Source organism: Colwellia sp. BRX10-4 (assembly GCF_014077465.1).
Classification (GTDB): Bacteria; Pseudomonadota; Gammaproteobacteria; order Enterobacterales; family Alteromonadaceae; genus Colwellia_A.
Genome location: NZ_JACGVZ010000021.1, coordinates 1 through 85,084 on the forward strand (window position 1 = coordinate 1; position 85,084 = coordinate 85,084).

General features: G+C 38.2%; 67 protein-coding genes and 6 tRNA genes. 43 read left to right on the top strand and 30 right to left on the bottom strand.

From position 1 onward, the window contains the following. Positions 1-199: 199 nt before the first annotated feature. The 7 genes from H4J67_RS14985 to H4J67_RS15015 all read right to left on the bottom strand — a co-directional run bounded on the left by H4J67_RS14985 (position 200) and on the right by H4J67_RS15015 (position 4,016). A tRNA-Asp gene (locus H4J67_RS14985) sits at positions 200-276 on the bottom strand. 87 nt (positions 277-363) lie between these two features. After that, positions 364-440: transfer RNA gene (locus H4J67_RS14990), tRNA-Asp, on the bottom strand. A gap of 52 nt (positions 441-492) precedes the next feature. Next, positions 493-569: transfer RNA gene (locus tag H4J67_RS14995), tRNA-Asp, on the bottom strand. A gap of 167 nt (positions 570-736) precedes the next feature. Next, a complete protein-coding gene (locus H4J67_RS15000; protein WP_182173002.1) occupies positions 737-2,065 on the bottom strand; it encodes a TIGR03503 family protein in 1,329 nt (442 codons plus the stop codon). Next, the gene (gene dnaQ, locus H4J67_RS15005; RefSeq protein ID WP_182172999.1) at positions 2,053-2,778 is read right to left on the bottom strand and encodes a DNA polymerase III subunit epsilon; all 726 of its coding nucleotides are present in this window, start codon (positions 2,776-2,778) and stop codon (positions 2,053-2,055) included. Before dnaQ ends, H4J67_RS15000 begins: the two co-directional genes overlap by 13 nt. 10 nt (positions 2,779-2,788) lie before the next feature. After that, a complete protein-coding gene (locus tag H4J67_RS15010) occupies positions 2,789-3,289 on the bottom strand; it encodes a DUF2919 family protein (protein ID WP_182172996.1) in 501 nt (166 codons plus the stop codon). Continuing rightward, on the bottom strand, positions 3,282-4,016 hold the full coding sequence (locus H4J67_RS15015; RefSeq protein ID WP_182172993.1) for a DUF599 domain-containing protein: 735 nt from the start codon (positions 4,014-4,016) through the stop codon (positions 3,282-3,284). The genes H4J67_RS15010 and H4J67_RS15015 overlap by 8 nt, the downstream gene beginning before the upstream one ends. A 249-nt stretch (positions 4,017-4,265) precedes the next feature. Between H4J67_RS15015 and H4J67_RS15020 the strand changes: the two genes are divergently transcribed. Both H4J67_RS15020 and H4J67_RS15025 read left to right on the top strand, forming a co-directional pair. Further along, the gene (locus tag H4J67_RS15020; protein WP_182172990.1) at positions 4,266-6,662 is read left to right on the top strand and encodes a carbohydrate binding family 9 domain-containing protein; all 2,397 of its coding nucleotides are present in this window, start codon (positions 4,266-4,268) and stop codon (positions 6,660-6,662) included. Positions 6,663-6,833: 171 nt separating this feature from the next. After that, entirely contained in the window at positions 6,834-9,143 is a 2,310-nt protein-coding gene (locus tag H4J67_RS15025) for a carbohydrate binding family 9 domain-containing protein (protein WP_182172987.1), read from the top strand. A 190-nt stretch (positions 9,144-9,333) separates the two neighbouring features. Here H4J67_RS15025 and H4J67_RS15030 read toward each other — a convergent pair whose 3' ends face one another. Together H4J67_RS15030 and H4J67_RS15035 are read right to left on the bottom strand one after the other, a co-directional pair. Then, entirely contained in the window at positions 9,334-10,413 is a 1,080-nt protein-coding gene (locus tag H4J67_RS15030) for a hypothetical protein (protein ID WP_220471661.1), read from the bottom strand. 51 nt (positions 10,414-10,464) lie between these two features. Then, on the bottom strand, positions 10,465-11,517 hold the full coding sequence (locus H4J67_RS15035) for a hypothetical protein (RefSeq protein WP_182172982.1): 1,053 nt from the start codon (positions 11,515-11,517) through the stop codon (positions 10,465-10,467). Between the two features lie 516 nt (positions 11,518-12,033). On the opposite strand from H4J67_RS15035, the gene cysK reads away from it, so the two are divergent. After that, on the top strand, positions 12,034-13,002 hold the full coding sequence (gene cysK / locus H4J67_RS15040; protein WP_182172979.1) for a cysteine synthase A: 969 nt from the start codon (positions 12,034-12,036) through the stop codon (positions 13,000-13,002). Positions 13,003-13,053: 51 nt separating this feature from the next. Here cysK and H4J67_RS15045 read toward each other — a convergent pair whose 3' ends face one another. Continuing rightward, the gene (locus H4J67_RS15045; protein WP_182172976.1) at positions 13,054-13,836 is read right to left on the bottom strand and encodes an alpha/beta fold hydrolase; all 783 of its coding nucleotides are present in this window, start codon (positions 13,834-13,836) and stop codon (positions 13,054-13,056) included. Positions 13,837-14,097: 261 nt separating this feature from the next. Between H4J67_RS15045 and H4J67_RS15050 the strand changes: the two genes are divergently transcribed. The 12 genes from H4J67_RS15050 (at position 14,098) to H4J67_RS15105 (ending at position 25,790) form a co-directional block, all read left to right on the top strand. Further along, positions 14,098-14,886 (top strand): SDR family oxidoreductase, encoded by a 789-nt coding sequence (locus H4J67_RS15050; RefSeq protein WP_182172973.1) that lies wholly within the window; start codon positions 14,098-14,100, stop codon positions 14,884-14,886. Between the two features lie 36 nt (positions 14,887-14,922). After that, positions 14,923-16,380 (top strand): aldehyde dehydrogenase, encoded by a 1,458-nt coding sequence (locus H4J67_RS15055; RefSeq protein ID WP_182172970.1) that lies wholly within the window; start codon positions 14,923-14,925, stop codon positions 16,378-16,380. Positions 16,381-16,410: 30 nt separating this feature from the next. Then, positions 16,411-16,551, top strand: a complete 141-nt coding sequence (locus tag H4J67_RS21285) for an aldehyde dehydrogenase family protein (RefSeq protein WP_220471662.1) — start codon at positions 16,411-16,413, stop codon at positions 16,549-16,551. A gap of 30 nt (positions 16,552-16,581) precedes the next feature. After that, a complete protein-coding gene (locus H4J67_RS21290) occupies positions 16,582-16,722 on the top strand; it encodes an aldehyde dehydrogenase family protein (RefSeq protein WP_220463245.1) in 141 nt (46 codons plus the stop codon). A gap of 262 nt (positions 16,723-16,984) precedes the next feature. Then, positions 16,985-17,467, top strand: a complete 483-nt coding sequence (locus H4J67_RS15070) for a RidA family protein (protein ID WP_182172967.1) — start codon at positions 16,985-16,987, stop codon at positions 17,465-17,467. 2 nt (positions 17,468-17,469) lie between these two features. Continuing rightward, on the top strand, positions 17,470-18,027 hold the full coding sequence (locus H4J67_RS15075) for a 3-hydroxyanthranilate 3,4-dioxygenase (protein ID WP_220463243.1): 558 nt from the start codon (positions 17,470-17,472) through the stop codon (positions 18,025-18,027). 3 nt (positions 18,028-18,030) lie between these two features. Next, positions 18,031-19,038, top strand: a complete 1,008-nt coding sequence (locus H4J67_RS15080; RefSeq protein WP_182172964.1) for an amidohydrolase family protein — start codon at positions 18,031-18,033, stop codon at positions 19,036-19,038. Next, a complete protein-coding gene (locus H4J67_RS15085) occupies positions 19,035-19,949 on the top strand; it encodes a cyclase family protein (protein ID WP_182172961.1) in 915 nt (304 codons plus the stop codon). Before H4J67_RS15080 ends, H4J67_RS15085 begins: the two co-directional genes overlap by 4 nt. A 2-nt stretch (positions 19,950-19,951) precedes the next feature. Then, positions 19,952-21,238: a kynureninase gene (gene kynU / locus H4J67_RS15090; protein ID WP_182172958.1), complete on the top strand. Its 1,287-nt coding sequence runs from the start codon at positions 19,952-19,954 to the stop codon at positions 21,236-21,238. Then, a complete protein-coding gene (locus H4J67_RS15095) occupies positions 21,235-22,671 on the top strand; it encodes an NAD(P)/FAD-dependent oxidoreductase (protein WP_182172956.1) in 1,437 nt (478 codons plus the stop codon). The genes kynU and H4J67_RS15095 overlap by 4 nt, the downstream gene beginning before the upstream one ends. After that, a complete protein-coding gene (kynA, locus tag H4J67_RS15100; RefSeq protein ID WP_182172953.1) occupies positions 22,664-23,527 on the top strand; it encodes a tryptophan 2,3-dioxygenase in 864 nt (287 codons plus the stop codon). Before H4J67_RS15095 ends, kynA begins: the two co-directional genes overlap by 8 nt. A gap of 397 nt (positions 23,528-23,924) precedes the next feature. Beyond that, entirely contained in the window at positions 23,925-25,790 is a 1,866-nt protein-coding gene (locus H4J67_RS15105; RefSeq protein WP_259368628.1) for a methyl-accepting chemotaxis protein, read from the top strand. A 63-nt stretch (positions 25,791-25,853) separates the two neighbouring features. Here the strand turns inward: H4J67_RS15105 and H4J67_RS15110 are convergent, their stop codons facing one another. After that, entirely contained in the window at positions 25,854-27,539 is a 1,686-nt protein-coding gene (locus H4J67_RS15110; RefSeq protein WP_182172947.1) for a M20/M25/M40 family metallo-hydrolase, read from the bottom strand. 386 nt (positions 27,540-27,925) lie between these two features. Between H4J67_RS15110 and H4J67_RS15115 the strand changes: the two genes are divergently transcribed. Next, positions 27,926-30,211, top strand: a complete 2,286-nt coding sequence (locus tag H4J67_RS15115; RefSeq protein ID WP_182172944.1) for a TonB-dependent receptor — start codon at positions 27,926-27,928, stop codon at positions 30,209-30,211. Between the two features lie 142 nt (positions 30,212-30,353). On the opposite strand, the gene H4J67_RS15120 is transcribed toward H4J67_RS15115, so the two are convergent. Further along, entirely contained in the window at positions 30,354-30,668 is a 315-nt protein-coding gene (locus H4J67_RS15120) for an MGMT family protein (protein WP_182204197.1), read from the bottom strand. A 266-nt stretch (positions 30,669-30,934) separates the two neighbouring features. Between H4J67_RS15120 and H4J67_RS15125 the strand changes: the two genes are divergently transcribed. Both H4J67_RS15125 and H4J67_RS15130 read left to right on the top strand, forming a co-directional pair. After that, a complete protein-coding gene (locus H4J67_RS15125) occupies positions 30,935-32,527 on the top strand; it encodes an ABC-F family ATPase (protein ID WP_182173038.1) in 1,593 nt (530 codons plus the stop codon). Positions 32,528-32,623: 96 nt separating this feature from the next. After that, complete coding sequence (locus tag H4J67_RS15130; RefSeq protein WP_182172938.1) at positions 32,624-33,475, top strand: 23S rRNA (adenine(2030)-N(6))-methyltransferase RlmJ; 852 nt, start codon at positions 32,624-32,626, stop codon at positions 33,473-33,475. Between the two features lie 121 nt (positions 33,476-33,596). Here H4J67_RS15130 and H4J67_RS15135 read toward each other — a convergent pair whose 3' ends face one another. The 5 genes from H4J67_RS15135 to gltX form a co-directional block, all read right to left on the bottom strand. Then, positions 33,597-34,592, bottom strand: coding sequence for a fatty acid desaturase (locus H4J67_RS15135; RefSeq protein WP_182172935.1), 996 nt, complete (start codon positions 34,590-34,592; stop codon positions 33,597-33,599). A gap of 12 nt (positions 34,593-34,604) precedes the next feature. After that, positions 34,605-35,360, bottom strand: a complete 756-nt coding sequence (locus H4J67_RS15140) for a transporter substrate-binding domain-containing protein (RefSeq protein WP_182204199.1) — start codon at positions 35,358-35,360, stop codon at positions 34,605-34,607. A 27-nt stretch (positions 35,361-35,387) separates the two neighbouring features. After that, positions 35,388-36,731 carry a DEAD/DEAH box helicase gene (locus tag H4J67_RS15145; RefSeq protein ID WP_182172929.1) on the bottom strand — a complete coding sequence of 448 codons (1,344 nt, stop codon included), beginning with the start codon at positions 36,729-36,731 and terminating at the stop codon, positions 35,388-35,390. Positions 36,732-36,872: 141 nt separating this feature from the next. Next, complete coding sequence (locus tag H4J67_RS15150) at positions 36,873-37,394, bottom strand: hypothetical protein (protein WP_182172926.1); 522 nt, start codon at positions 37,392-37,394, stop codon at positions 36,873-36,875. A gap of 88 nt (positions 37,395-37,482) precedes the next feature. Then, the gene (gene gltX / locus H4J67_RS15155; protein WP_182172922.1) at positions 37,483-38,895 is read right to left on the bottom strand and encodes a glutamate--tRNA ligase; all 1,413 of its coding nucleotides are present in this window, start codon (positions 38,893-38,895) and stop codon (positions 37,483-37,485) included. A 343-nt stretch (positions 38,896-39,238) separates the two neighbouring features. On the opposite strand from gltX, the gene H4J67_RS15160 reads away from it, so the two are divergent. The 6 genes from H4J67_RS15160 to H4J67_RS20795 all read left to right on the top strand — a co-directional run bounded on the left by H4J67_RS15160 (position 39,239) and on the right by H4J67_RS20795 (position 41,329). Then, a tRNA-Val gene (locus H4J67_RS15160) sits at positions 39,239-39,314 on the top strand. Positions 39,315-39,344: 30 nt separating this feature from the next. After that, a tRNA-Val gene (locus tag H4J67_RS15165) sits at positions 39,345-39,420 on the top strand. A gap of 38 nt (positions 39,421-39,458) precedes the next feature. Then, a tRNA-Val gene (locus tag H4J67_RS15170) sits at positions 39,459-39,534 on the top strand. 387 nt (positions 39,535-39,921) lie between these two features. Then, positions 39,922-40,227 (top strand): hypothetical protein, encoded by a 306-nt coding sequence (locus H4J67_RS20785; protein ID WP_259368629.1) that lies wholly within the window; start codon positions 39,922-39,924, stop codon positions 40,225-40,227. A 132-nt stretch (positions 40,228-40,359) separates the two neighbouring features. Continuing rightward, the gene (locus H4J67_RS20790; RefSeq protein ID WP_259368630.1) at positions 40,360-41,046 is read left to right on the top strand and encodes a S8 family serine peptidase; all 687 of its coding nucleotides are present in this window, start codon (positions 40,360-40,362) and stop codon (positions 41,044-41,046) included. After that, positions 41,003-41,329: a S8 family serine peptidase gene (locus H4J67_RS20795; RefSeq protein WP_259368631.1), complete on the top strand. Its 327-nt coding sequence runs from the start codon at positions 41,003-41,005 to the stop codon at positions 41,327-41,329. Before H4J67_RS20790 ends, H4J67_RS20795 begins: the two co-directional genes overlap by 44 nt. A gap of 527 nt (positions 41,330-41,856) precedes the next feature. On the opposite strand, the gene H4J67_RS15180 is transcribed toward H4J67_RS20795, so the two are convergent. Then, on the bottom strand, positions 41,857-44,358 hold the full coding sequence (locus tag H4J67_RS15180) for a S8 family serine peptidase (protein ID WP_182172919.1): 2,502 nt from the start codon (positions 44,356-44,358) through the stop codon (positions 41,857-41,859). 345 nt (positions 44,359-44,703) lie between these two features. Here H4J67_RS15180 and H4J67_RS15185 point away from each other — a divergent pair, with 345 nt between their 5' ends. Beyond that, positions 44,704-47,217 (top strand): S8 family serine peptidase, encoded by a 2,514-nt coding sequence (locus H4J67_RS15185; protein ID WP_182204201.1) that lies wholly within the window; start codon positions 44,704-44,706, stop codon positions 47,215-47,217. A 108-nt stretch (positions 47,218-47,325) separates the two neighbouring features. Here the strand turns inward: H4J67_RS15185 and H4J67_RS15190 are convergent, their stop codons facing one another. Beyond that, entirely contained in the window at positions 47,326-47,943 is a 618-nt protein-coding gene (locus H4J67_RS15190; protein ID WP_182204202.1) for a response regulator transcription factor, read from the bottom strand. A gap of 616 nt (positions 47,944-48,559) precedes the next feature. Between H4J67_RS15190 and H4J67_RS15195 the strand changes: the two genes are divergently transcribed. Together H4J67_RS15195 and H4J67_RS15200 are read left to right on the top strand one after the other, a co-directional pair. Beyond that, entirely contained in the window at positions 48,560-48,937 is a 378-nt protein-coding gene (locus H4J67_RS15195; RefSeq protein ID WP_182172910.1) for an RNA-binding S4 domain-containing protein, read from the top strand. Positions 48,938-49,202: 265 nt separating this feature from the next. Then, entirely contained in the window at positions 49,203-49,649 is a 447-nt protein-coding gene (locus H4J67_RS15200) for a RimK/LysX family protein (RefSeq protein ID WP_220463242.1), read from the top strand. Between the two features lie 265 nt (positions 49,650-49,914). Here the strand turns inward: H4J67_RS15200 and H4J67_RS15205 are convergent, their stop codons facing one another. After that, positions 49,915-50,265 (bottom strand): hypothetical protein, encoded by a 351-nt coding sequence (locus tag H4J67_RS15205; protein WP_182204204.1) that lies wholly within the window; start codon positions 50,263-50,265, stop codon positions 49,915-49,917. Positions 50,266-50,588: 323 nt separating this feature from the next. Between H4J67_RS15205 and htpX the strand changes: the two genes are divergently transcribed. Next, complete coding sequence (htpX, locus tag H4J67_RS15210; protein WP_182204206.1) at positions 50,589-51,458, top strand: protease HtpX; 870 nt, start codon at positions 50,589-50,591, stop codon at positions 51,456-51,458. A 14-nt stretch (positions 51,459-51,472) separates the two neighbouring features. After that, positions 51,473-53,191, top strand: a complete 1,719-nt coding sequence (locus H4J67_RS15215) for a SulP family inorganic anion transporter (RefSeq protein ID WP_182204208.1) — start codon at positions 51,473-51,475, stop codon at positions 53,189-53,191. Between the two features lie 117 nt (positions 53,192-53,308). Here H4J67_RS15215 and H4J67_RS15220 read toward each other — a convergent pair whose 3' ends face one another. Next, a complete protein-coding gene (locus H4J67_RS15220) occupies positions 53,309-53,482 on the bottom strand; it encodes an amidohydrolase family protein (RefSeq protein WP_182204215.1) in 174 nt (57 codons plus the stop codon). 301 nt (positions 53,483-53,783) lie between these two features. Between H4J67_RS15220 and rimK the strand changes: the two genes are divergently transcribed. Then, positions 53,784-54,710 (top strand): 30S ribosomal protein S6--L-glutamate ligase, encoded by a 927-nt coding sequence (gene rimK / locus H4J67_RS15225; RefSeq protein WP_182172895.1) that lies wholly within the window; start codon positions 53,784-53,786, stop codon positions 54,708-54,710. Positions 54,711-55,170: 460 nt separating this feature from the next. On the opposite strand, the gene H4J67_RS15230 is transcribed toward rimK, so the two are convergent. Next, complete coding sequence (locus tag H4J67_RS15230; RefSeq protein ID WP_182204216.1) at positions 55,171-59,073, bottom strand: response regulator; 3,903 nt, start codon at positions 59,071-59,073, stop codon at positions 55,171-55,173. A 378-nt stretch (positions 59,074-59,451) separates the two neighbouring features. Beyond that, entirely contained in the window at positions 59,452-61,050 is a 1,599-nt protein-coding gene (locus tag H4J67_RS15235) for a cation:proton antiporter (protein WP_182204218.1), read from the bottom strand. 515 nt (positions 61,051-61,565) lie between these two features. Here H4J67_RS15235 and H4J67_RS15240 point away from each other — a divergent pair. The 9 genes from H4J67_RS15240 (at position 61,566) to H4J67_RS15280 (ending at position 67,942) form a co-directional block, all read left to right on the top strand. Continuing rightward, on the top strand, positions 61,566-62,477 hold the full coding sequence (locus H4J67_RS15240) for an urease accessory protein UreD (RefSeq protein ID WP_182204220.1): 912 nt from the start codon (positions 61,566-61,568) through the stop codon (positions 62,475-62,477). Positions 62,478-62,531: 54 nt separating this feature from the next. Further along, a complete protein-coding gene (locus H4J67_RS15245) occupies positions 62,532-62,834 on the top strand; it encodes an urease subunit gamma (RefSeq protein WP_070373972.1) in 303 nt (100 codons plus the stop codon). A gap of 61 nt (positions 62,835-62,895) precedes the next feature. After that, entirely contained in the window at positions 62,896-63,201 is a 306-nt protein-coding gene (locus H4J67_RS15250) for an urease subunit beta (protein WP_182172884.1), read from the top strand. Between the two features lie 2 nt (positions 63,202-63,203). After that, positions 63,204-64,907 carry an urease subunit alpha gene (gene ureC / locus H4J67_RS15255; protein ID WP_182172881.1) on the top strand — a complete coding sequence of 568 codons (1,704 nt, stop codon included), beginning with the start codon at positions 63,204-63,206 and terminating at the stop codon, positions 64,905-64,907. Between the two features lie 45 nt (positions 64,908-64,952). Further along, entirely contained in the window at positions 64,953-65,405 is a 453-nt protein-coding gene (locus H4J67_RS15260; protein WP_182204221.1) for an urease accessory protein UreE, read from the top strand. Beyond that, complete coding sequence (locus H4J67_RS15265; protein WP_182172875.1) at positions 65,395-66,132, top strand: urease accessory protein UreF; 738 nt, start codon at positions 65,395-65,397, stop codon at positions 66,130-66,132. The genes H4J67_RS15260 and H4J67_RS15265 overlap by 11 nt, the downstream gene beginning before the upstream one ends. A 53-nt stretch (positions 66,133-66,185) precedes the next feature. Further along, complete coding sequence (gene ureG, locus H4J67_RS15270) at positions 66,186-66,797, top strand: urease accessory protein UreG (protein WP_182204223.1); 612 nt, start codon at positions 66,186-66,188, stop codon at positions 66,795-66,797. A 79-nt stretch (positions 66,798-66,876) separates the two neighbouring features. Continuing rightward, on the top strand, positions 66,877-67,065 hold the full coding sequence (locus tag H4J67_RS15275; RefSeq protein ID WP_182172869.1) for a hypothetical protein: 189 nt from the start codon (positions 66,877-66,879) through the stop codon (positions 67,063-67,065). 151 nt (positions 67,066-67,216) lie between these two features. Then, complete coding sequence (locus H4J67_RS15280; protein WP_182172868.1) at positions 67,217-67,942, top strand: DUF2982 domain-containing protein; 726 nt, start codon at positions 67,217-67,219, stop codon at positions 67,940-67,942. Here the strand turns inward: H4J67_RS15280 and H4J67_RS15285 are convergent. From H4J67_RS15285 to H4J67_RS15295, 3 genes are read right to left on the bottom strand one after another with little or no spacing between them, the layout of a single operon-like run. After that, entirely contained in the window at positions 67,939-70,014 is a 2,076-nt protein-coding gene (locus H4J67_RS15285) for a DUF3488 and transglutaminase-like domain-containing protein (RefSeq protein WP_182204224.1), read from the bottom strand. The genes H4J67_RS15280 and H4J67_RS15285 overlap by 4 nt on opposite strands. Continuing rightward, entirely contained in the window at positions 70,011-71,048 is a 1,038-nt protein-coding gene (locus tag H4J67_RS15290; protein WP_220471663.1) for a DUF58 domain-containing protein, read from the bottom strand. The genes H4J67_RS15285 and H4J67_RS15290 overlap by 4 nt, the downstream gene beginning before the upstream one ends. A gap of 9 nt (positions 71,049-71,057) precedes the next feature. After that, positions 71,058-71,990 (bottom strand): MoxR family ATPase, encoded by a 933-nt coding sequence (locus H4J67_RS15295; protein ID WP_182172859.1) that lies wholly within the window; start codon positions 71,988-71,990, stop codon positions 71,058-71,060. Between the two features lie 361 nt (positions 71,991-72,351). Here H4J67_RS15295 and H4J67_RS15300 point away from each other — a divergent pair, with 361 nt between their 5' ends. After that, positions 72,352-74,049, top strand: coding sequence for a proline--tRNA ligase (locus H4J67_RS15300; RefSeq protein ID WP_182204228.1), 1,698 nt, complete (start codon positions 72,352-72,354; stop codon positions 74,047-74,049). Between the two features lie 180 nt (positions 74,050-74,229). Here the strand turns inward: H4J67_RS15300 and H4J67_RS15305 are convergent, their stop codons facing one another. Then, positions 74,230-75,552 carry a hypothetical protein gene (locus H4J67_RS15305; RefSeq protein WP_182204229.1) on the bottom strand — a complete coding sequence of 441 codons (1,323 nt, stop codon included), beginning with the start codon at positions 75,550-75,552 and terminating at the stop codon, positions 74,230-74,232. A gap of 100 nt (positions 75,553-75,652) precedes the next feature. After that, on the bottom strand, positions 75,653-76,243 hold the full coding sequence (locus tag H4J67_RS15310) for a hypothetical protein (RefSeq protein WP_182204231.1): 591 nt from the start codon (positions 76,241-76,243) through the stop codon (positions 75,653-75,655). Positions 76,244-76,412: 169 nt separating this feature from the next. Between H4J67_RS15310 and H4J67_RS15315 the strand changes: the two genes are divergently transcribed. Next, the gene (locus tag H4J67_RS15315) at positions 76,413-77,627 is read left to right on the top strand and encodes a pyridoxal phosphate-dependent aminotransferase (RefSeq protein ID WP_182204233.1); all 1,215 of its coding nucleotides are present in this window, start codon (positions 76,413-76,415) and stop codon (positions 77,625-77,627) included. A gap of 23 nt (positions 77,628-77,650) precedes the next feature. Next, entirely contained in the window at positions 77,651-78,244 is a 594-nt protein-coding gene (gene yfbR / locus H4J67_RS15320) for a 5'-deoxynucleotidase (RefSeq protein ID WP_182172844.1), read from the top strand. An 88-nt stretch (positions 78,245-78,332) separates the two neighbouring features. Here yfbR and H4J67_RS15325 read toward each other — a convergent pair whose 3' ends face one another. Beyond that, positions 78,333-79,883, bottom strand: a complete 1,551-nt coding sequence (locus H4J67_RS15325) for a response regulator (RefSeq protein ID WP_182204235.1) — start codon at positions 79,881-79,883, stop codon at positions 78,333-78,335. Positions 79,884-80,365: 482 nt separating this feature from the next. Here H4J67_RS15325 and H4J67_RS15330 point away from each other — a divergent pair, with 482 nt between their 5' ends. Further along, positions 80,366-82,327, top strand: a complete 1,962-nt coding sequence (locus H4J67_RS15330; RefSeq protein WP_182204237.1) for a methyl-accepting chemotaxis protein — start codon at positions 80,366-80,368, stop codon at positions 82,325-82,327. 928 nt (positions 82,328-83,255) lie between these two features. Here the strand turns inward: H4J67_RS15330 and H4J67_RS15335 are convergent. Next, complete coding sequence (locus H4J67_RS15335) at positions 83,256-83,918, bottom strand: PEP-CTERM sorting domain-containing protein (RefSeq protein WP_182204239.1); 663 nt, start codon at positions 83,916-83,918, stop codon at positions 83,256-83,258. Positions 83,919-85,084 lie beyond the last annotated feature (1,166 nt).

An 85,084-nucleotide genomic window follows, 5' to 3' on the forward strand; every position in this document is an offset into this window, starting at 1 on the left:
CTCGAACCCGCGACCCCCGGCGTGACAGGCCGGTATTCTAACCAACTGAACTACCACTCCGCTGTATTGCTCTCTTCAAGTTTTACTACATAAGTAGACGGTACTTAAACCCGTAATTTTACTTTTGAATGTTATTATAAAAGATGTCACGCCTTTTATAGTTAGGCCATTCAAACCTTATTCTTAATTAAAACAATGTTGGCGGAGTGGACGGGACTCGAACCCGCGACCCCCGGCGTGACAGGCCGGTATTCTAACCAACTGAACTACCACTCCGCTGTATTGCTTTTGAATGTTATAATAAAAGATGTCACGCCTTTTATTGTTAGGTCATTCAAACCTTATTCTTTACTTAAACAATGTTGGCGGAGTGGACGGGACTCGAACCCGCGACCCCCGGCGTGACAGGCCGGTATTCTAACCAACTGAACTACCACTCCGCTGTATTGCTTTAAACGTTTAGTAAAACTAGGTGCTTAACCTTTGATTAATTGGCGGAGTGGACGGGACTCGAACCCGCGACCCCCGGCGTGACAGGCCGGTATTCTAACCAACTGAACTACCACTCCGCTTTATAATCAACACATTCTTCAACAAGTCGTTGAATGCGGCGGAGATAATACGGTTAAGACGCAGAGCAGTCAACCACTTTTTTAATATAATTAACTGTATGCACGTTTGATGTACAATACGGCTGAATTACATTCAAAAATGGCTTTATTTAATTGGCTACTCATCATTTTTTGTTCTTTTTACGGCGAGATATAAAGTAAAAGACTAACGCAATAAGGACTATTCCGACGTTTGCAACAGCAATAATAATATAAGTTTGTAGATCTTTTTCACTTTTTGCCCTTTCTTGTTCGACTTTAGCTTCTTGCAACTGCATGGCTAATTGTTTAGCCTTTTCCTCTGCTAGTATAATTTTATCGGTAATAACAACATCCGCTTTGTCTACAGGGGGTGATGTCACTTCACCCTTAGCATTTAAGGTCGGCATCACTAAGCCCACTTTACTTTCTGCATTAAAGGTAAATTGTTCTAACACTAAACGGAATTCGCGGTCGTTAATTGTTTTGCCAAAAACACTCACTTTTATACGATGAATACCTGACTCGGTGTAAGCAAGTTCGTAAGTACGTAAATTACCTTTTTCTTCCAGGATAGAAAATGGTACTTCTTGACGGTCTGGAAAAATAACTTTCCCTTGAAACAAAACACTATCAACATCTACATAAGTAGGGTCGATAGTAAAGATGACCTTGTGAGACTTCCCGACTTCCATTACGGGTTCAACAGAAATGGTAATTGGTGTCTTTTGCAAAATAATGGGTTTTTGTCGTAACTCTCGAGTAGCCATCGGCATAATAACAGAGTAAATAGGTAGCCATTCACCCGGAGCAAAAGCAAGTTCAAATTCGCCAGTAAACACACCATCCTTGGCATACTCATCTAAGTCACGGCCATCATCACGAAACTGCGCTATTTTAATGGGTTCAGCACCAAAATTATCATACGCAGAATTGTTGGTACTAAAAAAATCTACATTGAGGTTAATAACGTCACGAAAGAGTGGATCATCAATAGCTTGTTCTCCGTTATAAAGGTGACCTTCAATTTTTAAGGTTTCTCCCGAGAGGATAACCTCAGGTAAGGGGTCAACTTTAATAGTGACATCAGTGACAACCATAATGTGGCTTTGCGGTAAAATATCACCAATAGCCTGCCAAGGGCCGGGCATTGGATTTTTAATGGTGATTAAATCAAAAGTACGATCATCAAACCAAGTAATTTTATCTTTAGGTAAATTATTAATTTTAATTTTTGTGCCATCAGGGCGCACAAGTATGATGGGTGGCGTGCCACTTCTTCGATAAAATAACAGAGTTATTTCTTCAAGCAAGGCATCTATTTTAAAACGATTCTCAAAATAAGGAATTGCATTGGTAACATTATCTGATTGGTAATAATCAATTTTGGTTTGTTGTCCATAACTTGGTATAGATATCAATAAAGTGGCTGCTACTATGATAATAAAAAGTTTTGACTGACCTATTTGGGCCATATTGGTTCGCTCCCTTTTTCAGCAACAATCGCTAATCTTTCACTATGCTTAATAAGTTCATCGGCAGAAGCTTGGATAACCTTTAATTTTGTTCGTTGAGTGGGTAAACGACGAATAGCATTACTGTCACCTGATCCGCTACCTGCTGATAGATTTAACACAGATTGCTTACGCGTCATCTCTACATAAACAAACGCTAAAAGTTGAGCATCGATTAACGCACCATGATAAGTGCGATCAACTAATTTATCGACACGATAGAAACGCGCTAAATAATCAAGAGTCTTTGGTGAACCAAATTCATCTTTTGAAACATGCAAAGTATCTATGATCGTACACATATCACGAGTGTTGGGAATATTTCGCTTTAATAAAGCAAATTCATTGTCCATAAAACCGATATCAAATTTAGCGTTATGAATAACAAGGCGTGCACCTTTAATAAATTCGATAAAGTCATCAACAACTTGACTAAATAAAGGTTTATCACGAAGGAACTCATTGGTTAATCCGTGAATATTGATAACTTCATGATCCATTTCAAACAATGGATTGATATAAACGTGAAAACTACGGCCAGTTAACTGTCGGTTGATCATTTCAACACAGCCTACTTCAACAATTCGGTGCCCTTCCCTAGGATTAATACCCGTTGTTTCTGTATCTAATATAATTAATCGTTCATCTTGTTTTACAACTTGTTCGTTATTCATTGTGATTTCATCACCTTTTTTTTGGGTCAGGAAGTGGCTCTGGAAACTCAGTAATATTTATTGTAAATTTTTTACTGAGATTTAACATGATTATAAGCGCTCCAACAATAAGAGCTTGGGTGGTTAACCATGCTAATGACAGTAAATGCCAATAAAAAAAGCCAACTAAGCAAATAATCAAATCAAAAAGTAAGGCAAAAGTGAGAATCCCCTTACCATGGCGCCATGATTTTTTAACCCAGTCTTTCGCATTTGGCCGGCGTAAGCTTAAGACAAGGACAACAAAGACACCTAACGCACCAGAGCCTAAACTTAAATAAAACAATGATGTTTCAGGGTATATCCATTGAATAATACCAACACGGTCTTTCATATTGGTTACTGACATTAGCCAAACGACATAACCCCGTAAAATAAAAATCAAAGCTAGGTAGACCCATTTTGATATTTTCAAACAATCAAAATTGTCAAAATCTTGCACTGAATAAGTAGAGTAATTATGTTTACTCATCAATATCATGACCGCGCTTTTTTGTATGCTCTATTCTCAGGTGCTCTTGTGCGGCAGTAATAGCTTTTACTGCTCGGGATCTAAATTCACGATAAAATAAAGTATAAACAACCAGTAAACTGGCAAAAACAAATAACGCAGGATGAAAAAACCAACACATTGCCGCAATAGAAAAATAATAAGAACGTAATCCGTAATTATAAGAATGTGCCGCTTGGTCTTGCACTATTGCCATTTGTTTTGCATAGGCACGCAAGTTTTCATTTTCGCCTAATTCATCATAAGGCGCAGCTCCAATCATGACATTTAAAAAGCCATACTGTCGCATAGACCAAGTAAATTGAAAAAATGACATAATGAAAATAAAAGCTAGTACACCTAATTTTAATTGTATCGCCACATGATTTGGAAAATCGGCATAGGGAATTGAACCTATCACCGCTTCTAAACGTTCGACTTGAGCGAATAGAGTCAATACACCGGCTAAAACTAGTAAAGTTGTTGAAGCAAAAAAAGCAATATTTCGCTCCAAATTTGCTAACAGCGCAGCTTCACCAACACGAATATCTCGCGTCATTAGCTCATTCATCCAATGAATTCTATGTTGATGAAGACATTTGGCGATACAATCAGTGTTTTTTGCCTTAACACGAGCAAACCAGGTGTAACCAATCCAACAAGTTACAAAGCATATAAAGGCAAGAATATCGAGTAAAGTAAATGGCATAATAATGAAGAACTAGATAACAGGCATTCCATTATGCAGGAGAATATTTATAGATTCGAGCTAAATTTTCTACGATTAGTCAGGCAAAAAATGTTAGAAAAAACCATTAATCGTATTCCTTATACAAGTTATCGTAATTCCTTTGACAGAAACTCTAACTTTCTTCACCATCGCCGGTAAATCTATTACTTAAGTTTACCGTCAGTATTGAAGATAAACTTTGTGCAAACACTTTCCTTTGGAGCATCAATGTTCACTGTCAAATTCAGCCATATTTTGACTATTTCCACTTTATTATTTTCTTTTCATTGTAAAGCCAGCGCACAACAGTCAACCCAAATCCCAAGGATTTCCGGTAAAATAACCATAGATGCTAAATTAGATGAAAAACAATGGCGCCATGCAAAAAAAATATTAATCAATAACGTTACTCGTCCATACGACAATATACCTAGTCAAGTTCATACCGAAGCACTATTAATGGAAGATGGCGGTACTTTCTATATTGCTTTTATTGCTCAAGATCCCAACCCAAGCCAAATTAGAGCGTTTTACCGCGATAGAGATCAATCATGGGGTGACGATGTCGTTGGCATAAAAATTGACACTTATAATGACCAACGTTCGGCTTATCGATTTTTAGTCAACCCTTTAGGCTCTCAAATCGACGGTATCGAAAATGAAATAACGAAAAGTGAAAGTGATTCTTGGGATGGCATCTGGGACAGTGCAGGAATAATTAACGATAAAGGCTATATCGTAGAAATGGCTTTACCCCTTCGTATGCTTAACTTTACTGAAAAATCATCATTACAAGATTGGGGCATTGAATTAATGCGTTTTTATCCTAGAAACGAATTTTTTCGTTTCTCAAACGTCCGCCTTGAACGAGATAACGACTGTGAGTTGTGCCAACTTCACACGATTGAAGGCTTTACGGGGGCAAAACAAGGCGATAACTTAACCGTTACGCCTTCACTCGTTACCGGCGTTAATGAAGAAAGAGAAAATAATGAGGATTGGCAGAGTGAAACCAACACAGAAGCTAGCTTAGATGTTCGTTGGGGAATAACACCTGACTGGGTGTTGAATGCCACAATTAATCCAGATTTTTCAACGGTTGAAACAGATAATGCTCAGTTAAATATCAATAATAACTTTACACTTTTCACCCAAGAAAAAAGACCCTTCTTTCTAGATAATGCTGATTACTTTGATTCAAATTATAACCTGATTTATACCCGAAATATTAACTCACCAAACTACGGTGCTAAATTAACCGGTCGAGAAAATGATCACTCCTTTGGTTTATTTGTCACCGATGACGACAGTACCAATATTTTAATCCCCGGTAATAGAGGCTCTTCCATAGCGAGCATCGAAGGCGAATCAAAAGCAAGCGCTTTTCGCTATCGTTACAATTTTAACGAAAACATCACTATGGGGACCGTAAGTACCATACGTACTGCCGAAGATTATCAAAATATAGTACACAGTGTCGGCAGTCAAATTAGACTTTCAACGGCTGATGTCTTTAAGTTTCAAGCGCTTTATTCAACTACAGAATATCCTGATAACTTATTTGAGCAATTTTGTAATGCCGATGATGGCGACGACTCAAGTGAGTCAGACAATTGCTATGCGCCACCAGAAAACATTGACTGTGGCTATAGTCAATGTGATTACAATGAGCAGGTTTTACGGACCTTAAAAGATGATAAGTTTAGTGGTAGCGCATTTAAAACCAGCTATTCTCACAATGACCGAGACTGGTATTACCGCGTAACATACGATCAGCAAAATTCTGGTTTTCGTGGTGATTTAGGCTTTATTCCTAATGTTGACTACAAGCGTTTTTCTGTTGGTGGTGATAGAAAGTGGTATGCGAAACCAGGTGAATGGTGGACGAAATTTAAAATATATTCTGATTGGGATATCACCCATAACGACAATAATGAATTGATTGAAAAAGAATTTGATATCAACGCTCAACTAAATTCAAGTATGAATTCATACTTCCGCTTTTCTTATTCAAACCGTGATTTAGTCGGTTTAAGAAAAGATAAAAGTATTTTAGCCATTGACGGTAACACCACCTTGTTTACCGAAAATCAATTTTCACTCTTCGGTGAAGTTAATCCAATGCTAGGTCTATACTTTAACAGTAACTTTAAATACGGCGATGCCATTGATTATAGAAACAACCGTCTTGGCCGCACTAAACGATGGAGTTCAAAGGTAACCTTAAATGTTGATAAGCATTTAGAATTAAATATCAAACATACCTTTAATCAATTAGATGCCACTAATCATAACGTCGATGCGACCAGTAACAATGTCTTTACTGCAAGATTGACCGATTTTAGAGCAACGTACCAATTTAATGTGTTAAGTTTTTTACGTTTTAGTTTTATTTATAATAATACCAACAGAAATATTAACAATTATATTTACACAGATCCCGAAGATATTACCCAAAGCAGGAAGAACGTCTCAACTGAATTGTTGTACGCCTACAAGTTGAATTCGCAAACAGTTTTCTATTTAGGCTATTCTGATAGACACTACACCGAAGAAGATTTTAGCGACTTAAATCAAAATAAACGTAATCTCTTTATGAAGTTTAGTTATGCTTGGATGAAGTAAAAATAAATAAAAATCCTATCAACTTTTAAGTAAAGTCTCCATTTGGCGACTTTTTTATTGTCTGCTAATAAAAGAGCTAGAATAATTAATGATTGTTTTAACTGCATTTTTTTGACACAATTTATCCAGAGTCACAATATAAAAATAATAATATGTAACCCTGGAGAGAAAATGTTGTTGTTAAGAAGTAGCTACAAAGCCATAGTAGCTAGTATATTTTTACTGTTTTCACAGAATAGTTTTGCTGAACAAAATACCCAAGAAAAAACAATCAATAAAATCGATCATTTATCGATACCTTATGCTAAAACAAAAGTCACTATAGACGGCAACATCAACGAAGAGGAATGGTCTCAGGCATTATCCATAGAACTCAACATTGTTAATTCCCCTTGGAATAATAAGCCTAGCCCGGTTAAAACCACCGCAAAAATATTTGAAAATGGCGAGACCATTTATATCTCTTTTATTGCCCAAGATCCCAACCCAGAAGAAATAATTGCCTACCTAGGTGACCGAGATACACGACTCGAAGACGATGTGGTGGGTATAAAACTCGACACTTACAACAATCGACGATTAAGTTATGAACTTTTTGTTAATCCTTATGGATCTCAAATCGATAGAATAAAAAACGAACTCACCGGTGATGTCAATTCAGCTTGGGATGGTATGTGGCAATCGTTTGGCAAAAGAACCGCGAGTGGTTATCAAGTTGAAATGGCTGTGCCCTACCATGCATTGAACTTTGCTGACACAGATGAAGAAAAAACCTGGGCAATTGAATTTATTCGTCTCTACCCTCGTGACTCTCGCCTACGTATATCTCATATACCGCTCGACCGAGACAATGATTGTTGGTTATGCCAAATACCTGAAGCAAAAGGTTTTAAAGATGCAAAAACCGGTAACAATTTAACAATCACGCCAGCAATAGTGGCAAGTAAAAATGATACTCGTGACATTTACGACCCACAAGATGAATGGCAAAGCGATAACGACACCGAAGCGGGTGTTGACTTACGCTGGGGTATTAATGCCAACACGCTATTAAACGTTACGGTAAACCCAGATTTTTCGACAGTAGAGTCTGATGCCGGACAACTTAGCGTTAATAAAACCTATTCCTTGTTTTATCGCGAAGCTCGTCCTTTCTTTGTAGAAAACTCAGATTATTTCTCTTCAAACTTTAATTTAGTTTATACCAGAAACATTGCCAACCCTGATTATGGTGCAAAATTAACCGGAACTAATGACAATCATACCTATGGTGCTTTTATTAGTCATGACACAGAAACTAATTTTATTGTACCTGGAAATACTGGCTCACGTTTAGAATCGTTAGATGAAGAAAGCCACTCTGGCGCATTTAAATATCGCTACGACTTTTCTGAAGAATTTTCATTAGGTGCAATTAGCACCTTAAGAAAGTCCGATAGTTATCAAAATACTGTTGCCGGTATCAATACCAAATATAAAATGGATGACTCGAATGCTATTCTTGCACAAGTTGTTCATTCAAACAGTGACGATTCAATAGAGGAGTCGACTGATTTTGCCGACCAAGCGGTCAAACTTAGTTATGAGCACAACTCGGAGTATTGGTCGGTAAGTGCTGAACACCAAAAAATAGGTAAAGATTTCCGCGCTGATTTAGGTTTTATGCCCCAAGCTGATTATCAAGATGAGAGATTGTTAGTTGACCGTTTCTTTTACAGTGAAGGCGACAGCTTTTGGCAAGAAGCAAAATTGTCAGGTCAGTGGCAAATTAAACACAATGAAAATGGTGAGTTGCTAGAAAAAAGTTTGGCATCAAGTTTTACGATTGATGGCCCTAAACTTTCACAATTTGATATTATGTTTACCTATGCAGATAAAATAGGCTTACGTAAAAGTGAGTTAAATCAATTAAATGGAGGCATTGCAACAATTGAGTTTGATGACTCTATTGACGGTAATACCGACCGCTTTACTGAAAAGCTTTTGACTATGTTTGCGTATATCAAACCAACAAGATACCTTTATGGTGAAGTTTATTATTCTTTTGGTCAAAAAATAGATTACCAAAATAATCGCCTCGCTGATTATCAAGAAATTTATGCGAACACCCGCCTTAACCCAACCAGTCATTTAGAAATTGATTTTTCTTATACTTATGAAACTCTCGATACCAGTCAAGGTAATGTATACGATGCGAACTTAGTGGAATTAAGAGTTTCTTACCAATTTGATGTGAACAGTTATCTTAAATTAAATGTTGTTTACTACGATGTAGATAAAAATCCAGATAATAATATCTCAGCTTATTCGAAGACCAATAGTGATTTATCAACACAATTAATTTATAGCTATAAGCTTAATCCACAGACGGTATTTTTCTTAGGGTATTCAGACAATAGCTATCAAGATGACGACTTAACTACGTTAAGGCGTGGCGAACGTACTTTGTTTACTAAAGTTAGCTACGCTTGGATGCCTTAGCGCCTTATTAATCGATAAATAAGTTTAGTTTGATAACGGTTATCAAACTAAACTTTAGTTTCACACTGCGACGTTAACAAAAACTCTGGCTGTTGTTTATCTGCGGTATATTAGCGCTATTAAAACGATTCATTAACACATCGTTTCATCTATCAATTACCAATTATCAATTATCAATCAATCAAAACTTCTATTTGCCTTCTGCCATGTTCTGTAACAGTAGCAATCGTTGTTGTTCCTGCTGAGAAGCTTGATAAGGTAAACCGCTTAAACTGTTGACTGCAAAATCTTTTATAGGATGTTCATCAATTGAACTATCACCGTACTTGGTTGGTTTACCGGGAGCGGGTGACATTAATTCGATTGAGAAAGTTGATAAGTAAAATGGCGCTTGCCTGCCTTGTAATACTGACTGGTGAGCTTTTAAATAAAGATGACTATTGCCCTTATTGAGTTTTGCTTTGCTAACTAAGTGGGCGATGGGTTGGTAATTGGCATCAAATAAGTTTGCCCGCATTCTATATAGGCCTTGCTCTCTAGTCGTCAAATTAGCTTTTAATACCATATCAGCATCTTCATTGTAGGCCGGTTCAAAACTTTCTAGGGTAGCAACTGAATCAACATATTTAAGTGCTAGGGTAATATTAATATTCTTACCATTAATTTTCGCCTTAATCGATGCTTGCAATTCTCGTGGCAAATCTCTTTTACCGGTAAAGTGTGAATGCCAGTTTTCTTCACCCTGTTCAAATTGACTGGTCAATAAAACTTTACCTGTTTTGATATCAACAAGTTGTAGCTCTGCGCCGGTAATATTTTCACCGGTTAGTGTCGCAAAAACGATTTCGGGATAGGTATATCGATATTTTGATAATGCGGCGCTTACTTGAGTGCCATTGTCGTCAACTAACATAGATTGGGGATTAAAAAAATTAGGGGTTAAGCGGTCAAAATCTTTATCCGTTAAAGGTTGTGAATAGGGTGGATAAGTTAACTCTGCCGCATACGCTTGTGCAACGAGTACTGCAGAATCGTTTGAAGTGATTTTATTAACTGTAGCCGCGAGCGAACTATTATTACTTGGCGGCTGTTCTGGCAAGCTAGTTGTCTTAATTGGAATTGTTTTTTTCAAGGGGTCATTAACAATCGTAAATTGTTGCGGTATTGATGGCCAAAATAGCCAGACAACAACGGCGATAATAGATATAACACTGAGTTGTTTTAACAATGATTTTTTTTTCATAACGGCTTTACTCTTTTGCCAAGACACTGTTGATTTTCCTTGATTAACCTAGAAAACCAACAGCCTTAACTATATTATTTAATTCGGAATCGCGTCATAAATGAGCGTTGACATACTGTCATCATTCGAATTTTCAACATAAAGATAATTACTTTTCCAAAGCCACCAGCCAGTCGTTTTAGTATAAGTGTCAAAGTAAATGCTTTCTCCTGACAGTAGGTTTTTCTGATTACTTGCTGCCGTCACTTTACCTTGCTGTTGTGGCTCAAGTAACGAACCATGACTATAAGCTTTACCCATAAGCATTGGATAATGGTATGGCATAAAACCATTAACGGCATTACCTTGCTGTGCTATTTTACCATTTAACGCGATACCGGTACTGCAGCTGCCGTATCTTGCTTGGCGATTAGCCCCGCAAGAGGAGTGCGTACCAACAACACCGTCGTCATTACCTTGAATAAATGGGCTAGTAACCCCTAAATACTCACTTGCATCACCAACAAAGCGTAGACGTGGGATCCTCGCATCAGGTAATGGTGCAAGTTGTCTAGCGTTATTGACTTTTAAATCATTAAGTACACCCATTTCATCGCCAAGATCGCCGCCAAGCCAAGCCTCTAATGCTGCCTCAATGACAAAAGACCACGTTTCTGTACCCTCAGCAACACTTACCGCCACATCAGCAAGTTCACTGCCACCACCTGCGCCAGCAATGTCAAAGGTCGCAACAATATTCAGTGGTGCTAATCCGGCATTTTCCAACCAAGTTTCTTGGTTATCAATAATATACCGTGCCACTAAATCACCGGTTGAATGTGTTACAAAGATGCAACCCGGTGTACAAAAGTTACTTTCAGAAAATGATTTTAACTTTGGCCAAACATAGTCAGTGGCTATTTTACCTTCAATTCGTTCATATGAAGGCCAGTCAATACGGGCATCACTGAGGTTATTCCAATAGCCTTGCCAGTAATTTTGACCACTCGCCGTAACGTCACCGTCAATAATAAGTTGTTGTGGCTGAAAGCCATGGATAAGTACTATCTTATATTCTTTACTATACGAAGCTGCTGAGCAGAATGTCAGGCATATCCCTGCTACAACCGTTATACGTTTGATTATATTCATTATTTCCCCAAATTATTTTTAAATTTTATTTTATAATTATATTTTTACGTCTTATTTTTATTGGTACTACAACTCATCGGACGTTCGACCAGTTAAAATGATAATAGTCCAATGACTATTTATTAGTCAATGGCTAATTATTTATAATTTTGATAGTTTATTGATAAGTTATTAACAGTTTATTGATAGTAAAAACAAGGACACTTTCAGTAAAGATCAATAAATTTATAATAATACCATTTAAAAAGAGACAAATTAATTCAAGCGCTTAACACCTTTTACTCATCAGCTCAAACGAGGTATCATTAGTATTTTATTAGCAATAATAATAAAAAATAAAAGTAGGTTATTATCAAAAAGAACGATAATTAAAGGCAAACGACACACTAATTTAACTTAAAAGGCATTTCTATATTCTTTTTTTGTATATAAGTTAACAAAATATCACTTCTTTTATTTTTATAAAGCGCTAACCTTGTGCTATTAAAGTAAATAAAGCTTTATTAAGGAGCTACCATGACTACAATATTTGAAGATAACTCAACCACTATCGGTAAAACACCTTTAGTAAAACTTAACCGTGTAACAACCGGTAATGTTTTTGCAAAGATAGAATCAAGAAATCCAAGTGCGAGTATTAAGTGTCGTATTGGCGCAAACATGATCTGGGATGCAGAGAAGAAAGGCTTATTAACGCCTGGTAAAGTAATCGTTGAACCAACAAGTGGTAATACTGGCATAGCCCTTGCCTTTGTTGCAGCAGCTCGAGGTTATGGCATTACGTTAACTATGCCACACACCATGAGTTTAGAACGCAGAAAATTATTAGCGGCTTTAGGGGCTAAACTTGAATTGACCGATGGCGCTAAAGGTATGAACGGGGCTATAGCTAAAGCGCAAGAAATTAAAAATTCAGATCCAGACAAGTATGTTTTATTGGGGCAATTCGACAACCCTGCCAATCCTGAGATCCATGAAAAAACGACCGGTCCAGAGATCTGGGCAGATACCGATGGTAAGATTGATATTTTTGTTGCTGGCGTTGGAACAGGCGGTACCATTACCGGTGTTAGTCGTTATATCAAAAATATTGCCGGCAAAAACATTATGTCTGTAGCTGTTGAGCCTACTGACTCACCGGTTATTAGCCAAAAAATGGCGGGTGAGGCATTAACACCTGGCCCACATAAAATTCAAGGTATTGGTGCTGGTTTTATTCCTGGCAACTTAGACTTAAGCATGATTGATGCTGTTGAAAAAGTGACCAACGATGAAGCAATGGCAATGTGTCACCGCCTAATGAAAGAAGAAGGTATTCTTGCGGGTATTTCTTCAGGTGCCGCGGTTGTTGCCGCTAAACGTTTAGCTGAGAAGCCTGAAAACAAAGATAAAAATATCGTTGTTATTTTAGCAAGTTCCGCTGAACGTTACTTATCAAGTCCATTATTTAGTGATGAGTTCACTGATAAAGAACTTGTACAATAATATTGACATCACCAAAATAAAAAAGACGCTAAGGCGTCTTTTTTTGTTTTATCAATCTGCAATAAAGCGAGCAATCGCTGGATGAATTAAGCCACTATGGCTTACCGGTCCCATATGTCCAGTTGGAAAATGTTGATGTTCAATATTGGGTAAGCTGGCTTTAATTTGATTGGCTAATGATTGGCTCAGTTCAGGACTGTGTTCCCCTGTCATCATTAACACTTTACAAGTAAGACCACTTAAATCAATTAAGGTATATTTCTCTGATATTAAACCTTTAAAGTCTAAACTCACCTTAGGCATATCTCTTGCCATTATATCCTGTACTTTTTGTGGTAGTGCTTTGAAAAAACCTGCTTGGTTCCAAAAATCAGTGAATATCTCTGCAGCCTGATACTTATCATCGATATTAACTTTGTTAGCAAAGTTATCCGCTAACATTCGAGCGTCACTATTTTGTTCAAGTAAATGAAACGCAACTGGCTCATATAAAGAAAGACTTAATATTTTTTCTGGATTCTCTATGGCTAGCTTTAAGGCAATCGCGCCGCCACAAGAATGCCCGACCAAATGGAAAGACTGATGTTGAGCAACATGAGTAATAATTTTTTTAATACGGTTAATTTCAACATCAAAATTATAATTTAACTCATCAGAGACTTTCTCCGCATTACCATAACTGAGCAAATCAATATTGATGACTAAGTAGTGAGGTTCAAGCAGTTTGACTAAGGGTTGCCATTGTCTGGCTGAACTTAGCGAACTATGAAGAAGTACAACCGGTGTTCCCTGCCCTGAAATATAGGCACCTTTTAGTAGATTATTTATGGTCATTGCAGCTATTTATTAGCGATAAAACACCATTATCAGCTTAATCGAACAAATGTCAAAGTGAAATAACACTCAGTCTATTGCTGCGCAATTACAAAAGATACGGCTATAAAAGTTTACAAAGTAAATAAATAAAAATTCACACTTTTGCTGACATTAAATTATTTAATGTGATAGAAATTGATTAACTCAAATTTTCAACGAAATTAACTTAACGCCGTTTTGAGAAAATCGTCTGAAAAAATACAATAATAAAGAGTATTCATGGATATAAATCTTCAAGGTAAAAGCGCATTGGTCTGTGGTTCAAGTCAAGGGATCGGTAAAGCCTGTGCAATTGAACTTGCTCACTTAGGCGCTAACGTCACACTATTCTCACGTAATCAAGCAGCCCTAGAATTAGTCAAAGCTGAGCTTGATATATCACAAGACCAAAAGCACCAAGTATTAATCGCTGACTTTTCGAATACAGAACAAGTAAAAACCGTGATCAATGCGCATATTAACGCGTCGGGTGGTTATGATATTTTAATCAATAATACTGGTGGCCCCGCACCTGGCGCGGCCAATGAGGCTGGTGTCGATGAATTTATCAACGCCTTCAATTTACATTTAGTGTCTAACCATCACTTGGTTCAAGCGCTTATCCCTCGTATGAAAGAAAAGCAATATGGCCGTATTATCAATGTTATTTCTACGTCTGTTAAGCAACCGCTCAATGGCCTAGGTGTTTCTAATACCATACGTGGTGCAGTGGCTAGCTGGGCGAAAACCTTAGCAAATGAATTGGGTGAATTTGGTATTACTGTCAATAATGTCTTACCCGGGGCTACAGCAACCGCTCGTTTGGATGCCATTATTTCGGGGAAAGCCAAGAAACAAAACATTTCAATTGAACAGGCTACGCTTAACGAAAAAGCAATTATTCCAATGCGCCGTTTTGCTAAACCCGAAGAATTTGCAGCTGCGGCCGCTTTTTTAGCATCCCCTGCTGCGGGCTATATCACAGGTATTAACTTACCCGTCGATGGTGGCAGAACCTCGTGCTTATAAGGTTTACTTTAATAAACAATAGCTAGAGGAATAATAATGCTCAATGCGAATAATATTATTGAAAACTTTATTGATGGCGAATATCAAGCGCCCATCAATAATAATTATTTAGATAATATTGAGCCAGCCACGGGGCTAGTTTACAGCCAAATACCCAATAGTGATATCGCTGATGTTGAACAAGCTGTTGCAGCAGCAGAGCTTGCCCTGCCCGCATGGCGGGCCTTGGATTTAGAACAACGTGCCGACTATTTAATTGCCATAGCACAAGAAATTGAAAATCAACTTGAATCCTTAGCACTTGCCGAAGCCACAGACAATGGTAAACCGGTTTCTTTAGCGCGAATGGTAGATATTCCACGTGCGGCAAGTAACTTTAAATTCTTTGCTCATGCCTGTTCACAATTTGCTAGTGAATCTCATGCGATTGCTCATACGGCAATCAATTACACCTTGCGCCAACCTGTTGGTATTGTCGGCTGTATTTCCCCTTGGAATTTACCGCTGTATTTATTTACTTGGAAAATAGCACCAGCTCTGGCTACAGGTAATTGCGTAATTGCTAAACCCTCTGAAATAACCCCAAAAACGGCGGCAATGCTCGGCGCTATTTGTCTAAAAGTCGGTTTGCCTAAAGGTGTTTTAAATATATTACACGGAACAGGTGCACGTGTTGGCGCTGCAATATGTAACCACCCTAAAATTAAAGCGATCTCATTCACTGGTGGCTCCGCAACGGGTGCAGCAATAGCAACTCAGCTTGCACCAAAATTTAAAAAGTTATCATTAGAACTAGGTGGAAAAAACCCCGCCTTAATCTTTGATGACTGTCATTTTGAAAGTACCGTTGAAGAAGTTTTCCGCGCCAGCTTTGCCAATCAAGGTCAAATCTGTTTATGTGCTTCACGCCTATATATTCAGCGGGGCATATATGAGAAATTCAAAGCCGCATTAGTAGCAAAAGCACAAGCCCTTGTGCCACAAGACCCTTTACTTAATGAAACAAAAATGGGCGCGATTGTCTCCAAAGCTCACTTAGAAAAAGTACTTGGCTATATTGATTTAGCTAAAAAAGAAGGGGGTACTATTTTAGCGGGCGGTGAACAAGTGCTATTACCGGGTCGCTGTGAACAAGGTTATTTTTTACAACCGACTATCATTGAAGGCTTAAGTAATAATGCGAGTTGCAACCAGCAAGAGATCTTTGGTCCTGTTATTACCTTACAAATGTTTGATACTGACGAACAAGTACTAGCACTTGCCAACGAAAGCCAATATGGCTTAGCGGCGACTATTTGGACGCAAAATATTAATAGAGCGCATCAACTCGCTGAACAAATAAATACCGGAATTGTGTGGATAAATTGTTGGTTACTACGTGATTTACGAACGCCTTTTGGTGGTATGAATCATTCAGGTATTGGCCGAGAAGGTGGTTTAGAAGCCATGCGATTTTTTACTGAACCCAAAAATGTATGCATAAAATACTCATAGGTTCAAACTAAATAAATAAATACCATAATTGTGTGGATAAATTGTTGGTTACTGCGTGATTTACGAACGTCTTTTTGTGGTATGAATCATTCAGGTATTGGCCGAGAAGGTGGTTTAGAAGCCATGCGATTTTTTACTGAACCCAAAAATGTATGCATAAAATACTCATAGGCTCAAACTAAATAAATAAATACCATAATTGTGTGGATAAATTGTTGGTTACTGCGTGATTTACGAACGTCTTTTTGTGGTATGAATCATTCAGGTGTTGGCCGAGAAGGTGGTTTAGAAGCCATGCGATTTTTTACTGAACCCAAAAATGTATGCATAAAATACTCATAGGCTCAAATTAAACAATGAACCAAATTTGTCATAAATTTAAATCTTCAGGAGCAATATTTGCCAGCGTATTAGGCTGCAAATGGACGCTTATTTAACCTGTTTTCCTGTGGAGTTCTTTAGGAGAGGACGGTGATTTCGACATTCCCTACTCAGTCATACTCAAGTCTACATGCTATTGAAATAAATAAAGAACAAAGGTCTTTGATTGATTTTTGTTTACACTTATAACCCTAAAAATATATTAATTACATCAGGATCCCTTATGAGCGATGTTAAAATTAAAACGTCTTTGAACCCGAAAATAATCAACGCGGAACAAGCCCCAAAACCGGTAGGTTTATACCCTCACGCCCGACAAGTAGGCGATTTATTATTTCTTTCTGGTGTTGGCCCAAGAAAAGCCGGTTGCAAAGATATCCCTGGAGTTGTACTTGACGAGCAAGGTAAAATTAAAAGTTACGATATTGAAGCGCAATGTCATAGTGTATTCACCAATATTCGCTTAATTCTTGAAGCGTCAAATGCAAACTGGATGGACTTGGTTGATGTCACCGTATTTTTAACCAACATGGATGACGACTTCACCACCTACAATCGTATTTACGCAGAATACTTTGCCGATAACCAACCTTGTCGAACCACAGTTGAAATTAACAAATTACCAACGCCCATTGCCATTGAACTTAAATGTATCGCTGCGTTGAATCAACATAAAAAGCCTCAGACTAAAACGACGGGGGAATAGTTATGTCAACGTTAAAAAACAGCATCGCTATGCCTTTTAATTTACATGCTTGGATTGATGAACATCACCATTTACTTAAACCTCCAGTTTGTAATAAACAAATTTTTGAACAAGACAATTTTATTGTGATGATTGTCGGTGGCCCTAATAATCGTAACGATTATCACTATAACGTAACCCCTGAATTATTTTATCAAATTGAGGGCGAAATGGTGCTTTCAGTTATTGATGGTTCGGTTAAAAAGAATGACCATCATGATCCCAAAAATTTTCAAGATATAAAAATTAACGCTGGCGAGATATTCTTACTACCACCAAAAATGTTGCATTCCCCACAACGCTTTGAAAACAGCGTAGGTTTAGTGGTTGAACAAAAGCGAGCAAATAATCAAAAAGATGCACTTTATTGGTTTTGTCCCGACTGCAAAAAACAACTCTACACAGAAGCTTTTTATCTCGACAATATAGAAACAGACTTACCTAAAGTATTCAGCCGTTTTTATGACACACCTGACAATTGCACTTGTCAGCAATGTGGCATAACAGTGACGAAGGGATAAGTTATGCTAAAGATAGATATTCACACGCATATATTACCGAAGACCTGGCCTAATTTACGTGAAAAATACGGTTACGGTGGTTTTGTTAGTTTAGACCATCATAAATGTGGCTGTGCCCGAATGATGGTTGATGAAAAGTTTTTTCGTGAAATAGACCATAATTGTTGGGACCCTAAAGTTCGACTTGACGACTGTAAAAAGCACCACGTAGACGTACAAGTACTTTCAACGGTTCCTGTGATGTTTAACTACTGGGCAAAACCGAAAGATACTCTAGATTTATCGATGTATTTGAATGATCACATTGCTGGCATTGTTAACGACTACCCTAAGCGTTTTGTAGGGTTAGGGACTTTACCTATGCAATCGCCAGACCTTGCAATAAAAGAACTTGAACGTTGCATGAAAATTGGTTTGTCGGGCATTCAAATTGGTTCTCATATTAATGAATGGAATTTAGACCAAAAAGAGTTATTCCCTATTTTTGAGGCTGCGCAAGACTTAGGTGCAGCAGTTTTTGTTCACCCATGGGACATGATGGCGAAAGAAAAAATGCCTAAATATTGGTTACCATGGCTCGTTGGTATGCCTGCAGAATCAAGCTTAGCGATATGCTCGATGATCTTTGGCGGCGTCCTACAACGTTTACCTAAACTAAAAATAGCCTTTGCTCATGGTGGTGGTTCATTTCCATCAACTATTGGTCGTATTGAACACGGTTTTAATGTTCGCCCTGACTTGTGTTCCATTGACTGTCCGATAAACCCAAGAGATTTTCTGCCACAAATTTATCTTGATTCATTAGTTCATGATGAATTATCTTTGAAATATATTGTCGACTTAATGGGGGCAGACAATATTGCTCTCGGTAGTGATTATCCGTTTCCGCTGGGGGAATTAGCACCCGGTAAACTGATAGAAAACAGTCAATTTAACGATAACATTAAAGAAAAGTTACTGCATGGTTCAGCACTTAAATGGCTAGGCTTATCAAAGGAGCAATTTGTATGAGTTTAAAGATAAACATAGAACTTAAAGGGACTCACTATCAAATAAATCTTGAAAAATCATGGTCATTAGCTATTGCGGTTAACTTTAATCAGGCAAATCAACAACCCAATCATTTCTCTGCCAGTGCCGCATCAGCCACCCCTATGCAAGCAGAAAACTTTATTGGAGATACCCGACAAGGTGGCAGTTGCAATGTAAATGAATTAACAATTAATCCGCATTGTAACGGTACGCATACCGAGTCAATTGCCCATATTTGTCACTCTGCGATAAAGACCGATATAGTCAGTGATACTGAGATAATAACTAAGCAGACAGAAAATTATCCGTTAACCCTAGCGCAATTGAATATACCGGTGTTAATACCCTGCGCCATCATTTCAATCACACCTGAACTTGCCCTAAAAAGTGATGAACATTATACCCCTGACTTTTACCCACACGATGCCATTATTAGTCGAACATTACTCAAAAAAGCCTGTAGTCATTATACCAATGAACAACTACAGGCTTTGGTAATTCGTACTTTACCTAATGTTAAAAGTAAGTGCCAACAAGCTTATAGTCGTGAAAACCAACCCGCATTTTTTAGCCGCGAAGCTATCTTATATTTAAATGAACGCGGTGTAGAACACTTAGTGGTAGATTTGCCCTCAATTGACCGTTTGCATGATGAGGGGGTAATGACTTGCCATCATCTTTTTTGGCAAATTGAAGAAGGCTGTCACCAAATAAATAATGCCAGTTTAACTAACAAAACAATTACCGAAATGGCTTTTATTGATAATAAAATTGTCGATGGCTTTTATTTTATTAATATTCAAACACCTGCTTTTCATAATGATGCGGCGCCGAGTCGCCCGGTAATATTTACAACTAACAAGATCGGTGCTAAACAAGTGAGTAAATAACAATGATAGACAATAGCTTAGCCTATGCTCAACAACTTGACAAAAACGATCCATTAGCAAAAATGCGTAAGCAGTTTGCTATTCCCAAACAAGCGAATGGAGAAGATGAGTATTATTTTACGGGTAACTCGCTAGGTTTACAGCCAAAACTTGCCCGCGAATATGTTATTGAACTACTCGACTCTTGGGGACAAAGAGGCGTAAAAGGACATTTTGAAGGGGAGCACCCGTGGCTGCCCTACCACGAGTTTTTAACTGAGCAATCGGCCTTATTGGTTGGCGCAAAAAATGAAGAAGTGGTGATGATGAATTCCTTAACGGCAAACTTGCATCTAATGATGGTCAGTTTTTATCAACCACAAGGAAAACGCTCAAAAATATTGATTGAAGACCATGCTTTTCCCTCTGATCATTATGCCGTTGAATCTCAGCTTAGACACCACAAAAAAAATGTCGATGACAACTTGCTGTTGTGGAGACCCAGAGCTGGTGAAGAGCTATTAAACACTGATGACTTATATCAAATGATTGAACAACAAGGTGATGAAATAGCCCTGATATTATTACCCGGTGTTCAGTATTACACTGGCCAGGTACTTGATATGAAAACCATCACCGAAAAAGCCCATGCAAAAGGTATTATGGTAGGTTTTGACTTAGCCCATGCCGTGGGAAATATCGAAATGGCCTTGCATCATTGGCAAGTCGACTTCGCTTGTTGGTGTAGTTACAAATATTTAAACAGTGGTGCTGGCTCAGTTGCTGGTTGTTTTGTTCATCAAAAACACAGTAGCGATACCAATAACAAAACACAGGTAAACCGCTTTGCTGGCTGGTGGGGACACGATAAATCAAGCCGCTTTAAAATGGAAAATACTTTTAAGCCTATTGCTACAGCCGAAGGCTGGCAATTATCTAATCCACCCGTTCTATCATTAGCCGCTATTCGTGGTTCTCTAGACACCATAAAGATGGCTGGCGGTATTATTGAACTGCGTAAAAAATCAATTAAACTGACTCAATACATGACTGAGCTGATCAGTCGTGAGTTAGGTGATAAAATTCGTATTATTACGCCAAGTAATGAAGCTGAGCGTGGTTGTCAGTTATCGCTAATGATCAATGTTGATGGTCTCGATGGTAAGGCAATGTTTACTGCCTTAGAAGAAAATGGCGTGACCACCGATTGGCGTGAACCCAACGTTATTCGTGTTGCACCGGTACCACTTTATAATAAATTTCAAGATATTTATCACTTTGTTCGACTGCTAAAGGAATGTTTACAATGAGCGTAAATTCACTATCTAAACCCGCTAATGAAACTAACATCACGGTTGCAGGAGCAGGCCCTGTTGGCGCCCTACTTGCGATAATATTAGCCAGAAAAGGTTACAATATTAACTTATTTGAATCTCGCCCAGATTCTCGCCAGCATGATATCTATCAAGGAAAGTCGATTAATATTGCACTTTCAGATAGAGGTTGGTTAGCGCTTGAAGCCGTTGGCATTGCTGATGAAGTTCGCCAAGACGCTATAGCGATGAAAAAACGTATTATGCATGCCATCGATGGCACAATAACCGAGCAAGCTTATGGTAAAGACGATCAAGCTATTTGGTCGGTATCACGCTCAGGCATTAATGAACAACTTCTCAATTTAGCTGAAAAAGAAGCGAGTGTAACATTACACTTTGAAAAAAGGCTAACCCACGTTGATTTTAATACCGGTTGTGCTTCTTTTAGCTTTAATGCCGGACACAAAAAGAGTCATGTCGAAATTGACGCCGATTATATTTTTGGTGCTGACGGCGCTTTTTCCAAAGTGCGTCGCCTTGCTCAAGAAACAGCTCGCTTTAGCTATAGTCAGTCTTTTATGCCCCAATCATATATAGAATTAACCATTCCAGCCAATGAAAACGAAAGTGGTGATGCTCGCTTTAAAATGACAAAGGAAGCCTTACATATTTGGCCAAGAAAAGACTTTATGCTTATCGCCCTACCGAACCCCGATGGTACTTTTACTTGCACTTTATTTCTCAACTATGAAAGTACAAAGGAAGGTGAATATTCATTCACCAGTTTAAATAAACGCAGCGATGTTATTAATTTTTTCGATGAAAATTTTGCCGACGCTATGCCGATACTTGCAGACCCAATTGATGACTTTATTGCCAAAAAAGCCAGCCCGCTATTTTTAGTCAATGTCGACCCTTGGGTCATTAATAACAAGGTTGCTCTCATCGGTGATGCTGCCCATGCTATGGTGCCTTATTATGGCCAAGGGATGAATTGTGGTTTTGAAGATTGCCGAGAGCTGGGGGAAATTATTGATCAATATAAAGGTCAATGGCACGATATCTTCCCCGCTTACCAACAACAACGAAAAATTAATGCCGATGCTATTACTGAGTTAGCCAAACGTAATTTTGTTGAAATGAGTGAGCTTTCTGGTAACAGTGACTTTTTATTACAAAAGAAAATTGAAGCAAAATTCAATCAGCTTCATCCAGAGCTTTGGGTACCACTTTATTCCATGGTCACTTTCTCGCCTTACTTACCTTATTCTCAAGCCTTAGCCATAGGAGATCAGCAAAAAATACTGATGGCGAAAATAATGCAAATACCAGACATAGAAAACTGTTGGCAAGACGATTTTGTTTACGAAAAACTGCTACAACTCGTTCAAGAACAAACTAAGAACAAGGATAATCTTGATGTCTAATTCTGGCTGTCCTTTTAATGGTGACACAAATAAACGTGAAGTAGAGGAAGATATTCATACCGACTTTAACGATGATATGTCCTATGGTGATTACTTGCACCTTGATAAAGTATTATCGGCTCAGCAACCGTTATCGAAAGAACATGATGAGATGTTGTTTATTGTTATTCATCAAAGTAGCGAACTCTGGCTTAAACTTGCTGGCCATGAATTAACAAAAGCCATGGAGTGTTTACGCGCAGATGATTTTGGCCCCGCCTTTAAAGTTATCGCGCGGGTAAAACAAATATTCATTCAGTTGACTCAGTCATGGAATATTTTATCGACGCTTACCCCTGTTGATTACTTAAAGTTTCGTGATGAATTAGGACGATCCTCTGGCTTTCAGTCACTCGGATATCGAAAGCTTGAGTTTCTCTTAGGCAATAAGAACAGTGATATGCTTAAAGTTCATAAAAATGATAATCAAGCCTATCAAGAGTTAGCATTATTACTCAATAGTCCCAGCTTATACGACGAAGTGATTGCCACATTAGTAAAAGCAGGTTTTAACATTGATGACTGTGTGCTTAATCGCGATGTTAGCCAAGCCTATCACAGTAATGAAAGTGTGGTAAAAGCATGGCTAATGGTTTATCAGCAACCAGAGAAATTTTTTGAGCTATATGAGCTAGCAGAAAAGCTTGTCGACATCGAAGACTCTTTTCAACAATGGCGCTTTAAACACATGTATACCGTGCAACGAATAATTGGTTATAAGGCAGGAACCGGTGGTTCTTCTGGGGTAAGTTTTTTGAAGAAAGCGCTAGATGTTAGCTTTTTCCCTGAGTTATTTGAAGTCAGAACACATTTATAACGATTCTCACATTACCTTTTTAAATTAACAATTATTGATCTATATCATTGATTTAAAATGGTTGTTTATAAAAAGCACCCAAATGAGTACTGCATAAATAAAAATAATGTATTAAATAAAATAATAAGTATTATTTTATTTAATAAGACTGAAGGTAAACAATAAAATTTCTCAAGATACTTGTTCTAACTCAAAAGAAGACTATCAATAATTGTATTAATTATAAATTTACACTATTGTAATCCTGCAGGAGCATTAACTACAGGGTAATCAAATAGTGAAATTCGAAGACATTTCGTTCAAGAAAAAAATATATATCTTAATTTCCATTCCATTACTTAGCTTCATTTTTTATAGTGTCACTGCTATTTTACAAAGCATTAATAGTACACAGGAAATGTCGAAACTCACGCGGTTAACCAAGCTGTCAGTAGTTTACAGCAATTTAGTACATGAGTTGCAAAAAGAACGTGGTATGACTGCCGGCTTTTTAAGCACTAAAGGAGCAACGTTTCGCGATAAACTTATCGTGCAGCGCCAAGAGGTCAATAATCAAAACGCTTTAACAGTAGATTACTTGACCAACAACTCATTTAATAACAAAAAAATAATACGGCTAAATAATAAAATTGTTCAGCAGTATAGTGAAATCGACAATATTAGAAGTCGTGTTGACCAACAGATAATATCTATATCAAAAGCGCTCAGTTATTACACTGAACTTAATAAAAACTTATTAAGTCTTTCCACTATCATCTCAGAAATGAGTTCCGACTCAACGGTCTCAAAGGAGGTTTTTGCCTATTATAATTTTATGCAAGGTAAAGAGCGAGCCGGTATAGAAAGGGCCGTGTTAAGTAGTACTTTTAGCACTAACCAATTTAGTGATGGAATGTTAGTTAAATTGGTGACACTGATATCTGAACAAAATACCTATATGAGAAGTTTTACTTCTTTTACTAACGACAAAAATGGTGCGTTTTTTGTGCAAAAAATGTCAAACCCTGTTATCAAAGAGGTGTTGAAACTCAGGCGTATTGCTATTGAAAAATCAGCCCAAGGGCAATTTGGCATTAAATCAACCTATTGGTTTGACCAATCAACCAAACGTATCGTTATCTTTAAAGAAATTGAAAATTACTTAGCTGATTCATTACTTAAGCTCGTAGAAAATAAAAATGAACAGGCATTTAATAAAATGATCCTTAATTGCATCGTTAGCTTTTCACTTATACTTTTATCTTTGCTATTAAGCTTCTATATTATTAAAGAATTAAGCATGCAAGTCACTGACCTCACCTATGTGATGAGAAAAGTAAGAAATGAAAATGATTTAACCATAAGGGCTAGCCATATTTGTGAAAGTGAAATGGGGCAAATAGCACTCTCACTAAATTTAACATTAGAGACGTTCTCTGGTGCTATAGATGAAATAACAAAATCAAGTACAACGTTAGCCGCGGCTGCAGAGGAAACATCACATACTTGTCAGCATAACTCTCAGTCAATGCTGGATCAACAAGGCGAAATTGCATTAATAGCGACAGCTATAGAGGAGTTATCAGCTACGGTAAAAGAAGTGGCGAGTAATACGCAACTTGCCGCAGATTCGGCAAAAGAAGCGGATGAACAAGCACAAAGTGGTTTGAATGTGGTGCAAAAGTCTTATCACTCCATTGAAGCGTTGGCCGCTGAAATAGCAGATTTAGCGACGAGGATCACCAATTTACATAAAAGTAGTAGCAATATTACTAAGGTAGTTGACGTAATCAAATCAGTGGCCGAACAAACAAACTTACTCGCGCTAAATGCCGCTATTGAGGCAGCAAGAGCAGGAGAGCAAGGCCGAGGATTTGCCGTAGTAGCTGATGAAGTCCGGACACTTGCCCAACGTACACAACAATCAACCAGCGAGATAGAAGACTTTATCATTGCTCTACAAACCGATGCAAATGCCGCATTCAATGTAATAGAAACCAGCCAAAACATGGCTAACGAGGCGGTCGTAAATTCAAAGAATGTTGAAAAAACACTAGAAGGTATTACCAAATCAGTCAGTAATATTTTTTCGATGACAGAACAAGTTGCTGCTGCAGTCGAAGAACAAGCGATGGTTACTCAAGACGTTGCAAAAAATGTGGTCAGCGTCGAGCAAAAATCAATGGAATCAACGACTGGTGCTACTCAAATAGCTACCACAGCAAGAGAGCAAGCTAACTTAGCAACATCTTTACAATATATATCTGCCACATTCAAAATTTAGGGGGGCTTAGTTAAAATAAATAAAAACGCACTCAACAATGGAGTGCGTTTATTTTCAATCAGATTAATTTTTTACTGAGTTTATCTCTAAGTTTTTATTACCTTCTTTATCACGGTTTTTACGTGCTTTGTCAGCTTTCAATTTCATCTGCTGCTTTTGCAAATTAGAAATATCTCTTGGCATCGGCTTACGAGGCATGCGTTCATCAGCCATGGACGCTTTATATAAAAATCCAGCAAGAATAACAGAAGCTTGTTTTAGATCAGCTTCTACAACATGGTCAATCGAATCAATATGGGTATGATGCAAACGAGAGCCATAATCTAACTTGTCTTGAATAAATTGAAAACCGGGTAACCCTACATCATCAAAAGACTCGTGATCAGTACCACCGGTACTTTTATTGGTAATAGTACCGGTACTTAAATCTGAATAAGGGCTGAACCAGTAGCCAAATATTGATTTTGCAGCCACATTACCTTCAGTATAAATACCTCTGAAACGTCCACTACCATTATCCATATTAAAGTATACCGAAAACTTATCATGATCAGCTTTCGTTTCAATCGGCCAACCTTGATCTTTCCATAAATAACTGGGTAATGCTTGCTCATTCTTATCAGTAGGTTTAGGACGGGTCGCAAAGTGTTCATCTACATAAGCTGCCGAACCAAATAACCCTTGTTCTTCACCCGACCATAAACCAATACGTATGGTACGTTTAGGTTTAAAGTTTAATGCTTGTAAAATACGAACAGCTTCCATTGAAACCGCCACACCCGCACCGTTATCAACAGCACCATCACTGGCATGCCACGAGTCTAAGTGGCCACCGACCATAACTATTTCAGGGTTTTTATCACTCCCTGGAATTTCTGCAATGGTATTATAAGCATTTCGGTCGTTATCATGAAAACGCGCATCGATATTGAGCGATAATTTAGGTGTCTTGCCATTATCTATCATTCGAGATAATAAGTTGTAATGTTCGGCTTCTATAATAAGTGCTGGTACTGGAAAGGTTTTACCGACACGATGGTCACTACCAAAAACGTTAATTAAGCCACCTTGACGCCAGCTACGATATATAACACCAGCAACTTGCTCTTCTTTTAAGAAATTACTGAGCGTGGCTTGAAAATTATAACGCTGCATTGCGCCATCTCTTCGGTCAGCAGTTACCCATGGAGAGTGACTTGGCGCTCGCATTACGTCAAATTCTGTCAATGTAGAAAGCTCTCCGGAGTCATAGCGTTGGAAGACACTGTTCTCAGGCGCTTCAATATTTTTACCCGCGCCCATCATAATGATCTTACCTTTTAGCTTACCTTTATATTGTGCTAAGTCGGTTATTGAAGCCGCATCAAAGATAACAACATCTCCTGTTACTTCTCCTTCAGTGCCCGGTGTCCAAGCAACAGGAATACCGTGTAAAGAAACTTCACGCGGACTCAATAGATCAATGGAAGCAGAGTCATGTGACCAGCCTCGCCCAAACTCAAAAGGGTCTAAATAAGCATTTTTTAATCCCCACCCCTTTAACTTCTCTAAAGTCCAATTATTAGCTTTCTTCATCTGAGGAGAGCCAGATAAACGAGGGCCTATTTCATCGGTTAATTGCTCTAATGTGTGCATTACTTCAGAATTATAAAAACCTTCTGCCCTTATTTTATTCGCCATATCTAAGTCATCACTTGCATAAGCAGTCGATAAAGAGAGGCATAATAAAGATAATACGAATTTTTTCATTATTGTTTCCTAATTATTATATTTTTTGTCATGATTAATTTAGTACAAAAAATAATAATTAAAAAGACAGATAAGACGAACTCCATCGAATAAGAGACCGTTGGTATTAACTGAGAAGCAGCAGGTAATAATAAGGTTAAGTAGCAGTGCAGTCTTTATATTCACTTTACATTAACCATTTTAATTTAAAAAATTAACAAGGCATCTGCTTAGCTTAATTGTGCAAAAAATAACATAACAACTTCCTATAAAGTAAACTATGTTAAAACGTATAAAAATAGTTACTTTCTATTTAGAAATGTGTAAATTTCGGCTACCCTGACTGGTATCAAAATAACAATAAAGTTTAGTTTACCTAAAAAACATCGCACTCTTGGAGAATATTAATGAATTTGTTCAAAAATTCCACTTTGGCTACAGCGGTTAAACTCGCTGTTTTAACATCAACAGTTGGTTTTTCTGCAGTAACTTTAGCGGAAGAAAATGCCGAGGAAAAAGTTGTTGGTTTAGAAATTATTGAAGTAACCGCGCGTAAAAGAGTAGAGAATGTTCAAGAAGTCCCTGTAGCTATTAGTGCGCTCCAAGGTGAAAAACTGAATGTGTTAAGTTCTGCCGCTATGGACATTCGTTTTTTAAATGCCCGCGTGCCGAGTCTTACTGTTGAATCTTCTTTTGGTCGTACTTTTCCACGTTTTTATATGCGTGGTTTAGGTAATTCCGATTTTGATTTAAACGCATCACAGCCCGTTTCTTTAGTAGTGGATGAAGTTGTACAAGAAAACCCAATTTTGAAAGGTTTCCCCGTATTTGATGTTGGCCGCGTAGAAGTATTACGTGGTCCACAAGGAACACTATTTGGTCGTAACACCCCTGCCGGTTTAATTAAGTTTGAATCAGTAAAACCATCACAAGATTTTGATGGCTTTGGCTCACTTTCATACGGCAGTAATAACACTACCGATATGCGTGCGGCTGTTGGTGGTGGGTTAACTGATAAATTATCTGCTCGTGTTTCATTACTTAATCAAACCCGAGATGACTACATAGATAACCAAGCACCCGGTTTTGAACAAAAAGAAGTTTTAGGTGGCTACAATGACAAAGCGGCTCGTATTCAATTTCTTTATGAAGATGACGCCTTCACCGCATTATTTAATTACCACATGCGCGACTTAAATGGCAAGCCGGTAGCTTTCTATGCAAATGCGTTTAAACCAGGAAGTAACGAACTGGTTAGTAATTTTGAAAGAGATACTGTTTACCATGATTCGGCATCAAGAGCGACACAACAAGTTGAAACCGAAGGCGGCAGTTTAAAATTGGAATTTGAATTAGGTGAATATACCCTAACGTCAATTTCAGGCTATGAAAGCGCAGAGCTTTATTCTCGTGCCGATGTTGATGGTGGTTATGGCGCAGTTTATGCGGAGCCTTCAGGACCTGGTATTATCGCACTTGACTCAGAAACAGCCGATGCTATTCCAGATCACGAGCAACTAACACAAGAAATTCGCTTATCAAGCAACTTTGATGGCCAATTTAATTACCAAGTGGGCGCTTTTTACTTTAATGAAGATTTAACCATTGAAAGCTTTGCCTTCGATCCTTTATTTAGCAGTGGCGCTCAAACCGGTTACGTTATTCAAGAACAAGAAACCACTGCATGGGCTGTTTTTGGTTCGTTTGATTATGACTATAACGACAAAACCTCAGTAACCTTGGGCTTACGTTATTCTGATGATGACAAAGACTATAGTAACCAAAGAACGAAGTCTCCATTGGCATGGTTAGGTTTTCCTGATGTCGTATCAGGTGAAGTAAACCCAAGTGATTCACATGTTAGCTGGGATATCAGTGTTACGCATAAATATACCGATGACATAAACTTATATGCACGCATTGCTGATACTTTCAGAGCGCCAAGTATTCAAGGGCGTTCGTTATTCGCCTTTGGAAATGGTATTTCTGTTGCTGACTCAGAAACTATTTTATCTTTAGAAACCGGTATTAAATCTGATATTTTAGACGGCTTTGGTCGTATCAATGCCTCGGTATTTTATTTTACCATGGATGATCAGCAGCTAACGTCTGTTGGTGGTGGTGGCAATACGGCGAGTTTACTTAACGCTGAAGAAACGACCGGTTACGGTTTTGAAATCGACTCAGAGTTTATGCTAACCGATAATTTTTGGCTAACCGCAAGTGTTAGTTATAATAATACCGAAATCAATGACAGTGACCTAGCCGTTGCTGCTTGTAAATCATGTACTATTACCGATAATTTCTACACTGATGATATGGGTAATAGATTTGCCGAAGTAGACGGTAATAGTTTACCACATGCACCTGAGTGGATTTTTAACTTTACCTTGCGTTATTCTCGTGAAATTGCAGACGGTGAATTCTATGCTTACACGGATTGGTCTTACCGAGATGACATTAGTTTCTTTTTATATGAATCAAAAGAATTTAATGGAAAATCATTATTTGAAGGTGGCGCTCGTACCGGTTATACCTGGGACGGTGATGATAAAGAGTATGAAGTTGCCTTATTTGTTCGTAACATAACGGATGAACAAATCGCTATAGGCGCTGTAGACTTTAGTAACAATACCGCTATTGTTAATGAAGAGCGCTTTTTTGGTGCAGAATTTAAAGTTAATTTCTATTAAGCTAAACGGCTAATTTGAATGATAAAAGGCGACTATGACTAGTCGCCTTTTTATTTTTAATGCCTAAATACAAGACTCAATAGCCGCGAAGTTCTGGTATTTAATAAGTGAGTTTAAAAAGTAATTCCACCAAATCGGGTTGTCACTGAAAATCTGTTAACTTAACGCGATTACCTATAACCACCACTTGTTCTTCTTGAAGCAGTGCACTTTGTTTGGCGAAAAGTTCACTTTCAACAGCAAATGATATTTTCCCTTGAGAGTTAATAATTCTGTGCCAAGGAACACTTTTTACGTTCCAACCACCATTAGGGACTTTACCTAACGCTTTACCAGGCAAGCCAGCAAGATCAGCAATCTGTCCATAGCAAGCGACCTTGCCATAAGGTATTAACTGCACTGTTTGCCAAATACGAGGGTAATTAACGTTTACCGGGCGCTTATTATTTTTTAACATCGTGGCGACTCATTTCATAAAAACGGCTTAATTACGTTTAAAAAGATACTGAAAATTATCTTAGCATCTTGCCAACAGACGATAACAGGCTACTTAGCAACTTTTACTAAAATAAGAAAATTTATCGAACATTGAATAACTTGTTGTTAATTTATCATCCGCACCAGCCAAATAGACAAATTTTAGCCTATTGAAGTCGATGTTTTTTGTGTATAATCGCGCGCTATTGACTTACCAGCTTAAATGCACAACCAAGGAATCAGCTTATCCTACAAGCAAATAATATTACCCAACAATTCGGCGCAAAACCTCTTTTTGAAAATATTTCACAAAAATTTGGTGGTGGTAATCGTTACGGTTTAATTGGTGCCAACGGTTGTGGTAAATCAACACTTATAAAAATCTTAGGTGGTGACTTAGAGCAGACCTCAGGCAATGTAAGCTTAGACCCTAACGAACGTTTGGGTAAATTAAGCCAGGACCAATTTGCCTTTGAGCACTTCAGTGTTATTGATACCGTTATTATGGGACATACTGAGTTATGGGCGGTAAAAGAAGAACGTGACCGTATTTATGCTTTACCAGAAATGAGTGAAGCCGATGGCATGAAAGTAGGCGATTTAGAATCAGAATATGCTGAGATGGACGGTTACAGTGCCGAAGCACGTGCCGGCGAACTATTAATGGGCGTAGGAATTGCTATTAACCAACATTATGGTTTAATGAGCGAAATAGCCCCAGGTTTTAAACTGCGTATTTTGTTAGCACAGGCGCTATTCTCAGATCCTGATATTTTATTACTTGATGAGCCAACCAACAACCTGGATATTCATACTATTCAATGGCTTGAAGAAACCTTGAATGCCCGTGATTCAACCATGATCATCATTTCGCATGATAGACATTTTTTAAACAGTGTTTGCACCCATATGGCCGATTTAGATTACGGAGAACTTAGAGTTTTCTCAGGTAACTATGACGAATACATGCTAGCAGCAACACAAGCACGAGCTAACTTACTTGCTGACAATGCTAAGAAAAAAGCGCAAATAGGTGAGCTACAAGCTTTCGTTGCACGTTTTTCTGCGAATGCTTCAAAAGCTAAACAAGCGACTTCTCGTGCAAAACGTATCGACAAGATTCAACTAGAAGAAGTTAAACCTTCAAGCCGTACCAACCCCTTTATTCGCTTTGAGCAAGAGAAAAAATTATTTCGTAATGCCTTAGTCATAGAAAAATTAAACAAGAAATTTAATGATGCTCATGTACTAAAAGATATTTCTCTTTTGGCTGAAGTCGGTGAACGTATTGCGGTGATCGGCGAAAACGGCATAGGTAAAACCACCTTTTTACGCACTTTATTAAATGAAGTCGGCTACGAAGCAACTTCTGGTGATTTTACTTGGTCTGAAAATTCAAATATTGGTTATTACGCACAAGACCATGAGTTTGAATTTGAGCATGACATGACCTTGTTTGACTGGATGAGCCAATGGCGTCAGCCTACTGACGACGAACAAGCTGTTCGTGGTTATTTGGGGCGTTTATTATTTTCAGCTGACGATATTCTAAAATCAGTTAAAATATTATCAGGAGGAGAAAAAGGCAGAATGCTTTTTGGTAAACTGATGATGCAACTGCCTAATATTCTTGTGATGGACGAACCGACCAACCACATGGATATGGAGTCTATTGAATCACTTAATATGGCATTAGAAAACTACGAAGGTACTTTAGTGTTTGTTAGCCATGACCGTGAGTTTGTTTCGAGCTTAGCGACGCGTATTATTGAATTAACCAAAGATGGTTACATTGACTTTGCCGGTACTTATGATGAGTACTTAGCAAGCCAAGCGTAGACACAAATAACACCGTTTATACAAATAGATAAAACACTGATCAAAGAGTGTTTTATCTATGACTTCCCCTACCCATTTTAGATTAAGGAATTCCTTTTGCTCAGTTATCGTCATGCTTTTCACGCAGGAAACTTCGCTGATGTTTTAAAACATTCGGTTTTAACGCTCGTACTAGAATATATGGTGCGTAAAGAAAAAGGCTTTACCTATATCGATAGCCACTCGGGTGCTGGCATGTATTCACTAAAAGATGAATACGCTCAAAAAACAGCTGAATACAAAGGCGGTATCGCTAAAATTATTGCCGCACTAACTGATGATAATTTTCCTGAAGCATTAACACCCTATGTTGAGCTAATTCAGCGCTTAAACACTGAAAATAGTGAGCTAGAAATTTATCCTGGCTCTCCTGGTGTTGCTAAGCAACTGATGCGCCGCCAAGACAGTACTCATCTCTTTGAGTTACACCCTACCGATATTCAACATTTGACAGAATTCTGCACACGCTGGAAAAAATCACATGTAAAACAGTCTGATGGTTATCAAGGTGTATTGGGGTTAGTACCGCCACCCAGTCGCCGAGGTGTCGTGCTTATCGATCCCCCTTATGAGTTAAAAGAAGATTACGCTAAAGCGGTTAAGACTATCGTAAAAGCCTATAAAAAATTCAATTCCGGGACTTATATTCTTTGGTATCCTGTGGTTACCCGTGAGCGTATTCATGCCATGGAAAAAGACTTTACCCGTAGTGAGGTGAAAAATTTATTACAAGTTGAATTTTGTTTACAAGCCGACAGTGATGAATATGGTATGACAGGTACCGGCTTATTTATTGTTAATCCTCCTTGGCAGTTAAAAAAGCAGCTCGAAGAGATACTTCCTTTTATGAAGGCAACCTTAGGACAGGCTGAGACTAGCTTTACATTAGCGCAGCTTATTGCTGAATAACTCGCCTTAAACTAAAATTACGGCGCATCTCAATTAAACAGCGCCGCTTATCAGCCTTTTGTAATCAGTTGATAATTAACAAGAAATAAGATAATTAAAGTTTTACCGCTATTGCCCTGCCTTACAAAGCGCGATATCTATTTGCATTTGAAAATGTACTAACATCATTAAATCTAACACCATTTTCTTTCATCACCTTATGTGCAGTACTTGCTAACATTTGACGCAAATAAAACGGTTGTTGTACAACAAAGTGATGAATGGCATGCGTACCAGCAAAGTTAAAGGTAAACAGATTAAGTGGCCAAATAAGCAAACCTTTAAAGACTTGCGTTTGCTGTAATACATTATTAACACCACCATAGTAGTGCAAATAAGAAGTCACTAAATTTAAACAGCCTGAGCGTAGAAAATTAGGCGCAATAATAACCACCATCAACAGATTGCTCAACGCTGAAAAGGTTTGTAACCATGGCGGATAGATAAAATCGCTGGCAATAAAAAAATCGACACTGTGAAACAATATAAAGCCATAACCGAAGATATAATAAAGTATCGTCAGTGGGAATCCGCCATTAAAAACACTCAAAAAATTAAAGGCTTTCACTTCCCTATTCAAGTGCTTTCTTTGTAAAATCAGCCCAAATAAACCATCAAAAATTACGATATAGCGAACAAATATATTAGCAATACCATTGCCGACCAGTCGTTCTTCTAAATCTTGTTTTGTACCCGAGGTTTTATGGTGCAATAAATGAATTTTGCGACGATACCAAGGATTAATCGTACTTGGGCGCATTAACCAAACAATGGCCATCATAAGATTATGTATAATAGGTTGCTGACGAAAGTAAAGTTTATGAATTAAGTCATGTTCTAACTCATGAGAAATAGAGGCAAAAATTGCCGCTAGCATGATACAAATCCAGGCAGGGATAAAGGCATAGTAATATAATAAACCACTGGTGATCATGCCTGTAAGTGACAGTAAAAGAATGAGTAAACCAATACTGTCTTGCTTAGCTAAAAACACATATTTTTTGCGTAAGCGCTGTTCTTCGGCTTTAACGCCCTGAACAATATTTTTAATTTTTTCAGCGTCTGTTGTTGAACTCATCCTAAGTATTCACTAATTTTTACTCGAAAGGTGATAACTATCGGCATCATTAATCATATTAATTTCTTTCATCACTTCATTGATATCGTGAGACATTGAATATTGCTTTGAAAAAGCAAGAAAAGAAGAGTCAACTTGATCAGACAACGAGAACCCTTCGACTTGTCCATTAACCGCCATATTATCAATGGTTGTATTTGCAATGGCACTATCGGCCACCAATAAATCAACGCGACCGTAAATAAGCATATTGAAGGCATCTTCTAAGCGAGTCGCTTCAAAAAACGTTATAGAGGCATCTTTAAAGGCTTCTTCTAAGTGGCTATCAACATGGGTTGAACGAACTTTGACAAGTATTTTACTTTTATCAATTATTGAAATACCTTGATAAACAAAATTATCATCTGCTCTTTTGAATATTTCAGAGCCATAAAAATTAATTAAAGGACTTTGAGGAAAACTCAAAAAAAAGCTGCGTTCTGGTGTATAAACCGTCGGCATTAATGCATCAAACATTCCCTGTTCAACTGCTTTTAATGCTCTTGCCCAAGGCATGATGGTGACTGATACCTTAAATTTTCCACTGGTATTGAGTTTATTCATCGTCTCAATTAACAAGCCCTTGTTTTCACCCTTTTCATTACTATAAATAAAAGGGCGAATTTCAGGGGCTGCAATCGTTAACGTGATAACTTGTTGCTGATTTACATGCTGAGCTTGCGCGTTTAAACAAAGTAAAAAACTACAAATAAAAAAGAAAAATTTCATTTTATTAATACCTTATACTCGAAACAGTTAATCGATTTCAGAATCGCTGTCTATTTCACTTACTGGCGTTATCGTCTTTTTACGTAACACAGGTAACTCACCAACATCTTGAGCAACAAAGACTCTTTTAATCACTTTTTTAGGCTGAGCTCTTTGCGGTTTTTCGTTAATTTTCGTTGAAGATTTTGACTTAGCAGCCACTTTTGGCTTTTTAGGTTTTATGCCCTTGAATGTAGCTTTTAAGCTATCAACAACATCAAATTTAAAGGTTTGCTGTAAAAAACCTTCAACATTTTTAAAGCTAATCCAGTCTTTAGGACCAACAAAGGAGATCGCATCACCGGTGCTACCCGCTCGACCTGTCCGGCCAATACGATGCACGAATTCTTCAGTGTGCTTTGGCATATCAAAGTTAAAGACGTGCGAGACGTTAACTAAATCTAAACCTCGAGACGCTAAATCAGTCGTGATCAATATCTTTTGTTGTCCCTTACTAAAGCCATCCATTATTTGATTACGCTGACCTTGATTAAGCTCACCACTTAAGGCGACCGTACTTAAGCTCTGTTCACTGAGCAGCTTTGATAATCGGTCGGTATCACTTCGTGTTGCAGTGAAAATAATCACTTGTTGATAGCTTTCAGTTTTCAAAAAGTGTTCAAGCAAGTCTTGTTTGTGGTCTAAGTTATCGCATAGGTAAAAGCGTTTAGTAATATCTTTATGCTCGGTATGTGCAGAGCCTATGGCAATTCGTTTTGGTTTTTTTAATAACGCTAGTGCGAACTCATTGACTTGTGCGTGATCGAGTGTTGCAGAAAACATCAGTGTTTGACGCTTACGATGATCGGCAGCGCTATTAATTTGTTTTAATTGTTTTGAAAAGCCTAAGTCTAACATCCGATCGGCTTCATCAAGAATAAGGAGCTCTAAGCCCTTTAAATAGAAATGCCCTTGCGATAAATGGTCAGACAATCGACCCGGTGTCGCAACAATAAAATGGGGGTCTTTGTGCAGTGTTTTTACTTGATCATTAAAGTTTTCACCACCCAAAATAAGCACAGCTTTAAACTGTGAGCCGGTGGTAAATAAACGTAGTTGAGTAAAAACTTGTTTGGCTAATTCTCGTGTTGGCATAAGAATAAGGACACGAGGATCACGTTTAGACAAAGCCCTATTTCGAATTAAGCGTTGCATCGCAGGAATAATAAACGCTAAGGTTTTACCTGAGCCAGTTTTTGATGAGGCAATTAAATCATGCCCGGCCATAGCAGCAGGAATAGCTTGCTGCTGAATTTCTGTCGGCTCTAAAAAACCTAAATGCTCAACCGTTGACATTAAACGACTGTCTAAACCAAAATCTGTAAACTGCAAACTACACTCCAAAAAAGAACCAATAAAAACGTTGTGATTATACCCTGCTAACGACAAGAATGACGTATAGTATTTTATCAGGGTGTTAAAAAAATGAAAAACTTAAAAAAGTACCACAGACTTATTCATCTTATGGCGCTATTAAACATGTTCGTCGCGAAGCCAATCAACATAACCAACAAAAAAGTGTTGCCAAAAATCGTTGGTTTGCGAAAATTCAACCAGCTTTTTACCAAAGGTTTCTAATATCTGGAGATCAAAAATACAGCTTTCATCGGGAAGGTACATGGCAGATTTTTGCCGACACTGTTGATATATAGCCGTTAAGCACTGTTCAAAACCCACCAAAGATACACTCACTAGGGTTGCTTGCCATTGATTTTCTTCTTCAGCAATCGCGGTATAAACCGCTAAATGTTCATCGGCCAAGTCAATAAAATACGGATCACCTAATTCGGTATCTGTGGCGATAACAACCCATGAACTTTGCCAATTGCCAATATCCTTGTTGACTAAACTAGCGCCTTTTTTATCAACCGAATAGCCAATCTGGGCTTTATTTAATGTTGCCATTTTAGAAATAACGCTAAAACCCTGTGGACCAAAAAACACCTCTTTATGCTCAAAGGCTTTTAATCTATTTAATAATTCGCTTTGGTTCATCTTTAATCTCGCCTTTTTCAATACAATAAGGCCGTTGACAGCTAACCATCAACGACCTTATATCTTGTTAGCATAAAACTTTATTTAATTAGCTGTTTGCTATTCTTGCTTCAACCACTTCAATAGCGTGGTCAATACGGGCAAGTACTTTATCTTTATCCAATAAAGCCAAAGTAACATCTAGAGAAGGTGAATTACCACCACCGGTCGCCGCAACACGCAATGGCATACCTACTTTACCCATACCAACTTCAAGCTCTGTTGCTGTATCATTAATTGCCGCATGAATAAGTTCAGGTGACCATTCGCTCAATGCTGCAAGTTTAGCTTTAACTAATATAAGAGGCTCTTTAACAACAGGGCGTAAATGTTTCTTAACCGCTGATGCTTCTAGTTCGCTGAAGTCTTCGTAAAAGTAGCGCGAAATTTGCGCCATCTCTTTTAAAGTTTTTACACGGTCGGCTTGAATTTTAACAATTTCTTCAAGTGATGGACCATTTTCAATATTGATACCTTGCTCATTCATGTGCCAGGCTAAATGTTTTGCGACATAACTTGGCTCCATAGTTTTCATATAATGTTGGTTGACCCAAATTAATTTATCAGTATTAAAACCTGAAGCAGCACGGTTACAATCTTTTAAATCAAAGAGTTCAATCATTTCTTCACGAGAAAATATTTCTTTATCGCCATGAGACCAACCTAAACGCACTAAGTAGTTTAATAAGGCTTCAGGTAAATAACCATCATCACGGTATTGCATAACACCGACAGCACCATGACGTTTTGATAATCGCTTACCGTCATCACCTAAAATCATTGGGATGTGGGCATACTCTGGGAGTGTTGCCTCTAAAGCGAGTAAAATATTAATTTGTTTTGGCGTATTACTAATATGGTCATCACCACGTACAACATGGGTGATTTTCATATCCCAATCATCAACAACAACCGTTAAGTTATAAGTCGGTGTGCCATCGCTACGCGCAAGAATTAAATCATCTAATTCTTCATTAGCTATCGTTATATCGCCTTTCACCATATCTTTGATAACGACTTCGCCATCAAGCGGGTTTTTAAAACGAATCACATAAGGCTTATCGGCAGGATAGTCAGTGCGGTCACGCCACAAACCGTTATACTTTTCTTTCGCCCCGGTTTCACGAGCCTGTTCACGCATTGCTTCAACTTCGTCACTGGTGCTATAACAGCGATAAGCATTACCTGAGGCAAGTAACTGCTCAATAACTTCTTTATAGCGGTCGAAACGTTGGGTTTGAAAATACGGACCATGTGTCCATTCAAGATTCAACCAATTCATACCGTCCATAATGGCATCAACGGATGCTTGGCTTGAACGTTCTACATCAGTGTCTTCGATACGTAGAACGAAATCACCGCCATTTTTCTTGGCATATAACCAACTATAAAGGGCAGTACGTGCCCCACCAACATGTAAATAACCGGTCGGGCTTGGCGCAAATCGAGTTGTTAAGCTCATAAAAATCTCACTATAAAGTTTAAGACTTAAAGGCTATGTTTAAAGACAAGGCTTAAAGTCTACAATTGGTACGATAAAAATTGTCGATATTTTATCAGGTATAGCTAAGGAAAACTTCATTTGCTGAACGAAACAAAGAAAAGAAAACCGCCAACGAGGATAAAACAAGCAAGCTGTTTAATTTTACAGCAAAAAAATTAAATATATCAATCAAACTGAAAAAAAAGCAGAAAAATCTTTGTTTTATGTTGACAGCTTTTCTCATCTCCCTATAATACGCCCCACTGAAACGCAGACAGTGTTTAATTAATTAGACCGTTAACGATTCAGGAAATCTAAGATTGGGCGATTAGCTCAGTTGGGAGAGCACCGCCCTTACAAGGCGGGGGTCACTGGTTCAAGCCCAGTATCGCCCACCAATCTTAATTTTCAAAGATTAAAGTAATTATGGGCGATTAGCTCAGTTGGGAGAGCACCGCCCTTACAAGGCGGGGGTCACTGGTTCAAGCCCAGTATCGCCCACCATAATTACACCTATAGACTTTTCTTTAGATAATCTATACGGACGATTAGCTCAGTTGGGAGAGCACCGCCCTTACAAGGCGGGGGTCACTGGTTCAAGCCCAGTATCGTCCACCATCTTTTTTCTCATTCTTACATCATCTACTTAAAAATTAAATCACTGATCATAATTTTAATTAATATATTAAATTTTAAATCATTTATCTTAAAGACTCTTTTTAATATCATTTTATCTGCTATTGCATATTTCAATTCGATCACAATCCCTGCTCTTTTTTTGTTGCTACTGCCTGCCAACCCACTACTATAAAACTACAATTTCAATTAGTTAAAACGTTCAAAGTCAGCAAAACGCCCTTTATTTAAAGCACACCCACGAATAAACTCACAGCATATTTACCTAAATACACTTAAGTAACCCCCTATTTTCAAGCTACCTGTTTATTGGGAAACTAGCTGTGATAGAAATAATTGCAATGATTTAACAAACGGAGTTTGGTTATCATGAGTAAATTAACTTTAAGTGCATGGCTTATAGCCTCTTTAGCATTAACAATGCCTACAAAAGCATTGGCTGAAAGTATTATTGGCGAGCAATTCGCACAAACCCTTCCTACGATGACTGACAAAGAAACAATCCTCGCGGTAATAACCTTTCAACAAATGCAGCCACTCTCAATGAATCAAATACAGGCGCTAATAGCTTTAGGTATTAGTAAAGGCGTTAAGTCTTCTGCACTGCCTGTAATAGGCGTGGTCGCTAATGCTGCACAAATCAAAGCGATCTCCGCGCGCGACGATGTCTGTTAAATATGGTTAAACCGAAAATTAAGCTATTTTATAGCTAACTCACGGCAAAACTCCGGTGTTAATAAAATTCAAGGAACAGACTTTGTTAATATTAATAGTAATACCGATTATAGTGATAAGGGTGTGACTATTATGGTCAATGACTCAGGGATTGATGCCGCGTATCTAGATCTATTTTTTGGCGACGTGGTCATCGATAATGTCGAGGCGGCCATAGAATCATCAGCTTTGGCTAAAATGAGCACAACCGAGACCTTTATCAGTCGAGGTCAATATAATACTGATGTAAACACAGACCACGGTACCCATTGTGCTGGCATTATTGCAGGCTCTGGGGCCATGTCTGATGGTAAATATAAAGGTATCGCTTCCGATGCCAAACTAACCGGTTACGGCTCAGGTGCTGATTTAACTATTTTAGATGCGGTTAGTGGCTATGATTATGCGATTAATCACCGCTACGATTATCAAAGTCCATTGCGTATTATCAGTAATGCTTGGGGTTCAACCGGAAAATTTGATGCGAACAGCCCAATTGGTTTAGCCTCATATAAAGCTTATACCTTGGGGATATTGTCAATATTTTCTGCCAGAAATTCAGGGGCAGGTAAAAGTAGTCATAACCCTTATGCTCAACTCCCTTGGGTAATATCAGTCGGTGCCGGTAATAGTCATGGTCACTTAGTTGACTTTTCTTCTCGTGATTTATCTTATAAAACGGGCAGCTTTACCATGCCAGATAAGCAAGAATGGACTTATAATAACCAAGTCACAGTTGTCGCCCCGGTCACTACATGGTCTCACCCGAACATCGAATAATGGCCTGGCCTACAGCGCAGATGATGATTTTCTTTTTGACTCCACCTATTCCCCTTTTTATAGCCGTTTTTCTGGTACTTCAATAGCAACATCATATACGGCGGGTGTTGCCGCTCTTATGATGGAAGCTAATCCATTATTAAGTATCGAGGAAATCAAACAATTAATAGCAAAGTCTGCAACTCAGATGCTTGGATACCAAGCGTGGGAAGTTGGTGCCGGCTATATTGATATACAAGCCGCTGTTGCTGCAGCAAAAACATATGTTAAAGCGTATAAATAATCAATCACGACAACACTGTCGGTCTATACTGTACAAAGACTGATGTCACCGCACTAGTAAACAACGAAAGTAGTTTAGCGTCTTTAACTTTAGCCTAACATTTTATTGAATTTTTTCTCGCAGCAGTGACAAAAGAGTAGATATTAACAACAACGCCCTGGCATAAACAGGTCTCGGGGAAGATAATATTAGCCCACTCCAGCAACCAGTATTCCAATGCGATAGCTATACCTAATGACTATTAACTGCCAACTATCGATTGCCGACTATCAACCGCAAGGCAATGCCTAACGAGAAAAATAGAACCAGCTCACCTCTGCAGAGAACAAATAAGAGATCACTTAAAAAGTTGTCAATGATGTTGCTTAACATAGCATTAGCTTATCAAAACGATGCTTAAAAAAGGAGAAACCATGATTAACAGTGTGACCGGCAAGGGGGTGTGGTTAACCGGTAAAGAAAAGGAGGCCAAATGGCCTCCTGATTAATATCCGGTACTAGTTACCGAAAGTAATTACTGAAAGTGTTTACTGAAAGTATTGACCAAAAAGACGACCGGCAGTTAAAGCATATTCTGCACGAGTGACGTTATAATCTCCACCAAAGCTAGCATTCAACTGTGGCGTTAAGTCGTAAGTACCTTGAGTAACATCAAAGTGAACATTCAATAATGAAAGCTGTATGGCAAGTTGCACATAACCTTTCATATCGTCGTCAATGTTGTCTTGATCTGCTAGCACAATAGTCTGACCCTTATAGTCAACCGTAATGTCATTTTTGAGATCAAACGCTTTAGCCGTTGATTCTAGTCCTAGAATTTGTACTAAGCTGTAAGCTAGGTCTACTTTAGATACACGACCGTTATGTGCAAACTCACCATTTTGACTAAGCATAACTGGCTGCTGTTTACGTAAGCTATCTTTTAATGCACCACCAACAACCGATACCGATTCAATAAACGCTTGGTAACCATTAGGTACTGTATTAAGGGTTGGCTCTAGCTCGTTGTCTAATGCACGGTATTGACGAACAGCGCCGCCCATGACTAGGTACTTAGCTAAATCTTTACGTTTTAACTTTGCGTCAGGGTTGAAATTATCATTCTTCAAGCCATCCATTAGTCTTTTGCTCACTGCATATTTTATCGCATTTTCATAACGATGAGCGGCTATATCGTTTACCCCTTTAAAGCCAATTAAGTCTTCAAAATTTATGCTAACGTCGAAGTTTTCAGGAGCCATTGGACCATTAGTTAGGTCAAGTGGATCTGGATTTACGCCAGATAAAGAGGTTAGTCCGTCAACTCGAACCGTCCACTTACCTGCCATTCCAGGTGCCGTAACACGCATATCAGTTCCAAGCACAGGTAAAGTTAAGTTACCAAAATACTCAGTGCCCTTAGGGTCAATTAAAACTAATTTAGCCGTATTAGCCAATGAGCTCGCAGAGCCCTTAACCCACAATGCTTCACTATCAACCTGAAATTCAAATGAGTTTTGCAGTCCTAGTGGCTCTGTGACGCCATTGGGTGTTGACCAGATAGAAGTTTCATAGCTTGTTTCACTAATTTCAACTAGCGTATTAGCATTGAAAACTTTACCGCGTAGGTTATTCACCGTGACACTGTGGTTCATATCATAGTTTTTCGCTGCGGCTACTGCTGCACGGGCGTTTACAAATCCAGCACCGACTTCAAAGCGCTCGTAACCTGGCATATTAGTCGCAGATTCTTGTAACAATTTTTTGATGGCCATGTTATCTAAGTCAGGATTAGCTTCTAACATTAGTGCAACAATACCAGCAACATGAGGCGTTGCCATCGACGTACCCGATATCATGGTATAGAAAGGTAAATGAGTAGGGTCCATCGCGTCTACATCAGCTTCACCACCATTTGCGCCGGCATTAGTAACAGCACGAGTAGAAATAACGTCTACACCAGGAGCTACGATAGTAATTTCATTATTGTAGGTCCATTTTTCACCACCTGGCATCACAAACTCGCCAGATTCATACTTATAACCACGTGAAGAGAAACCAGCAAGTGTGCCATCTTTTTCCCCTGCGCCAATAGACATGCCCCAAGGAATTTGTGCATAAGGGTTGTGCGTATCTTCACCTGAGCCTGAGTTACCTGCTGCAAACACAGATAATATACCCATTTTATGGGCTTTATATGAAGCTAGAGAAACGGGGCCAGTCGGGTCGAACTTACCACTTGAACCCCATGAGTTGCTCATTACGCGCAATGGATTTTCGTAACTATCACCTTTAGTAATGGCATAGTCATAAGCGCCTATAGTATCAAGAATAAGAATAACACCACCTGAGCCATAGCCTACTAATTTAGCATCTGGCGCTGCGCCTGGGTACTTGCCATCTGACATAGTACCATATCCAGCAATAGTACCAGCACAATGAGTACCGTGGCCTGAATTAGTATCTGTGTTAGGTTGGTTCTTAAGTATTAGACCTTCGGTTACACCCGTTATGCTTAATAAACTTGCATGTGTTAGACCTTGCACGTTATCAATCACTTTATCGCCAAAGAATAAATCCTGATGGGTAGCATCAATACCCGAGTCATTAACCATTACAGTTACGCCTTTACCGGTATATTCAATGCCATTTTGTTTGAAAAATTCATCACCTTGAACCGCATCAACCCCCGTGATCTCGCGAGCATCAGAATTAAAGTATTCAAGCTCACGATTTAACCATACCGAGCGCACATCACTACGTTGAGCAATGGCTTTAATTTGATCTAAGTTAGCGACTACGCCAATAACAGGAACCGAAGCAAACTGAACAGCCTGACTAATACCTAGTCCAGAAAGATGCTCTAGTTGAGTTGTTGATACGGGCGCTAATTGGTTATAAGTTACTACGGCCATAACCGTTTGAGTACCAACCATAGTCGGTAAAAACTCAGCTAACTGCTCGCCAATGGCTGCGTTAGCGAAAGCTTGAGACGGCATAGTTAATGCCATGGTTGCTGCTGCTATTGCACTTAAGGTAAATTTTTTCATTATTTCACTCGCTCTAGTTATTAAGGGGTCTATAAATTACTTAAGCACTCTATCGAGTTAAGGGGTACTGAGTAAATAGGGGGTTTCCCCTATCTAGTGAACTATTAGGTAAATTAAAATCAGTAAGACAATCAACTCGCTGATACTTTTTTTCTAAAATGACTCACCTTATAGGTTTGCTAATTAAGCAGTTATTTATTCAATAATAGGGGTAACCCCCTATTTTCATCTTAATGGTTTGTTGGGAGACTAAGGATGATAAAAATATTTAAATAATTAAAAACAATTAAAAATATTTAAGATATTTAACCTACAAGTATTAAACATATTGGAGTTTGAAATATAATGAAAAAATTTACCTTAAGTGCCTTGGCTGCAGCCTCTTTGGCAATGACATTACCTACGCACGCTTTAGCTAATGCTGCTATTGGCGAGCAACTTGCACAAGTGCTTCCGACGATGACGGGCGAAGAAACAGTTATGGCCGTGGTAACATTTGAACAAATGAAGCCAATATCAGTGAGTCAAATACGGGCGTTAAAAGCCTTAGGTATAAGTAAGGGTGTTCAGTTTTCTGCCGTACCTATTATGGGTGTTGTTGCTAATGTCGCACAAATCAAAGCGATTGCCGGACGAGATGATGTACGATCAGTATGGTTAAACCGTAAGTTAGAGTATTTTAATGCTAACTCTCGTGAAATTACCGGTGTTGACAAAGTTCAAGGTACCGAGTTTGCAAACCGCAATGGCGGCACAGAATATACCGGTAAAGGCGTAACCATTATGGTTAATGACTCGGGTATTGATGCAACACACCAAGATTTATTCTTTGGCGACGTAGTGGTTGATAACGTGCAAGCGGCAACACATTCACTCGATCTCGCTGAAACAGGTATTACAGACGGTTTTGTTATTAAAAACCAACCTAATACCGACTTGAATGTCGGCCACGGTACTCACTGTGCCGGTACTATAGCGGGCTCGGGCGCTATGTCTGATGGAAAATATAAAGGCGTTGCACCCGATGCTGATTTAGTGGGTTACGGCTCAGGGTTAGGTTTATTTATTTTAGATGCGGTTGGCGGCTATGACTATGCTATTAACCACGTTTATGACTATGAACATCCTCTGCGTATTATGAGTAACTCTTGGGGTTCAAGCGGTAAATTTGATGCTAATGGCCCTGTAGCCTTGGCGTCATATAAAGCTTACAAATTTGGTATTTTATCGGTATTTGCTGCGGGTAACTCGGGCTCTGGCGAAAATAGCAATAACCCTCATGCTCAGATCCCTTGGGGAATGTCAGTAGGTGCTGGCGATACCAATGGTAATTTAGTTGACTTTTCATCTCGTGGTTTAGAATATGAAAGCGGTGATTTTAATACGCCAGATGGTAAGGCCTGGACTTACACTAACGAAGTCACAATTGTCGCACCAGGGCGCAACATGGTATCAACGCGTTCATCAACCAATATGGCTGCCAATGGCGGAGATGCTGATTTGGTGCTTGACCCAGCACATATTCCATTTTATACCCGTATTTCGGGTACATCAATGGCAACACCACACACTGCAGGTGTTGCAGCGCTGATGATGGAAGCTAACCCTTCGCTAAGTATCGATGAAATCAAGCAATTAATGAAAGAGTCTGCGACTAATATGCCAGGTTATGAGTCTTGGGAAGTTGGGGCAGGCTATGTTAATGCACGTGCGGCAGTCGCGGCAGCCAAGGGACACGATGCTGATCAGAAGCAATCTGTTAACAACAGCGCAGATGCTCATTTTACGGCCAGTATTAATATGCAGGCCATGAAAATTGCTGAAGGTGCTTTAGCGTTCGAAACACTAGAGTCGCAAGTAATTGAATTTGAAGTCGATGCCAATGCAAAAACCGTACATGTTGGCTTAACGGCCTTAACAAGTGTTAAAGCTGTACTTATTGCACCCGATGGACAACGTTTTGAAGGCGACTCTACCGACCCAGTTTGGGACAGTAACTCGTTTGTAACGGCTCCAGCACAAGCGGGTCCATGGAAACTGTTTATGGAAACTGACGCCTTTGGTTTATCAGTGCCACCAGCTGCTGCAGCTTACGACGAACAGGCACAAACTGATGAAGCCAGTGATAACCATATCAGTTATTGGGTGTGGCAAGATGTTTTCAAAGGCACAGAAGGTATGAATGACGTAGCAGGCCATAGCCAGCAAGCAGCAATAGAAACTGCTGTACTTGAACGTCTTATGGATGGTCGTTCAGCTAGATCTTTTGCACCTGATGCGATGTTAAATCGTCAAGAATTGGCTAAGGCCTTGGTTATGGGAGCATCGGTACGTCAGCATCGCAGTTTAGATAACGAGGCCGATATAAGCCTAAGTGGTGTTAACGCTAGATACCGTATTTTTGCTGAATCAGTTGCTATGTCAGGTGCCGCATTGAAAGATGCTAAACAACAATTTGGTCCCGTGATGATGGCTGATAATAATGGCGACTTCCACGGAAAATCAGCAGTGACTCGTGCTGACTTAGCTTATAGTTTAGTACAAGTTATTGGTAAAACTCAAGAGGCATTAGACTTAGGCGAAGCGCATGAAATCACGGTTAATTACAATGGTGAATCAATCGTGATTGCTGACCAAAGTGATATTGCTGAAGATATGCGCGGTTATGTGCAAATTGCTTTGAACGAAGGTCTGTTAGGTGTTCGCTATAGCCTTAAGCAAGGTCAATTTGATTTACAACCGACAATGGTAGCTACATTTAATCCAGAAAACGGTGTAACTCGCGCTAGCTATGCGATTATCGCTAATCAAATAGATAAAAATTACTTTGTCTCAGGGACAAGTTCGAACGCAGAGTAATAACAGCAAAATGTAGAGCAGAGTACGTATAACATCTACATTCATTAAACGCCCTCCTTGCAGGGCGTTTTTTTTCTCTAGTAAAGTTCAAATGAGATAAAATAAACACTATTCAAGAAGACCTGCTTTATTAGCCATTCTTAGTAGTTCTGCCACACTGCCAACCTGCAGCTTTTTATATATTTTAGTGCGATGATTTTCCACCGTTTTTACACTCATATTGAGTAATCCTGCTATTTTCTTGCTGGTATTTCCGGCAATTACTGAGAAAAACACTTCTCTTTCTCGCCGAGTTAATACTTCTAATGGGTTGGAAGCCGGCTGACAATTACTGGCAGATAAGCTTGGAAAGAAAGTTTTACCGTTATAAACATCTTTAATAGCATGAATAAGAAGATCTGAGGACGACTCTTTGAGGATATAACCTTTAGCACCCGCTTTTTGCATCGCTAAAATATACTCAAGTTCGTCGTGCATGGATAAAACTAATATTTTTGTCGTTGGCCGTTGCGACAATAGTTTGTCAATTGCCACCAGTCCACTCATATTTGGCATAGAAATATCCATCACCACAACATCAGGATCGGTTTTTAAGGTTTGACTGATTAATTCTATTCCATCTTTACATTCAGCCAAGATAGTAAACTCGTTACCCGCCTTTAAATAGTTCACTAATGCTTGGCGCATAAGCACATGGTCATCGGCAACAACAAGTGAAATACTCATAATGAAAGAGCCATGGTATAACCGCTATCATCTTGGGGATCTTTGACAAAAATGCACCTGTACAAGCGTTTTACTAATTCACTTAATTGACTTTGTTCAAGTTTATTCAAATTAGCCTCTGTGTCTGGGTAAAGAAAAAATAATGCAATACACCACTAATAATAGGAGGATGCATAGTGTTGTTCTGCAAATTTTCATGTTTTCTTAACAAGTAATAAAAGTTATTTACCCTGTTCACCGTAAATTTTATTATGGCATAATTATAAACTTTAGCATTGTATAAAACATTTAAAAAGCATCAACTTATTCCTCAGCCAAGTAAACCTTGCTGTGGCTAATAATGTCCATAAAGTTTGATCAGTTTGTCAAAGCGGTCGACTAACTGCCGCTAAAAAAGCTAGAGACAGAAACTTTATCAGCCGAAAGTCAGCTTGACCATTAACCCAAACATTTAAATTATCAAGACTAAATATTAAGTGAGCTTTGAAAAGACCGGTTTTAATTGACGAAGTGCGATAATAAAATTTACGACTAAATAATCTATACCTTATCCTTGTCACACTTCTTTATGTTATAATTGTTGCCATTAAATTTAATATCACTAGGCTAACGTTACATGTCTTCACACCCTATCATTAATATTTCGGTTGAACCAATCGAGCTTTGTAAATTACTAAAAATTGCCAATATGGTCGGTGGTGGTGGCGAAGCCAAAATAGTGATAAGCGAAGGTTATGTTCTAGTTAACAATGAAGTTGAGTTTCAAAAACGAAAGAAAATTCGTCATGGCGATACCGTTGAATTTGATGGCGAAATTTTTGAAGTTGCCCATACTCCAAAACAAAAGTCATCAACGACTGCAAAGCCCAGTGGAGCTGAAACTAAAAGTTCGCTTAAAAAGAGTAAATCAAACACTAAAGAAACCTTTGTTTCTGCAGAGCAGGCAATTGAACCATCATCTTTGCCGGCGAAGAGAAGACCTATTTCATTCTAAGTTTAGACAAAGTTAATTGTATACCCGCTGAAAAACGCTCCTTAAATGGGTGTGAAATTCACCCCCCTACTTTACTTTAGCAATAAAAAAGCTTTGCTTATCAAACAGTTATGCCGATTATAACAATAAGAGTGGTCATTGTTGCTGACAACGGCAATATCTTTTTGGCGTAGTATTTGTTAATAACAATGATATGCTATTGTTTTAGCACTTGTGCCGTAAAATATAATTTGGTCTGCTACAACAACATAATGAAATGGATAATATGAAAGAAAAAATACTTGTCGGTGCTAGAGAAACTATAGATTTACCCGAATTAGAGCTATTTGAGGTTGCGACCCGCATTGATACTGGCGCACAAACTTCATCGCTCCATGTTGATCATATTTCTGAAAATAAAGTCACTGGCATGTTGGACTTTGAATTTCATCCTGATTCTCACGATGTCACTAAGACAATTAAATGTTCAGCAAAAATAGTCGATAGAAAACGTATAAAATCTTCTAATGGAGAAAAAGAAAGTCGCTATATCATCAATACGTTGGCGGTAATGGGCGAATTAACATGGACAGTAAGACTTTCATTAACCGACCGGTCAAGCATGAACCACCTAATGCTATTGGGACGTGAAGCGATGAAAGGTGAAATGTTGGTCGATCCAGAATTTAGTTATCTCGCTTCAGTAGAAAAAATATCACCGAGTGTTGAGTAACGTTAACAGTAATCAATGAAGTAAAAGCCTTAATATGACCTTGAGGTTAACATTTTATCGTAGATGATTTTGTAGTAAGCGGAGTGATAAATTCGCATATTGCGTGCGTCGAAGATGACAGGATCATTGGTGATGGTTTAGTTCAATGTCTATTAATGGATAATTACGCCGTTGATGGGTTCAAACTAAAGAATCAGATGAGAAAGCATTTAGCCTGCCACTAAATTACAGACCAAAAAAATGATGAATATCTGTTCAAAAAATATCATTGCTTGCGCTGAAGATCAAGAAATAACAGGCCTCTGTGCCAATACTCTACGAAGTTAGCTTGGGTCTGAAGTCTATCAGACCAGATATCGTTACCACGAAAACCTTTTGATTGAAGATCAACACTGCCATTAAACCATGGACGATATAAATCTTTATCTTTTCTTGAAATTCGTATAATTATTTCATCAGCAAGATTAGTGGCTGCCAGTTTACTCCAAATATTTTCTTCCTCAGCGCGAATATCTTTCACTAAGTTTGTATCTTGCACTAGCACGTTGAATATATTTTGTGTTGCGTGAACAGGAGCAACCATAACAATAGCCATCAGTAAAATTAGATCTTTCATATCTTTCCTTTAAATGTTTTGTATTCTTAATATTGTGATCATAATTTTCCACCTCTATTTAGACTCGTGAAAGTAAAATAAAGTCACATTAACCATAAACACAAAAAATCATTGATAATGCAGACAGAGTAAAACCTAAAACCAGTCAACACATCACTTATTTTCAGTCTAAATAAAACACCTGAATAAATTTTTAACACTTCGCTTATTATCAATAAATATACTTTGATTACTTGCCCACTATTTGATTAAATTACTTTGTGACTATTTGACTAACAGCCTGTCTATAAGGGCATTATTATTGCAAAATGAAGAGATGAACAATGAGAATTTTACTATTTTTGGCCACTAACATTGCCATTATGATGATTTTGAGTATTACCTTTAGTTTATTTGGTATTGAAAGCTTATTAGCAGAAAATGGTGTCGACCTTAATTTTCAATCATTGCTCATTTATGCCACGGTTATTAGCTTTAGTGGTTCGTTTATTTCCTTGTTTATTTCTAAGTTTATGGCGAAAAGAAGTATGGGCGTCGAGGTTATCGTGACGCCGAGTAATCAAACCGAGCGCTGGCTACTCAAAACAGTACAAGAACAAGCCCTTAAAGCCAATATTGGCATGCCTGAAGTCGGTATTTTTAATCATCCTTCACCGAACGCTTTTGCAGTGGGTTGGAGTAGAAATAATACCTTAGTCGCGGTAAGTACCAGCTTATTAAGTCACATGAGTCAAAATGAGGTAGAAGCGGTTCTTGCTCATGAAATAAGCCACGTCGCCAATGGCGATATGGTAACAATGACACTTCTGCAAGGGGTGTTAAATACCTTAGTGATGTTCTTATCACGCATTATCGGTCATGTGGTTGACCGCAATGTATTTAACGTAAAAAGTGGTCACAGACCTGCCTTTTGGATTGTCTCATTAGTTTCTCAACTCATATTGAGCTTATTAGCGACTATGATAATGATGTGGTTTTCTCGCTATCGAGAATTTAGAGCAGATGAAGGTGGTGCAAGCCTTGCGGGCCGAAAAAATATGATTGCAGCACTCAGTAAACTAGAGCAACTACAAAAATTGCCCCAGCTACCAACCGAAATGTCAGCTTTTGCCATTAGCTTAAGCAAGATGAGCGCACTCTTTTCGAGTCATCCGCCATTAGCAAAACGCATAGTATCGCTGAGCACTAAATAAATAAGGGAGCTATTGTGTTGTCACGTTTGTATGATTTTATGCCAGGTTTAAACACCTTCTTTAACTATGAAAGAAGTTGGTTTGCTGATGATGTTAAAGCGGCATTATCGGTTGCAGCCGTTGCATTACCGGTTGCTATAGCTTATGCACAACTCACCGGAGTTAATGCCGTAGTAGGCTTGTACTCCTGTGTATTACCTATGCTGGTATATGCATTATTTGGGACCTCTAAGCAATTAATAGTTGGGCCTGATGCGGCAACTTGTGCAGTTATTGCGGCACTGATCACCCCTTTAGCCGCCGGCGACAGTACTAAGCATTGGCAGTTAGTTATTACCATGACAGCGATGACCGGTTTTTGGTGCATTCTGGCCAGTCGATTTAAGCTTGGTGTATTGGCTGACTTCTTGTCTAAACCTATTTTAATGGGGCTGTTAAATGGTGTTGCCATAACAGTTATTGTTGGTCAATTTTCTAAAATATTTGGTTTTACCTTTGATGAAAGGTATCTGCTTGAACGTTTGGGCGGTGTCCCTGATTACTTAGCACAAACACATTTCCCAACATTAACTATCGCCTTATTTACCCTGGCTATTTATTTTGGTATGAAACGCCTAAAGCCCACTTGGCCTGCTTCAATGTTTGCGATTGCGTTAGGTGCAGCCTTAGTATGGCTTTTTAAATTAGAGCAGTTTGGTATAAAAACCATTGGCGTTGTCGAGGGGGGCTTACCCTTATTTCAAACACCTGAATTTAATGTCGGTGTTATTCGTGAGCTTGTTATGCCAGCACTTAATTTAGCAATAATAAGTTTTGTTAGCATGATGCTCACCACTCGCAGCTTTGCCGCAAAAAATGGCTATGACGTTGATGCAGATAAAGAATTTATGGCTTTAGGTATTGCTAATTTAGCGTCGGCTGTATCACAGGGTTTTGCCGTCAGTGGCGCCTCTTCTCGCACCGCAGTTAATGATTCCAATGGCGGTAAAACCCAATTAGTCTCTATTATAGCAGCAGCCATTATTGCTATTATTGCTATTTTCTTTACCGCACCCCTTGAATTTATTCCCAGTGCCGCCTTGGGGGTTGTCTTGATTATTGCTTCTGTGCACCTACTAGATCTTAAAATGGTCTGGAAACTCAGACTAAAAGACCGACAGGCATTTTACTTAACCTTAACCACTTTATTAGCGGTGTTATTTATTGGTGTTATTCCCGGTATTACCCTTGCTGTATTACTAGGTTTATTCCAATTTATTAGGACGGTAATGCGCCCCACCGACCATATACTCGGTGTTGATATCAACGGTGTAGTACGAAGTTTAGATGCCAGTGATAAGGCAAAAGCGGTGAACGGTATTTTTATTTATCGTTTTAATTCGCCTTTAACTTACTTTAATTCTAGTTTCTTTAAACGCCGATTGTTAGAACAATATGCCAGACAAAAAGATGACATTGAGTGTGTAATTATTGATGCTGTGCCATGTTTTACTCATTTAGACTTAAGTGTGATGGCGATGCTATCAGATTTAGAGGTTATTTTTAGAAAGCGCGGGGTTCGTCTTGAGCTTGCTGGCAGAAAAAGACAGTTGTTGGCGTGGTTTGTAAAAGCAGAGATTAAATCAGGTCACGAAGGAATTTATGTGCATTCTGATTTGTATTTAGCCTTGAGAATGAACCAACGTAAACAAATCACCGAAACCGTCAGCAGCGCAGAAGAACTGACGCTTTAGCGTAAAATAATGCCATGCTTTTTATGGTAGTCCTGCAATAAACAGCATCACTCAATATGATAAGTACAAAGCCTGTTTAACAAAGATTAAACAAGCTTTGTATTAATGGTTACGCAATTACTTAGACTTGACCATGTCATCTGACTTCATTACAAAATCAACAGCTAATAATTCATTAATATCAACGAAAGGGCTAGCGTTCATGGTAATAATGTCAGCAACTTTTCCGACTTCGAGTGTTCTTAAACGCTTTGACATCACCATTAAATCAGCCGCGTTATTCGTCGCCAATTTTAAAATTTATTGTGATGTCATATCAGCTTTATACCTATCATTAAAGGCTCGCGACCAATTCAACACAAACCATTGAATTTGTTGTTTTATAAAGCTAATCCAAAAGAAGACGGTGCTTTATCATCGGTCTACAATATATGCTGTACTCATCAGATAAAATTTGAAATGGTCATATTGACTATGCACAATAAAGTTGAGCTTGTTTACCGCCTTTGTCAAAAAACTTTTATTTTTTGTGACTATTTAGAAACAGTCTAGTCTAGAGACTATTGTTCTTTATAAAAACAGGAAATCAAACATGAAAATAGCAATATTATCTAGAAACAAGAAGTTGTACTCGACTCGTCGTTTAAAAGAAGCAGGTGAAGCGCTGGGTCACCAAGTTGACGTTATCGATACACTGCATTGTTATATGGATATCACTAGTGATAGATCTGTTGTGCGCTATAAAGGTAAAGAGCTGCCACAGTACGACGCTATTATACCGCGTATTGGCGCATCAATTTCTTTCTATGGCACCGCTGTAGTCCGTCAATTTGAAATGACCGGTGCTTTTAGTGTCAATGAATCTGTAGCGATTAGTCGCTCTAGAGACAAGTTACGCTCTATGCAACTTCTGTCAAGAAGAGGCATCGGCTTACCAAGAACCGGCTTTGCTAATCGTCTTGATAATGTAAAAGATTTAATTAAGAACGTCGGTGGCGCACCTTGCGTGATTAAGTTACTGGAGGGTACACAAGGTATTGGCGTCGTACTTGCTGAAACAACTAAATCAGCAGAAGCGATTGTTGAAGCATTTATGGGTTTAAACGCTGATATTTTAATCCAAGAGTTTATCAAAGAAGCCGGTGGTGCTGATATTCGATGTTTTGTTGTTGGAGACCGTGTTGTTGCCGCAATGAAGCGTCAAGGCGCCGAGGGTGAATTTAGATCAAATTTACACCGCGGCGGTTCAGCGGTACTCGTTAAGCTTACCCCAGAAGAAAGAGCAACGGCCGTATCGGCAGCAAACATTATGGGGCTGAACGTTTGTGGTGTTGATTTACTGCGCGCCGAACGTGGCCCTGTGGTCATGGAAGTAAATTCTTCGCCGGGTTTAGCCGGTATTGAAGCCACGACTGAAAAGGATGTTGCCACCATGGTCTTCAAGTTTATTGAGAAAAAGTTTATTGAAAAGAATGCTAGCGCTAAATCCAATCGAAATCGCACCCAAGGTAAAGGGTAATCCCATTGTTTAATCGCGATAATTTAGGGTCGTGACAGCCGATATTTCAGTCTTCACGACCACAACATCCTCTGAGTTCACTCAATACCGGTCAAGGCACTGACATACTGCATGACCTTAACTTGAAGAGAATATTTACGGTTTTCTGCTTTCAAGCCAACGATAAAATGAGCTATCGTTGGTTTGTGTACATCATTGCAAGAATGATTACTAGCCTATAGATTAGACGTTTTCTATTATTCAAAAACAAGATAAAAAACTATCAATGATATTCACAATAAAATCACTAAAATCACTAAAATATATTTTTAAAATAATCACTTTTGCTGTGATAACAACACAGAGCCGTCTAATAAACATTAATATTATGACCAAACCTCTCTATTAAGACGGCTGTTTTTTACGCGATTTTTACTATTTTCTTACGCTCAATATTGGTTTAACTTTTTATGCCTAGCGGCTATTTTAATTGAAATATTTTGATTGCCTCTTTCACTTGTTCTTTATTGATCGGCTTAACCAAGTAATCATCCATCCCTGCAGACAAGCACTTTTCTTCATCACCAACCATCGCATTGGCCGTCATAGCAACGATAGGAACATTTAGATAGCGAGCTCCTGCATTACCTTTCCTAATCGAGGCTGTCGCTTGGTAACCATCCATTTCAGGCATTTGACAGTCCATAAAAATAAAAGTAAATGGCTTTCTCTCATCACTTGCTTTAAGCTTTTCAATGGCATCTTTACCGTTAATGGCAATAACACATTGGGTTATTCCTATTTTTTTCAATACCGCCATAGCAACCATTTGATTAACTCGATTATCCTCTACCAGTAGTAATTTAACCTTTTTTGTCCAGCTACTATCCTCATCAGATAAACGTGTTGATTTAGCCATAGTCACTTCACTGATGAGCTGTTTTTCAGGTTCAGCTAATAAAGTGTTTAATGCTCGTTGTAAATCTGTGGTAATTACCGGTTTAGGAAAAAAACCATCAATACCACTTGCCGTGCTATCGGCTAAATCATGCTGAATGCTCATTAGCGTCATAAACATTATTTTTAGATTTTTATGCACAGGATTTAAGCGCACTGTTTTAACAAATGCTAAAGCATCTAAGTCGGCAAGTTGTTGATTGATGATCAACAAATCATAGTGGTCATTTTCTGTTTGCTTATTAAGAGCCGTGAGCGCAGGTTGTAAGGTTGTTATGATATCAGCTTCTACATGCCAGCAGTTTAATTGGCGTTTAATAACGTTAGCGCAGGATGGATTTTGCTCTATAACCAGCACACGTTTGCCTTGCAAAGCTTTTACAGGTTGAGACAATAAAGAATCCGCTGATTTTTCTAACAATAAATCACAGCTAAAGGCACTACCTTCACCTGGGTTACTATCAACATCGACACTGCCTTGCATACATAAGCAAAGCTTTTTAACGATAGCAAGACCAAGCCCTGTGCCGCCATATTCTCGTGTTGTTGAAGCATCAACTTGACTAAACACTTCAAACAATCCTTGCTGCTTATCTTTTGGTATACCGATACCAGTATCAGATATTTCAGCAATAATTCGCCAATGCGTTGTCGAGTGATTTTGCTGGCAAAGACGAATAACCACCTCGCCTTGTTTGGTAAACTTAATAGCATTAGCTAATAAATTGGTCAATATTTGACGAAGTCGATTAGGATCGCCAACCACTAGCGACTCTTCAATATCAACAAGGTCAACGATTAACTCTAAGCCTTTGTGCTGAGCTTGTTGCGCAAAAGATTCGGCTAAGTCACCAACCATATCACGTATGTTAAAACTAACATTTTCAAGTTCTAACTTATTAGCGTCTATTTTGGAGAAATCTAAAACGTCGTTAATTAATGCTAAAAGCGAGTGAGCACTTTGCTTGGCGATACCTATTCGATGATTTTGTTCTTGGCTTAACACAGAGTCTTTAACTAAATCCAGCATACCAATAACACCATTCATTGGTGTTCGTATTTCGTGGCTCAGACTAGCAAAAAATTCATTTTTAGCGGTTACCGCTACTTCTGCTTGCTCTTTCGCTTTAATAAGAGCGATTTCATTCTCAACGATTGCGCTAACGTCATAGTTCACACCTATCATTGATACCGGTTTTTTATTATTGTCGTAACTGATAATCGCCGCTGCTTTGATATACTTTATTTCGCCATTTGGCCATATAATTCGAAATTGTGTATTGTACTGACCGTGTACTTTAATTGCATTAATGAATTCACGACCGGCCTTCTCGATATCTTCAGGATGTACACCTTTGTCCCAAACGTCTTTCGCACTTAAAGCTGGTTGACGGTCGACACCATAAAGCTTAAACATCCAATCGTCCCACTTTAATTCATTACTAAGCAAGTTAAGTTCCCACACACCGATACCGGCAGAGTCTGTTGCTAATCTCATTCGTTGGTTGTGATGGCTAATACGCTGTTGGCTTACCTTTTTATCAGTAATATCTTGAAATGAGCCATACAAACGCACACATTTCCCATCGGTAAACTCGGAACGACCACGAGCAGACACCCAAATTTCTTTACCTTTGGCAGTGACCAACTCCATATCTTCCTCGTAAGCACTACCGTCTTTCATACACTTGGCAATTAACGCTTGTACTTTATCTCTACTTTCTCCTTCTTTATAAAAATTAATTGCCTGAGATAGTTCGGGGTGATAGTCATTAGGCACTTCATGAATGACTTTAGTCATTTTTGACCAGTAAACATTGTTGTTAATTAGGTCAACTTCCCAGACACCAATGCGAGCTTGCTGTGCCATTCCTTCCATTAAAGATTGTTGCCCTAACAATCTATTTTTATGTTTAACACGTGTTAACTCTACACTTATCCAATGAGAAAATAATTGAATTAGGTCTAATTCCCTCGTGGTAAAGGAGCTTGCCGATGCCTCAGGGCCAGAAAAACTTAATGTGCCAAACAGTTTGCCATCAACAGTCAGTGGCACACCAATATAGCTTTCTAAACCAAAAGCTTGATAACACGGATGATCTTTTATTTCACTTTCACCTGCATGGTAAAAAGAAATAGGCTGGTTTGCATGTAAGGTATGAAAACAATAGGTATTGCCTAAATCAAAAATATCTCCAGGATTAATTTCATTATTCGGAGTATGGCAATAGACAACTCGATATTCTTGATGATGAATTTCACTGATCAACGCAAGCGGCAAATTAAATATTTTTTTTCCAAGCTCTAAAATGTTTTGAATTTTATCAATTAAGCTTTTGTCTATATCCGAGGTTATTTTATGGAGTTTATTAAGAGTCAGTTCAGTTTGCTTAATACCACTAATATCGTTCTGAATAACAATAAAAGATTCTGCCTTATTGTCATTGTTAATCAGTGGCACTATGGTGGTACTTAACCATAGCTCTCGGCCACCTTTGATTTTATTAATGGATTCGCCATGCCAATATTCTTTAGCGATAGCTGTTAGAAATATATTTTTATAATCGTCTTGGGTATAACTTTCAGCGCAGATTTCAACAACACTGTGACCAAGGATCTCTTCTTCACGGTAACGATAGAAATCAAGAAAACGTTGATTAACTTCCGTTAACGTACCCTTTTCATCGACATTGACTCGATAAACAATCGCGTGCTTATTTATCGCCAGCATTAACTCGACACTTTTTTGTTTAGAAAGTGAAAGTTCATGGTGATAATTGCTAATGAGCCGTTGCAGCGGTCTAAAAATGAAGAAGCTTATCGCAAATAATAGGGCCATTGAGACCAGCCATAAAAACGCCTCGAGTCTTTCTATGTTAACTATACGCTGATTAGTATGCTGCTCTATTTTGGAAACGACTAGATCTAAAGAAATCAGTAAATTATTATTAGACTCTAGATTGAATTTTTCTTTAACTATCGCCTCAGCATTCTTTTTGTTTTGAGTCAGACTAAGCGCGATAGCACTTTCAGCGAAGTGATTGACCCGTTTGTTAAGATCAGTCGGCGCGTTAAAATACCATAAGTATAATTCACTAGGCATGCTATTAGATTCGTTAACCACCATCATTGTTAAAAGTTGCTGGTTAGTCGTAAACAATTTGACCGTATCGAAAAGATTTTTTGTCACCTTCTCATCAATTTCAGCCGTAGTTATATTGTGATAATGCTGAATGGCTAGATAAGCTATTTTTTGTGACAACATTCTTTGGCCGCCAGCAAGATTAATCGTTTCAGCATCTTTGGCTTGTTGATTAAATAATAGCATCAAACTTAAAAATGATAGGCTAATTAACACAGCAATTAAAGCTATCGCTAATGAGTTACGACGTTTAATTCTCTGTTGAAGCGTTTTAATATTAGTCATATTATTTTGTTTACAATCCTTTAGCGGGCCCAGCGGCGATTTCAGCAATGACCTGACTATCTCTAAGACAACGAGGCTAGCTTAACCCATTAATTAATTGTCGAATATTATCTCTGCCCAAGTATAGAACCTATATTCACATTAACTAAATATTAGATCAAATAATCAATAACTTATTCAAGGTCTACTGGCTAACTTTTATTGATGAATCTCTATATGGAAGTGAAATTATAATAGATATAAAGCGGACTAAAATAATATTATTATGTCATCTACCGGTTTTTAATAGATTTTAGCGATGAAAAAATTTTGCCAAGAGAGTTATTACAGCCCCAATCAAGCTAAAAAATTATTGTTACTCAGGTCATAGGCTTCAATTTAAACCATACTCTCTTTAACTAATAGCACCGCAGTTTCATGTTGAGCATGAACAAAAACGTTAATATTAATGCCCGCGAGTGCCTTTTTCTCCTCAAGTGAATTCACTTTAACGACTAAGTTTGCCTTAGGATAGTAATCGAGTACGGCTTGGCAAATTATTTGTTTGTTTTTTAATGTGTTGACCGTAATAATGATACTTGTTGTTTGCTCTACTTTTAATGACTCAAGTACGGGCGTTTTATCTAGGTGACCAAAATAAGCGTTATAGCCACGCTTTCTTGCCAATAATACATGTTGTAAATTATCCGAAATAATTAAAAAGTTGATGCCATTATTTGTCAGTTCTTTCGCTACAATACGACCTAAAATAGCAAAACCACAAACGATGGTGTGATTAGTCACCTTTACCGTGGTTATTTTATCAGCTTCAAAAAATTCAACGACAAAAAGTGCGGCTAATTTATAAATATTACTGACCATAAAGGGAGTTAATATCATAGATAAAACGGTAACTAATATCAGAAAACTCGCTAAATCTTTTGCTATCAGATTTTGACTTATTGCCATAGCAAAAATCACAAAAGAAAACTCTCCTACTTGGCATAAGGCAACAGCAGATTTAATTGATTCGCTTTTATTCGATTTTTTTCTCATCAAAAAATAAATAATCGTCGCTTTTATTATCATAACAAGGACGAGTACACTCGCAACCCAATGAAGATGAGTTATAAAATAATCAACGTCTATTTTTGTGCCAATAGAAAAGAAAAAAACACCTAAAAAAAGATCTTTATATGAAGATATATCGGATTCAACTTTTATGTGAAATTTAGTTTCGGCAATAATCATCCCCGCTATGAAGGCGCCTAAAGAATAAGTAAAGCCGAGGTTATGAGCAATAATTGATGCCCCCAATACGATAGTAAATACCGATATTAAAAACAGTTCTTCCATTAGCGCATTCGATGAAAAATGCAGTAACCAAGCAATTATTTTTTTACCTATCGTGAACATAAAAATAATAATACCACTGGCATACAAAAAAGTTTTTAGCAGCACATCGGTTAGAGACAATTCATTATTTGAGAGAAAACCCATTAAGAGTAAAATAGGGATAACGGCTAAGTCTTGAAAAACCAGTATAGCAACTGATTTTTTACCGTAGGGTGTCACTATATCTTTTGATTTTTTCAGGTAAGGTAATACGATAGCTGTTGAAGATAAACTAAATGAAAGCGCAATAATTAATGAGGGTATCGGTTCAATATTAAAGAAATAAAATGCAAGTATAAAAATAACAATAGCGCTAAAAGTAACTTGGATAAAACCATTAAAAAATATCAATTCCTTCATTTTACCTAGCTTCGCAAAAGACATTTCCAAGCCAATCGTAAACATAAGAAAAACAATACCAAATTCACCAATAAGTTCAAGAGAATAAATATTGTCACTGCCATTGAAATCAAAAATATTGCTTACTATGGTGCCGGTAATAATGTAGCCAATAATGTGCGAAATTGAGAACTTGGTTAACACTATATTGATAACGCTAGCAAGTGCTAACGAGACTGCAATAATAACAAGTATAGCGTCCATATTATCCTTTTAATTCATCTGTTGATGTATAGTAAAATTTAACTCATTAACGTCTATGCACATTACAGACCATATAAAATTAAAATTTAACATTTAAATACAATAACTTAAACAATCACTAACACACTGTTTATTTTTAATACTCAATTAATCGCTCCATTTTAAAGCGTAAGCACCATAGCGGTGCAATACCCTCCTTGATTCTATTGATGAAATAGCCGCCATGATAAGCGTTTAATTTAATTCACAGCTAAACCTTTGTCTCCTAAACGCAATTAAACCCTTAAGCCAAACTGATATTGTCTTTGACACCAGCGCAATAAAAGAATTAAAAACAATAACTTAACAAATTAACAGCCATACTTAGATGACATTATTTTTTTAGCCAATCAATCTCGTTATAACACTGAAATAATTAACTTTTATTATTTGGCGTAGTTTGTGCAAAACAGCTTTAGCCATGCATCCCCTTCTACTTTCAGCGAAAGTTAGAATAAAAAGTAGCCCATATAACCATGACAGCTAAGCCAGCCATCAATAATCTCCCCATTAACCCTGCACCTAAAAATGCATGGTTTGCCAGCTTATCTTTAGAGTTTAGTTTTACATCGACTGGCACTCAACTTACCCGTACTCAACGCAATGGACCTTTAAGCGTGCAAAAAGCTTTCTACCCTGAAGGAGTCGATTGCGCACATATTTATTTGTTACACCCGCCAGCGGGCATAGTTTCAGGTGATGAATTAAACATTAACATTAAACTCAACAGACAAGCCCACAGTTTAATAACTACGCCGGGGGCTAACCGCTTTTATCGCGCTCGAACAAACTTAACAATTGGTGATCCCAAACAAGTTCAACACCTTGATATTATTCTTAACCATCAGGCGAAGTGTGAAAATTTCCCCTTAGAAACGATCGTTTATGAGGGGGCTGATGGATTTAATACTGTTGATGTTCACTTTAAAAGTGATAGCGCTTATTTAGGTTGGGATATTACCTGTTTGGGCTTACCCCTTTCAAATCAACCCTTTAAATATGGCAATTATAGCCAATTAAACCGTATTTATTGTGAAAACACTTTAATTTATCACGATAGAATTTCGATAAAACCTAGCAATGGAGTACATCAACACATCGCAGGTTTAAATAGCCACAGTGTTTTTGCCACTTTTTTAGCTTATGCCCCAGCAGGTCTCCTTAGCGATGCTGACAATAAAGCACTCGTAGCGCAATTACGCGACTGTATGGTTGAAGAAAACGCCGAAGAAAAAGTGAGTATCAGCCAAATACGCCAGTTATTAGTGATACGTTATTTAGGTGAACATAGTGAAGAATGCAAAGCACTTTTTATTAAATTATGGCAAAAAATCAGACCAGTATACCTAGAAAAACCAGCAAAAATTCCGCGTATTTGGCATACCTGATCAGACACTTAATGACCCCCTTACTATTAAATAAACAAACAAAGGTGCAACAGCATGGACTTACTACCAAGAGAGAAAGATAAATTATTGCTCTTTACTGCCGCATTATTAGCAGAGCGACGCTTAAAGCGTGGTGTGAAATTAAATTATCCTGAAGCTATGGCTTATATTTCAATGGAGATTATTGAAGGGGCCAGAGATGGTAAAACTGTCGCTCAAATGATGGATTATGGCCGTACGTTGTTAACCCGTGATCAAGTCATGGAAGGAGTTGCAGAATTAATTCCTGATGTGCAAGTAGAAGCTACATTTCCAGATGGCACCAAACTTGTCACTGTTCATAACCCTATCATTTAACTAAACCTCTAAAGAAGGTTACATAAGACATAGTTAGACATTAAACACAAGAGAAGCAAAGATGATCCCAGGTGAAATAAAAACAGACCAAGGCGACCACGAACTCAACGTAGGCCGTGAACGATTGAAAATTACCGTGGCTAATTCAGGCGATAGACCCATTCAAGTTGGCTCTCATTATCATTTTTTTGAAGTAAACCCTGCCTTGCATTTTAATCGAGAACACGCCAAAGGTTATCGTTTAGATATCACCTCAGGTACCGCCGTTCGTTTTGAACCTGGGCAAGAACGCCAAGTAAGCCTGGTTGCCTTTCAAGGCAAACGCAGGATCTTTGGTTTTCGCGGTGAAATACAAGGAAACTTATAATCATGGCCAGTATTGATAAAAACGCCTACGCACATATGTTTGGACCAACAGTCGGTGATCGAGTTCGTTTAGCCGACACAGATTTATGGTTAGAGGTTGAAAAAGACTTCACACAATACGGTGAAGAAGTAAAATTTGGTGGGGGAAAGGTCATTAGAGATGGCATGGGACAAAGCCAAGCATCATGCTTTGACACCGTTGATTTAGTGATTACCAACGCCGTTATTCTTGATCACTGGGGAATAATTAAAGCTGATGTTGGTATTAAAGAGGGTCGTATCGCGATTATAGGTAAAGCAGGCAACCCTGATATTCAAGACAATATCGATATTGAAGTGGGTCCCGGCACCGAGGTTATAGCCGGCGAAGGGCAAATACTGACCGCAGGCGGTATCGACGCCCATATACATTTTATTTGTCCACAACAAATAGATGAAGCACTCATGTCGGGTGTTACGACTATGATTGGTGGAGGTACAGGCCCAGCAACAGGTACTAAGGCGACGACTTGCACACCAGGTCCTTGGTATATTCATAAAATGTTGCAAGCAACAAATGATTTCCCGATGAATTTTGGTTTCTTAGGCAAAGGGAATGCAAGTTTACCACTTGCCCTAGAAGAGCAAATTGAAGCGGGTGTTTGTGGTTTAAAGCTTCATGAAGATTGGGGAACAACCCCCGCGGCAATTGATAATTGTTTATCGGTTGCCGACCGTTACGATGTTCAAATAGCGATTCATACCGATACCTTAAATGAGTCTGGTTTTGTTGAGGACACTTTAGGAGCATTTAAAGGCCGTACTATTCATACCTATCATACTGAAGGTGCTGGTGGTGGACATTCACCTGATATTATTAAAGCATGTGGTGAGGCTAATGTTTTACCGTCTTCCACCAACCCAACACGCCCTTATACCATTAATACTATTGATGAACATTTGGATATGTTAATGGTTTGCCATCATTTAGACCCGTCTATTCCTGAAGATATTGCTTTTGCTGATTCACGTATCCGCAAGGAAAGTATTGCCGCCGAAGATATTATGCATGATTTAGGCGCTATTAGTATGATCGCTTCTGATTCACAAGCCATGGGACGAGTCGGTGAAATGATCACCCGTACTTGGCAAACCGCACATAAAATGAAACAACAACGAGGACCATTAGCTCCCGATACTGAACGAAATGATAACTTTCGTATAAAACGCTATATCGCTAAATATACTATAAACCCTGCTATTAGCCACGGCATTAGCCATGAGGTTGGCTCTATTGAGGTCGGTAAACTAGCTGATTTAGTGTTATGGAAACCGGCATTTTTTGGTATAAAACCTGCGCTAATTTTAAAATCTGGCATGATAGCAGCAGCGCCAATGGGCGATGCAAACGCGTCTATTCCAACACCGCAACCTGTCTATTTCCGCCCAATGTTTGCAGCCTTTGGCAGTGCTTCAGCCAAAACCTCAATGACTTTTATGTCACAAGCATCTATTGACGCTAATGTCCCTGAAAAAATAGGCATGACACGGATGATTGGTGTCTGTAAAAACACTCGAAACATTGGTAAAAACGACATGATTCATAATAGTTGGCAGCCAAAAATAGACGTTGATGCTCAAACATATGAAGTACGTGCCAATGGCGAATTATTAACCTGTGAGCCTGCAGTAACCTTGCCACTTGCACAACTTTACTGCCTATTTTAAATAAGAAATAAGTGATTCAATAAAACTAAAAGATTAGGAAATTACATGCTACAAGCACATCAGCGTTTTGACCATACTCACCATAATATAGCTGACTCAATAACGTTAGATCAAGACACCCGTAAAAAAGCACGTATTAAAGGTAAAACGGATGGTGGTTTTGACATAGGTATTTTTATGGCGCGTGGACAGCCATTATTAGTCGGTGAAGTACTAAAAACAGACTGTGGATTATTCATTGAAATAAAAGGTCAAGCGGAGCCTGTATCAACCGCTATTGCAACTGACTGGTTAACCTTTTGTAAAGTTTGTTATCACTTAGGTAATCGACACACCTCACTGCAAATAGGCGAGTTATGGGTACGTTTTAAACCCGATCACGTATTAGAAGAACTTGCACAGAAATATGGTTTAACGATTGATAATACCCCAACAATATTTGAACCTGAAAATGGTGCTTATGGCGTTAGTAGCAACGGCCACGTCCATGCACACTAAACCTGCAGTGAAACCTGTGTCACTAGTACCAGCAGAAATAACACTCGCCGAGCCGATTAAGCTTAATCGGTTATTACAGTTATGCAGCGCAAACCTACCCGTGGGCGGGTTTGCGTTTTCACAAGCATTAGAATATGGCGTTGAAATGGGTTGGTTAACATCATCAGAAACGACCGCAAGTTGGATAAAGATTAATTTAGAGGAGTCTATAGCACAAACCGATTTAGCCATTTTAAAACGGCTATTTAACGCGTTATCGATAAATGATTTTGACGACTTTAACAACTGGAATACCCATTTAATTGCTTGTCGAGAAAGTCATGAATTATTATTGGCTGATTTAGCAATGGGCAAAGCCTTAATAAGATTACTGAAACAACTAAACAACCTTAATTTAGCCGCTTATCAAACAATAATAACCCTTAAAGAAATTAGCTTTGTTAGTGCTTTTGCGCTTTGCGCTTATGTCTTTAATTTAGATTTAATTTCAGCACAAAGTGGTTACTGCTGGACATACATCGACAATCAAGTCGCGGCAGCAACAAAATTAGTGCCTCTTGGGCAAACTCAGGCACAAAATCTCCTATTTGAATTAACTGAACAGACGCCATTAATTATTGAAAAATCAAACGGTATTTCAGATAACGATATTGGTGCCAGTCTGCCGCACTTAGCCATGGCAAGTGCTTGGCATGAAACACAATATTCACGACTTTTTCGTTCTTAATATATTAAGTTGATTAATAACATGCTTTATAAAAATAAAAAGAGAAATAAAAAATGATAAAACAAGTTTTACGCATTGGTGTTGGTGGCCCGGTAGGCTCAGGAAAAACCGCATTATTACGACAGCTATGTCTAGCGCTACGTAATAAATATGATATGGCAGTGGTCACCAACGATATTTATACTCGTGAAGATGCTGAGTTTTTAACTAAAAATGACGCTCTCGCAGCAGACAGAATTATCGGCGTTGAAACCGGTGGCTGTCCTCATACGGCGATTCGCGAAGATGCCTCAATGAACCTAGCAGCCATTGACGAACTACAAGAGCTTCACCCCACTCTAGACTTTGTATTAATTGAAAGTGGCGGTGACAACTTAAGCGCAACGTTTAGCCCTGAACTTTCCGATTTAACCCTTTATGTTATTGATGTTTCAGCCGGAGATAAAATCCCACGTAAAGGAGGTCCGGGTATCACTAAGTCTGATTTATTAATTATTAATAAAATAGATGTTGCTGATTTAGTCGGCGCATCACTTGATGTGATGGATAGAGATACTAAAAAAATGCGCGGTGATAAACCCTTTGTTTTCTCAAATATGAAAACACAACAAGGTTTGGCCGAGATCATAGCCTTTATCGAAAAAGAAGGCATGTTGCAGATGTAATGTTTGCGATAACGACATCATTATCTATTGCTAGTAAACAACAAAAATTAAACATTAAACATTAAAAAAAGGATTAACCATGAAATTTATAACCCTACTTGTCAGTTTTATTTACCTCTTTTCGGCGCAAGCATTCGCCCATGATGATCACGGTTTGGGTGAAGGCTCTTTTCATGCATTTTATCATGCTATTTTTTGGACTATATTTGTCCTAGTTGTCTATAAAGTCGCCGTATGGTCTAACGATAAGCGCTCACAAAAAAACTAATATCCTTTAAGTGTGAATAGGACACCACAGATAAATATAGTTATTTGTGGTGATAATGTGATGCACTCAAGCAGGCATAAACATATATTAATGAGCATCGGAGACAGTATATTTAAAAATATACTGTTAACCGCACAAATAATTAGGCATATTGGCATTATCAATAAAAAATAATGATGGTCAAATGACAGGTAAAGCTGTGCAACATCCAAGCATAATAATTAAACCTATCGCTAAACATAACGGCATCTCTCTTGTTATTTTTGGCGTGTTACTTTTACTTACTACGCTTTTATTCGCTCAACATTATTGGCAATCATATAGATTCGCCTACATTTTTATGATCCTTCTCTGTCTGGTTATTATTTTGGTAGGTGCAGTTAAACTTTTTGAACCTGCCATTAGCCTCTATTTGACGCCTGATAAAATAACCTTTAATCACCGTTATGGTCACTGGCAATTAACATGGCAAGATATACAAAATATTAATATTGTTGCTGAAGTTGTTGGTGTAGAACGCGAAACATTGCCTTATATCGGTATACGATTGGTTCATATCGATAATATCGCAAAAAACATTTCCGTTAGATTAGCGAATAGGTTAATCCATCAACAACAAGGATTAATTGTTTATGGGGTATTGCATCAGCTAATGACAATGGAACAAGCTCAAATGAATTTTGAACCCTTTATTCTATCAACTGGAGAGCATGTAAAAGGCCCTATTGCGGCATTTCTCCATCAAAGTGAACGATTATCTTCTGCTTTTGGTTACCATTTATTCTTGCCTGCTGACAGTTTTGACCGCGGCATTAATGAGTTCAGCCAACTACTAAAACAATGTAAAATGGCAAGCTCAACTTATCAAGTAAATTAATGGCTGCCCGTTGATGTTTTTTTCAGCTGCTTTAATTGTTTTTTTAATTGTCTTTGGTAGCGATCCATTTCGATTAGGCACTGCTCTTTTTGCTGAGGGGATAATGCTTGATACATGAGTGCCTCAAAGCATTGGGTATAGCCAATGAAGTTTTTCGATAACATAGGAAATCGTTCAATAACTAGCCTTGAAAATTGACTCGCGGGCATAGTGTCAGGCTTTATTAAGCCTTTAGCTTTTAATCGCGTTATTATTTGCTGATACTGAGTTAACCATTTTACCGGCGGGTTACCTTTACCCCTCTTTAAATTAACTAACCACAACACAGCCATCATTAACATTAATGAGCCACCAATAATTGCCGCTACTTTCCAAGCATGTAGATCACCAAACCATTGTTTAAGTAAATCATATTGTTTTTTTGATGAATAACCTAAAACCAATCTTGTCCATTGATAATCTAGCGCATCAAGCTGTAAGCGCAGATTATTGATCCAAGCGAGGTGTTTGTATCGATGTAAATTTAGCAAGTCGTTATTGAACAGGGCATCTTGCTGTAACATTTGTGAAAGCCCACTTTCTACTCGTTCTGGGTTAACTGCCGCCGTGGGATCTACCCTTACCCAACCTTGGCCATTAACCCAAATTTCAGCCCATGCATGGGCATCATATTGGTAGATACTAAGATGACCACTTTGTTTATTATACTCGCCACCTAAATAGCCAGTGACCAAGCGAGCAGGAACACCAGACGCTCTCATCATAAAAGTAAAGACACTGGCATAATGAACACAAAAGCCTTTTTTAGTTTGATAGAAAAACTGGTCTAATTCATCCCCTAATTTAGCGCGATTTAATAAAGGCGGCGTTAGCGTATAATAGAAGTCTTGTTCTCTAATCATATCCAAAATAGCTTGTGCACGTTCGATTTCATCTGGGTAGTTTAACTTAAGTTGTTGGCCTTGCGCTTTCAGCTTAGGGTTACTGGCGGTAGGTAGTTGTAAACTTGTTAGCCATTGATCGTCGCTTAACGGCTCATTAAGCAATGATTGAGTATAACTACTGATTTGATAACTGGTTGTTTGACTTACAGGCTTACTATTTATAATGGTGTAATTGGGTAATGGCCTGATGGTCACTTGGTTATTGGTCAAACTTTTAGGGTCAACCACGGCTAAAGAAAAAAGCCAACGTTGATAACTCGGCTCAACCATGACTTGATAAAGGGTTTGTGCTCCGTTTAATGTCGACTGGGTAAAACTAAGTGAACTTGCCTGCTCCTCAATATTTGCCCAACTATTTTTGCTCTGTTGCCATGTCCGCCCATCAAAAACATCCATCACCATTGCTCGCCAGTACAATTGATTGTATTGCGGGATATCGGTAAAAAATTTCACTCGAAAGGCCAATGCTGAAGATCTAGCTAAATTGGCTATATCTCCCGGTGTAACACTTTCTGCTAAACCGGTTTGGGCAGACTTTGCTGATGGTACTTGCCAAAAAGGTGCAACTCGAGGAAAAACGATAAATAAAACCACAGCAAGCGGAATACTCTTCAACACGGTTATTGCACTTTGAGAAAGATTATTTTTAATGTTCAGTGACGCTGAAAAGTAGGCTAACAGCAAGCTTAAATTTAACACCAGTAAGCAAAAGACGAAAAGCGACAAAAATAAAGATTGGGAGAAAATAAGCACTGATGCCAGTATAAAAACACCCAGTAGGACAATTTGATAAAAATCTTTGCGGCTAGTTAACTCTAAACTTTTTAAAGCATAAGCAAAGCAAAGCAAATGTAACATGCTTAATAAGACCCCTAATTCTCGACCACTTAGTGCTATAGCAATAGAACCAGAGCAAGCCAGTAATAAGATAATGAGTCGCTGTGGTTTTATTGCTGGCTTGATAAGTGTTAAGCCACGCCAGCATAAACAAACAGCAATAATGAGCAACATCCAGCGGGTTAATTCATTAACAAGTAAGGCTAAATTTAGGCACTGACAAACAAGCAACACCCAGGCATGTTGTGGTAATAAGCTAAATTTTTCACCTGTCACTGTATTATTTATCATCGCGGCGACTTAGGATAAATGGCTAGCGCCATTAAACATTGTTTAAAATGAAGTTCACCTTGGCTAGGCTGTATTTTTTCTGCTGCTAAATCTAAACCAAATACTTGCTCGCTGCGGTGGTATTCACTGACTAGAAAACACAAGTACGCAAGTTGCTTCTCCAGTCCGTGATTGGGCATATCGTTAAGCTTTAACCAACACCTGGTTCCTTGTTGTTGATGATAATGCTTAGTTAACCGACCTTGACCGCGCGCGAATTGTTTCCAAGCAAGACGAGAAAGTGGCTCTCCCGGAAGATAGGCTTTAAGTTCAAAAAAATCTTCGACACCCGGTTTACTGCTTTGTGAAAATACATTTTCTTGTTCTGCATCGCCAAAATCACTTTGTCGATAACTTAAGGACATGGCTTGAGGATAAACAATACATTGCTGGTCAAAATCGATTCTTGTCCAGGAGGTAAATAAACCTAACGAATATTCACTCGACACTTTCAACCGACCCGGATTATATACCCCTCGGTTTGGGTAGGAGCAGCAAACATAAACAGTTTGTTCGCCAGGCTCACTTTGAGGGAGATGAAGAACAGCTTGGTCATCAAAGCAAAAGTTAATCGCAAGACGTTTATTAGCTGAAGATATATTAATAGCAAAGCATATATTTTGATTTGCATACCCTAGGGCAGTTTTATCTGCAGATATTGCCAGACCCGATAAGTTAAAAAAACTCTGCATCATAGTGGTAATGAACACACTCGCCATTAAGTAGCTTAATAACATGATGACATTATTTTGATAGTTGGTTGCTAACAGGAATAACAACACCACAAAAAAGAGATAAGCAACACCAAAGCGGCTTGGCATAATAAAAATATTATGATTTGATAATTTATGCTTTCTTGCAGGCGGTATCCGACGCTTTAGCCAATGATGAAATTGCTTATTAACAAAGCGACTAAGATAATTTTTTATCGGTATTGCCAATTTTGTCACTGTCGTCTCTATTGTTGAGTTAACGCTATTTATGGTTAACACCATTGATATACATTATGAATTCAGTGGATTTAAAACATTAACTTGTGCAATAACCTGCGCTGAAATGTTCTCTTGTTGCTCTCCAAAGCCAAGAGTGGTCAACTCAAGTCTATGCTGACAGACCGAGCTAAAGACGGTTTGAATATCTTCGGGTATGACATAGGTCCTCTCATCGATAAAAGCCCATGCTTTCGCAGCAGCCACCAGTGCTTGTCCGGCTCTTGGTGATAAAGGTCTACCAGCAAACCCCTGTTGGCGACTGACATGATTTAAGGCGATAACATAGTCAATAATATTATCTGATACCGTCACTTGTGATACCGCTGCCTGCATGGCGATAAGTTTGTCGGTATCAACACAAGGTAATAGCTTTTTATAGCTCGCGTGGCTACTTTCACTTTGTAAAATTTGTTTTTCTGCCGCTATATCAGGAAACCCTAAAGATATACGCATCATAAATCGATCGAGTTGTGACTCGGGTAAAGGGTATGTGCCCGCATGTATTAAAGGATTTTGTGTGGCGATAACAAAAAAAGGTTGTGGCAGTGGGTAGGTTGTCCCATCAATACTAACCTGATGCTCTTCCATTGCTTCAAGTAAAGCGCTTTGTGTTTTAGGACTTGCTCTGTTGATTTCGTCACTTAACACCACCTGATTAAAAATTGGTCCTCGATGGAGCTCAAACTTTTTAGTGTCAGGATTAAATATTGAGATACCAATAACATCCGCTGGTAACAAGTCACTGGTAAACTGCGTTCGTTGATAACTAAGCCCAAGCGTTTGTGCTAACACCTGCGCTAACGTGGTTTTACCCATGCCCGGTAAATCTTCTATTAAAAGATGACCTTTTGCTAATAAACATGCCAGAGCTAGACGTATTTCGTTAGGCTTACCTAAAACAACCGAGCCGACCTGAGCTAAAATTGCCGTAACTAAAACTTGCATAAAGTGATCACCACGCCATTTAAAAGAGTTGTTGTCATTAAATATACCTGTCGATAAAGTAACAGAACTGCCAAAATAATATCAATAATTACTTAAGATAAACACCCGTAATTAATACCAAAGGGCAATCATTTTACCTGGCCTTGATACGGGCATGAGATCAAGTAACGAAAATGTAAACTGGCACTTAATGGTTAGACTTTATTTTATTTAATTAAATAACCGGTGCAGATAGCTAAAACTGACTCTTTGATGCGTTAAACTTTATTCATCTGAGTTTATATTTTCCTTTTGCCCATCGCCCCGCCCTGCTAGAATAACTGACAATTATATACTTGATATTTTACGGAACCTTTAGTCAATGCGTACTACTCAATACCTGCTTTCTACCTTGAAAGAAACGCCAGCCAGCGCCGAAGTGATCAGTCACCAATTAATGTTACGTGCCGGACTTGTTCGAAATGTTGCTTCGGGTTTATATACTTGGTTACCCACAGGTCTCAAAGTATTAAGAAAAGTTGAAAATATTGTTCGTGAAGAAATGGAGCGAGCAGGCGCTATTGAAGTATTAATGCCTATGGTTCAACCTGCTGATTTATGGGAAGAGTCCGGACGTTTAAATGATTACGGCCCTGAGCTACTGCGCATAAATGACCGTCATGATCGCGCCTTCGTTTTAGGTCCTACGCACGAAGAAGTCATTACAAAACTAGTCGCTAATGAAATAAATAGTTATAAACAGTTACCGCTGAATATATTTCAAATTCAAACAAAATTTCGCGATGAAATACGCCCTCGATTTGGTGTGATGCGTGGTCGTGAATTTTTAATGAAAGACGCCTACTCTTTCCATTTAGGTGAAGAGTGTTTAAAGAAAACTTACCAAATTATGTTTGACGCTTATTGCCGTATTTTCGACCGTTTAGGTTTGGATTACCGTCCAGTCATTGCTGATACAGGTTCTATTGGTGGTGAAGCTTCACATGAATTTCATGTTTTAGCTGATTCTGGCGAAGACGATATCGCCTTTAGTGATGGTAGCGATTTTGCCGCAAACGTTGAGAAAGCTGAAGCTATTGCACCGTTAGGCGAACGAGCAGAGCCAACTCAGGAATTGACTAGGGTAGAATTAAAGCTTGAACGATTAATAAAAACCTCAAACATAGATTTAAAAACTACAGTTAAAACACTATTAGTGCTTGGCTCTAGTACTAAAGGTGAGCCAGAAAAATTCATTGCTCTAGTGCTTCGTGGCGATCATCAACTAAATGAAGTTAAAGTTGAAAATTTATCTGCTATCGCTTCACCTTTAACATTTGCAACTGATGAACAAATATCTGCAATTGCTAACTGCCATATCACCTCATTAGGCCCTAAAGGCTTACCTGTTGAGGTTATTGTAGACCGCAGTGCAGCTCATCTAAGCGACTTTGTCTGTGGTGCCAACGTAAACGGTCAATCTTATACTGGGGTTAACTGGAAACGTGATTGTGATGAAATCAACATTCAAGATATTCGTAACATCGTCGAAGGCGATCCTAGCCCTTGTGGTCTTGGTAATATTGTCATTAAGCGCGGTATTGAAGTGGGCCATATTTTCCAGTTAGGCGAAAAATACGCTCAAGCAATGAATTGTGGCGTATTAACAGAAAATGGTAAAAATCAAACGTTAACTATGGGCTGTTACGGCATAGGTGTTTCACGTATTGTTGCCGCGGCTATTGAACAAAATCATGATGAAAATGGCATAAAATGGCCAGCAGCTATTGCACCATTTCAAGTAGCGATTGTTCCAATGAATATGGCAAAGTCTGCTCGTGTTAAAGACACCGCAGAAGCTTTATACACACAATTACAACAAGCTGGCATTGAAGTTATCTTCGATGACCGTAAAGAACGTCCGGGTGTGATGTTTGCCGACCATGAATTAATTGGTACGCCAATATTATTAATTGTTGGTGAACGTAATCTTGATGAACAGAACGTTGAAGTGAAAAACCGTATTAGTGGTGAGAAATCGTTAATGGCAATCAGTGATATCATGTCTTTATTTAGCTAAACATCACATTGTTTAGCGGTGAGATACAAGGATTCAGTAATCATGACTAGAGAGTTGATGGTATTTGAGAAAGACCATCTTCGGCGCTAACACCCAGGCAGTTGTGAACATATACCTTCATATTGAACATCAAAAACGCGACCTTAAGGTTGCGTTTTTTATTGCTGACTAGCGCTGTCGTTAATCTTGATAAACAGGAATTTTACGCAAACGCTCATCAATACTTTGTAGCATGCTACGATAAACTAACGAATCAATATCACGATAATATTGTTCAAATTTCTGTTGGGATATACCTTCGGGTAACCCCGTTAACTCAGGTAAAATCAGGATTTCATCAATGATATCAGCCAAGTGTTCTTGCACTTTTAAGGCGCTTTCATCAGAGGTTGTCGCCAGCATTGCCAAGCGAGTTCCAGCCCGATCGGCCATCAAGTCGGCAAAACTAAAACCACTACCACCACTGTTTGAGTCTAAAAATTCTTTTAACTCGCCAATAGCATTACTTGCGGTACTGGTAGCAAATAACTGCAAAGCAACGGAGTAAATAAAATGCTTTTGAATATCCACTCTTTCACGTAACGTAACCCTTGCTCGGCGTATTGTGCGCTGTTTTATTTGCTCCGCTGACAGCTTAGAAATATCCCCCACTAAGAGCTCAAACTTATCGGTACCAAAATAAAGCACTAAGGCCATTAAAGCCGCTCGATTCTCTTTTGCCGGTGAATCAGTTATTGCGGCTAAATTACGTTGTTTTACTAAACCAAAAGTAAAACCAACATATTGAGCAAACGAAAGTTTAAGTGTTTTTGACTGCTCAATCGTGTCAACAAGGCTTTGATAATAAAACCGTATTACCTCAACATCACCATATAAGGCAAGTTGATCACGTAAAGCAAAAAGGCTATTTTTATTGCTTAATGGCTCATTTTTTAAATCATCTGAAAGCACAATATCCACAGAAATTTTCTCTACACTAATTTCAACACTTTTGATCATGCTTAATAGCGTACTGCCAAATTCTTCTTTTACATATAGGTTAGTAAACCATTCAGCTAATTTAAGCAATCCATTACCTGGGAGCGCAATATTACCAATATAAACAGTGCCCAAATCAAGACCTTCCTTTGAAGAAACAAGCATCATCTCCACATTAAGGTATTTTATAAGCTTGGGTAAAGGCAAGGCTATGGAAAAGTTAATTAAAGCACTGTCTTTAAATAAAACCACATCAGAGCTTAGTTGTGGTATGGCTCGGTGACCAAAAGCGCTGAGTCCATGAAGTTCAGCCTGAGTAGCTTGCAATTTAATCGGTTGCTGGTCACTCTTTAAGGACTGAATTAAACGCTGAGCAATACGCTTATTTTCTGTCGCCGAATTAGCATCAATTTGATGTATTCTTTGCAACTGCGGTGATGGTTGTAAAGCCATAAAAATGACAATAACAGCAAAGCAAAACAGTGAAACGAACAAGAGTAAAATTCTTTTTAACCAAAGTTTCAAAAGTAAACCTTCATTGTACATAATATTATTGAGCTATATTCTGATTGCCTTGCCGGTAAAAGTATAGTGATAAATACCACTAATTTATCTAATTAACTGATCAGCAATCACAAATATCCCAATAAATTTTCCGATCGTATAATCTCGCTAAGCGAATATTAAGCGCCTTAAACGTTGTTAAATTCTTATCATGGGGTTTAAAACATTGCCAAATAAATTGGTGACAGTTATTTTCTATCATATGATAATCTCGGTATTGAAAAATTTGTTGCTGAGCACGTTGCGCGGCATGTTCACTGGCAAATGGTTTTGCTGTTGAATCACAAGCAATAAAAATATGCTTTCCTGAGCGCTCCTTAGTAAAGCGTTGCACCGAAATAGCTTTAATTAAACCATTACCATCGAGTTCAACAATCGTATTATCACCAACCCAAATACCGGTGTGATCAAGTATACCGCCAACACCACAACAAACAATTGCGCCAATTTCTGGTTTTACTTTTTCCGTGGTAGTAAACAAATCAGTTGGATACTGGACAACTGGAAATTCATGTTCATTAAACCGACCAAGACATTGTGCATCACGATAATAAAAGCGTTTTCTTTGCTGTTTCTTACGGTCGTCGGCTAACTCTTTTAGCGCGAATGCTGATATTGCAGCAGCCCCTAACCATAATAAAGGTAATGGCATTATCGACCTCCATGCTTAAATTTCACTCAATTAATAACAAGATGACGCTTTTATTTCATTAATGCTATAAAAAATTTGCAAGTAACTGTTTCAAAGCGGTTGATTATTAGTAACAATGAGGAATATATCATCAACCACAATATTAAAAATATTCTATGAGACACCGCTAATGAAAAACATCAAAAAATCATCAAAATTGAATAATGTTTGTTATGAAATTAGAGGACAAATCGCCGCCGAAGCCCGAAAATTAGAAGATGAAGGCCATAAAATATTAAAGCTTAATATCGGTAACCCTGCCCCGTTTGGTTTTGCTGCTCCCGATGATATTCTAAAAGATGTTATTCGCAACCTACCGACAGCTCAAGGGTATTGCGAATCTAAAGGTATTTATTCGGCACGTGTTGCCGTGATGCAGTATTTTCAGCAACAAGGTATATTAGATGTTAGCGTTGAAGATATTTTTATCGGTAATGGTGTCAGTGAATTAATTGTGATGGCGATGCAAGCGTTATTAAATAATGACGATGAAGTCTTGATACCCGCACCCGATTACCCCTTGTGGACAGCATCCGTAGCGCTATCGGGTGGTAAAGCTATTCATTATCGCTGTGACGAAGAAAACCAATGGTTTCCTGACTTAGTAGATATGGCGAACAAGATCACTGATAAAACCAAAGCTATTGTGCTCATTAACCCCAATAATCCAACGGGCGCTGTTTACAGTGAAGCGCTATTAAAGGGCATCATTGAACTAGCACGTAAGCACGACTTAATTATTTTTAGTGACGAAATTTATGACAAAATCTTGTACGATCAAGCTACCCATATACCTACCGCGAGTTTGGCACAAGATGTCTTAATTATTACCATGGGCGGTTTATCAAAAAATTACCGTATCGCTGGCTTTCGTGCTGGCTGGATGGTAATTAGTGGTCCTAAATTCCATGCTGAAGATTACTTAGAAGGCTTGAATATTCTTGCTTCGATGCGTTTATGTGCCAACGTCCCTTGTCAACATGCTATTCAAACAGCATTAGGTGGTTATCAAAGTATTAATGAATTGATAAAGGATGATGGCCGTTTAATCAAGCAGCGAAATCTAGCGCATAAAATGATCAACGAAATTGATGGTTTATCTTGTAACCCTGCGATGGGGGCCTTGTATTTGTTTGTTAAAGTTGACCAAGAAAAATTTAATATTCTTGATGATGAAAAAATGATTTTAGATTTACTCAGACAAGAAAAAATTCTTTTGGTCCATGGCGGTGCGTTTAACATTCAGGAGAAAAATTATTTTCGTTTGGTTTTTCTCCCCCATGTTGACGAATTAGTGCCAGCAATGACCAAACTTAAGAATTTTTTCAGTACCTATAGCCAATAACTACTTATATAAGGGAAATAATCATGCAGAGTACTTTTTTAGCTTGGATGTTCAGAATGCCGTTAATCAAACGTTGGGCGCTAATGTTTTGTGTGAAGCCAGAAAACGTTGCCGAGCACTCACATCAAGTTGCGATTGTCGCTCACTTGCTAGCGGTCATTAAAAATAAGAAATTTGGAGGTAACATCAATGCTGACCGTGTTGCCACTATCGCTTTATATCATGAGGCAAGTGAAACTCGCTACGGAGATATTGTTAGTCCAACTAAATATGCTAACAAAGAAATTGCAAGAGAATTCAAGAAGATAGAGTACTTAGCAGAAAAAGAATGTTTAGCGTCTTTACCTGAAGAGTTTCAAGAACTTTTTTCGGATATTATTGTTCAAGATAACGTTGAAATCCATTATAAAGCGATAGTAAAAGCAGCGGACATTTTAGTTGCTTATATCAAAGCACTCGATGAGCTCAATCACCACAACCCTGAATTTTTACACGTTAAAGAGCGCTTAGAAATAAAACTAGATGGCTTAAAAAAAGAAATGCCTGAAGTTGAATATTTTATGGATATATTCCTTGAAGCTTGTTCAGCTACCGTCGATAAGATTAGCCAAAATTAAGTTTATGTTAACTTCAAAGTAGAACATTAATAAAAATGCTCTACTCTTCGTCTAATTGACAACAATAACCTCGGCTGCTTATACAGTTTTACAATGGAGATTCACCTGGATTCAACACTCTAATTTGGCAAAACTCATCATAGTTTTCTATAAACACATCAATCATTTTTGCTTCAAACTTTTTGCCGCTTTGTTCAATTAAGAAAGCTTTTATCTCGGTATCAGACCATTTATCTTTATAACAACTTTCAGAGCCCAAGGTATCGAAAACATCGGCAATAGCCATAATACGTGCTTCAAGCGGTATTTCTTCACCACTTAAGCCATCGGGATAACCACTGCCATCCCAATTTTCATGATGATAACGTGCTAACCTTGCACCTAACTTTGAAACACTCGTTTTAGATTTTGATAATAATTGAAACCCTGCGTCGGCATGAGTTTTCATAATTTCCCATTCGTTGTTATCAAGCTTGCCCGGTTTATGAAGTAAATTAACGGGAATAACCACCTTACCAATATCGTGCAGTGGTGCTGCTAAGCGAATAGCATTAATAAAGGCCTCACTTAGTTGTAATTTTTTCGCTAACAGTTCACAAATAAGTGCAACTCGATGAACGTGAGCCCCAGTATCTTTACTACGCGTTTCAATCGCTTCTCCAACGATATAGAGCAGTTCTTTCTGAGTTTTTTCTAGCTCATGTTGTTTAGATAAACTATCAAGGATAAGGGCAATATTAGTGGCAAATAACTCGGCTAAACTGGCTTTAAAATGCTCTGCGTCATCTTCGAATTCAATATAAAGTACCGAGACTGAATTCCCTGATGTTTCATAATATCCAACAAATATCTCATCAGTGAAATAATGCTTTTTATTTTCGAACGCTTTCTGGATTAAATGTTTAACATCACTAGAAATATCTGACGCTTCAAGACTATCTGACTCACTCACATACTTACCGGTACAGGCAATAATCAGATTTGAACTAGTTTCATCATATTCTAATTGGCTTCGGGCAATATAAAGCGCAGAACTGTCAACATCCATTAAGGTCAGTAAGTGTTCTAAAGCAGCAGAGCCAAAAGGCTTGAATTGATTGATTTTCAAAAGATCATGAGTGGCTTTTATTAACTGTTTAAAAGCATCTAAACTACGCTGTATCGTCATTATGTCACGGTAAGCGCGAATACTTGCGTAGACAGTTGTAGTCATTTTACCGGCAGTAAAATCAGTTTTTTCTTTGTAGTCATTAATATCAAATTCTTTAATCACTTTAGCTTCAGGAGCTGAACCCGCCTGACCCGTTCTTAGAATAAGACGTATTGCTTGGTTTTTTAAGGTATTACGGATCCATTCAACAAGCTCTAAGCCTGCATGATCAGTTTCCATAACAACATCAACAAAGGCCATGCAAAAGGTATCATCTTTTAATAATATCTCACGTGCTTCAATAGAAGAATAAGCCGAAACAATTTCCAAGCTTCTGTGTTCAATAGTAGCATCCGCTAAAACCAGTCGAGTGACTTGATGCACAGATTCATCATCATCAATGACAAGTATCCGCCAGACCTTGTGCTTCTTTAGTTTTGACGTTAAGGACTCGCCTGCAGATTCTTCTTTAAAGAGAAAGTTTGACATTATTAATTCGTATTATTGTTATAGTTAACCCTAAGTGTAATAAATATATAGAATATTTCCTGCTATTTATGTAAATAATTGGTAAATATAATAAATAAATACTTAAAATAATGGGCAATATAAACTAAAACACCTATAAACAAAGCAAAGTGGCTTCACTTCACTGATAAACTTTCACTAAAAAACACAACTAATAATCATAGATGGCAAGAGATTTTTCCGTGAAGTTTGTTGAGGCGTGTTTTTTTTGTGTCTGCGAGAAGAGCCTTTTTTTCAACGGCTCAACTGGACCTGAATTTACTGTAATTTGGTTGAAGCTTTTTTGAAAACTTTTGGATTTTTAAGATACTGAAGTGGTGAAGTAAAATCGGTCACCGTTTTGTAGTTTAGCCAATACTTTCACTCTGACTCATTTGGGCTTGGTCTCAGTATCATTCTCAGTTATATTATGGCTACATTTACGATTATTTAATGAATTTTTTATGAATATTCGCTCTAAACTAACGTTGAGCTTTGCTGCTACAGTTATTTTACCAATTATTGCTATTGCAATTGTCAGTATATCAATGACAATTTCTAAATCTTCAACAAGCTTTGTGGAACGCACTCACGATGAGTTAAGGCAGGTAGACAACGGCTTTCAACTGTTCTTTCAACAGATCAAAGCTAACGTAAAATTTTTAGCTCAAAATAAATTGACAACCCAACTTCCTGATAATACTCATACTTATATTGACTCTGAACATATGATGGAGCCAAAAAATGATTCTGTCGAAGAATTAAATTTATATAAGCTATATGAAGATTTTGGTTCATCACACCCTGATTTACTATACGTATACACAGGTACCAAAGAAGGTGGCTTTGTTCAATATCCATTAGAGGTGCTTGGAGGTTATGATCCAAGACAACGTCCTTGGTACAAACAGGCGCTAGCCTCTCCCAACGCTCCAATTATTACTGAAGCATATCAAGATGTCATAGGAAAACCTGTAGTAACTTCTGCATTAGTGGTCAAAAATAAGCAAGGCGACATTATAGGTGTACAAGGTCTAGATGTTACCCTTTCAACATTAACGGATATATTAAGTAATACAAAACTAGGTGAAAGCGGCTATCTCATTCTTATTGATGAGTCAGGAACCGTATTAGCTGATGCCAAAACACCAGAGAATAACTTCAAAAATATTAAAGATCTTTCATCATCATCATTATTTTCCATATTACAAAAAAGTCCAAATCAAGATCATTTTTCTACCGAGCATTTAGGTGAAGATGTTGACGTTGCCAGTTATTATTCAAAAGAACTAAAGTGGCGTTTTGTTGGCGTCATCCATAGCGATGAAATTTTGGCGCCTGCATATAATCTGAGTCAGACCATTACCGTGATTGCCTTTATCATGGTGACATTATTTATTGCCATAGGATTTTGGTTAGCCAATCGTATTGTTCAACCCATTAACCGTGTGGCTGAAGGTTTACGTGATATTGCACAAGGTGATGGAAATTTAACTAAGCGACTAGAGATTATTGGTCAAGATGAAGTCAGTGAATTGGCTCAATGGTTTAATCAATTCTTAGACTCGATTCATCAGCTTGTTGTTGATATTAAAACCTGTGCATCAACATTAAATGTGGTGGCTAATCAATCGGGTATACAAATCGCTGATGTAAAATCAGTAAGCCATAAACAAGAACAATCAATAAATAATGTCAATAACCTTATCGCAACGATGACAGATATCGCACATCAAACATCAAACGACTGCCAAGAAAGTTCGACGACTATTATGAAAACTGAAGAGTACTCAAAAAAAGGTATTTCGTTAATTTCTGTCACGGTAAGTGAAGTGAGTTCGTTAAATCAATCGTTAAGTGAATCATCTCAATCGATGAAGTCACTTGAACTAGAAAGTGAGAATATTACTAAAATATTAGATGTTATCAGAAGCATTGCTGAACAAACCAATCTGTTAGCACTTAATGCAGCTATTGAAGCGGCAAGAGCGGGTGAGCAAGGGCGAGGCTTTGCTGTGGTCGCAGATGAAGTGAGAACATTAGCGCAACGCTCGCGAGGCGCTACCGAAGAAATTGATGCTGTATTAATGAACTTGCTAGATAAAACACGTGTTGTTTCTCAACAAATGGGCGTGAATGTCGAACAATCGAAACAGGCTATCGATAAAATTGAACAAGCGAATCAATCATTTAACCAAATCAGTACTTTGGTTGGACAAATGAAAGAAAATATCTCGCGTATTACTCAAGCCGCAGATCAACAGTGCAGTTCATCGGACTTGATCAATGACGATATTAGTGGCATCAATCAATCTGCAAAAGGTATTGTTAGTACTGCTGATACATTGGCCGACGGATCGAATGACTTACTTGTTTTATCCAAAGATTTAACAAATTTAGTCGGTCGCTTTAAAGTCAATAATTAACACCAATATTAGTATTAAATAACTAAGCACTATATTTTAACTATTTATTACGAGCCTGTAACAGATTTTGTTACAGGCTCTAGCCCACTTGTTTGCCCTACTTAAACACCTTATTATTGCTTAGTAAAGATTATAAGTAATGCGCCCCATAGACCAAAAATACTGGTGAGCGCATTTAATAAACTTTCCTTGGTAACCTAACACCTTATTAGTGTGTATTTCGATTTAAACTGTCGACATATCGAGCTGATTAATTCACACACAAAACTTTATATAATAGATTTAGTAAGTGGCCAACAAGCTTATCTGTTTTGAGTGTCTTTTATGAATAAAAGTAACAGGCTATGTGTTATTCGATCCCAAAAATGGCACGTTATGCACATACCCTAAATAGTATAAACCGATAAAAAAACAAATGGTTGAAAATTTAATTGAGATAAACGCGTCTAAATTCCTATCTTACATAAACGTACCAAATTTATCATTCAGTTATTAATTTAGCAGCAAAATAGATTCATTAGAAAATATAAGAAAAATTTTTTATGTTCATTTACGTAAATCACACTAAAAAGACCTTGGCAGTAGTACATAAAAATGGTCGGTAAATTAATTATCTAAGGCTCACTAATGCCAGTTTCCTAACTGTAAAAAACTATTAGACTTGAAGATGTTTATTTCCGCTATAGCGCACCAAGGTGGCATTAGCACCAAAAAACATTAGTGCTAAAAACTAAACTGATTGGGAATTTGGTTTAACCCTCACTTATGCCACTTTTCAGAAATACATATAAGCGGGCTCTAAACTAGGGCATCTTAGCGCATGTTAATTAGTGGGAGCCGTACGTTAATTATTTGCTAATTCGAAAAATTTTCCAACGTACAGAAATAAAAAAACCTGCGGGCTAGCAGGCTTTTTTGTAGGCTATATTTACGTTTTCTTACGGCGTGACAGTCTAAGACCAGCAAGCCCTAGCCCTAATATAACAAGCGTGGTCGGTTCTGTCACTGGCACTGTGTCCGATATTAGTTCAAGTGTTACGTAGCCATTACCACGGTGTCCAGTGCCTCCAACAGGGGTCAATTCACTGGGTTGTAAAGCGACATTAGTGCTAAAAAAAGAGCCGCCACCGCTGCCGCCGCCACCGAATCCGCCTCTCCCGTTCGGATAATAGTTCGTGCCGCCTGCAAGCCCATTAAGGAAGGACTGTCCACCACCGACACCGCCGCCACCACCGTTACCCCCGTTCGTGAAGAAGCCACCACCACCAGCTGCGTTCCTTAGTGGAGATTTGTTTTTACGGCAGTTAGCACCTTCACCTCCATTGCCATTTACTCCGCCAACACTGTAGTCAGCATCCTGAAAACACCTACCTCCTGAATCACCGGAGGTGCCTAAATTCGCATCTTGGCCCACTCCATAGTCTTGGCTGTAGTTACCTCCACCTCCACCTCCACCGATAACTAAAGAATCAAAAGTGGGGCCTGAATTTAAAGTAACAAAACTGCCACCACCGCCGCCGCCAGAATAATTACCATCGCCGCCGGAATGATTACCATTTATACCTTTTCCACCAACAGCAATGGAGAGCATCTGCCCTGTAGTTAGAAACAGACTGCCTCCTTTAATTGCTCCAGCCCCCCCTTGTTGGTATCTGCTCTTTCCCCCGCTTGCTCCTGCCGCGAATATCTCGTAGGTACCTGTTGTGTTGACTGTATACTGAACAATCTATCCTTCGTAATCGAAGGAGATTAGTCCTGCTAGTGCTGATTGGCTACTAAGAGTGAGGGCGATGCCAGCCAGCATGGAGCTTAAAAATTTCGTTTTTATTTGATATTCCTTTTTATTCCTTCAAAACACTGTTATTCAAGGGAAATGTTAAAAACTAAAACGTTATCACTTATGATATGCGGCCAAAAAACAAAATACATACCAACACATTAATATATTTAAAATTCAATGATATTTAAGATTCAAGGGTATATAAAAAGCACTGATATAAGTCAGTTAGAAGTGTAAAATAACCAGACACTAAAAAAGTTTTTTATTTTTTCATCGGCTATGCTCCCATGGAGCCTCTGGTAGTCGGTTCATTGGCTAACTTTCGGTTTGGCAGCCATGATGACAACCCCATTTCATCAACCAAAACCTAAATCGCCTACGCTAACCGAGCAGCAAGTTAAGAAAATTTTTTAATACCAGCAAAATAAAGACTAAACACTATATTTGATTAACCAACTGGAACAGCTTGGGTCGTCATATATGAATGCCCTCACTTTTACAAACTTGATTAAACGTCACAGCAGGAGATTAGTTAGGAAGTGTTATCGCAGTAAATATTATGAAAAAACTTTAGTTAATATACCTAAATATACGTTCAGCAACATGACCTTTAACGGACTGTCCCCCCCTAAACTATCAAATAATTAATTCCGCTTAGCGCACATCCTAAATTCTATGACGCAATGAGCCCCCATAGTGAAATCGAACATCTCTCATTAAGCCAACCATAATAATTTGTTTGTTTTTTCAACAATAAACTACACTTAAATCACCCCTGTTAAGTGTGGTGATTGTTATGCCTAAGCCTCGTTCACATCAAATTATTTTATCTGATACGCCGTATTAACCACCATTAAGCCACCCATAATAACTTGTTTGTTTTTTCAACAATAAACTACACTTAATTTACCCTCTTATAAGTGTGGTGATTGTTATGCCCAAGCCTCGTTCACAACAAATCAGTTTATCTGATACAC

What these genes read in the sequence shown, in the direction of transcription:
- H4J67_RS15000 (WP_182173002.1), bottom strand. Translation starts at nt 2,065, where the DNA reads ATGGCCCAAATAGGTCAGTCAAAACTTTTTATTATCATAGTAGCAGCC.
- dnaQ (WP_182172999.1), bottom strand. Translation starts at nt 2,778, where the DNA reads ATGAATAACGAACAAGTTGTAAAACAAGATGAACGATTAATTATATTA.
- H4J67_RS15010 (WP_182172996.1), bottom strand. Translation starts at nt 3,289, where the DNA reads ATGAGTAAACATAATTACTCTACTTATTCAGTGCAAGATTTTGACAAT.
- H4J67_RS15015 (WP_182172993.1), bottom strand. Translation starts at nt 4,016, where the DNA reads ATGCCATTTACTTTACTCGATATTCTTGCCTTTATATGCTTTGTAACT.
- H4J67_RS15020 (WP_182172990.1), top strand. Translation starts at nt 4,266, where the DNA reads ATGTTCACTGTCAAATTCAGCCATATTTTGACTATTTCCACTTTATTA.
- H4J67_RS15025 (WP_182172987.1), top strand. Translation starts at nt 6,834, where the DNA reads ATGTTGTTGTTAAGAAGTAGCTACAAAGCCATAGTAGCTAGTATATTT.
- H4J67_RS15035 (WP_182172982.1), bottom strand. Translation starts at nt 11,517, where the DNA reads ATGAATATAATCAAACGTATAACGGTTGTAGCAGGGATATGCCTGACA.
- cysK (WP_182172979.1), top strand. Translation starts at nt 12,034, where the DNA reads ATGACTACAATATTTGAAGATAACTCAACCACTATCGGTAAAACACCT.
- H4J67_RS15045 (WP_182172976.1), bottom strand. Translation starts at nt 13,836, where the DNA reads ATGACCATAAATAATCTACTAAAAGGTGCCTATATTTCAGGGCAGGGA.
- H4J67_RS15050 (WP_182172973.1), top strand. Translation starts at nt 14,098, where the DNA reads ATGGATATAAATCTTCAAGGTAAAAGCGCATTGGTCTGTGGTTCAAGT.
- H4J67_RS15055 (WP_182172970.1), top strand. Translation starts at nt 14,923, where the DNA reads ATGCTCAATGCGAATAATATTATTGAAAACTTTATTGATGGCGAATAT.
- H4J67_RS15070 (WP_182172967.1), top strand. Translation starts at nt 16,985, where the DNA reads ATGAGCGATGTTAAAATTAAAACGTCTTTGAACCCGAAAATAATCAAC.
- H4J67_RS15075 (WP_220463243.1), top strand. Translation starts at nt 17,470, where the DNA reads ATGTCAACGTTAAAAAACAGCATCGCTATGCCTTTTAATTTACATGCT.
- H4J67_RS15080 (WP_182172964.1), top strand. Translation starts at nt 18,031, where the DNA reads ATGCTAAAGATAGATATTCACACGCATATATTACCGAAGACCTGGCCT.
- H4J67_RS15085 (WP_182172961.1), top strand. Translation starts at nt 19,035, where the DNA reads ATGAGTTTAAAGATAAACATAGAACTTAAAGGGACTCACTATCAAATA.
- kynU (WP_182172958.1), top strand. Translation starts at nt 19,952, where the DNA reads ATGATAGACAATAGCTTAGCCTATGCTCAACAACTTGACAAAAACGAT.
- H4J67_RS15095 (WP_182172956.1), top strand. Translation starts at nt 21,235, where the DNA reads ATGAGCGTAAATTCACTATCTAAACCCGCTAATGAAACTAACATCACG.
- kynA (WP_182172953.1), top strand. Translation starts at nt 22,664, where the DNA reads ATGTCTAATTCTGGCTGTCCTTTTAATGGTGACACAAATAAACGTGAA.
- H4J67_RS15105 (WP_259368628.1), top strand. Translation starts at nt 23,925, where the DNA reads ATGTCGAAACTCACGCGGTTAACCAAGCTGTCAGTAGTTTACAGCAAT.
- H4J67_RS15110 (WP_182172947.1), bottom strand. Translation starts at nt 27,539, where the DNA reads ATGAAAAAATTCGTATTATCTTTATTATGCCTCTCTTTATCGACTGCT.
- H4J67_RS15115 (WP_182172944.1), top strand. Translation starts at nt 27,926, where the DNA reads ATGAATTTGTTCAAAAATTCCACTTTGGCTACAGCGGTTAAACTCGCT.
- H4J67_RS15120 (WP_182204197.1), bottom strand. Translation starts at nt 30,668, where the DNA reads ATGTTAAAAAATAATAAGCGCCCGGTAAACGTTAATTACCCTCGTATT.
- H4J67_RS15135 (WP_182172935.1), bottom strand. Translation starts at nt 34,592, where the DNA reads ATGAGTTCAACAACAGACGCTGAAAAAATTAAAAATATTGTTCAGGGC.
- H4J67_RS15140 (WP_182204199.1), bottom strand. Translation starts at nt 35,360, where the DNA reads ATGAAATTTTTCTTTTTTATTTGTAGTTTTTTACTTTGTTTAAACGCG.
- H4J67_RS15150 (WP_182172926.1), bottom strand. Translation starts at nt 37,394, where the DNA reads ATGAACCAAAGCGAATTATTAAATAGATTAAAAGCCTTTGAGCATAAA.
- gltX (WP_182172922.1), bottom strand. Translation starts at nt 38,895, where the DNA reads ATGAGCTTAACAACTCGATTTGCGCCAAGCCCGACCGGTTATTTACAT.
- H4J67_RS20785 (WP_259368629.1), top strand. Translation starts at nt 39,922, where the DNA reads ATGAGTAAATTAACTTTAAGTGCATGGCTTATAGCCTCTTTAGCATTA.
- H4J67_RS20790 (WP_259368630.1), top strand. Translation starts at nt 40,360, where the DNA reads ATGGTCAATGACTCAGGGATTGATGCCGCGTATCTAGATCTATTTTTT.
- H4J67_RS15180 (WP_182172919.1), bottom strand. Translation starts at nt 44,358, where the DNA reads ATGAAAAAATTTACCTTAAGTGCAATAGCAGCAGCAACCATGGCATTA.
- H4J67_RS15185 (WP_182204201.1), top strand. Translation starts at nt 44,704, where the DNA reads ATGAAAAAATTTACCTTAAGTGCCTTGGCTGCAGCCTCTTTGGCAATG.
- H4J67_RS15190 (WP_182204202.1), bottom strand. Translation starts at nt 47,943, where the DNA reads ATGAGTATTTCACTTGTTGTTGCCGATGACCATGTGCTTATGCGCCAA.
- H4J67_RS15195 (WP_182172910.1), top strand. Translation starts at nt 48,560, where the DNA reads ATGTCTTCACACCCTATCATTAATATTTCGGTTGAACCAATCGAGCTT.
- H4J67_RS15200 (WP_220463242.1), top strand. Translation starts at nt 49,203, where the DNA reads ATGAAAGAAAAAATACTTGTCGGTGCTAGAGAAACTATAGATTTACCC.
- H4J67_RS15205 (WP_182204204.1), bottom strand. Translation starts at nt 50,265, where the DNA reads ATGAAAGATCTAATTTTACTGATGGCTATTGTTATGGTTGCTCCTGTT.
- htpX (WP_182204206.1), top strand. Translation starts at nt 50,589, where the DNA reads ATGAGAATTTTACTATTTTTGGCCACTAACATTGCCATTATGATGATT.
- rimK (WP_182172895.1), top strand. Translation starts at nt 53,784, where the DNA reads ATGAAAATAGCAATATTATCTAGAAACAAGAAGTTGTACTCGACTCGT.
- H4J67_RS15230 (WP_182204216.1), bottom strand. Translation starts at nt 59,073, where the DNA reads ATGACTAATATTAAAACGCTTCAACAGAGAATTAAACGTCGTAACTCA.
- H4J67_RS15235 (WP_182204218.1), bottom strand. Translation starts at nt 61,050, where the DNA reads ATGGACGCTATACTTGTTATTATTGCAGTCTCGTTAGCACTTGCTAGC.
- H4J67_RS15240 (WP_182204220.1), top strand. Translation starts at nt 61,566, where the DNA reads ATGACAGCTAAGCCAGCCATCAATAATCTCCCCATTAACCCTGCACCT.
- H4J67_RS15245 (WP_070373972.1), top strand. Translation starts at nt 62,532, where the DNA reads ATGGACTTACTACCAAGAGAGAAAGATAAATTATTGCTCTTTACTGCC.
- H4J67_RS15250 (WP_182172884.1), top strand. Translation starts at nt 62,896, where the DNA reads ATGATCCCAGGTGAAATAAAAACAGACCAAGGCGACCACGAACTCAAC.
- ureC (WP_182172881.1), top strand. Translation starts at nt 63,204, where the DNA reads ATGGCCAGTATTGATAAAAACGCCTACGCACATATGTTTGGACCAACA.
- H4J67_RS15260 (WP_182204221.1), top strand. Translation starts at nt 64,953, where the DNA reads ATGCTACAAGCACATCAGCGTTTTGACCATACTCACCATAATATAGCT.
- H4J67_RS15265 (WP_182172875.1), top strand. Translation starts at nt 65,395, where the DNA reads ATGCACACTAAACCTGCAGTGAAACCTGTGTCACTAGTACCAGCAGAA.
- ureG (WP_182204223.1), top strand. Translation starts at nt 66,186, where the DNA reads ATGATAAAACAAGTTTTACGCATTGGTGTTGGTGGCCCGGTAGGCTCA.
- H4J67_RS15275 (WP_182172869.1), top strand. Translation starts at nt 66,877, where the DNA reads ATGAAATTTATAACCCTACTTGTCAGTTTTATTTACCTCTTTTCGGCG.
- H4J67_RS15285 (WP_182204224.1), bottom strand. Translation starts at nt 70,014, where the DNA reads ATGATAAATAATACAGTGACAGGTGAAAAATTTAGCTTATTACCACAA.
- H4J67_RS15290 (WP_220471663.1), bottom strand. Translation starts at nt 71,048, where the DNA reads ATGGTGTTAACCATAAATAGCGTTAACTCAACAATAGAGACGACAGTG.
- H4J67_RS15295 (WP_182172859.1), bottom strand. Translation starts at nt 71,990, where the DNA reads ATGCAAGTTTTAGTTACGGCAATTTTAGCTCAGGTCGGCTCGGTTGTT.
- H4J67_RS15300 (WP_182204228.1), top strand. Translation starts at nt 72,352, where the DNA reads ATGCGTACTACTCAATACCTGCTTTCTACCTTGAAAGAAACGCCAGCC.
- H4J67_RS15310 (WP_182204231.1), bottom strand. Translation starts at nt 76,243, where the DNA reads ATGCCATTACCTTTATTATGGTTAGGGGCTGCTGCAATATCAGCATTC.
- H4J67_RS15315 (WP_182204233.1), top strand. Translation starts at nt 76,413, where the DNA reads ATGAAAAACATCAAAAAATCATCAAAATTGAATAATGTTTGTTATGAA.
- yfbR (WP_182172844.1), top strand. Translation starts at nt 77,651, where the DNA reads ATGCAGAGTACTTTTTTAGCTTGGATGTTCAGAATGCCGTTAATCAAA.
- H4J67_RS15325 (WP_182204235.1), bottom strand. Translation starts at nt 79,883, where the DNA reads ATGTCAAACTTTCTCTTTAAAGAAGAATCTGCAGGCGAGTCCTTAACG.
- H4J67_RS15330 (WP_182204237.1), top strand. Translation starts at nt 80,366, where the DNA reads ATGAATATTCGCTCTAAACTAACGTTGAGCTTTGCTGCTACAGTTATT.
- H4J67_RS15335 (WP_182204239.1), bottom strand. Translation starts at nt 83,918, where the DNA reads ATGCTCTCCATTGCTGTTGGTGGAAAAGGTATAAATGGTAATCATTCC.